Source organism: Flavonifractor sp. An92 (assembly GCF_002159175.1).
Taxonomy (GTDB): domain Bacteria; phylum Bacillota; class Clostridia; order Oscillospirales; family Oscillospiraceae; genus Pseudoflavonifractor_A.
The window spans coordinates 1-104021 of record NZ_NFGZ01000011.1 but is presented as its reverse complement, the minus strand read 5'-3'; the positions used below and the strand labels follow the sequence as shown (position 1 = coordinate 104021).

96 protein-coding genes and 6 tRNA genes are annotated in these 104021 nt (G+C 61.6%); 69 read left to right on the top strand and 33 right to left on the bottom strand.

Annotation, left to right across the window (positions count from 1 at the left end):
* The 7 genes from B5G43_RS17555 to B5G43_RS09615 all read left to right on the top strand — a co-directional run.
* A partial coding sequence (locus B5G43_RS17555) for a hypothetical protein (protein ID WP_206405020.1) occupies window positions 1–286 on the top strand: 286 nt, incomplete at its 5' end.
* Window positions 287–328: 42 nt separating this feature from the next.
* Window positions 329–1486 carry a carbohydrate-binding domain-containing protein gene (locus B5G43_RS09640; protein ID WP_087260678.1) on the top strand — a complete coding sequence of 386 codons (1158 nt, stop codon included), beginning with the start codon at window positions 329–331 and terminating at the stop codon, window positions 1484–1486.
* Between the two features lie 132 nt (window positions 1487–1618).
* Window positions 1619–1692 (top strand) — tRNA-Gly (locus B5G43_RS09635).
* A 3-nt stretch (window positions 1693–1695) separates the two neighbouring features.
* Window positions 1696–1772, top strand: a tRNA-Arg gene (locus B5G43_RS09630).
* Window positions 1773–1813: 41 nt separating this feature from the next.
* A tRNA-His gene (locus B5G43_RS09625) sits at window positions 1814–1890 on the top strand.
* Between the two features lie 61 nt (window positions 1891–1951).
* Window positions 1952–2026 (top strand) — tRNA-Gln (locus B5G43_RS09620).
* Between the two features lie 39 nt (window positions 2027–2065).
* Window positions 2066–2141, top strand: a tRNA-Lys gene (locus B5G43_RS09615).
* Between the two features lie 134 nt (window positions 2142–2275).
* Here B5G43_RS09615 and B5G43_RS09610 read toward each other — a convergent pair.
* From B5G43_RS09610 to B5G43_RS09595, 4 genes are read right to left on the bottom strand one after another with little or no spacing between them, the layout of a single operon-like run.
* The gene (locus tag B5G43_RS09610; protein WP_087260675.1) at window positions 2276–3043 is read right to left on the bottom strand and encodes a hypothetical protein; all 768 of its coding nucleotides are present in this window, start codon (window positions 3041–3043) and stop codon (window positions 2276–2278) included.
* A gap of 18 nt (window positions 3044–3061) precedes the next feature.
* Window positions 3062–3658 (bottom strand): hypothetical protein, encoded by a 597-nt coding sequence (locus tag B5G43_RS09605; protein WP_087260672.1) that lies wholly within the window; start codon window positions 3656–3658, stop codon window positions 3062–3064.
* The gene (locus tag B5G43_RS09600; protein ID WP_087260671.1) at window positions 3655–4380 is read right to left on the bottom strand and encodes a hypothetical protein; all 726 of its coding nucleotides are present in this window, start codon (window positions 4378–4380) and stop codon (window positions 3655–3657) included. The genes B5G43_RS09605 and B5G43_RS09600 overlap by 4 nt, the downstream gene beginning before the upstream one ends.
* 27 nt (window positions 4381–4407) lie before the next feature.
* Complete coding sequence (locus B5G43_RS09595; protein ID WP_087260669.1) at window positions 4408–5370, bottom strand: LacI family DNA-binding transcriptional regulator; 963 nt, start codon at window positions 5368–5370, stop codon at window positions 4408–4410.
* A gap of 479 nt (window positions 5371–5849) precedes the next feature.
* Here B5G43_RS09595 and B5G43_RS09590 point away from each other — a divergent pair, with 479 nt between their 5' ends.
* Genes B5G43_RS09590 through B5G43_RS09570 form a run of 5 tightly spaced genes read left to right on the top strand, consistent with a single transcriptional unit; the run spans window position 5850 to window position 11847 of the window.
* Window positions 5850–6734 carry an ABC transporter permease subunit gene (locus B5G43_RS09590; protein ID WP_242960522.1) on the top strand — a complete coding sequence of 295 codons (885 nt, stop codon included), beginning with the start codon at window positions 5850–5852 and terminating at the stop codon, window positions 6732–6734.
* Between the two features lie 13 nt (window positions 6735–6747).
* Entirely contained in the window at window positions 6748–7635 is an 888-nt protein-coding gene (locus B5G43_RS09585; protein ID WP_087260665.1) for a carbohydrate ABC transporter permease, read from the top strand.
* Window positions 7636–7652: 17 nt separating this feature from the next.
* Window positions 7653–9350 carry an extracellular solute-binding protein gene (locus B5G43_RS09580; RefSeq protein ID WP_242960521.1) on the top strand — a complete coding sequence of 566 codons (1698 nt, stop codon included), beginning with the start codon at window positions 7653–7655 and terminating at the stop codon, window positions 9348–9350.
* A 37-nt stretch (window positions 9351–9387) separates the two neighbouring features.
* Window positions 9388–10872, top strand: coding sequence for a glycoside hydrolase family 32 protein (locus B5G43_RS09575; protein WP_087260663.1), 1485 nt, complete (start codon window positions 9388–9390; stop codon window positions 10870–10872).
* A 15-nt stretch (window positions 10873–10887) separates the two neighbouring features.
* Entirely contained in the window at window positions 10888–11847 is a 960-nt protein-coding gene (locus tag B5G43_RS09570) for a carbohydrate kinase (RefSeq protein ID WP_087260661.1), read from the top strand.
* 57 nt (window positions 11848–11904) lie between these two features.
* On the opposite strand, the gene B5G43_RS09565 is transcribed toward B5G43_RS09570, so the two are convergent.
* The 7 genes from B5G43_RS09565 to B5G43_RS09535 form a co-directional block, all read right to left on the bottom strand.
* On the bottom strand, window positions 11905–12732 hold the full coding sequence (locus B5G43_RS09565; RefSeq protein WP_087260659.1) for an SDR family oxidoreductase: 828 nt from the start codon (window positions 12730–12732) through the stop codon (window positions 11905–11907).
* A 220-nt stretch (window positions 12733–12952) separates the two neighbouring features.
* On the bottom strand, window positions 12953–13855 hold the full coding sequence (locus B5G43_RS09560) for a LysR family transcriptional regulator (RefSeq protein ID WP_087260657.1): 903 nt from the start codon (window positions 13853–13855) through the stop codon (window positions 12953–12955).
* 156 nt (window positions 13856–14011) lie between these two features.
* The gene (locus tag B5G43_RS09555; protein ID WP_087260656.1) at window positions 14012–14509 is read right to left on the bottom strand and encodes a pyridoxamine 5'-phosphate oxidase family protein; all 498 of its coding nucleotides are present in this window, start codon (window positions 14507–14509) and stop codon (window positions 14012–14014) included.
* 25 nt (window positions 14510–14534) lie between these two features.
* Window positions 14535–15113, bottom strand: a complete 579-nt coding sequence (locus tag B5G43_RS09550) for a sugar O-acetyltransferase (protein WP_087260653.1) — start codon at window positions 15111–15113, stop codon at window positions 14535–14537.
* Window positions 15114–15116: 3 nt separating this feature from the next.
* Window positions 15117–15434, bottom strand: coding sequence for a thioredoxin (gene trxA, locus B5G43_RS09545; protein ID WP_087260650.1), 318 nt, complete (start codon window positions 15432–15434; stop codon window positions 15117–15119).
* 36 nt (window positions 15435–15470) lie between these two features.
* Window positions 15471–16319 (bottom strand): NAD(P)/FAD-dependent oxidoreductase, encoded by an 849-nt coding sequence (locus tag B5G43_RS09540; protein ID WP_087260647.1) that lies wholly within the window; start codon window positions 16317–16319, stop codon window positions 15471–15473.
* Window positions 16316–16615: a metalloregulator ArsR/SmtB family transcription factor gene (locus B5G43_RS09535; protein WP_087260645.1), complete on the bottom strand. Its 300-nt coding sequence runs from the start codon at window positions 16613–16615 to the stop codon at window positions 16316–16318. Before B5G43_RS09535 ends, B5G43_RS09540 begins: the two co-directional genes overlap by 4 nt.
* Before the next feature lie 183 nt (window positions 16616–16798).
* Here B5G43_RS09535 and B5G43_RS09530 point away from each other — a divergent pair, with 183 nt between their 5' ends.
* From B5G43_RS09530 to B5G43_RS09520, 3 genes are read left to right on the top strand one after another with little or no spacing between them, the layout of a single operon-like run.
* The gene (locus B5G43_RS09530) at window positions 16799–17713 is read left to right on the top strand and encodes a hypothetical protein (RefSeq protein ID WP_087260643.1); all 915 of its coding nucleotides are present in this window, start codon (window positions 16799–16801) and stop codon (window positions 17711–17713) included.
* Window positions 17714–17723: 10 nt separating this feature from the next.
* Complete coding sequence (locus tag B5G43_RS09525) at window positions 17724–17951, top strand: helix-turn-helix transcriptional regulator (RefSeq protein ID WP_087260641.1); 228 nt, start codon at window positions 17724–17726, stop codon at window positions 17949–17951.
* The gene (locus tag B5G43_RS09520) at window positions 17941–18762 is read left to right on the top strand and encodes a hypothetical protein (RefSeq protein WP_087260639.1); all 822 of its coding nucleotides are present in this window, start codon (window positions 17941–17943) and stop codon (window positions 18760–18762) included. The genes B5G43_RS09525 and B5G43_RS09520 overlap by 11 nt, the downstream gene beginning before the upstream one ends.
* A gap of 57 nt (window positions 18763–18819) precedes the next feature.
* Here the strand turns inward: B5G43_RS09520 and B5G43_RS09515 are convergent, their stop codons facing one another.
* The 4 genes from B5G43_RS09515 to B5G43_RS09500 form a co-directional block, all read right to left on the bottom strand.
* Window positions 18820–19080, bottom strand: coding sequence for an HPr family phosphocarrier protein (locus B5G43_RS09515; protein WP_087260636.1), 261 nt, complete (start codon window positions 19078–19080; stop codon window positions 18820–18822).
* Between the two features lie 26 nt (window positions 19081–19106).
* Complete coding sequence (locus tag B5G43_RS09510; protein WP_087260634.1) at window positions 19107–19952, bottom strand: PRD domain-containing protein; 846 nt, start codon at window positions 19950–19952, stop codon at window positions 19107–19109.
* A 28-nt stretch (window positions 19953–19980) separates the two neighbouring features.
* Complete coding sequence (locus B5G43_RS09505) at window positions 19981–22122, bottom strand: PTS transporter subunit IIABC (protein ID WP_087260632.1); 2142 nt, start codon at window positions 22120–22122, stop codon at window positions 19981–19983.
* 299 nt (window positions 22123–22421) lie between these two features.
* Window positions 22422–23624, bottom strand: coding sequence for a 5-bromo-4-chloroindolyl phosphate hydrolysis family protein (locus tag B5G43_RS09500; protein ID WP_087260629.1), 1203 nt, complete (start codon window positions 23622–23624; stop codon window positions 22422–22424).
* 345 nt (window positions 23625–23969) lie between these two features.
* On the opposite strand from B5G43_RS09500, the gene B5G43_RS09495 reads away from it, so the two are divergent.
* Window positions 23970–25796, top strand: coding sequence for a VanW family protein (locus tag B5G43_RS09495; RefSeq protein ID WP_087260627.1), 1827 nt, complete (start codon window positions 23970–23972; stop codon window positions 25794–25796).
* Between the two features lie 69 nt (window positions 25797–25865).
* Window positions 25866–26546, top strand: coding sequence for a DUF2461 domain-containing protein (locus tag B5G43_RS09490; protein ID WP_087260626.1), 681 nt, complete (start codon window positions 25866–25868; stop codon window positions 26544–26546).
* Window positions 26547–26591: 45 nt separating this feature from the next.
* Here the strand turns inward: B5G43_RS09490 and B5G43_RS09485 are convergent, their stop codons facing one another.
* Together B5G43_RS09485 and B5G43_RS09480 are read right to left on the bottom strand one after the other, a co-directional pair.
* A complete protein-coding gene (locus tag B5G43_RS09485; protein ID WP_087260624.1) occupies window positions 26592–27347 on the bottom strand; it encodes a polysaccharide deacetylase family protein in 756 nt (251 codons plus the stop codon).
* A gap of 72 nt (window positions 27348–27419) precedes the next feature.
* Complete coding sequence (locus B5G43_RS09480; protein WP_087260622.1) at window positions 27420–28241, bottom strand: SH3 domain-containing C40 family peptidase; 822 nt, start codon at window positions 28239–28241, stop codon at window positions 27420–27422.
* An 87-nt stretch (window positions 28242–28328) separates the two neighbouring features.
* Between B5G43_RS09480 and B5G43_RS09475 the strand changes: the two genes are divergently transcribed.
* The 9 genes from B5G43_RS09475 (at window position 28329) to B5G43_RS09435 (ending at window position 40600) form a co-directional block, all read left to right on the top strand.
* On the top strand, window positions 28329–29318 hold the full coding sequence (locus tag B5G43_RS09475) for a WYL domain-containing protein (RefSeq protein ID WP_087260619.1): 990 nt from the start codon (window positions 28329–28331) through the stop codon (window positions 29316–29318).
* Window positions 29319–29541: 223 nt separating this feature from the next.
* Window positions 29542–30426, top strand: coding sequence for a phosphate ABC transporter substrate-binding protein (locus tag B5G43_RS09470; protein ID WP_087260617.1), 885 nt, complete (start codon window positions 29542–29544; stop codon window positions 30424–30426).
* A gap of 97 nt (window positions 30427–30523) precedes the next feature.
* A complete protein-coding gene (gene pstC, locus B5G43_RS09465; protein ID WP_242960523.1) occupies window positions 30524–31423 on the top strand; it encodes a phosphate ABC transporter permease subunit PstC in 900 nt (299 codons plus the stop codon).
* 3 nt (window positions 31424–31426) lie between these two features.
* Entirely contained in the window at window positions 31427–32332 is a 906-nt protein-coding gene (pstA, locus tag B5G43_RS09460; protein ID WP_087260615.1) for a phosphate ABC transporter permease PstA, read from the top strand.
* Between the two features lie 15 nt (window positions 32333–32347).
* Window positions 32348–33109, top strand: a complete 762-nt coding sequence (gene pstB / locus B5G43_RS09455; protein WP_087260613.1) for a phosphate ABC transporter ATP-binding protein PstB — start codon at window positions 32348–32350, stop codon at window positions 33107–33109.
* 15 nt (window positions 33110–33124) lie between these two features.
* Window positions 33125–33775, top strand: coding sequence for a phosphate signaling complex protein PhoU (phoU, locus tag B5G43_RS09450; protein ID WP_087260610.1), 651 nt, complete (start codon window positions 33125–33127; stop codon window positions 33773–33775).
* A 14-nt stretch (window positions 33776–33789) separates the two neighbouring features.
* The gene (locus B5G43_RS09445) at window positions 33790–34458 is read left to right on the top strand and encodes a response regulator transcription factor (RefSeq protein ID WP_087260607.1); all 669 of its coding nucleotides are present in this window, start codon (window positions 33790–33792) and stop codon (window positions 34456–34458) included.
* A gap of 15 nt (window positions 34459–34473) precedes the next feature.
* Window positions 34474–36201 carry an ATP-binding protein gene (locus B5G43_RS09440; protein WP_087260605.1) on the top strand — a complete coding sequence of 576 codons (1728 nt, stop codon included), beginning with the start codon at window positions 34474–34476 and terminating at the stop codon, window positions 36199–36201.
* A gap of 139 nt (window positions 36202–36340) precedes the next feature.
* Window positions 36341–40600, top strand: a complete 4260-nt coding sequence (locus B5G43_RS09435; protein WP_087260600.1) for an EAL domain-containing protein — start codon at window positions 36341–36343, stop codon at window positions 40598–40600.
* A gap of 92 nt (window positions 40601–40692) precedes the next feature.
* On the opposite strand, the gene B5G43_RS09430 is transcribed toward B5G43_RS09435, so the two are convergent.
* The 5 genes from B5G43_RS09430 to B5G43_RS09410 form a co-directional block, all read right to left on the bottom strand.
* Window positions 40693–40768: transfer RNA gene (locus B5G43_RS09430), tRNA-Ala, on the bottom strand.
* 141 nt (window positions 40769–40909) lie between these two features.
* Window positions 40910–42316, bottom strand: a complete 1407-nt coding sequence (locus B5G43_RS09425) for a DUF4340 domain-containing protein (RefSeq protein WP_087260598.1) — start codon at window positions 42314–42316, stop codon at window positions 40910–40912.
* Complete coding sequence (locus tag B5G43_RS09420) at window positions 42303–43748, bottom strand: GldG family protein (protein ID WP_087260596.1); 1446 nt, start codon at window positions 43746–43748, stop codon at window positions 42303–42305. The genes B5G43_RS09425 and B5G43_RS09420 overlap by 14 nt, the downstream gene beginning before the upstream one ends.
* Window positions 43748–44611, bottom strand: a complete 864-nt coding sequence (locus tag B5G43_RS09415; RefSeq protein WP_087260594.1) for an ABC transporter permease — start codon at window positions 44609–44611, stop codon at window positions 43748–43750. The genes B5G43_RS09420 and B5G43_RS09415 overlap by 1 nt, the downstream gene beginning before the upstream one ends.
* The gene (locus tag B5G43_RS09410; RefSeq protein ID WP_087260592.1) at window positions 44608–45606 is read right to left on the bottom strand and encodes an ABC transporter ATP-binding protein; all 999 of its coding nucleotides are present in this window, start codon (window positions 45604–45606) and stop codon (window positions 44608–44610) included. Before B5G43_RS09410 ends, B5G43_RS09415 begins: the two co-directional genes overlap by 4 nt.
* 768 nt (window positions 45607–46374) lie before the next feature.
* On the opposite strand from B5G43_RS09410, the gene B5G43_RS09405 reads away from it, so the two are divergent.
* From B5G43_RS09405 to B5G43_RS09325, 17 genes are all read left to right on the top strand, one after another.
* Window positions 46375–47874 carry an ABC transporter substrate-binding protein gene (locus tag B5G43_RS09405; protein WP_158097399.1) on the top strand — a complete coding sequence of 500 codons (1500 nt, stop codon included), beginning with the start codon at window positions 46375–46377 and terminating at the stop codon, window positions 47872–47874.
* Between the two features lie 92 nt (window positions 47875–47966).
* A complete protein-coding gene (locus tag B5G43_RS09400) occupies window positions 47967–48287 on the top strand; it encodes a C1 family peptidase (protein ID WP_158097398.1) in 321 nt (106 codons plus the stop codon).
* 29 nt (window positions 48288–48316) lie between these two features.
* Entirely contained in the window at window positions 48317–49288 is a 972-nt protein-coding gene (locus B5G43_RS09395) for an ABC transporter permease (protein ID WP_242960520.1), read from the top strand.
* On the top strand, window positions 49285–50193 hold the full coding sequence (opp4C, locus tag B5G43_RS09390) for an oligopeptide ABC transporter permease (RefSeq protein WP_087260584.1): 909 nt from the start codon (window positions 49285–49287) through the stop codon (window positions 50191–50193). The genes B5G43_RS09395 and opp4C overlap by 4 nt, the downstream gene beginning before the upstream one ends.
* A gap of 12 nt (window positions 50194–50205) precedes the next feature.
* Complete coding sequence (locus tag B5G43_RS09385) at window positions 50206–51186, top strand: ABC transporter ATP-binding protein (protein ID WP_087260581.1); 981 nt, start codon at window positions 50206–50208, stop codon at window positions 51184–51186.
* Complete coding sequence (locus B5G43_RS09380) at window positions 51176–52165, top strand: ABC transporter ATP-binding protein (protein ID WP_087260579.1); 990 nt, start codon at window positions 51176–51178, stop codon at window positions 52163–52165. Before B5G43_RS09385 ends, B5G43_RS09380 begins: the two co-directional genes overlap by 11 nt.
* 16 nt (window positions 52166–52181) lie before the next feature.
* Window positions 52182–53507: a M24 family metallopeptidase gene (locus B5G43_RS09375; protein WP_087260577.1), complete on the top strand. Its 1326-nt coding sequence runs from the start codon at window positions 52182–52184 to the stop codon at window positions 53505–53507.
* A gap of 21 nt (window positions 53508–53528) precedes the next feature.
* Window positions 53529–54857, top strand: a complete 1329-nt coding sequence (locus B5G43_RS09370; protein WP_158097397.1) for a C1 family peptidase — start codon at window positions 53529–53531, stop codon at window positions 54855–54857.
* Between the two features lie 332 nt (window positions 54858–55189).
* On the top strand, window positions 55190–56050 hold the full coding sequence (locus tag B5G43_RS09365) for a transporter substrate-binding domain-containing protein (RefSeq protein ID WP_087260572.1): 861 nt from the start codon (window positions 55190–55192) through the stop codon (window positions 56048–56050).
* A gap of 124 nt (window positions 56051–56174) precedes the next feature.
* The gene (locus B5G43_RS09360) at window positions 56175–56876 is read left to right on the top strand and encodes an amino acid ABC transporter permease (protein WP_087260570.1); all 702 of its coding nucleotides are present in this window, start codon (window positions 56175–56177) and stop codon (window positions 56874–56876) included.
* Window positions 56855–57610, top strand: coding sequence for an amino acid ABC transporter ATP-binding protein (locus B5G43_RS09355; RefSeq protein ID WP_087260568.1), 756 nt, complete (start codon window positions 56855–56857; stop codon window positions 57608–57610). The genes B5G43_RS09360 and B5G43_RS09355 overlap by 22 nt, the downstream gene beginning before the upstream one ends.
* Window positions 57567–58427, top strand: a complete 861-nt coding sequence (locus B5G43_RS09350) for a DUF169 domain-containing protein (RefSeq protein ID WP_158097396.1) — start codon at window positions 57567–57569, stop codon at window positions 58425–58427. The genes B5G43_RS09355 and B5G43_RS09350 overlap by 44 nt, the downstream gene beginning before the upstream one ends.
* Window position 58428: 1 nt before the next feature.
* A complete protein-coding gene (locus B5G43_RS09345) occupies window positions 58429–59169 on the top strand; it encodes a nitrogenase iron protein NifH (protein ID WP_087260564.1) in 741 nt (246 codons plus the stop codon).
* A 10-nt stretch (window positions 59170–59179) separates the two neighbouring features.
* Window positions 59180–60538, top strand: coding sequence for a nitrogenase component 1 (locus B5G43_RS09340; RefSeq protein WP_087260562.1), 1359 nt, complete (start codon window positions 59180–59182; stop codon window positions 60536–60538).
* A gap of 1 nt (window position 60539) precedes the next feature.
* On the top strand, window positions 60540–61742 hold the full coding sequence (locus B5G43_RS09335; protein WP_158097395.1) for a nitrogenase component 1: 1203 nt from the start codon (window positions 60540–60542) through the stop codon (window positions 61740–61742).
* 19 nt (window positions 61743–61761) lie between these two features.
* Window positions 61762–63126 (top strand): MATE family efflux transporter, encoded by a 1365-nt coding sequence (locus B5G43_RS09330; RefSeq protein ID WP_158097394.1) that lies wholly within the window; start codon window positions 61762–61764, stop codon window positions 63124–63126.
* A 151-nt stretch (window positions 63127–63277) separates the two neighbouring features.
* Window positions 63278–64204, top strand: coding sequence for a selenium metabolism-associated LysR family transcriptional regulator (locus B5G43_RS09325; RefSeq protein ID WP_087260557.1), 927 nt, complete (start codon window positions 63278–63280; stop codon window positions 64202–64204).
* 50 nt (window positions 64205–64254) lie between these two features.
* Here B5G43_RS09325 and B5G43_RS09320 read toward each other — a convergent pair whose 3' ends face one another.
* Window positions 64255–65214, bottom strand: coding sequence for a LysR family transcriptional regulator (locus B5G43_RS09320; protein ID WP_087260555.1), 960 nt, complete (start codon window positions 65212–65214; stop codon window positions 64255–64257).
* A gap of 172 nt (window positions 65215–65386) precedes the next feature.
* Here B5G43_RS09320 and B5G43_RS09315 point away from each other — a divergent pair, with 172 nt between their 5' ends.
* Window positions 65387–66619: an MFS transporter gene (locus B5G43_RS09315; RefSeq protein ID WP_087260553.1), complete on the top strand. Its 1233-nt coding sequence runs from the start codon at window positions 65387–65389 to the stop codon at window positions 66617–66619.
* Window positions 66620–66646: 27 nt separating this feature from the next.
* Window positions 66647–67942 (top strand): amidohydrolase family protein, encoded by a 1296-nt coding sequence (locus B5G43_RS09310; protein ID WP_087260551.1) that lies wholly within the window; start codon window positions 66647–66649, stop codon window positions 67940–67942.
* Between the two features lie 83 nt (window positions 67943–68025).
* Here the strand turns inward: B5G43_RS09310 and B5G43_RS09305 are convergent, their stop codons facing one another.
* On the bottom strand, window positions 68026–68862 hold the full coding sequence (locus tag B5G43_RS09305; RefSeq protein WP_087260549.1) for a PocR ligand-binding domain-containing protein: 837 nt from the start codon (window positions 68860–68862) through the stop codon (window positions 68026–68028).
* A gap of 166 nt (window positions 68863–69028) precedes the next feature.
* Here B5G43_RS09305 and B5G43_RS09300 point away from each other — a divergent pair, with 166 nt between their 5' ends.
* The 4 genes from B5G43_RS09300 to B5G43_RS09285 are packed head-to-tail and all read left to right on the top strand — an operon-like array spanning window position 69029 to window position 73762.
* A complete protein-coding gene (locus tag B5G43_RS09300) occupies window positions 69029–70012 on the top strand; it encodes an aldose 1-epimerase family protein (RefSeq protein WP_087260547.1) in 984 nt (327 codons plus the stop codon).
* 31 nt (window positions 70013–70043) lie between these two features.
* A complete protein-coding gene (locus tag B5G43_RS09295) occupies window positions 70044–71453 on the top strand; it encodes a hypothetical protein (RefSeq protein ID WP_087260545.1) in 1410 nt (469 codons plus the stop codon).
* A gap of 3 nt (window positions 71454–71456) precedes the next feature.
* Window positions 71457–72920 carry an FGGY-family carbohydrate kinase gene (locus B5G43_RS09290; RefSeq protein WP_087260543.1) on the top strand — a complete coding sequence of 488 codons (1464 nt, stop codon included), beginning with the start codon at window positions 71457–71459 and terminating at the stop codon, window positions 72918–72920.
* Between the two features lie 5 nt (window positions 72921–72925).
* Window positions 72926–73762, top strand: a complete 837-nt coding sequence (locus B5G43_RS09285) for a class II fructose-bisphosphate aldolase (protein WP_087260539.1) — start codon at window positions 72926–72928, stop codon at window positions 73760–73762.
* Between the two features lie 96 nt (window positions 73763–73858).
* On the opposite strand, the gene B5G43_RS09280 is transcribed toward B5G43_RS09285, so the two are convergent.
* The 3 genes from B5G43_RS09280 to B5G43_RS09270 form a co-directional block, all read right to left on the bottom strand.
* On the bottom strand, window positions 73859–77335 hold the full coding sequence (locus B5G43_RS09280; RefSeq protein WP_087260537.1) for an S-layer homology domain-containing protein: 3477 nt from the start codon (window positions 77333–77335) through the stop codon (window positions 73859–73861).
* 40 nt (window positions 77336–77375) lie between these two features.
* Complete coding sequence (locus B5G43_RS09275; RefSeq protein WP_087260535.1) at window positions 77376–78821, bottom strand: helix-turn-helix transcriptional regulator; 1446 nt, start codon at window positions 78819–78821, stop codon at window positions 77376–77378.
* Between the two features lie 217 nt (window positions 78822–79038).
* Window positions 79039–79728, bottom strand: coding sequence for a D-lyxose/D-mannose family sugar isomerase (locus B5G43_RS09270; RefSeq protein ID WP_087260532.1), 690 nt, complete (start codon window positions 79726–79728; stop codon window positions 79039–79041).
* A 327-nt stretch (window positions 79729–80055) separates the two neighbouring features.
* On the opposite strand from B5G43_RS09270, the gene B5G43_RS09265 reads away from it, so the two are divergent.
* The 14 genes from B5G43_RS09265 (at window position 80056) to B5G43_RS09200 (ending at window position 95724) form a co-directional block, all read left to right on the top strand.
* The gene (locus B5G43_RS09265) at window positions 80056–81129 is read left to right on the top strand and encodes a GntR family transcriptional regulator (RefSeq protein WP_087260530.1); all 1074 of its coding nucleotides are present in this window, start codon (window positions 80056–80058) and stop codon (window positions 81127–81129) included.
* 31 nt (window positions 81130–81160) lie between these two features.
* Window positions 81161–82048 carry an N-acetylneuraminate lyase gene (locus B5G43_RS09260; protein WP_158097393.1) on the top strand — a complete coding sequence of 296 codons (888 nt, stop codon included), beginning with the start codon at window positions 81161–81163 and terminating at the stop codon, window positions 82046–82048.
* Window positions 82049–82124: 76 nt separating this feature from the next.
* On the top strand, window positions 82125–83711 hold the full coding sequence (locus tag B5G43_RS09255) for an ABC transporter substrate-binding protein (RefSeq protein WP_087260524.1): 1587 nt from the start codon (window positions 82125–82127) through the stop codon (window positions 83709–83711).
* A gap of 207 nt (window positions 83712–83918) precedes the next feature.
* Entirely contained in the window at window positions 83919–84878 is a 960-nt protein-coding gene (locus B5G43_RS09250; protein WP_087260522.1) for an ABC transporter permease, read from the top strand.
* A 20-nt stretch (window positions 84879–84898) separates the two neighbouring features.
* Complete coding sequence (locus B5G43_RS09245) at window positions 84899–85792, top strand: ABC transporter permease (RefSeq protein ID WP_087260520.1); 894 nt, start codon at window positions 84899–84901, stop codon at window positions 85790–85792.
* Between the two features lie 12 nt (window positions 85793–85804).
* Window positions 85805–86833, top strand: a complete 1029-nt coding sequence (locus B5G43_RS09240) for an ABC transporter ATP-binding protein (protein ID WP_087260517.1) — start codon at window positions 85805–85807, stop codon at window positions 86831–86833.
* A gap of 1 nt (window position 86834) precedes the next feature.
* Entirely contained in the window at window positions 86835–87842 is a 1008-nt protein-coding gene (locus tag B5G43_RS09235) for an oligopeptide/dipeptide ABC transporter ATP-binding protein (protein WP_087260515.1), read from the top strand.
* Between the two features lie 31 nt (window positions 87843–87873).
* Complete coding sequence (locus B5G43_RS09230; RefSeq protein ID WP_158097392.1) at window positions 87874–89481, top strand: FAD-dependent oxidoreductase; 1608 nt, start codon at window positions 87874–87876, stop codon at window positions 89479–89481.
* On the top strand, window positions 89478–89927 hold the full coding sequence (locus tag B5G43_RS09225) for a YhcH/YjgK/YiaL family protein (protein ID WP_087260510.1): 450 nt from the start codon (window positions 89478–89480) through the stop codon (window positions 89925–89927). Before B5G43_RS09230 ends, B5G43_RS09225 begins: the two co-directional genes overlap by 4 nt.
* Before the next feature lie 415 nt (window positions 89928–90342).
* The gene (locus tag B5G43_RS09220; RefSeq protein WP_087260508.1) at window positions 90343–91437 is read left to right on the top strand and encodes a uroporphyrinogen decarboxylase family protein; all 1095 of its coding nucleotides are present in this window, start codon (window positions 90343–90345) and stop codon (window positions 91435–91437) included.
* A 10-nt stretch (window positions 91438–91447) separates the two neighbouring features.
* Window positions 91448–92491, top strand: coding sequence for a uroporphyrinogen decarboxylase family protein (locus B5G43_RS09215; protein WP_087260506.1), 1044 nt, complete (start codon window positions 91448–91450; stop codon window positions 92489–92491).
* Entirely contained in the window at window positions 92478–94211 is a 1734-nt protein-coding gene (locus B5G43_RS09210; protein ID WP_087260504.1) for an ASKHA domain-containing protein, read from the top strand. The genes B5G43_RS09215 and B5G43_RS09210 overlap by 14 nt, the downstream gene beginning before the upstream one ends.
* Complete coding sequence (locus B5G43_RS09205; protein ID WP_087260501.1) at window positions 94212–95057, top strand: uroporphyrinogen decarboxylase family protein; 846 nt, start codon at window positions 94212–94214, stop codon at window positions 95055–95057.
* 7 nt (window positions 95058–95064) lie between these two features.
* Complete coding sequence (locus B5G43_RS09200) at window positions 95065–95724, top strand: corrinoid protein (RefSeq protein WP_206405019.1); 660 nt, start codon at window positions 95065–95067, stop codon at window positions 95722–95724.
* 87 nt (window positions 95725–95811) lie between these two features.
* Here B5G43_RS09200 and B5G43_RS09195 read toward each other — a convergent pair whose 3' ends face one another.
* From B5G43_RS09195 to B5G43_RS09170, 6 genes are all read right to left on the bottom strand, one after another.
* Window positions 95812–96633: a carbohydrate ABC transporter permease gene (locus tag B5G43_RS09195; protein ID WP_242960518.1), complete on the bottom strand. Its 822-nt coding sequence runs from the start codon at window positions 96631–96633 to the stop codon at window positions 95812–95814.
* Between the two features lie 29 nt (window positions 96634–96662).
* A complete protein-coding gene (locus tag B5G43_RS09190) occupies window positions 96663–97547 on the bottom strand; it encodes a sugar ABC transporter permease (RefSeq protein ID WP_087260498.1) in 885 nt (294 codons plus the stop codon).
* 74 nt (window positions 97548–97621) lie between these two features.
* Window positions 97622–98920 (bottom strand): sugar ABC transporter substrate-binding protein, encoded by a 1299-nt coding sequence (locus B5G43_RS09185; RefSeq protein ID WP_087260496.1) that lies wholly within the window; start codon window positions 98918–98920, stop codon window positions 97622–97624.
* Between the two features lie 110 nt (window positions 98921–99030).
* The gene (locus B5G43_RS09180) at window positions 99031–100077 is read right to left on the bottom strand and encodes a uroporphyrinogen decarboxylase family protein (protein ID WP_275532314.1); all 1047 of its coding nucleotides are present in this window, start codon (window positions 100075–100077) and stop codon (window positions 99031–99033) included.
* Between the two features lie 322 nt (window positions 100078–100399).
* Window positions 100400–101518, bottom strand: coding sequence for a site-specific integrase (locus tag B5G43_RS09175; protein WP_087260493.1), 1119 nt, complete (start codon window positions 101516–101518; stop codon window positions 100400–100402).
* A 244-nt stretch (window positions 101519–101762) separates the two neighbouring features.
* Window positions 101763–102146, bottom strand: coding sequence for a helix-turn-helix transcriptional regulator (locus B5G43_RS09170; RefSeq protein ID WP_087260491.1), 384 nt, complete (start codon window positions 102144–102146; stop codon window positions 101763–101765).
* A 142-nt stretch (window positions 102147–102288) separates the two neighbouring features.
* Between B5G43_RS09170 and B5G43_RS17340 the strand changes: the two genes are divergently transcribed.
* The 6 genes from B5G43_RS17340 to B5G43_RS17330 all read left to right on the top strand — a co-directional run bounded on the left by B5G43_RS17340 (window position 102289) and on the right by B5G43_RS17330 (window position 103942).
* The gene (locus B5G43_RS17340; RefSeq protein ID WP_158097391.1) at window positions 102289–102456 is read left to right on the top strand and encodes a hypothetical protein; all 168 of its coding nucleotides are present in this window, start codon (window positions 102289–102291) and stop codon (window positions 102454–102456) included.
* A gap of 199 nt (window positions 102457–102655) precedes the next feature.
* A complete protein-coding gene (locus B5G43_RS09160) occupies window positions 102656–102883 on the top strand; it encodes a hypothetical protein (protein WP_087260487.1) in 228 nt (75 codons plus the stop codon).
* Between the two features lie 65 nt (window positions 102884–102948).
* Window positions 102949–103131: a hypothetical protein gene (locus tag B5G43_RS09155; protein WP_140397587.1), complete on the top strand. Its 183-nt coding sequence runs from the start codon at window positions 102949–102951 to the stop codon at window positions 103129–103131.
* A gap of 3 nt (window positions 103132–103134) precedes the next feature.
* Window positions 103135–103290 (top strand): hypothetical protein, encoded by a 156-nt coding sequence (locus tag B5G43_RS17335; protein ID WP_158097390.1) that lies wholly within the window; start codon window positions 103135–103137, stop codon window positions 103288–103290.
* A gap of 22 nt (window positions 103291–103312) precedes the next feature.
* A complete protein-coding gene (locus B5G43_RS09150) occupies window positions 103313–103786 on the top strand; it encodes a hypothetical protein (protein WP_087260484.1) in 474 nt (157 codons plus the stop codon).
* Between the two features lie 15 nt (window positions 103787–103801).
* Window positions 103802–103942 carry a hypothetical protein gene (locus tag B5G43_RS17330; protein ID WP_158097389.1) on the top strand — a complete coding sequence of 47 codons (141 nt, stop codon included), beginning with the start codon at window positions 103802–103804 and terminating at the stop codon, window positions 103940–103942.
* The last annotated feature ends 79 nt before the right edge of the window (window positions 103943–104021 follow it).

The window sequence follows — 104021 nt, the reverse complement described above, 5'->3', positions numbered from 1 at the left end:
CTCCTCACCTCCCCCGCCCTCCGGCGCCCCCGTCGATTTTCTACATCTGAACCATTCTTTTCAGCCGACCGGCCGGTTTTGGAATCTGAAACAGGGAGTTTTCCCTTCTTTCCGGGCAAAGCAGGCGTTTTGCGCTCCGAATTTTCGCCAAATGCCAGACGGTAATGGAAAATATTACCTAATTATGCCCAAAATTGGTGTCCGCCGGGTGTTCACAAAAAGTTCGTTCTTTTTTCAGATTTTTTTTGGCTTGCCGTGCTATGGTATCCGTACGGATGGATCATAACGAAATTATGGTAACTCTCCATCCCGAAAGGAGCTCCAATTTATGAAAACCTTTGCTGCATCCGCGCTGCTGGCCGCGCTGCTCGCGGTCCAGGCGACCGGCTGTTCGACCCAGACCGCTGACCCCACCCCCACGCCCACCGCCACGCCGGAGGCCACCGAGAGCGACACCGCCACCACGGTGGACCTCTCCGACAGCGGCGTCACCGTGGATGGCGCGGCCGTGGACAGCGATACCGAAAGTCCGGTCCTGGTGGACCAGTCCCTCTATGACGCCGCTGGTGAGAGCACCGCAACTGCCGTGGTCATCACCCAGCCGGGTACTTACCGCCTCAGCGGCACCCTCACCGACGGCCAGGTGGCCGTGGACCTGGGGACGGACGCCGCCTCTGACCCGGAGGCCGTGGTGACCCTCATCCTGGACGGCGTGGACATCACCTGTTCCTCCGCCCCCGCTCTGGTGGTGGAAAACGTCTATGAGTGCGCCGACCTCACCGCCGAGATCACCTCGCCCGAGGTGGACACCACCACGGCCGGCATCTCCCTGGTGCTGGCCGACGGCTCGGAGAACACCCTCACCAGCACCTCCGCCGATGCCGTGGCCACCCTCTCCACCGCCATGAGCCTGAATGTCTCCGGTCAGGAGGAGGGCGACGGCCTGCTCACCGTCACCAGCGCCAGCGCCGGCATCCAGGGCGCGGCACACCTGACGCTGGACAGCGGCCGGATGGTGGTCCAGTCCCAGAGCACCGGGCTCCAGGCCAATGAGGAAGCCCTGTCGGTCATCACCGTCAACGGCGGCAAGCTCTTTGTCAATGCCGGTCAGGACGGCGCCAGCAGCGCCGTGGCCTCGCAGGGCCATGTGGTGGTCAACGACGGCGAGCTGGTGGCCCTGTCCGCCGACGAAGGCCTGTCCGCCAGCAGCGGCGTGCAGATCAACGGCGGCAGCGTGCTCGCCATGGGCAGCGCAGTGACGCCGGTGGATGAGGGCTCCGCCCAGGCCGTGCTGGATTGGATCTTTACGGAGCCGCAGAGCGCCGGGGCGCTGCTCACCATCCAGGATGGTGATGGTGAAGAACTGCTCTCCTACACCCTCGAGCGGGACTGCACCGCCTTCCTCTTCTCCTCGCCCCAGCTCACCGACGCCAGCACGTGTACGGTGACGGTGGGCAATGTCTCCGAGGAAAACGGGGACGCCTGATCCGTTCTTATTTAAGTGGGGGTGGGTCCCCTTCGACCCGCCCCCACAAGTTTTTTCAAAAAGGTGTTGACATTTTCCCGCAGCCATGCTATCATATCCAAGCTGACATCGCTAAGACGTCCGCGATCCCATGCGGGTGTAGTTCAATGGTAGAATCCCAGCCTTCCAAGCTGGTCGCGTGGGTTCGATTCCCATCACCCGCTCCACATGCGCCTGTAGCTCAGGTGGATAGAGCAACTGCCTTCTAAGCAGTGGGTCAGGGGTTCGAGTCCCTTCAGGCGTGCCAGTCAGCCTTTGGCTGATCTCCAAAAAGCGTTGTCTTATATGGTGGGTGTAGCTCAGTTGGTTAGAGCACCGGATTGTGGTTCCGGGTGTCGAGGGTTCGAGTCCCTTTACCCACCCCATACGACTCAAGGCGGAAGAGCCGGAGCTCCGCTCCGGCTCTCTGCTTTTCGTCTACGCTTTAGGGGTGTAGCCAAGTGGTAAGGCAAGGGACTTTGACTCCCTCACTCGCTGGTTCGAGTCCAGCCATCCCTGCCAGACACTTCAGGGGACACCCCTTTTGAATAGATGGACCACGACTCGTTAGCTCAGTTGGTAGAGCAACGCCCTTTTAAGGCGAAGGTCCGGGGTTCGAGCCCCCGACGGGTCACCAAAAAGAAGGACACGACATGATCGTGTCCTTCTTTTTGGTTTCGCCGCCCCGCCGTGCGGGGCCCCGGCTTGTGGCAGTATCTATACTTAATTACAAAGAGCGAGACACGCAAAACGTGCCTCGCTCTTTGACTTTCAGGAGTGGGACTCGACACAAGATGCCTGGAATTTTTCTTCGATCCCAAGCTCCTGATCCATCCGCTCGTAGATCAAAAACTGCGACAGAAAGACGATATACCACAGCCCCAGCATCGGAACCAGGAGCAGAGTCCAGGGGGCCAGCAGCACAAACACCAGCAGGTAAACAAGCTGCAGCAGGGTCACCCCCGCCATGCGCCAGAAATATTTTGCCGTAAACAGGATGATATTTCGGACCCGATTCAACGTAGTCTGCCGGAACAGGACCAGCTGGGGCCAGTAGAGGGTATTGAGCAGAAGAAACAGGGCTCCGGAGAACAGGTACAGGGCAAGGGTGCCCGGCGTCTGCGGGGTTTCGGACCACCAGAAAAGGGCCGCCATAAAGGCATACATGCCGATAAGCAGGCCCAGGATCGCCCCGGGGAGCAGGCTCTCCCGGCCATTCTGCCGCCAGCTCTTCCGCCAGGCCGTCCACCAGGACTCCGGCGCGTCCCGCAGGCCCCGGAGAATGCCGTCATACAGCCCCGCCAGGAAGGGCCCCCAGATCATGCCCCCCAGGATGGACAGGGGGATGAGGACCAGAATGCTGCTGGACAGGATGGCGTATCCGATGCCCGCCGCCAGAGGCAGCGCGCCCAGCACGGTGAGCAGATTGAGCTTGATCCAGGAGAAGGCATACTGGGAGAGCAGCTGCTTATAGCGGTTGAAGCCCACCTGGCGCACCGTGGGATCATAGTACGGGTCCTCATGGACAAAGAGTCCCATAACACGTTCTCCTTTCCTTTATAAACTATAATGGCAGCCGTCCAGGAACTGGAGCAAAATCTCCCGCTCCTGTCCGGTAAACTCGGCCCGACAGGCCAGCTCGGCGCTGATGGCGTAGTTTCCGTAGACGGTAAAGGCGGACACGCCCCGCTGATAGGGATTGGTCTCCGAGCCGCACTCGTAGGCCAGCAGCGTGTATTCCTGGCCGTTGCGGGTCTCGCTCCAGGTCTCGGTCACCGTATAGGTCTCCTGCTGCCGGGCGATCCAATCCTCCTGATTCTGCAGGGCATAGCTCTCATCCGCGCATCCGACGGCCAGGAGATAGAGCTGGGCGTCGTAGACGTCCACGTCCTCCCCGTCCTCGTTGGTATAGGCGGAGGACTCACCGGCCACCCAGGTGGCGTAGTAGATGTCCTCCCCCGTCAGCACCGAGTAGTTCTCCTGCAGAGAGAAGCCGTTGCCCGGCTCCTCCGCGCCCAGTACCGACCCCAGCATGGTCCAGTCGGGGTCCCAGGGGGTCCCGTCGGCGGCCTGCTCGGGATAGGAGCTGCATCCGCTCAGGCCCAGCAGACCCGTCAAAAGCAGCGCTGTGAGCCCATATTTCCACCGTTTCACTGGTCACTCCCCCTTGTGATCGCGTCCCAAAGCGCGTCGCATTCCTGGGAATCGGAACAGGTGCGCTCCGTCCAGAAGCCCCGACGGGCCACAGAAAGAGACGAGAGCTGCTCCTGGCTGTCTCCGTGGATCTCCTGGCCCGGGATCGTCTCAGTATACTCCCCCAGCGGCAGCGCCCGGAGGACCGGGCAGCCGGACCAGGAGAGCCAGCAGCTCTTGTCCTGCTCCGATTCATCCGGGAGGCTCCCGTCCAGACAGCGCAGGACCTGGTAGTTCTCCTGAAACACCTCCGGGTCCTCCAGGAGGAAAAAGTAGCTGTCACAGGCCTCCAGATCGGCCATCAGTCTGGTACTGCCGGCATAGGTGTACACGGCCCCCTCGCCGGAGCTGTCCCCCATCACATACTGGTTCAGCCGGACCACCACCTGGCCGTCGCCGTTGCAGTCGGTCCCGAGCTCCGCCAGGGCCGTCTCCAGAGCGGCCGCCGTATCCTCCGGCAGGGAGGTGGAGCCCACATAGGCCACCTGATAGTCGGGTATTACCTGGCCCAGTCCAAAGGCCCTGGCCGTCAGATAGACCCCCAGAGCCAGCACTCCCGCCCCCAGAAATACATACCACTTATGGTAGTACCACCAGTTGGCCCGTTTCTGCCGGGGCGTCAGCTCCACCGCCAGCTCCGGCTTCACATCCCGGTATTTCCACTTGAGATACTCGCTGGCCATCGGCTCTCCTCCTCTGTCCGGTCCTGCCTAGTCCCGGGTAGTACCGCCGGGCGCATAGCTCACCGGCAGGCAGATCAGACTGGGCACATCGCTCTTGTCCTCTTTCAGGAGAATATCCACGCAGGTCTCGGCCAGCAGGGGGATGGGCTGGACGATGGTGGAGCACTCCGGCGTGCGGCCCATATGGGCGGCCGTACCGTCAAATCCGATGAGCTGCACGTCCTGCGGCGCATGGACACCCAGCTCCGAGAGCATTTTTTGGATCTCCAGCGTCAGCACGTCGGTGCAGCAGAAAATGCCGTCATAATCCAGTTGGCCCTCGTGAATATGTGCCTGCAGGAAGGAGCGGAAAGGCTCATACCCGTCGCTGTCGCACAGATAGAGGGTGTCGTGGTCCACCCCGGCCCCGCGGCAGAAGGCCTCAAACCCATCCCGCCGCTTGTCCGACTCCCCGGCCACGGGGGAGCCGATGCGCAGGAACAGCAGCCGCTTGCAGCCCAGCTCCACCAGCTTTTTGGCGGCCAGCTGCCCGCCGCCGAAGTTGTCAGAAGCCACGCAGGGAATATCGGAGCTCACATAGCGGTCGAAGCTGACAAAGGGCACCTTGTCGGCCACCTGCAGATTGGGGTTGTAGGTCAGGCCGATGATCCCGTCCACCTGGTTCTGCTGGGCCATGTGGATGTAGCGCTGCTCCGCCTCCGGATCAAAGTCGGTAATGGACAAGAACATCCGGTATCCCCGCCGGGTCAGCGCCTGGCACAGATTCTGCGCCAGGACGGCGAAGAAGGGATTGATAATATTGGGCAGCACCACGGCCACCGCATAGGTCCGGTTGGTCTTCAGCCCCCGGGCGTAGTTGTTGACCTGATAGCCCAGCGTCTTTGCCGCCTCCAGGACCCGCTGGCGGTACTCCTCGCCCACGGAGCCGTTGTTGAACACCTTGGACACCGTGCCCAGCGCCACGCCCGCCTCCCGGGCCACATCTTTCATCGTCGGAGCGGAACTCCGTTTCATTTGCATCGCCGCCTTCGTGAAACGTATCACGTTGATTTCACGTGATTTCATGAACACAACTTCATTATATCCATGAAACGTTTTTTTGCAAGTGGATTTTGGAAATTTGGCTCGATTCTTTTCTTTCTTTCCAGCTTGCACAAAAAGCAGGGGTTCTTTTTATGGAGAACAGAGAAGAAGAAAAACGCCGTCCGATTTCCTTGACAGGGAGGGGAAAAAAGGGGTATGATTTTCTCAAATCAAAGTGTAACGTTTCACGCCGCGTTCCCCGCGGCTTCCTTTTCCACCTGATGTGAAACGTTACACACACGTACCGGTACACATGACTGCCACGGCAAAGAGAGGTGAGCGCGCCACTGCACAGATCGGATACCATGAGTTTCATTAGGGAGTGAGAAAGTGTGAGTCAACAATCCAAAGCAGCGGCGGGCGTCCTGGCCCCCCGCGGAACATCCTTGGGCCGCCGGATCCGGAACAACTGGCAGCTCTATCTGCTTCTGCTGATCCCGGTGGTCCTGACCGTCATCTATAAGTACATCCCCATGTACGGCATCCAGATCGCCTTCCGGGACTTCAAGGCCAGCCGGGGCTACCTGGGCAGCGAGTGGGTGGGCCTGTACTGGTTCGAGCGGTTCTTCAGCTCTCCCACCTGTGTCCGGATGATCAAGAATACGGTCCTCATCAGCCTGTACAGCCTCCTGTGGACCTTCCCCATCCCCATCATCCTGTCCCTCATCATCAATCAGCTCCGCTTCCGGCGGTATAAGCGGCTGGTTCAGACGGTGCTGTATGCCCCCCATTTCATCTCCATTATGGTGGTCTGCGGTATGCTGCGCATCTTCCTGAGCCCCTCGGGCGGCCTCATCAACCTGATCTTCGGCACCAGCATCGACTTTCTGACCGAGTCCTCCGCCTTCCGCACCATCTACATCGCCTCGGGCATCTGGCAGGACGCTGGCTGGGGCTGCATCATCTATCTGGCCACCCTGGCCAATGTGGACCCTGGGCTCTATGAGGCCGCCAAGATGGACGGCGCCTCGGTGTTCCAGCGCATCAAGAACATCGACCTGCCCGAGCTGCTGCCCATGGCCATTCTGAACCTCATCATGGCCGCCGGCGGCCTGATGAACGTGGGCTTTGAGAAGGTGTGGCTCCTCCAGACCGACCTGAACAAGGCCACCAGCGACGTCATCGCCGTGTATGTCTACCAGCAGGGCATTGAAAACGCCAAGTACAGCTACTCCACGGCGGTGGGCCTGTTCAACACGGCGGTCAATATCATTCTGCTGCTCATCGTCAACAAGATCGCGTCCAAGGTCTCGGACGTGGAATTTGTCTAAGGGGGTGGAGAACATGAAAAAACGGACCGGATTGTCCGAGCGCACCAGCGACATCGTCCTGGTGGTCATCACCGCGGTGGTGCTGCTCATCGTAGCCTATCCCCTCTATTACGTCCTCATCGCCTCGGTCTCCGACCCCTATGACGTGTACGCCGGCAAGACCTTCCTCTTCCCCAGCGGCTTTACCCTGGACGGCTACGCGGCGGTGTTTCAGGACCCCAACATCGTCTCCGGCTTTTTGAACTCGGTGAAATACACCGCCATCGGCACGGTGTTCTCGGTCACCATGCTCTACATCACCGCCTACCCCATGGCCCAGCGGGATCTGCCGGGACGGAAGTTTTTCAGCATCTTCTTCCTCATCACCATGTACTTCGGCGGCGGCCTGGTCCCCACCTATCTGGTGGTCAAGAGCACCGGACTGGTGGGCAGCATGTGGTCCCTGTTCCTGCCGGGCGGCGTGGCGGTGGGCAATATGATCATCGTGCGTAACTACTTTCAGAACAACATCCCCCGGGATCTGGTGGAGGCCGCCGAGATCGACGGCTGCTCCAAAATGGGGATCTTCCTGCGCATCGTCATCCCCCTCTCCAAGCCCATTCTGGCCGTTATGGCGGTCTTTTCCATGGTGGCCTACTGGAACGACTGGTTTACGGCGCTGATCTACCTGGGCGGCAAGGGCTCGCCCCTGCCCCTGGTCATGCGCAACATCCTCATCAAGAGCTCGGCCTCCGCCTCCCAGGCCGCCACCATCTCCGGCGGCTACGCAGAACTCAACAAGCTCACCGAGCTTCTGAAGTTCTGCTCCATGATCGTGGCGGCAGTGCCCATGCTGGTCATCTATCCCTTCGTGCAGAAGTACTTTGAAAAGGGCTTCATGGCCGGCGCGGTAAAGGGCTGAGAAAGGAGAGAAAACTCGTGAAACAACCTTGGAAACGTGGACTTTCCGCCGCTCTGGCGGTCCTTCTGGTGGGCCTGTCCGGGTGCTCCAGCGGACTGGTGAACGACGTGAACAACGGCGAGATCAACCCCAACACGGACCAGACGGAATTTGACATCATGGGCGGCATCTCCGCCCTCTCCAGCGGCTATGAGAACAACGAGGTGCTCAACCAGCTCCAGGACAACGTGGGCATCAAGATCAACTGGGAGACCATGTCCGACTCCCTGGCCGAGCAGGTGAACATCCGCATCACCGGCGGCCAGTACCCCGACGCCTTCATGGGCGTGGGCTTCTCCAACTACGACCTGGCCCGGTACGGAGACGACGGCACCTTCCTGGACCTGACCCCCTACCTCACCGAGGACATCATGCCCAATCTGTGCGCCATCCTGGAGGAGCACCCGGAGATCCGGGCGGCCATCACCCAGGAGGACGGCAAGATCTACGGCCTCCCCTCCGGCGAGCAGATGACCACCGCCGGCATTGGTGCCGACCTGGACGACGCCTGGTCCATCTACACCATCCCCCAGTTCAGCATGATCAACAAGGCCTGGCTGGACGAGCTGGGCCTGCCGGTACCCACCACCCTGGATGAGCTCCACGACGCCCTGAAGGCCTTCAAGGACAACGACATGTCCCACACCTACTACGGCAACGCCGCCGGCTCCACCATCCCCATGTCCACCGGTTTCGACGAGTGGTGCTGGGGCCAGAACATCTTTTACGCCGGCTTCGGCTTTACCAACTGGCCCAACGACGTGTGCAACGACCTGCACCTGAAGAGTGACGGCACCGTGGAATTTCTCTGCGTCTCCGACGCCTACCGGGACTGCATGGACTACTTCCACACCTGGTACAGTGAGGGCCTGATGGACGTGGAGATGTTCAGCCAGAGCGACAGCCAGCTCATGGCCAAGTGCCAGCAGGGCAATGTGGGCGTCTCCACCTGGTGGTACATCGACGAGCTGATGGGGGACTACGCCGACGACTATGTGTTCCTGCCCCCGCTGTCCGGCCCGAAGGGCACCCAGTATGAGGATGTGTGCAACATCACCATCCGCCCCGGCTCCCCCATCACCTCCGGCCAGCTGTGCATCACCGGCAAGTGTGAGAGCCCCATCAATCTCCTGAAGTTCTTCGACCAGTGGTACGACGGCGAGACCGTGATGCAGCTCCACTACGGCCCCATCGGCGTCTACTTCACCGGCCAGGACGAGAACGGCATGTGGATGTCCATCACCGATGAAGAGGCCAAGGAGAAATACGGCAAGAGCGCCGGTGAGCTGCGCAACCAGTACGAGACCTACGGCCCCAAGCTGATCCTAGCGGAGTACTACCGGGATGTCTTTTATATGGAGCCCAACGCCATCAACCGCCTGACCTGGCTCCAGGATGACTGGATGCCCTATGTGAAGGACACCAGCGTCTACCCCGTGGACTGCACCTTCACCGGCATGGAGATGGAGACACTGGACTGGCACAAGCCGGACTTTGAGACCGCCGTCCGGGAGCAGGAGGGACTGTGGCTGAAAAACGGCGGCGAGGGCGGCGGCCCCATCACCGACGAGGAGTGGGAGGCATACAAGGAATTCCTGGTGAAGAAATGCGGAATGGATGACCTCCTCCAGGTCTACCAGGCCGCCTACGACCGCTACACGCAGACCGAGAGCTGAGCAATTCGCCCCAAATTCGATCAAAGGATGAGATTCTATGGTTAGCACGCAACTGCAGAAGGCACGCGATTTTGAAGCCCAGTACGGGCCCCACATCCCGGCGGAGGAGCGTCCCGCGTTCCACGCCACCCCCACCATCGGCTGGATGAACGACCCCAACGGCTTCTCCCTCTACCAGGGGAAATGCCACCTGTTCTACCAGTACCACCCCTACTCCAACGAGTGGGGCCCCATGCACTGGGGACACCTGACCACCGAGGATTTCATCCACTGGGAGCGGCTGCCCGCCGCTCTGGCGCCCGACCAGCCCTGTGACGCGGCCGGCTGCTTCTCCGGCGGCGCGGTGGAGCTGCCCGACGGGCGGCAGCTGCTGATGTACACGGGCGTGCAGCGGGAGCGGGACGAGGAGGGTTTCCTGCGGGACGTCCAGACCCAGTGCGTGGCCATCGGCGATGGGCTCAACTATGAAAAATACCCCCTCAACCCGGTGCTGTCCAAGGCCGATCTGCCCGAAGGGGGCAGCGTGGTGGACTTCCGGGACCCCAAGGTGTGGCGGGCGGAGGACGGCACCTACTACGCCGTCATCGGCAACCGCCCGGCGGACGGCAGCGGCGCGATCCTCCTCTACCGGAGTGAGGACGGCCTGAAGTGGAATTACGTCCGCACCCTGGACGCCTGCCACAACCAGTACGGGAAAATGTGGGAGTGCCCCGACTTCTTCCCCCTGGACGGCCGCCAGGTCCTCCTGGCCAGCCCCCAGGAGATGTACCCCATCGGCCTGGAGTTCCACGCGGGCAACAACGCCCTGTGTCTGCTGGGCGACTGCGACCCCGAGAGCCTGGAGTTCCATCGCCAGGCGGTCCAGGCGGTGGACTACGGCCTGGACTTCTACGCGCCCCAGACCCTCCTCACCCCTGATGGGCGGCGGATCATGATCGCCTGGATGCAGAACTGGGCCACCACCGGGGCCAAGCCCGCCCACTGCCGCTGGTTCGGCCAGATGACCCTCCCCCGGGAGCTGTTCCTGCGGGACGGGCGGCTGTGCCAGCGCCCCGTCCGGGAGCTGGAGGCCTGCCGGGGAGAGCGGGTGCTCCACCAGAACATCCCGGTGAGCGGGGAGGTCAACCTGCCCGGGGTCCAGGGCCGCATGGTGGATCTGACGGTGACGGTCCGTCCCATTGGAGGCGAGGAGTACCGCTGGTTCCGCATCCACGTGGCCAAGGACGGCACCCACGACACCATCATCCGCTATCGGCCCAATGAGAGCACCCTGAAAATCGACCGCACCCGCAGCGGCCTGCCCCACGACATCGTCCACACCCGCAGCTTCCTGGTGCGGCCCCGGGGCGGAGAGCTGAAACTGCGCATCATCCTGGACCGGTTCAGCGTGGAAGTCTTTGTCAACGACGGAGAACAGGCGGCCAGCGCGGTGATCTACACCGGGCAGGAGGCCGACGCCATCACCTTTGAGGCGGGCGGCCAGGTCCTGATGGATGTGGAAAAGTACGACCTGATGGTTTAAAAGGCGGTGAATCACGTGAAGAAAAGCATTGATGTGGTGGCTCTGGGCGAGCTGCTGGTGGACTTCACCTGCAACGGGACCAGCGCCCAGGGCAACCCCTTCTATGAAGCCAACCCCGGCGGCGCACCCTGCAATGTGCTGGCCATGCTGGCCAAGCTGGGCAAGAAGACCTCCTTCCTCGGAAAAGTGGGTGACGACCAGTTTGGGCACCTGCTGCGCCAGGTGGGCCTGGAGGCGGGCATCTCCATGGACGCGCTGGTGATGGACCCCCACAGCCACACCACCCTGGCCTTCGTCAAAACGGCGGAGAACGGAGACCGGGACTTCTCCTTCTACCGGGATTCCGGGGCGGACACCCTCCTCACCCCGGACGAGGTGCCGGAGGACGTGATCGCCGGGGCGAAAATCTTCCACTTCGGCTCCCTCTCCCTCACCGGAGAGCCGGTGCGCAGCGCCACCCAAAAGGCGGTGGCCCTGGCCCGGGCGGCGGGCTGTATTCTCTCCTTCGACCCCAACCTGCGCCCGCCCCTGTGGGGCAGCCTGGAGCAGGCCAGGGAGCAGATCCGTTGGGGTCTTGCCCAGTGCGACGTGCTGAAGATCTCCGACGATGAGCTGCTCTTCCTCACCGGGGAGAACGACTTTGACGCGGGTGCCGCCCAGCTGATGGCGGAATTCTCCAATCTCCGGCTGGTCAACGTGACCGCGGGCGCTCAGGGGAGCATCGCCTATTATCAGGGGCTCCGGGTGTTTCAGCCCGGGGTGTCCCTGGGCGGTGTGATCGAGACCACCGGCGCGGGGGACACCTTCTGCGCCTGTGTGCTGAATTTCCTGCTGGAACACGGCCTGGAACACCTCACGTCCGACGATCTCTCCCAGATGCTGCGCTTTGCCAATGCGGCGGCCTATCTGGTCACCACCCGGCGGGGGGCCATCCGCTCCATGCCGGAGCCGGAGCAGGTATCGGCGCTGCTCTGATAAAAAAAACAGGCATCCATCTCCGACGGAGATGGATGCCTGTTTTTTTACTACGGGTTACGGTTTCAGCGGCCCATAGAAGTAGGAGGCGGTGGCCCCGCCGTCCACGAGGAAGTCCGCGCCGGTGATGAAGGCGCCCTTACGGCTCATCAGCAGCTCCGCCACATTGGCCACCTCGTCCGCGGTGCCGGGCCGCCCGGCGGGACACTGGGCGAACATATTCTTATAAAAGTCCCCGCGGGGGCCGTTGAACTCGTCGATGGCCAGAGGAGTGACGATGATACCGGGCGAGATGGAGTTGATCCGCGCCCCCTTCGTGCCCCACTTGACAGACTCCGCCATGACGCGCTTTTCATTGCACCGCTTGGCCAGCTGATAGGCGTGGAGGGTGTCCCGGATATTCTCCGGCTGGAGCAGCGGCAGACTCAGCAGTTCCTCTGTGGGCGTGCAGGCCAGCTGCTCGTCCTCCTCCGGGGTAAGCTGCTTCATCCGGTGGCCGGACTGGCTGGAGATGGTCACGCCCACGCCGCCGGGGGCGATCACCTTGCCCACCTCCTCCAGCAGCACCGCCGTGCCGTACAGATCCACCTTCAGAATGGCCTCGATGGGCGCCTGGCTGGGCGAGACTCCGGCGGCATTGACCAGCATGGTGATGTCGCCGTACTTCTGCGCCTCTTCAATGATGCCCCGGATGGAGGCCCGGCTGGAGAGGTCCATCTCCACCGGCACCACGTCAAACCCGGCGTCGTTCATGGTCTTGGCGATGGCCTGGGCGTTCTCCGGCTTTTTATCGCCTACCACGATCTTTCTTCCATACCCCATCCGGCGGGCGATGGCCATACCGATCTGACCGGCGCCGGTCAAGAGCATCACATCTCGATCCATTGATCCTGTTCCGTCCTTTCCATGATTGCTTGCGCTACTGCAAAACCGCTTTTCGGCTTTGATCTGCACAGCTACAGAAACGTCCCTATGCCTGGGCAGGTCCCTCTCTGACCTGCCTGCTCCTATTATAGAAATTCCAAACAGCTCAATCAATTCGACTTTCGGCCCCATTTGATAAGTTTTTCTGATACCAAAAACTGCCCCCGCCGAGCGAGAGCAGTCATGGAACCTGTTCAGTTGAGGATTCAAATTTCGTGCGCAGAATATAGGAAAATTCCTCCACATAATCACCGGCGTGTTCCTTTTTCCGGAACAGGCAGTAGTTGCGTGTGATCGGCTCCTCTCCCCGGCAAAGTGGAATGCGGCAGAGAGATGCGCCAAAGGCCGTCGCCGGGCTGCTGCCCTCCACCGGCAGGAAGCCCTGTCCGCTGACGACCATCAGCCGGGCCTCTTCCAGAGTTTCCGCATAGAGCATATCACTCTGTATGCCGATGATCGTCTGATAGAATTCCCGCTCAATGGCCTGCTGTTCCCTGGAGGCCACCAGAATACAGGGGATGTTTTTCAACTCCTCAACGGTGACGGAGGAAAGCGCCGCCAGAGGATTGCGGGATGCCAGCTCAATATACATCCTGTTGGTCGTCAAAATCAGATTGATATACGCATCGGAAAAAGCTCGCCGCTGATCGTTGAGCACCAGATCTGCACCGCCGGTGCGCAATAAGGTGAACAATTCTTCATGGTTGCCGTATAGGATCTGAACTGCAACACCAGGGTATTTTGCCGAAAACTCCTCCAGCGCCTGGTGAACTTCCGGACTGTTGGAGCTGCGCAGGTAGCCGATTTTTAACATTGCCGCATCACCACGTGCAATTCTGGCCGCTTCGCTGCACATCTGCTCGTAATCAGCCATCCATACCAGGCTTTTCTTATAAAAGTGTTCACCAGCCGGTGTCAGCACAAATTTCCGGTTGTGTCGCTCCAGGAGCGGAAAACCCAGTTCTTGTTCCAATGCCTTGATCTGTTGGGAGATGGCAGATTGGGAGATGTGACATTCCTCCGCCGCTTCAGAAAAGCTATTGCTGCGCACCACAGCCTGAAAAGATCGAATCTGGCGAAGCATCGCGCATCCCCCTCCCATACGGCAAATTTGACATGGCGTTTTCCATCAGTGTAGCACGAAATACCTCTGTCTACAATCCAAACCCCTCTCATCAAACGGAGGCCGCACCTAATATACAGGTGCGGCCTCCGTTGTTTCAACAGAGCAGACGTGCTCTTATTCCATGGCGCCGAATTGCAGCTCCGTCCCATCGGGCCGGAACTTCACACGCTTGGCGGTGACCTCGTCCATATGGATGCGGAACACCGCCGTCCGGACCAAACTGTCGTCCACTTCCCGCTGGAAGGCCTCGCCCAGGGGCGCGCAGAATTTGGCGGTGAAGATGCGCAGCGCCTCCTGCTTTTCCGCCGGGTCGGTCAGCTCTTCCGCCGTTCCGCGGACCACCACGCTCTCATACTCGGTGGTGAAGCGCTCCGGCACCAGCCGGGTGTCGCCCACCGCGCTGACACACACCCGCGGATGGGCCCGCAGGCACTGGGCCTTCTCCCCCCGCTGGGCGCTGTGGAGGTAGAGGTACTCCCCGTCCCGGGTCACATTGATGGGGATGCAGTAGGGCTCTCCGTCCACTCCCACCATGGACAGGGTCATCCACTGGGCCTTGTCCAGGACCATGTGGGCGAACTCCAGCCCCATTTCCCGTTCCTTCCGTCTCATGTTCCATTCCTCCCCTGGCCGTTCCTCACCGGTTGGGCCGCAGCACCCGGCAGGGATTGCCCACCGCCACCACCCCGGCGGGGATGGAGCGGGTGACCACACTGCCCGCACCGATGACGGTGTCGTCGCCAATGGTCACGCCTGGCAGCAGGATGGACCCGCCCCCCAGCCATACGTCGTTGCCCACCGTCACCGGAGCGGTGCGGGTGCGGCAGAAGGAGAACCCCTCCGCCGCCGTGCCGAAGCGCTCCGCCGCCCGGGTGGGGTGAAAGGCGGTGTAAATATGGACACCCGGGCCGACGAGGGCCCGGTCTCCGATGGTGATGGTGTTGTCGTCCAGAAAGACGCAGTTCATGTTGACCTCGCAGCCCTCGCCGAAGAAAATGTTTTCCCCATAGTCCACATAAAAGGGGGCGGAGATCCACAGGTTTTTCCCCCGGCCGCCCAGGAGCTGGTCCAGAATGGCCTCCAGCTCTTCCCGGTGGTCGGACGGGGTGCTATTGTACGCTTGGGTCAGGGCCCTGGCCCGGTGCCACTGGGCCAGGAGGGCCGGGTCGCCGCAGTCATACAGCTCCCCGGCCAGCATCTTCTCCCGCTCGGTCATAGCTTATAGATTGGCCTCCAGCACCGCGGCGTAGGCCTCGGGGGGCATGACGCCCACCTTCCGGTCGATCTCCTTGCCATCTTTGAAGAAGATGACGGTGGGAATGTTCATGATGCCCAGAGCCTGAGCCAGGGCGGGCTCCTCATCGGTGTTGACCTTGCCCACGATGGCCTTGCCCTCGTACTGGTTGGCCAGCTTCTCAATGGTGGGGGCCACCATGCGGCAGGGGCCGCACCAGCTGGCCCAGAAGTCCACCATGGTCAGATTGCCGGAGGAAACGGCCTTCTTGAGGCCATCCAGATTGAAATGATAGAGTGCCATTATAATTTCTTCCTTTCCGATTTATAAAAATGATGTTTACTGATGATCCAGATATTCCGCGGCCCGGAGTCCCGCCACGAGTCCCTCCCCCACCGCCTTGGAGATCTGGAGGGGGAGCCCGGTGCAGTCCCCGGCGGCAAAGACGCCGGGGAGATTGGTGGCCATGTTCCGGTCCACCCGGATGTAGGGCCCATCCAGCTCCAGGCCGGGGAGCAGCTGGGTGGGGGCCACCGCGCTGCGCAGGAGGAACACCCCGTCGCAGGGGATGGTGTTCCCGTCGGCCTCCACGCCGGAGACCTTTCCCTCGCCCAGGATAGACAGGCGCTTGGCCTGCACCACCGGGATGGCGGGGTCCAGCCCCTCGGGGGCCTTGGCGCTCACATAGGTCACCCGGCATCCCAGACCGTGGAGGTAATTGGCCTCCTCGGGGGCGTGGGTGGATTTTCCCACGACCACCACGTCCTTGTTCCGATAGAGCATGCCGTCGCAGGTGGCACAGTAGCTCACCCCCGCGCCCAGGTGCTCCAGCTCGCCGGGGAGGGCGGGGCCCTGGCTCACGCCGGAGGCCAGCACCAGGGCGTTTCCCTCCACCACGTCGCTGTCCACGGCCACGAAAAAGCCGCCGTCCATGGGCATGGCGTTGAGGGCCCGGCCGGTGCGCCGCTCCACCCCCAGCTCCTGGGCGTGGGCCTCAAAGCGTTCCATCAGCTCCGCCCCGGACAGCCCGGGAAGGCCCAGATAATTGTCGATCCGCTCGGCCTTCCAGACAGGCAGGTCGGCGGTGGGACTGCTGACCACCAGGACGGACTTGTTCCGCACCCGGGCCTGCACCGCCGCCGACAGCCCCGCCGGGCCGCCGCCAATGACGATCACGTCATATTTCAATGGTAATCCTCCTCCCGCTCGCCCAACAGGGCGGCCACCACCGCCGCCACACTGGGGTCGGCTATGGTATAGTATACCTCATTTCCGCTGCGTTCTGCCCGGACGATGCCGGCGGCGCGCAGCTTGGAAAGGTGCTGGGAGATACAGGACTGGGACTGACCCGTCTTTTCCTCGATGCAGCTCACGTTCCGGCAGCCGCACACCAGCAGCCCCCGCACGATCTTCAGCCGCAGGGGATGGGCCAGGGCCTTCAGCAGGACGGCCTTCTCCTCATAGGGGATGATGTCGGGTTCCATGTCCTCACCTCATTCGCATTTTCTAATATTATTATATTCTAATATTCTAATTTGTCAACTCCTTTTTTCCACGCTTTTAAAATTATTGTAAAACAATAATTTATTCTTGCACATCTGGTGCGGGTGTGTTATAGTGAGCTCAGGAAGAATTATCGTAAAACAATAATTCAAGGAGGCGATGGTATGGATCAGGAACGTATCCGATTCCTCTTTCTCCCCGCGCTGCTCGGCGGACTGCTGGGCAGCGGGCTGGCCGGACTGGGCCTGACCGGCTCGGGAAGCACCCTGCTGCGCCTGGGCGAAGGGCTTCGCGCTCTGTCCCTCTCCGGTTGGGCGGGTAATCTGGCCGCCTGGGCGGTGGTGTGCATCCTGAGCCTGTGGCCTGTGGCGGCTCTCCTGCTCCGCCGGGAGCGGGCCCAGCGGGACCTGCTGCTCCCCCTGCTGGCGGTGCTGCTCCTGGTGGCCTGCTTCCTGCTGGTCAATCCCGCTCTGGTGGACCCGGTGGAGCCCTACCTGATGGCCCTCCTGTGGACAGCGGCGGGGGTGCTGCTGGCCTGGGGGGTGCTCACTCTGATGGGGCGGTTCACCGGGGCGCGCTCCCTGCCCCTCCCCCTCCTCTTCCAGGCCGGTGCGGCGCTGCTCACGGCGCTGGCGGGCCTCTGGGCGGTGGTTCGGCTGTGGAGCCAGGTAGAAAACGTGTTCTCGGGCAACACCGGCGCGCCGGAGGCCGCCGCGGTCACCGGAACGGTGCTGGGTGTCCTCACCCTGGTGCGGCTCATCCCGGACTTCCTGGGAGGCTGGCTCCTCCTCCAAGGCGCGGAGCTGGGGCGGCAGATGGAGGGGGACCCCTTCGCGCCGGAGACGGTGGAGCTGTGCCGGACGACCGCCAAAAACGCCCTCTGGTGCGTGAATGTGGCCCTGGCGGTGTCCCTGGGCTGCGACCTCATCCAGCTGCTCCTCCCCGGGGCGCTGCTCCACCTGGATGTGCAGCTTTTGCTCCCCCTTCCCACCCTGCTCTCGGCGGCGGGCCTGCTGGTGCTGTGTCGGTACATGGAGCGCTCCAAGGCGGTCTATGACGACAACCAGACCATTATATGAGGGCGCTGCCATGGCAATCACCGTCCATTTGAGTGAAATGCTGCGCAAGCGGGGCATGACCGCCAAAGAGCTGTGCGCCAAGGTGGGTATCACCGAGGCCAACCTCTCCATCCTCCGCAGCGGCAAAGCCAGCGGCGTGCGCTTCCACACCATCAACCGCATCTGTTACTATCTGGACTGCGACGTGGGGGACCTGCTCCACTTCGACGGACGACTGGAGGACGACGATGAGACGTAACTTTCTGCTGCTCCCCCTGTTCCTGGCCGGTATCCTGCTCCTCAGCGCGGTCTCTCTGGCCCGGCCGGAGCCGGAGGGCTATGAGGACCGCTTTGTGGGCTTCCACATCGTGAACGACTCCCACTCCGCTTCCCTCCCCGACTACGAGGACGGCAACTGGAGCTCTTATGCCGGGAAGCGGGTCCTCTGGGGCGTGAAAAACGGCGACTACTATGAATTTCCCGGATTGCCGGGCAAAAACTGCTTCCTGGAGTGGCTCTATGAGGGCGGCGAACCCTGTCTCAGCTCCTGCTCCCAGCTGGCGGACACCTACCTCACCATGGGAGACAAGCAGTCCATCACCGCCACCCTCTACTCCTCCGCCGAACTGCTGCGCTTTTTCCGGGTGTACCAGACCGCCGACGGGCGGATCTACCTGGACGGCAGCGGCAACGGGTATTCCGGCGCCGGCGACGGCTTCGCCGTCACGGAGGACCGGACCTGGACCGAGCGGACCGGGGACGCCATTACCCGGGAGGAGTCCTTCCACATCGAGGTAGCGGTGAAGGAGCCTCCGGCCGTCGTGGAGGCCGCCGTGAAGTGCTTCGGCGCGGAGGACACCTTGCTGGAGGAGCAGATTTTCGACGGCAGCGGCGAGGGCGCCGAGGTGGTGCTCCCCGCCGGAACCGCCTGGGTCCTGGTGGAGGAGCGCACGGCGGAGGGCGCCGTGGCGCGCACTGTCCACACCCCCGGCGATGAAGAAGACACCCACACAGTCTGGTTCCCCGACGGGGTCTTTTACCGCCCCTTTGTCCTGACCTTTGCCCGATAAACGCAAAAATGCCGGGCCTTCCCCGCGGGGAAGGCCCGGCATTTTATCAAGCCTGGATTACAGGTTCTCCTTCAGGAACGCCTCGGCAGCGGCGATGGCGGCGTCCTCCTGGGGGCCGTTGGCGGCCACGACGACCTCGTCGCCCTGCTTCACGGCCAGGCCCATCAGCTTCATCAGCTGGCTGGCCTTCACGGTCTTATCGCCCTTGGAGATGGTGATCTCGGTGTCGGCGAAGGGCTTCAGAGCCTTGACGAACATGCCGGCGGGACGGGCGTGGATGCCCAGGGGATCCTGGATCACATAGCGAAACTCTTTCATTGTCTTTCCTTCCTTTTCTGTGGAATTTATTCTGCCTGCGGGGCGTGGCCCTGCAATTCGAATACGCGTTCAATGTGCATGGCCAGATAGCCGATCTCCCCCTCGTCCACCGTCTGCTTGAGGGAGTCCCCCAGGTGGCGGCAGATTTCCGCGGCGATGGCAAAGGCCCTGGGGTAGGATTCCCGCATAAAGCGGTTGACATCCATACTCAGCTTCTCGCCCTTCAGGATGCGGGCGGCCATATACTTGATATGGGTCATCAGGCGGTTATAGGAGAGGGATGCGGTGTCGATGGTCATTCCCGTCTCCCGCTGGACCAGCTCCACGCACTCCCGGACCAGGGCGGCCATCTGCATGGCCTGGGAGACCCGCATGGCGTCCAGGGAGGAGTGGATGTGCAGGGCGATATAGCCCAGCTCGTCCTCGCTGAAGTCCAGGCCGGTGGCCTCCCGGATCAGGTCATGTCCCACCCGGGCCACGGCGTACTCCTCCGGGAAGAGGGCCTGGATATCAGCGGTGAGGGGGTTGCTGATGGGTTCGTTTTTGCGGATACGCTCGGCGGCGTAGGCAATGTGGTCCGCCAGGGGCAGCAGGATGCTGGTGTCGATCTCCCCGAATTTGCTCCGGGCGGCCTGGACGATGCCGTTGGCCACATCCAGATACACCGGGTCGATGCGCTTGACCAGATCCTTGGGATCTCCGCGCCCCTGCTGCACCAGCAGATACACCGTGACCTCGGAGGAGAAGGTGGTGCGCTCGCCCACCTTGCGGCCGAAGCCCACGCCCTTCCCCAGGACCAGTTTCTCCTGGTGATCCTCGGTATCAAAAGCCAGGACCGTATTGTGATTCAGGACCTTGGTGACGCGATACACGGGATCTCCCCCTTATTGTGATATCAGATCAGGACTCGTAAATATCCAGAGCCAGCAGATCCTCGCCGGGCCGGACATGGCCGGTCTTGAGGACGCGCAGCTCCTGGTTATCCTCCAGGGTGGTGAAAAGCACCGGGGTGGACAGGGAGGGCACCTTGTCCCGGATGGCGTCCAGGTCCACCTCCAGCAGAGGCTGGCCCTTCTTCACCTCGTCGCCCTCGCTGACCAGGGCGCGGAAGCCCTCGCCCTTGAGCTCCACGGTGTTGATGCCCACATGGATCAGCATCTCGATGCCGTCCTCCAGCTCCAGGCCGATGGCGTGGCGGGTATCGAAGATGAAGCCCACCTTGGCGTCGCAGGGGGCCACGACCACGCCCTCGCAGGGCACGACAGCCGCGCCGTCGCCCATCATCTTCTCGGCAAAGGCCTCATCGGGGCAGTTGCTCACCGGGCCGGCCTCGCCGTTGAGGGGGCTGCCCACCACGATGGTGCGCAGCAGGGCGCCGTGCTTCTTCTCCTCCGCGGGAGCCGCGTCGGCGCTCTCGCCGGACGCAATGGCAGGAGCGGCCTCAGCCGCCGCGCCGCTCTTGAGGTAATCCTCCAGATTGGCCTTGATGATGTTGACCTGAGGTCCGTAGACCACCTGCACACCCTGACCCTTCAGGATGACGCCGGCGGCGCCGGAGCTCTTCAGGACGTTCTGGTCCACCTTGCTGCCGTCGTGGACGGTGACGCGCAGGCGGGTGGCGCAGCAGTCCACATCCTGGATGTTGGCCGCGCCGCCCAGGCCCTGGGCGATGATGGGGGAGACGGTGTCGCCGCCCTTGCCGCCGGCCTCGCCGTTCTTGCGGGCGTTGTAGTCGGCCTTGGTGTAGAGCTTGGTCTCCGCGCTGCCCTCTTCACGGCCGGGGGTCTTGAAGTCGAACTTCTTGATGAGGAAGGTAAAGACGAAATAGTAAGCCAGGAAGAAGATGATACCCAGCGGGATGATCATGAGCCAGCCGGTCTTGTCGTTGCCCTGCAGGATGCCGAACAGCGCCAGGTCGATGAAGCCGCCGGAGAAAGTCAGGCCCACGGTGATGTTCAGGATGTGGCAGAGCATATAGGCAAGGCCCGCGAACACGGCGCTGATGCCGAAGAGCACGGGAGCCACGAAGAGGAAGGAGAACTCCAGAGGCTCGGTGATGCCGGTGATGATGCTGGTGAGGGCCGCAGACAGGAGAAGGCCGCCCACCTGCTTCTTCCGCTCAGGCTTGGCGCAGCGGTACATGGCCAGCGCCGCTCCGGGGAAGCCGAAGATATACAGGACAAACTCGCCGGTGAAGCACCAGGTGCCGGCCGTGGAGAAGTGGGTCACGGTGGGGTCCGCCAGCTGGGCGAAGAAGATGTTCTGGGCGCCGGACACCATCTGACCAGCCACCTCCATGGTGCCGCCCACGGCGGTCTGCCAGAAGGGCAGGTAGAACACGTGGTGCAGGCCGAAGGGGATCAGCAGACGCTTGATCATACCGAAGAGGAAGGTGCCGAAATAGCCGGAGCTGTACACGAAGTAGCCCAGGGCGTTGATGCCGCTCTGGATGGGCTGCCAGACGAAGAACATCAGGATACCCACCAGGGCGTACACCACGGTGCTGATGATGGGGACGAACCGGGTGCCGCCGAAGAAGGAAACCACCTGGGGCAGCTGGATCTTATAGAACTTGTTGTGCAGGGCCGCCACGCCCAGGCCCACGATGATGCCGCCGAAGGCGCCCATCTGCAGGGAGGTGATGCCCAGCACCGAGGCGGTGGAGCCCTCCAGCAGATTGTCCACGCCGCCGGTGAGCTTGATCATGGCAGAAATGCCCGAGTGCATCACCAGGAAGGACACAGCGGCGGCCAGAGCGGCCACCTCCTTCTCCGCCCGGGCCATACCGATGGCCACGCCGATGGCGAAGATGAGGGGCAGGTTGTCAAAAATGACGCTGCCGCAGCTGTTCAGAACGGAGAAAATGAAATAAGGGATGGTGCCCGGGCCCATCAGGTTCGTCAGCCCATAGGTGGCCAGGGTGGTCTCATTGGTGAAGGAGCTGCCCAATCCCAGGAGCAGGCCCGCCACCGGCAGGATCGCAATGGGGAGCATAAAGGAACGCCCGACCCGCTGCAATACGCCAAACACTTTGTCTTTCATCGCGCTACCTCCTTAGCATTTATAGCATCGGTCAGATCTTTTGCGCGGAAACAAAAAAACACTAACCGAAAACTATTACAATACACAGCATTCCCGTTACTGTAATGGTTATCAAGGTTAGTGCCTGCGGACCAGTTACACACCTTTATTCATTTTTACCGCTATTACTGTACCATACCCCCGATTTCCTGTCAACGCACTTTTTCAGTTTTGGCGCTTTCCACGATTCCCCCGCCCCATTTTTGGGCGCTTCGCCCATAAGAAGGGCGCGGCGGACCAGGTCCGCCGCGCCTGATGACTCATCCGTTGAGGGTCATGCCCTCCCACTGCTGGGAGAGGCCGTCCTTTTCCAGCATCTGCTCCAGCACCTGCACATCGGTGGTGATGTCCATGGCCTCATTCTCAAAGAGGCGGTCCAGCTGCTTCTCATAGCCCTCCACCACCTTGTCCATCATGCCCTCGATGCGCACTTTGGCAGCGGTGATGTTGGCGCCCTCCACGCCCTGCTCCTCCATCTGGGCATAGGCATTGAGGATCTTCAGAGTGGTGGGCAGGTAATAGTTGAGGAAGGTGCGCAGCTGTCCGGCCTTGGCCGGATTCTTCTTCTGATAGGCGAAGATCTTGCGGGTGATCTCCTCGATGCGGTCGATCTTCCGGCTCATCTCCTCGTCCTCGATGGCGTCGTTCACCGCACGGATCTGGGCCAGGATGCGGGCATCTTCCCCCTCCGTGTCGCTCTTGGGCTCCGGGGTCTCCGGCTCAGAGCGCAGGCCCTCGTCGGTGAGGATCAGCCGCCCGCTACCCATATCCAGGTAGCCCATGGGCAGGATTCCCTTGTCCAGCATCTCCTGCAGGTCGTCGCAGGCGGTGTGCATGGGCACCGGCATGGCCTGGGCCAGGGTCTCCACCCAGATGGACTCCTGCCGCCCGATGAGGGCCAGGTATTTGCGGAAGCGCTTCTCCTTCCGGCTGCGGGAGAGGCCCACGCTCAGCAGCACCAGACCCACGCCGCACAGGCCCAGGGGGATAAAGATGTCCTCCAGGCTCCACCAGCTGTACCCGTGGAGGATGTTGTCCACCAGATTGACCAGCGAGGCGAAGCTGATAAAGCCGAACATGCCCGCCAGCACGCCGCCGCCGATGATAAGCCCGCGGCCCTGGCCGCTGTGCTTGGCCGCGGGAGCGGGCGCCGCGGTCCGGGTGGGCGGCACCGGCTGCCGGCGCACCACCTGACGGCGGGTGGGCGCGCTGTCCCGGCGGTAGACGGTCCCGCTCTGGCGCACGCCCTGGGTGCCGGGCTCCTGCCGGGTCTGGCGGCTCTGCCACTCCTCCTGCTGCCGGATGTCATAGGGATGGCGGCTGCCCGTCCGGCTGCTGCCGGAGCTCTGGGTCAGCTTGCGGAACAGCAGGAACAGTCCCACCGGCCAGAACACCACCAGCGCCACCACTACGATGATCCACGACATCAGTTCGTCATTCTTTTTGCCTTGATTCCCCGCCATATCGGGTCCTCCCCACTCTTGAAACTCGCGGTCCCGGCCTGTGCCGCACCGCTCACCTTGTAGGGTCAGTATAACACCGATCTTTTAAAGATCTGCTACATCTTTTCTTTAAATTTGGTGAAAATCTGTTTCCCATCCACACCGCCGGTCTATCCCCGCCGGTTGAGGAATATCATACCGCAAAACCGCGGCAAAGTAAAGACGTCCCACTGCGATGTAACCGTTCTGTAATTGCATTTCCGGGTGGAAGCCCCTATAATAAGGTCTGCAAACCGACGGTTTGCGAAGTACCCGAGGAAGCAGACATCCTCTGTCTGTGTATAGAGAGTTGGAGTTGATCGAATCATGGAACGAAAAACCGGAAAACGCGCGAAGCCCGCGCCCCGTCACGGCAAACTGGCCGTGATCGTCGTGCTGCTGGTGCTGGTGATCCTGGCCGGCGGCTATCTGGGGCTGTGCGCTTACGCCATGAGCAGCGATGCCATCTACCCCAGCACCAGCGCCGCCGGTGTGGACCTGGGCGGCCTGACCCAGGCCGAGGCCCGGGTGGAACTGGAGAAGGCGTTGGAGTCCTTCGCCGATGAGAGTGTCTCCTTCACCTGCGGCGGCAGCACCTTCACCGTCACCGGCAAGGACCTGACCCTGGACTACGACACCGTCATCACCCAGGCCTACTCGGTGGGCCGCCAGAGTTCCTTCCTGGCCGCCGGATGGAACTACCTGTCCGCCTTCTTCACCGCCACAGAGGTGGAGACCGGCCTCACCTTCGCCCAGACCCCCGCCGCCATCCTGGAGGCGGAGGAGCACATCACCAACCCCATGGTGGAGACCACCTACACCGTCACCGACACCACCCTGGACCTGACCAAGGGCACCACCGGGCAGGCCATCGACGTGGCCGCTCTGGAGGAGCAGATCCAGCAGCAGCTGGTGACCCTGGTCTCCGGCGAGGAAGTGGACACCGCCCCCATCGAGGTCCCGGTCACCACCGAGGAGCCCCCCGCCCTGGACCTCCAGGCCGTGTATGACGCGGTATACACCGAGCCCGCCGACGCCACTCTGGACAAGACCACCAAGGAGATCGTCCCCTCGGTGGACGGCGTCAGCTTTGACGTCGCCGCCGCCCAGACCGCGCTGGACGGCGCGGAGGAGGGCGAGACCGTCTCGGTCCCCCTGACCAAGACCGCCCCTGAGATCACCACCGCCAAGCTCAACGCCAACCTCTTCAAGGACGTGCTGGGCTCCGGCACCACCACCTGCGCCGGCCCCTCCAACCGGTGGTACAACATCGACCTGGCCGCTGACCGGGTCACCGGCACCATCCTTCTGCCCGGCGAGGTCTTTTCCTACAACGCCCTGGCCGGACCCTACACCAAGTCCAGCGGCTATAAGGCCGCCGGCACCTACCAGAACGGCCAGAGCATCGACGCCACCGCCGGCGGCATCTGCCAGCTGTCCTCCACCATCTACTGGGTGACCCTGAAGGCCAATCTGGAGACCGTCTCCCGCACCCAGCACGCCTTCAACAGCGGCTACATGCCCGTCATCGGCACCGACGCCACCGTGTGGAGCGACGTGACCGACTTCAAGTTCAAGAACAGCACCGATTATCCCATCAAGGTCGTGTGCTACCTGGACAGCAGCCACAAGCTCCACGTGACCATCTACGGCACCGACACCACCGGCATCCACGGTGAGCCGTACAGCGTCACCGTGTCCACCGTCCCCTACAAGAACACCTACAAGCCCGATTCCAGCATCCCCGTGGGCAGCGGCCCGGTGCGGGACACCAACTACTCCCGCTACAACGGCGTCACGGTGGATGTGTACCAGAAGCTGGTGGACAAGAACGGCAACACCGTCAGCACCACCTTCCTCTACCGCAACACCTATAAGGCGTCCAACGCGGTATACTATTATAACCCCGCCGATGCCGACCGGCTGGGCATCGACACCTCCACAGGCCTGATGACCAAGACGCCGGTGACCCCGACGCCGACACCTACTCCGACGCCCGTGGCCACACCGACCCCGACGCCGGCCGCGACTCCCACCCCGGCGGCCACGCCCACCCCGGCCGCGACGCCGACCCCCACGCCCACTCCGGCGGCACAGACGCCCGCGCCCAGTGAGGGCGGCGGCGTGGTCCTGCCTCCCGAGGCGGGGAACTGATCCCAACTGCTGTGAGCGCGGGTCCTGCGGGGCCCGCGCTCCTTTTTCTCAGTGAAAGGAGCTTCCACTTTGTTTCAAGGTTTTTCTGACGCCACCATCGACTTTATGTGGGGCATCCGCTTCAACAATGAGCGCACCTGGTTCCAGGCCCACAAGGAGGAGTACCTGACCCACTTCTACCAGCCCATGAAGGAGCTCTCTCTGGAGGTGTTCGACGCCTTCCAGGCCCGCCACGCCGTGCCCGGGCTGTGCTGCAAGGTCTCCCGCATCTACCGGGACGCCCGGCGGCTCCACGGCCGCGGCCCCTACAAGGACCATCTCTGGTGGTCCATGGAGCGCCCCGGGGAGGAGAGCTTCTCCGCCCGGCCGGTGTTCTGGTTCGAGCTGGAGCCCGAGGGCTGGTCCACCGGCCTGGGCTACTACTCCGCCACCCCCGCCACCATGGCCCGCTTCCGCGCCCGGCTGGACCGGGACCCCAAGACCTTCGCCGCCCTGGCCCGCAAGCTGGAGAAGCAGGACCGCTTTACCCTCCAAGGTGAGGACTACAAGCGCCCCAAGGGCACGCCTGCCCTCCCCATCCTGGAGCCCTGGTACAACAAGCGCTCCTTCTCCCTCATCCACGAGGAGCAGCACGGCCCCATCCTCCGCTCCCATGAGCTGGTGGACGAGCTGTTGGAGGGCTTTTCCTTCCTGCTGCCCTTCTACGAGTACTTTGTGAGCCTGGACGGCGACCCCGCCCCCAACGCCTGAGCCAAAACGCCCCCGGCAGACCTGTTGGTCCACCGGGGGCGTTTTTCAGGGATAGGCACAGCGGTAGCTGACGCCGTTTTCGGGTGTGATGTGCCGCTCGGCCAGAAGCTCCGACACGGTGACGAAATAGAACCCCCGCGCGTGGAGGGCGTCCACTGCCTGGAGGGCGGCCTCCACCGAGGAGGGAAAGATGTCGTGGAGGAGCAGGATGTCCCCGTCCCGGGCATGGCTGACCAGGTGATCCGCCACGGCGGCGGCATCCTCGGTGGCCCAGTCCTCCGGGTCCACCGACCAGAGGATGATGGGTCCCCCCGCGTTGGCCCGCACCGCCGGGTCGATGGCCCCGTAGGGCGGGCGCAGGGCGAAGTCGCTCCGCCCCAGGATGGAGGTGAGGAGCCGCCGGGTGCGCCCCACCTGGGCGTCGAAGTCGGCGTTGCTCAGCCCGGTGAGGGCGGAGACGTGGTCATAGGTGTGGATGCCGATCTGGTGGCCCTCGGCCTCCATCCGCTCCACCAGATCCTGGTTGTTTTCCACCCGCTGGCCCACCAGAAAGAAGGTGGCCTTCACCCCCCGCTGGGCCAGACCGTCCAGCAGGGCGGTGGTGGTGGAGCGCCGGGGCCCGTCGTCAAAGGTGAGGGCCAGCAGGCCCCCGCTGGGCGGGGCGGTGGGGGTAACCTCTACCTCCACCTCCGGGGCGGTACCGTCCGCGGGCACCGCCCCGCCGCTCCAGGCATATCCCCCCCACGCCAGCAGCACCAGCGCCGCCGCTCCCCCTGCCAGGATGCTCCGCTTTTTCACCATGACCCCGCCCTTTCTTCCACAGCTCCGCCTTAGTATGTGAAGAAACAGGGCATCTATGCGATTCCAATGCGATCAAAAATAACTGCCCACCGCCAGAAGCTGCCCGGCCAGGTCGGCCCGGTAGTCGGCTGCCGCGGGGTCCAGGCTGTTGATGACCACCGCCTCGTCCCCCTTCCGGCCGGTGGCGTGGACATAGCGCCCCTCCCCCAGGTAGAGGGCCACATGGCCGGGGAAATAGAGGAGGTCCCCCTTCGCCATCTGCTCCCGCGGGATGGGGTAGATGGGAAAATCCGGTTGGAGCTTGGCGTCCCGGAAGATGAGGATGCCGTGGATGAGATAGGTGAGGGACACCAGCCCGGAGCAGTCGATGCCCCAGGCGCTCTTGCCGCCCCAGAGGTAGGGCACCTTTAAAAAGTCCAGCGCCGCCCGCGCCAGAGACTCCCGCAGGTCGGGAAACTCCTCCGGGCGCACCTGCAGGGTACGGAGGGTGTGGTCCGGCAAAAAGCCCAGCGCGCCGTTGGCCGCCTCCACCATCTGCCAGCCCCACTCGTCCGGCTCTCCCCGACGGGTCACCGTGGCACCCCGGGGGAGCTGGTACACCGGCGCCTCCTCCGGGTGGGCGCCGCTGAGGAGGGTGGCCACCGGCGGAATCACCAGGGCCAGGTCCCCCTTCTGCCACTGTTCCACCCGGGCCGGGTCCTCCTCCAGGGAATCGGACAGGGTCCAGCCCTCGTAGCGGTAGGGGGTCCGTACCCTCCGCCAGCGGCCCCGGGCCTCCAGCACCTCCACCGCCATGCCGGAAAAGACCTGGTCCACCCGTTCCGGCTCCGGGGTTTCCTTGGTCATGGGGGCTGCAAACAGCCAGGCCAGGGCATCGCGCACGATCGCGGTCATATTCCTCACGCTCCTTTTCAATAGTACTTTTTATTGGACTGTTTTTGCGGTATACTTTCAACAACAAGACAGAAGGAGGCCGGTTCCATGGCCAGAAGCGCAAAACAGAAATTAAAGCTGCTCTATCTGCGCCAGCTCCTCCTGGAGCGCAGCGACGAGGAGCACCCCATCTCCACCCAGTCCCTCATCGACGCGCTGGAGCGGCAGGGGGTGGCCGCCGAGCGGAAGAGCATTTACCGGGACATGGCCGCCCTGGAGGAGTTCGGCCTGGACGTCCAGGGCCAGCGGGGCCGCCGGGCGGGCTGGTTCGTGGGGGAGCGGCTCTTTCAGCTCCCTGAGCTCAAGCTCCTGGTGGATGCGGTGCAGTCCTGCAAGTTCATCTCCCGCAGCAAGAGCCAGGACCTCATCCACAAGCTGGAGTCCCTGGCCAGCGTCCACCAGGCCCGGCAGCTCCAGCGCCAGGTGTACGTCACCGGCCGGTCCAAGACGGTGAACGAGTTGGTCTATTATACCATAGATCAGCTCCACACCGCCATCTCGGAGAACCGCGCGGTGACCTTCCGCTACTTTGACTACAATCTGCAGAAAACCCCCGTCTTTCGCCGGGATGGGAAGCGGTACACCGTCTCCCCCTACGGCCTCATCTGGGACAACTCCAACTACTACCTGGCCGGCTACGACCACGACCACGGCCAGCTGCGCCACTACCGGGTGGACAAGATGGCCGAGCTGGCCGTCACCGGCCTCCCCCGCGCCGGCGGGCGGGAGTACGCCTCCCTGGATATGGGAGCCTATGTGCAAAAGCACTTCGGTATGTTCAGCGGCCAGGAAGGCCAGGTCCGCCTGCGCTGCCACAACCGGCTCATCGGCGTCATCCTGGACCGCTTCGGCCTGGACGTCATCCTCATCCCCGACGGCGAGGAGCACTTTACCGTCACCGTCACCGCCGTGGTGAGCACGCAGTTTCTGGGCTGGCTCTTCGGTCTGGGGCCCGACGCCCAGCTCACCGGCCCTGACTGGGCGGTAGAGCGCTACCGCCAGCAGCTCGCCGATGTCTCCGCCGCCTGCACGCCCTGATCCCCTTCCCCGGCCCGGCCGGGTCTGCTCTTTACACAGGTTTTGTCTATTCTGTGGTAAAGAGTGGCCCGACCGGGCTCTTTTTTTGCACTCTGCCTCCACACTTTACACATCCTTTACATTTCTCTGCGAGACGACTTTACAATTCCTCGGCTATACTAGCAACGGTCCTGAGAGAGAGGACCGCGAAAAGAAACCGCTTGAATCTACAATGAAATGGAGAATGAAGACCATGAAACGCATTTCCACTCTTGTTCTGTCCGGTGTGCTCTGTCTCGGCCTGCTGGCCGGCTGCGGCGGCGGCACTGCCTCCCAGCCCTCCACCAACCCCAGCGACAGCGGCTCCACCCCCTCCGAGAACACCGCCACTCTGAGCGGCACCGTCAACACCGACGGCTCCACCTCCATGGAGAGCGTGGTCAAGGCTCTGGCTGAGGCCTTTATGGAGGCCAACCCCGACGTGACCGTCAACTACTCCGGCACCGGTTCCGGCACCGGCATCGAGTCCGCCACCGCCGGCACCTGCGACATCGGCCTGTCCTCCCGCGCCCTGAAGGACGAGGAGAAGAGCAACGGCGCTGTGGAGAACATCGTGGCTCTGGACGGCGTGGCCGTTGTGGTCAACCCCGCCAACGGCGTGGAGGACCTGACTGTGGAGCAGATCGCCCAGATCTTCACCGGCGAGATCACCAACTGGTCTGAGCTGGGCGGCGAGGACGGCCAGATCGCGGTCTTTGGCCGTGAGGCCGGCTCCGGCACCCGCGGCGCCTTCGAGGAGATCGTGGGCGTGGAGGATGCCTGCAAGTACACCAACGAGTACTCTTCCACCGGCGACGTCATCGGCAACGTGGCTTCCAACCCCAACGGCATCGGCTATGCCTCCCTGTCCGCGGTCAATGACACCGTGAAGGCCGTGAAGGTCGGCGGCGTGGCTCCCTCCGAGGCCACTGTTCTGGACGGTACTTACTCCATCCAGCGTCCCTTCGTCATGGTCACCAAGGAGGGCGCTGAGCTGTCCGAGGCTGCCCAGGCTTTCCTGGACTTCGCCATGAGCGCTGACGCTGCTGACATCATCGCCGCTGCCGGCGCTGTGTCCGCCAACGGCTAAGCTCCATCACCGAATGACCGAAAAAGCAAGTCCCCGGGAAGCCGGGGACTTGCTTTGAAATCTGTTTGTGAAAAAGGTTGGTTCTGATATGAAAGCAATGATTCCGGGGCGGAGCGGCAAGCTCTCCCCCAAGGAGGCGCTGGAGTGGATCATGAAGGTCCTCTTCCTGATCTGCGGCTTCATCGCCATCGCCTTCGTCCTGCTGATCACCGTCTATCTCGTCATCTCGGGCCTGCCCGCCATCCGGGAAGTGGGCCTGGTGGACTTCCTCTTCGGCACGCGCTGGGCCTCTACCGATCAAACGGACCCCGCCTACGGTATCCTGCCCTTCATTCTCACCTCCATCTACGGCACCGCCGGCGCCATCCTGCTGGGCGTGCCTCTGGGCTTCTTCATGGCGGTGTTCCTGGCCAAGGTGGCGCCCCCCAAGGTGGCCGCCGCCATCCGCCCGGCGGTGGACCTGCTGGCCGGTATCCCCTCGGTGGTCTACGGCCTGGTGGGCATGATGGTCCTCCTCCCCGCCATCCGGGAGACCTTCAACCTGGCCGCCGGCGACAGCCTGCTGGCCGCCATCATCGTCCTGGCCGTCATGATCCTCCCCTCCATCATCTCGGTGTCCGAGACCGCCCTGCGCGCGGTGCCCAAGGAGTATGAGGAGGCCAGCCTGGCCCTGGGGGCCACTGAACTGGAGACCTACTTCCGCGTCACCGCTCCCGCCGCCAAGAGCGGCATCGCCGCAGCCGTGGTGCTGGGCGTGGGCCGCGCCATCGGCGAGGCCATGGCCATCCTGATGGTGGCCGGCAACGTGGCCAACATGCCCTCCCTCTTCTCCAGCGTCAAGTTCCTCACCACCGCCATCGCCAGCGAGATGAGCTACGCCGCCGTGGGTTCCCTGCAGCGCAACGCCCTGTACTCCATCGGTCTGGTGCTCTTCCTGTTCATCATGTGCATCAACGTATTCCTCAATGTGTTCCTCAAGAGGGACAAGGAGGGTTAAGCTATGACAAATGTGATCTCTTACGTGGCGCAGGCCGAGCCCGCCAAGACCCGCCAGGGTCTGAGCATGCGCCGGCGCACCTATGATGTGGTGATGCGGGGCCTGCTCTACCTCTCGGCCGCCGTCACCTGCCTTCTTCTCCTCTTCCTCATCGGCTACATCCTCTACCGCGGTCTCCCCACGCTGAACCTGGAGTTCCTCACCAGCCAGGAGAGCGTGCTGCGGGGCACCGACGGCATCCTGCCCGCCATTCAGAACACCATCTACGTCATCGTGGTGACCCTGATCTTCGTCCTGCCCCTGGGCGTTGGCGCGGCCATCTACCTCACCGAGTACGCCACCAACCACAAGCTGGTCTCCGCCATTGAGTTTGCCACCGAGACCCTGGCCGGCATCCCCTCCATCCTCTACGCCCTGGTGGGCATGCTGGTGTTCTGCCAGGTGCTGGGCCTGGGCAAGACCCTGCTGGCCGGCGCGCTCACCCTGGTCATCATGACCCTCCCCACCATCATCCGCACCACCCAGGAGTCCCTCAAGACCGTGCCCCAGGGCTACCGGGAGGGCGCACTGGGTCTGGGCGCGGGCAAGTGGCATATGATCCGTACCATCGTCCTCCCCGGCTCCATCGACGGTATCGTCACCGGGTGCATCCTGGCCATCGGCCGCATCGTGGGCGAGTCGGCGGTGCTCATGTTCACCGCCGGTATGGGCACCACCCTTCAGAACTTCTTCAGCAGCGGCGGTCTGGTGGACAGCTCCGGCGCCACCCTCACCGTGGCCCTGTACGTCTACGCCAAAGAGCGCGCCCAGTTCGACCTGGCCTTCTCGGTGGCTGTGGTGCTGCTGGCCATCACGCTGATCATCAACCTGGCCGCCAAGCTGGTGGGCAAGCGTCTGAGAAAGAAATAAAAGGTGAATTGGGATATGAACGAGAAAACGATCATCAAAGCGGAGAATCTGGACCTCTATTACGGCGAGAACCGTGCCCTGAAGTCCATCAACATGGAGATCCCCGAGCGGTGCATCACCGCCCTCATCGGCCCCTCCGGCTGCGGCAAATCTACCTTCCTGCGGACCATCAACCGCATGAACGACCTGATCCCCGGCGTGAAGATCACCGGCTCCCTCCGTTACCGGGAGCAGGACATCTACGCCCCCGGCCTCGATGTGACCTGGCTGCGCAAGCAGATCGGCATGGTGTTCCAGAAGGCCAATCCCTTCCCCATGTCCATCTATGACAACATCGCCTACGGCCCCCGCACCCACGGCATCCGCAACAAGAGCCAGCTGGACGACATCGTGGAGGAGTCCCTCCGGGGCGCCGCCATCTGGGACGAGGTGAAGGACCGCCTCAAAAAGTCCGCCCTGGGCCTCTCCGGCGGCCAGCAGCAGCGCCTGTGCATCGCCCGCGCCCTGGCCGTGAAGCCCGACGTCCTCCTCATGGACGAGGCCACCTCCGCTCTGGACCCCATCTCCACCTCCAAGATCGAAGAGCTTGCGGTGGAACTGAAAAAGGATTACACTATCATCATGGTCACCCACAACATGCAGCAGGCCACCCGTGTGTCCGATAAGTGCGCCTTTTTCCTGCTGGGCGAGCTCATCGAGTTCGGCGACACCACCCAGCTCTTCTCCATGCCCAAGGACAAGCGGACCGAGGATTACATCACCGGCCGCTTCGGATAACACAAGGAGGCCAATATGAGAAAAACCTTTGATTCCGAGCTTCATGAGCTGGGGACTGAGATGATCGACATGGCCGCGGCCGCTGAGGACGCCATCGACCTGGTCACCTCTTCCCTGGCATCCCCCGACCGCCGTCAGGCCCATCAGGCCATCGACCTCACCCACACCATGGATCAGATGGAGCGCTCCATCGAGAACCGCTGCCTGCGCCTGCTGCTCCAGCAGCAGCCTGTGGCCCGGGACCTGCGCACCATTTCGGCGGCGCTGAAGATGGTCACCGACTTGCAGCGCATCGGCGACCAGTGCGCCAACATCGCCGAGATCTCCCTGCTCCTGGCCCAGAACCAGGCCGGCAGCGACCTGACCCACATCCGCACCATGAGCCAGAAGGCCGGCTTCATGGTCAAGCGGGCCATCTTTGCCTACGTCAACCGGGACCAGGGCGCCGCGGCGGAGGTCATCGGTCTGGACGACGAGGTGGATGAGCTCTTCCGGGCCGAGAAGAACGAGCTGGTGGAGCTCATCGTCAACAACCGCGAGAGCGCCGACCAGGCCATCGACCTCATCATCATCGCCAAGTACCTGGAGCGCATCGCCGACCACGCGGTGAACATCGCCCAGTGGGCCATCTACTGCGTCACCGGCACCCTGGCCACACCCACCTAAAGGAGGAAGCCCCCATGTCCAATGCCATCGTCATCGTAGAGGATGACAGCAGCATCCGCGAAATGCTCCGCTATTACTTTCAGTCCACCGGGTACGACGCCCGGGTGTATGAGTCCGCCGAGGAGTTTTTCGCCGCCGAGGCCGGTCTCACGCCCCCTGTGATCTATCTGCTGGACATCATGCTGCCCGGCATGGACGGACTGGAGCTCCTGCGCCGCCTGCGCGCCGGCCGGGACACCGCCGAGGTCCCCGTCATCATGCTCACCGCCCGCACCGCCGAGATGGACCGGGTCACCGGCCTGGAAAACGGTGCGGACGACTATGTCGTGAAGCCCTTCGGCCTGATGGAGCTGCAGGCCCGCATCAAGGCCGTGCTCCGCCGCACCCACCGGCGGGAGGACGGCCTGCTTCGCTGCGGCGAGCTGGAGATCGACCCCGCCGCCCGCACCGTCCGCCGCGCCGGCGTTCCGGTGGAGCTGACTTATAAGGAATTCGAGCTGCTGCGCCTGCTGGTCTCCCGGCGGGGCGCGGTGCTCACCCGGGATGAGATCCTCCACACGGTCTGGGACTACGACTTCACCGGCGAGACCCGCACGGTGGACATGCATATCAAATCCCTGCGCCAGAAGCTGGGCGACGGGCTCATCTCCACCGTCCGGGGCGTGGGCTATAAGATCGACTGAGGAGCGTATCCGCCTATGAAAAAACGTCTGACCGCCACCACCTTCCTCATCGTCCTGGTCGCTCTGCTGGTGTCCAACGCCATGGGCGTGTGGTTTCTCTTCAACCAGGAGCGGGACGATTCTCTGGAGAGTCTGAAGGAACTGCTGATCCTCATGGACAGCCAGAGCCAGATCACCAACGCCCAGGCCGCCGCCGAGCAGTTCCGGCAGGCCGCCCCGGACAAGCGCCTGACCATCATCGACACCGACGGCACCGTTCTGGTGGACACCGACGCCGACGCCGACAGCCTGGAGAACCACGCCAGCCGTCCTGAGGTGGCCTCCGCCCTGGCCACCGGCTGGGGCGAGGACACCCGCGCCTCCGACACGGTGGGCGTGCCCATGCTCTATGTGGCCAAGCGCTTCACCGACGGCATGATCGGCCGGGCCTCCATGCCCCTGTCCTCCATCGACAGCCTGGTCTGGCGGGGCGCCGCCGGCCTGCTGGCCGCGTCGGTGGTGGCCCTGCTGCTGGTCCTGGCCCTCTCCCGCCGGATGGCCCAGCGGGCCGTGGCCCCTCTGGGCGCGGTGAGCGACGCCCTGTCCAGCGTGCTGGCCGGGTCCGCCCCCACCAGTCTGGACGCCTACCGCAGCGACGACGAGCTGCGGCCCATCCTGCGCTACATCGACAAGCTGGTGGAGCGCCTGGGCGACTCCATCCAGAGCCTGACCAGTGAGCGGGACAAGGTCAACCTGATCCTGGACTGCATGGACGAGGGCTTCCTCCTCCTGGACGAGAAGGGCGGGCTGCTGGCCTCCAACCGGGCCGCCCGGGAGCTCTTCGGCGTGCCGGAGGACTCCAGCGACCTGTCGGGCCTGCTGATCCACACCCGCAGCCGCCGCCTCCGGGAGGCCTTGGAACAGTGCCACAGCCAAAAGACCCAGGTGGTCCTGGATGTGGACGACCTGCCCCTGCCCGGGCGCAGCCTGCGCTTCTTCCTCTCCCCCGTGTCGGGGCAGCAGTACGAGGGGCAGCGGGTGGGCACCTCCATCCTCCTGTCCGACGTCACCGAGCTCAAGCGGGCCGAGCACATCCGCAACGACTTCACCGCCAACGTCTCCCACGAGCTCAAGACCCCCCTCACCTCCATCAAGGGCTTTGCCGATATGCTCTCCTCCGGCATGGTCACCGAGCCGGCCGACCAGAAGCGCTTCTCCTCCCTCATCGGGGTGGAGGTGGACCGGCTCATCGCCCTCATCAACGACATTCTCAAAATCTCCGAGCTGGACTCGGTGGCCATCGACCAGGAGGGCGCCTCCGCCCCGCTGCTGGCCACCGCCCAGGAGGTCGCCGGTCTTTTGGAGCTGAAGGCCGGGGAGCAGCAGGTCACCATCACCGTCTCCGGTGAGGAGTGTACCGCCGCCATCTCCCCCGACCGGCTCCGGGAGGTCATCCTCAACCTGGCCGAGAACGGGCTCAAATACAACCGCCCCGGCGGAAGCGTCACCGTCACCACCGCCTGTGAGGGCGACCATGCCGTCCTCACCGTGGCCGACACCGGCATCGGCATCCCGCCGGAAGCCCTCCCCCGCATCTTCGAGCGCTTCTACCGGGTGGACCCGGGCCGCGCCCGCAAGGCCGGCGGCACCGGGCTGGGTCTGGCCATCGTCAAGCACATCGTGGCCCTCTACGGCGGCCGCATCCAGGTGGACAGCCAGGTGGACCAGGGCAGCACCTTCCGCATCACCCTCCCCCGCGCCTGACCGCCCTGCGCCGGCGTTCCCCCAAAAGGGAACGCCGGCCTTTTTGTTTGCCCCAGAATGGATTTGTATTGCGGCACTGTTCTGTGATATAATCCACTCATCCCGCCCCGGCGGAAGAACATCGAAAGTTGGAATATCCATGGATCTGACCGCACAAAACCCTCTGAATATCTACCGGAGCTTCTGGGATTTTCTCAGCGAGAGTTCCAATGATTACTACTTCTATCTGGACTTCTCCACCCTGCGCATCTACTTCTCCAGCAACATCCGGGCCCACTATGACGTGCTGCCGGCGGACCGGGAATACTGCACGGTGGCGGATTGGAAGCGCCTGGTCCACCCCCGGGACCTGCCCAAGCTGCAGGAGGTCTATCAGCTGGTCCTGTCCGGGCAGCTGGTCCTGCACAACGTGGATTACCGGGTGCTCAGCAAGGCTGGAGAGCTGCTGTGGATCAACAGCCGGGGCAAGATCCATTACAGTGACCGCGGGGAGCCCCAGTGGATGGTGGGCCGTCTCTCAGACAGCGCGCTGCGCAACAAGGCCGACCACTTCACCGGCGCGTTCAATATGGAGAGCCTGAAGGAGGAGCTGCAGCAGATCCAGCGGGACGAGACCGACGGATTTTTGCTGGTGGTGGGCGTGGACGACCTGAAGGCCATCAACCTGAAAAAGGGCCGCGCCTTCGGCGACGGCATTCTGAAACACGCCGCCGAGGCCCTGGAGGACGCCACCCTGGGCGAGCGGCGGATCTACCGCCTCAACGGCGACTGCTTCGCCGTCACCTGCCCCCAGGCCTCCGCCGACGATGTGCGGGCCATTTTTCACCAGACCCAGCGGCGGCTGGAGGGGCTGTGTACCCTCTCCGGCGGATGTGTCCCCTTCCGGGAGTACCCCGCCCTGGACGCCTGCACCCTCTACCAGTACGCCGAGACCTCCCTGGACCACGCCAAGGCCCAGGGTAAGAATATGCTCCGCTTCTTCTGCGCCGAGGACTACGAGCGTGAGATCGTGGCCATGGAGCTGAAGGAGGACCTGCAAACCAGCATCAAGTCCGGTTTTTCCGGCTTTTCCCTGTGCTATCAGCCCCAGATCCACTCCAACTCCTACCGCCTGTATGGGGCCGAGGCGCTGCTGCGCTACTCCTCGCCCCGGCGGGGTCCCATCTCTCCGGCGGAGTTCATCCCCATCCTGGAGCAGACCAAGCTGGTCTGTCCCGTGGGCCTCTGGGTGCTGGACACCGCCCTGGACCAGTGCCGGCTCTGGCGCCGCCTGCAGCCGGATTTCCACATCAGCGTCAACATGTCCTTCGCCCAGCTCCAGGAGGAGGACATCGTCACCCAGGTGCTGGCCTCCCTGCGCCGCAGCGGCCTGCCCGGCAGCGCCCTGACCATCGAGGTCACCGAGAGCATGCAGCTGCTGGACTACCAGGCCGCCAACACCATCTTTCGCCAGTGGAAAAACCACGGCATCGAGATTGCGGTGGACGATTTCGGCACCGGCTACTCCAGCCTGGGCCGCCTGAAGGAGATGGAGATCGACGAGATCAAGATCGACCGCTGCTTCGTCCGCCAGATCCAGCACAGCGCCTACAATTACCGCCTGCTGAGCAACATGCTGGAGCTGGCCGACAGCTGCCAGATCCGGGTATGCTGCGAGGGCATCGAGACCGAGGAGGAGCTGACCACGCTGGAGGAGCTCCAGCCCGCGCTGCTCCAGGGCTTCCTCTTCTCCCGCCCCTGTCCCCCGTCGGAGCTGGAGGAGCGCTATTTTCAGCCGGAATCCCCGCTCTACCAGAGCCGGGTCCAGGCGGAGGAAGACTACCGCCGCCGGGTCCACCCCCTGCCCATCCCCCCTTCCGTGTCCTGGTCGGAAAATGAGATCGCCCGGCTCCTGCTGGAGGCGGAAAACGACATCTTCTACATCAGCGACATGGACACCTATGAGCTCTACTACCTCAATCCGGCCGGTCAAAAGCTCTTCGGCGTGCGGGATTACCACGGCCGCAAGTGCTACAAGGTCCTCCAGGGCCTGGACGAGCCCTGTCCCTTCTGCACCAACCCCATGCTGCGCCAGGACGACTTCTACATCTGGGAGCAGGAAAACGACTACTGCGGCCGCCATTTTCTTCTCAAGGACAAGGTGGTGTATTACCAGAACAAGCGCCTGCGCATGGAGGTGGCCCTGGACATCACCAAGCGGGAGTTCATCAGTCAAAGCGCCCAGGCCAAGCTGGACTTCGCCGCGCAGATCGTGGGCTATGTGGACACCCTCTCGGAGCACACCGACTTCCGGGAGGCGGTGGACCAGGTGCTGGCCTCGGTGGGTGAGTTCTACAAGGCCGACCGGGCCTACCTCTTCGAGCCCACCCCCGACCGGTCGGGGTACTGGGACAACACCTTCGAGTGGTGCTCCGAGCGGGTCACGTCCCAGATGGACCACCTCCAGCAGCTGCCGCCCCGCCTGCTGGCGCGCTGGATGAGCCTGTTCCAGCAGGATCAATCGGTGGTGCTCCTCAACCTGGAGCCCCTGCGCCAGTCCGACCCCGATGAGTGGCGCGTCCTGAGCCGTCAGGGCATCCGCCGCCTCATCGCCGTGCCCATCCGGGACAAGGGGCAGCTGCTGGGCTTCCTGGGGGTGGACAACCCCCGCCACGCCATCCAGGACGACGCCCAGGTCCGGGTGCTCTCCGCCTTCCTGCTCCACCGCATCCGCCAGGAGCGCAACGAAAAGCGCTATCAGCAGCTGCTGCGCACCAATTTCTGCGATGTCTTTGACACGCTGAATCTGGGCCTGTGGGTGATCCGCCTGTCCCAGGACCGCACCCAGCAGGAGATGCTGGCCAACGACACCATGCACCGCGTCCTGGGCCTCTCCGACACCCCCACGCCCCAGGCCTGCTACCAGTTCTGGTACTCCCGCATCAACGAGGGCTATTACCACTATGTCAATCAGTCCCTGGAGCAGATGATCGAGTCCGGCCGCACCGTGCAGCTGGAGTACACCTGGCGTCACCCCACCCGGGGCGAAGTGCTGGTGCGCTGCACCGGCATCCGCATGCCGGACGAGCACGGGATGATCTGCCTCAAGGGCTACCACCGCATCATCAGCGACATCGAGCAGCCCCAGTACCTCCCCTCCTCCTGTGTGCGGGATATTTTTGAATACAATGAGTTGAATCGGAGCATCTTTTTCCACACCGGACGGGTGCTGCTGCTGGGGGAGGACACCCACGAGACCAATTTCCCCCAGTGCTGGATCGACAGCGGCATCGTCCACCCCCACTTTGTCTCCGAGTTCCGCGCCGCCTTCTCCCGCCTGCGCTCCAAGGAGCACTCCACCCATCTGGAGCTCCTGCTCAAGAGCAAGAGCGGGACCTATGAGTGGTTCAAGCTGACGGTGCAGCACCTCAGCCAGGAGCAGAAGGATCTGGACACCGTCATCATCCTGCTGGAGCCCGCCGGGATGGAGCGGGTGATGGAGCTGGAGTACATGCGCATGCGCCGGTTCTATCAGGCCCTGCTCTCCGAGGCCATCGCCTACGCCGAGGTGGACCTGGAGAGTGGCCAGCTCAAGTCGGTGGGCGGCCTGTGGCACATCTACCAGCAGGATTACCGCCTCCACTCCCAGCATTTCATCGACCTGCTCCAGCAGAAGCTGGCCAAGTTCCTCCCGCCGGAGGAGCTGGATTTCCTCAAACGCTACCGGGACCCCGCCTGCTGGGACGAGATGTTTGAGCGGCAGGAGACCAGCTCCCGCTTCTGCTACCGCCGCCTGGTGGGCGAATCCCTGCGCTGGGTGGAGTTCACCATCTACCTCTTCCGGGAGGAAATCACCCGCAACGTCTACGCGCTGATCTATCTGAAGGACATCAACGCCGAAAAGGAGCGGGAGTTCGCCCAGGCGGAGGCCGCCAGTCGGGACCCGCTGACCAACATCTACAACCGGGCGGCCTTCCAGCGGGAGATGAGCCGCTGCATCTCCTCCGCTCCCGGCCCCTGCGGGACGCTGATGCTGCTGGACATCGACAATTTCAAGGCCATCAACGACCGCAGCGGACACCTGGAGGGAGACCGGGCCCTGAAGACCGTGGCCGACCTGCTCCTCTCCGCGTTCCGGAAACAAGACATCGTGGGGCGCATGGGCGGCGACGAGTTCCTGGTCTTTATCCAGGGCGACTTCCCCCGCCCCCGCCTGGAGGAGCGCCTGCGCATGCTGCTGGAGACCCTCCAGTCTGTCCCCGGCATGACCCTGTCGGGCAGCATCGGGCTGACCCGCGTCTACGGCGGCAATTCCTTTGACTACTCCCACGTGCTGGGTCAGGCGGACACCGCCCTCTACCACAGCAAACGCAGCGGCAAGAACCGCTTCTGCTTCTTTGAAGATCTCCCGGGCGAATAAACAGACGGTGCCCCGGCTCTTGCGAGCCGGGGCACCAGTTCTCTCTGTCCAGGAAAAGAAAAAGACCTGAAATCATCAGATTTCAGGTCTTTTGGTGGAGATAAGCGGGATCGAACCGCTGACCTCTTGAATGCCATTCAAGCGCTCTCCCAGCTGAGCTATACCCCCAAATTCACTTGTCGCGGCGCTCACTCGCACCGAACAAAAAGTATTATACGCATGTCTCTCCCAAAAGTCAACCCCTTTTTTATTTTTTTACGAAAGGCGGCGGGGCGGCGGCTGTATCAGCCGCCGCCCCATCACACACACTCAAAGCACAATGGCGTTGATCGCTTCGATCAGGTCCACCACCGAGGCGCGGGGCACCAGAGACACCGGCGTCCCGTCCACCACGGCCAGGCACTGTTCGCCATCCCAGCGGTAGAGGGCGATCTCCACCGACTGGACGTTCTCGTTGTCCAGGGTCAGGGTGAGGCGGACCTCCTCCTTCTCCGTGGGGCTCTCCTCCGTGAAGCTGGAGGCGGTCAGGCCCTCCAGGGCCTCCTGGAGATCGGCGATGTCCAGCTCCTCCTCCCCGTAGGTGAAGGTCTTTTTGTCGCCGCTGCCCTGGGCGGTGATGGTGTAGGTCTGGCCCTCCAGCTCCACCTCCAGGCTGGTGACCTCCTCGAAGTCGCCGGTAAAGACCTCCTGGTGGCGCAGGTCGTCGTAAGAGGCCGCCATCAGCGCCTCGTACTGGGCGCCGCTGATCTGGTAGAGGATGGGGGACTCACCCACCCGGGCATAGGCGGTGATCTCCTCCTCTTCGTCCTCTTCGGAAGTCTCGTCGGTTTCTGCGGCGGCGGCCAGCTCGTCGGGGTCACGGCTCACGGAGATGGTAAAGGTACCGCTCTCCTCCTGGCCGTCCTCCCCCTCCGAGGTGTACTGCACCGTAACCGTCAGCTCGGGATCATCCAGCCCGCAGGACTGGATCTCCTCCTCGGTGGCGTTGTAGGTCACATAGTCGGTCAGGCTGAGGCCGTGCAGGGTGTCCAGATAGTCCTCCACCCGGTCGGTGTCCAGGGCCAGATACGCGCCGTCCTTCTGGACGAAATAGACGTCGTCCGCGCAGGCGGTGTAGGGGTTCTCCTCCTGATAGGCGGCCTCATAGGTCTCGGTACCCGCAACGGTCAGGCTCTGGACCTGATCAAATGCAGGGACCTCGTCGTTGTCGATGAGGTCGCTGAGCTCCACATCGAACTGGTCCATGGGGTCCTCCTCCACCAGATAGACGTTCCCGTCGCCGATGGAGACATAGCGCTGGGAGTCCATGGTGCTGTAAGCACCCAGCTGGATCTCATAGCTGGTCTCGCCGGCGGTCAGGTCGATGGTGCACACCGGCTCATCCAGGCCGTACTGGGCGTAATCGGTGACTTCCTCGATGACGAAGGCCGCGCGGAAGTCCTGGAACTGCTCCAGAAGCTCCTCAATGTGCTCCTCGTCCACCGGGAAGGCCTCGTCCTCGTCGTACAGCCAGTTCTCATCCTTGTGGAAGGCCAGGGTGGCCGTCTCCGTTTCCCACGAGAGGGACTGGACCTCGCTGGTCTCCACGGACAGGATCTGATCGCCGCTGGTGCGGATCTGCTCCTGCTTTTCCTCGTACTGCACCACCACCAGCGTCACGGCACAGAGCACGGCCAGCACGCCCAGCAGGATATAAAGCCGTTTAGCCCGCTTCATGCTGCTCCCTCCTTCTCTTCAGAATCACCAGGATACCCATGCCCAGATAGGCCAGCGGGACCACGCCGATCATGATGGTCTTGAGCATGGAGGCGGTGGAATCGCTGATGGACAGGTAGTTGTAGTTCAGCGACTTGCTGCGGATGGCCATGGCCTCGGTCTCGCCGATGAGGGAGGACAGGGCATTCATCGCCACGTCGGAGTTGGAGCCGGAGGACAGGGCGTTGTACATGTCGTCCAGGAAGGAGGCGGAAGAGAACCAGACGATCTGGCCCTCGCTGCCGCAGTCGATGGACACCGCCAGGGCAAAGGGCCCGTCGATGTCGCCGTCCTCCTTCTCGTAGGTGGTGAGGTCGTACCCTGCCACCTTGCTGAAGGCCTCGTCGGAGGTGGTCATCAGTGTGGTCACGGCGCTGTTGCTCTCGTCCACCAGCAGGCCCGTGGAGATGGGCATGTTGGGATAGTAGTTCTCCGCAATGAGGGAGTCGGTAATGGCGTGGCTGTACATGTCGGGCAGGAGCACATAGGGATAGCCGGTGTAGTGCTCCCGGTCGCCCTCCACCACGATGCCGTCACAGGGCTCCACGCCGTAGTCGGCCAGGAGGCTGTACAGGTTCGTCAGGTCGCTCTCCTTGCTGGGACCGGCCATTACCAGCAGCTTGCCGCCGCTCTGGGTGTAGTCGGTCAGCATGTCCACCTCTTCCTGGGACAGGTCGGAGGAGGGCTCATAGATCAGGATGCAGTCAGCCTCCTCGGGGATGGCGTCCACGGTGAGCAGGGAGAGGGTGTTGAGCTCGATGTTCTCCTTTTCGATCTGCTCGCTGAAGGTGGCGGGCAGCTCCGCCTCGCCGTGGCCCTCCAGGACATAGAGCTGGGGCAGGTCCTCGGTGACCACATAGTCAATGGCGGAGGTGATGGTGCCCTCACCGTCAAAGGAGGTGCTGTAACTGTACGAGTACATGTCCGCCTCCTGGATATAGATGTCATCATATCCGATGAAGCGGCTGCGCTCGCCGCACTCCACCACCAGGCTGTTGTTCTTCACCGTCTCGTCGGTGTACTGCTCGGCAAAGGTGGGGTAGACGTCGGGGTTCTTCTTCTCCACATGGATGTGGTCGGAGAGGCTGTCATACTTGTTCAGCAGCGTCTCGATCACGTCGTCCTCCTCGCCGGACTGGACGATCCAGTAGATGGTCACATCCTCCTGCAGGCCGTTGACCACCACCTTGGTGTTGCTGGTGATGGAGTAGAGCTTGGCGGAGCTGATGTCATATTTGGTCAGGGTAGCGGGCAGGGCGGAGACCAGGATGTTCACCACCACCAGGATGGCCAGGACCACCGCCGTGGCCATCAGGGAATAGGAACCGCCCTGAAACGCGGCGCGGTTGCGCCCGGCCGCCTCCCGCTCCGGAAGGAGCTTCCAGCGTTTCATCAGTTATACCTCCTCTTCTCCAGGGACTGTACCGACAGGAACAGGAAAAAGGTGATGACCGACAGGTAGTACACGATGGCGGTCAGGTCAAACACGCCGCTGACGAAGGTCTGGAACCGCTCGAACAGGGAGAGCTGTTTCATAATGGCGGGCAGCAGGCCCTCGAAGCTCTCGGCGTTCAGATAGGCGGCCAGGCACAGCGCCGCCAGCAGCACCAGCGCCACGGCATAGGCCAGATTCTCGTTCTTGGTCAGGTAGCGGATCAGGGCGCCCAGGGCCAGAATCAGCACCGCCAGGGCCACGATGGAGCCGAAGGAGGTGGAGGACACGTACTCCGAGAGGCTGACGCTGTAATAGTTGAACAGGATCACCGCGATGCTGATGCCGGCGGCCAGGCCCTGATTCTCGGTCAGCGAGGAGAGGAACACACCCACAGCCACCAGCGCGGCTCCCATGAGGAAGATGGCAAAGAGGGAGCCGTAGGAGGTGGGCAGATACACATCGCCGAACTGGGCGAAGAGCAGCGGATAGAGGGAAATAAGGGCCAGCGGGATGAGGTAGACCACCAGCAGGGCGGCATACTTCCCCAGCACCACCTGGGTGGTGGTGATGGGCAGGGAGTAGAGGAGCTGGTCGGTCCGCTGCCGGCGCTCCTCCGCGATGACCCGCATGGTCAGGATGGGGACGATGACCACAAAGACGATGCTTCCGAAGCTGAGCACATATTCAAAATTGCTCACCGCCGCCTGCAGATTGTACAGCATGGCGCCGAAGCCCACGATGGCCAGCAGGAACGCGCCGAACACGTAGGCGGTGAAGGAGTGGAAATAGCTGCGCAGCTCGTGTTTCCAGACCGCAATCATGCCTGCTTCTCCTCCTCTTCTTGTTCTTGATGTTCTTCCGGCGCGTCAGACGCACCGGCGGCCGGGCCGGTCAGCTCCAGGAAGATGTCCTCCAGGCTGGCCTTCTTCAGGTTGAGCTCCAGCAGGGGCCGTCCCCGCTCCGCAAAGGCGAAGAACAGGGACCGGGACAGGTCGTACAGGTCGCGGCTGTCGGTCTTGAGGCTGGCCGACACTCTGCCCGCCTCCGGCTCCTCCAGGCGCAGGTCGGAGATGTGCTCCAGCCCCGCCAGTAGCTCCCGCACCTCATCGGCGCCGGCCTCGGCGGTGAAGTGGATCTCATTGCCCGAAAGCAGGCTCTGCTCCAGTCGGTCCGGCGTGTCGAAGGCCGCCAGGTGGCCGTGGGCAATGATGAGGATCTGGTCACAGATGGCCTGGACCTCGGAGAGGATGTGGGAGCTGAAGATGACGGTGTGCTCCCGGCCCAGCTCCTTGATGAGATCCCGGATCTCGATGATCTGGATGGGGTCCAGGCCCACGGTGGGCTCATCCAGAATGATGACCTTGGGGCTGCCCAGCAGCGCCTGAGCGATACCCACCCGCTGCTTGTAGCCTTTGGAGAGGGCCGCGATGCGCCGCCCGCGCACCTCTCCGATGCGGACCTGCTCGATGACCTGGTTGATCTGCCGGGTCAGCTCCTCGCCCCGCAGGCCCTTGGCCTCGCCCACAAAGCGCAGATACTCCGCCGGCGTCTCGTTCATATAGAGGGGCGGCTGCTCGGGGAGATAGCCGATGAGCCGCTTGGCCTCATGGGCGTCCTCGAAGATGTCGTAGCCGCCCACCGTCACACTGCCCGCCGAGGCAGAGAGACAGCCGGTCATCATGTTCATCGTGGTGGTCTTGCCCGCCCCGTTGGGCCCCAGGAAGCCATAGACATGGCCTTCCTGGATGTCAAAGGACAGGTCATCCACCGCTAAAAAATCGCCGTAGTATTTGGTCAGGTGCTGGACCTTTATCATGGAGAAGCCTCCTCACGGTGTGATGAGCGCCGGCACTGGGGGCCGGCTCGCAGGGATTAGTGTAAACCACTTCCCTAAAGCGGCGCTAAAGAAACCGGCCCTCCGGCAGAAATCTCCCCTCTCCCACTCCAAGCTGCTGTACGCATTCCGCCTCTCACAAGAGTGCTCCGGAGAGAGAAAGTTTTGGTTTATTCCCCGTTATCCGCGGATATATTATGTTTATTTATAAATCCGAAGTGCCGCGTCAGTATCACTTCAATATTTACTTTTTCACCCAAATCTTTTCCATTTTATTCCCTTATAATATTAGAAAACAATTTCTTCACAAAGAAAACCAGAGTGTTGAGAAAAACTTTAAAATTTTTATCAAATAGGAATTGCGAATATTTTGTCGATATAAATCGAAAATCACAATGGCTTGATGTATTTACACCTGCATCTGAGCATAATAAGCTTTCACAAGCAAACCTCTATTTTCAGAGCGCTATTTGTGCAATTATGCACAGATGCCTCTGGGCAGAGAGGTTCAGCTTGCTTCTTTTCCGGCAGCACAGCGTGCTACCGGGCAGAACAAACTCAATTTATTGGGAGGGTACTATGAAACAATTCCGATCGGTATGCTGTCTCATTCTGGCGTCCATTCTATGTCTTTCTCTGCTGGCTTCATGCGGAGGAAACAGCGATCCTGATGCCTCCCCGTCCACATCGGCCGGTGCCGCTTCCTCTGCCACTGAGGACGCCACTTATGCTGATACCATTATCTTCTCTATGACCAGTACGCCTACCGGCACCTTTTTCCTGAATTTCGGTGTTCCCGATTACAGCGGCGGTATTGCCTGGATGGTACATGCGCCGATGCTGGTGCCCAATGCCTCTGGTGAGTTGGAGCCCTATCTGGCCAAATCCTATGAAGTCTCTGAGGATGGTACCGTCTATACGTTCCACCTGTGCGAAAATGCTATGTGGAACGACGGTGAACCAGTTACGGCGGACGATGTGGCCTTTACCTTCATGCAGTTGGCTGATCCCACCAATGATGGCCTGTTGAAGGACAACGCTCTGTACATCAAGGGCGTTCAGGCCTATCGGGATGGTACTGCGGATACTGTGGAAGGTCTCCGGGTCATCGACGAGCACACCATCGAAATCACTCTGGAGCAGTATTACTCCAAGGGCCTTTCCTTTATCGGGCAGGTCCAGATCTACCCGGAGCACATCTGGGCCGGCATCCCGTACTCAGAGATCGAAAATCAGGACCGCCAGATGCTGGATTATCCTGTTGGCTACGGTCCCTATAAGGTCGTGGAATTCGTGCAGGGCGAGTATGTCCGACTGGAAGCCAATGAGGACTTCTTCCTGGGCGCACCTCTGACCAAGAACATCGTAGTCAAGGTGGTCAACAGCGACTCGGTCTCTGCCGAGCTGATGAGTGGATCCATTGACATCGCAGACGTGACCAACCTGACCAACGCGGAGCTGAGCACACTGGAGGGCCAGGGATTCGATGTGGCGACCTGCTACTATGACCTGTTCCAAACCATGAGCTTCAACTATAACAAAATGTATTATCCGCTGGAGCTGCGCAAGGCGATCCAGTATGCCATTGACCGCCAGGGCATCGTAGACAGTCTGCTGGAAGGCCGTGGAACTGTCAGCAATATGTTGATGACCGCCGCCAGCTGGGCCTATCCCGCAGATGTGGAGGGCGTAGAACAGGATATAGACAAGGCTAAGGAATATCTGACCCAGGCCGGCTACGTGGATGTAAACGGTGACGGCTATGTGGAAGATCCCAATGGTCAGCCCTTCTCCATGGAGATTCTGTATCCCACCGGTTTGAAGGTCCGGGAACAGAGCGCAGTGGTCTTCCAGGAAAACCTAGCCGATATTGGTATTAAAGTAGAACTGACGACCAGCGCAGATTTCAGTGCTCTCTTCGACATTCAGGCGGAGAACCACCACGACCTGTTCCTGATGGGCTATGGCGTGGATAATGTGGATCCCGATCCCTCCAACTTTATCACAGAGACCTACGGCTTTGACGAAAAGGCCATTTCTCTTGCGGAGGAGGCCGCCTCTACCCCCGACGAGGAGACCAGAAAGGCGCTGTATAAGGAACTGGCGGAGATCATCCGGGATAACGTACCCATTCTCTGTCTCTACAATCAAGAGCGTGCCTATGCCTATCCCGCCGAGCTGATCAATTATGAACCCGGCACTTTCAACCAGTATTACAACATCCATAAGTGGGCCATTCCTGTGCAGTAAATCTGCGTGGGGGCGGGGATGCCGTATTTGTGGCATCCCCGCCCCCTGTTTCATTAACGAGCATGGATATTGAAAGGAGAGGTTGCAAATTCATGGACCGTCTTTGGCAGGGGATCTCGCCGGCCCAAATCCGGCAACATTCCCAAAGTTTCGATCAGCAGCCCGGCCATAAGGTAATGCCGCGCTGGAATCTGCCTGATATCGTGTTCATAAACCACGCTAAAATCTTTCTTGGGGTCAATCCGGCCCCGGGAGGACACCCTGATCGCTGGCGGCTGGAGAACAGCTGGTTTGATCAGTTTGTCTATCATGTGGTAATGGACCGGAAATACCTGACGCAAAAGATCCCAGATTGGTCGAAAAAGTCCCCCATCGAGCCAGAACCCTGGGATCCCATGGGTTCACTGGCCTGACAGAGGTGAGAACTGTCATGTTGAGATATTTGAGAAAACGCCTTCTGATCTATCTGGTCATCCTGTTTGGTGTATCGATCGCAGTATTTGTCCTGATGATGAGTATGCCCGGCGATCCCTACTCATGGATGCTGATGGACCCGAATGTGGATCCGGCCTATGTACAACGTAAACTGGATGAGCTGGGACTCAATGATCCCATTCACATCCAGTACATCAAATGGCTGGGCCGTATCCTCCACGGAGATTTTGGATATGCCCTGGAGGGACAGGCCACACTGGATCTGGTCTCCCAGGCTCTGAAAAACACCCTTCTGCTCACCATCCCAGCCTTTCTTCTGAGCACACTGTTTGCGGTCCTGCTTGGCATATGGTCCGCCATGTCGGCCAGCGGAAACAAGATTCTGGACCGTCTGGTCACCCTAGGCACCTTTCTGGAAGTCTCTATCCCCACGTTCTTTCTGGCACTGATCCTCATCAAGTGGTTTGGCTATGATCTGAAATTGCTGCCGGTCTCCGGTCTGAAAACACTGCGGGTCCACTATACCGGACTGCGGTATGTGCTGGACGTTGCCAAGCACATGATACTGCCCGTATTTGTCCTGACGCTGACCCAAACCTCCGGTATGCTGCGGTACATGCGCTCGGCGATGATCGACATTCTGAACCAGGACTATATCCGCACCGCGCAGGCCAAGGGCATGACCTGGCGGAGAGCTATCTGGACCCATGGGCTGCGCAACGCCCTCATTTCGGTGATCACTGTGTTCTGCATGCGTCTGCCCGGCATTATCTCAGGCGCTCTGTTCACGGAGACCGTCTTTGTCTGGCCCGGGATCGGTACCCTCAATTATAACTCCATCTTGAATCGGGATTATGCCGTGATCATTACCATCACCATGATCCTGGCAATGGTCATTCTGGCTACCAATCTTCTGGCCGATATTCTGTATGCCGTTGCGGATCCCAGGATCCGCCTGGGAGGGGGTGCCAAAGAATGAGCAAGTTCTGGGAACGCCTGCGGGCCTTTCATGGCCGCGGTAAGCTGGAGGGGGAATATGTCTCTGTGGCCAACCTCTCCTGGCGTAAATTCTGCCGAAACCGCTTGGCAGTATTCAGCCTGATCGTCCTGGTATTGATCGCCGTGATTTCTTTTCTGGCCCCGCTCATCACTCCCTATTCTTACAGTGAGATCGACCTCACCCTCGCCCGACAGCCGCCCTCTCCGGAGCATATCCTCGGGACGGATGAGTATGGACGCGATATGCTCACCCGACTGATCTACGGCGGCCGGGTATCCATGACGATGGCACTGGCAGCCATGCTACTCCAACTGGTCATCGGCGTAGTGCTGGGATGTTTGGCCGGATATTTCGGTTCCTGGGTAGACGCTTTTATTATGCGCCTGACCGACGTCTTCATGTGCTTCCCATTTTACATCATGGCGGTATGCCTGGCGGCCATTGTTGAACCAGGCCTGAAGAATCTAGTCCTCATCATCGGTTTCTTGTCCTGGACCGGCATCTGCCGCATCGTGCGCGCAGAGATCCTCTCCCTCAAAGAAAACGACTACATTCTGGCTGCGCGATCTCTGGGGATCCGGCCGGGCGCTATTATCCGGCGCCACATTCTCCCCAATATTCTCTCCCCCATTCTGGTGGCGGCCACGCTGTCCATTGCGGGTGGAATCATGTCGGAGGCCTCCATGAGCTTTTTGAATCTGGGTGTGAGGACTCCGGAATCCAGCTGGGGCAACATGCTGAGCGCCGCTCAGAGCATGCAGGCGCTGGTCAGCGAGTGGTGGCGTTGGGTTCCGCCGGGACTGATGATCGTCATCGTTGTCCTGTCCATCAACTATGTGGGCGAGGGTCTGCGCAATGCACTGGATCCCAGGATCAGCAATTGATGGGGTGAAGCTATGAAGCTGTTAGAAGTCAAAGATTTGAATGTGGTCTTTCATACCATCTTGGGAGAGGCAGAGGCCGTGCGCGGTATCAGCTTTTCCGTGGACCGGGGTGAGGTCCTCGGTATCGTGGGGGAATCAGGCAGTGGTAAAAGTGTCACCTCCCTGGCGATCATGGGGCTGCTCCAGCGAAAGAAAGCCGATATCCGGCATGGCACGATCCTCTTTGATGGTCAGGACCTTCTCTCCATGCCAGAGAAACAGTTGTGCCAGCTGCGGGGCAGCCGTATGGCCATGGTCTTTCAGGAACCCGCCTCCGCACTGAATCCGGTAATCAAAATTGAAAAGCAGCTCAGTGAGGTCTATAAGCTGCATGAACCCGCCCGGGCAAAAACCTGCCACTCTGAACTGGTCGCATTGCTCAAGCGTCTGAACATTCCGGACGCCGAAGATGTGCTGAAAAAATATCCCTTTGAGTTAAGCGGCGGTATGAAGCAGCGGGTCATGATCGCCATGGCGGTATTGTGCCGACCGGATCTGCTCATCGCGGACGAACCTACCACCGCTCTGGACGTGACGACCCAGGCGGAGATCCTGGAGCTGCTCCGGCTAGTACAGCAGGAGACAAATTGTGCCATTATCCTCATCACCCATGATCTGGGCGTGATCGCCGAAATGGCACAGCGGGTAATCGTGATGTACCGTGGAAAAATCCTGGAAGAATGTGAAGCCGAGTCTTTTTTCCGTTCTGCGCGGCATCCCTATTCCCAGGATCTGCTGAATACCCGGCCGGAATACTTCTCCGGACGTTTTACCTCCATCGAAGGCAGCATCCCAAGCGCGTATGAAAAATTGACGGGCTGCGCCTACTACGGGCGCTGTCGGCAGGCCGAGCCGCGCTGTGCAGTACGAACACCGGAGCAGATCCAATGCGGCGATGGCTGTGTCTGTTGTCTCAAATACGAAACAGGGGAGGGATGTACTCATGGCGGCTGAACCGACACTGCTGGAGATCTCCCATGTGAAGAAATACTTCCCCAGGAAAAAACCGACCTTTCGGCAGAGTCAGGAGTGGTTGAAAGCTGTGGATGATGTCTCTCTCACCATCCCTCGCTTTTACAGCGTGGGTCTGGTAGGCGAGTCCGGATGCGGTAAATCCACTCTGGGACGCACTATTCTCCGCCTCCACGCTCCCACTGGCGGACGTGTGGTTTTTGAAGGCCAGCCCCTCTTTGATATGGAGGGAAAGCAGTGGCTCCCCGAGGCCAGGATGCGTGATCTGCGCAAGGATATGCAGATGATCTTCCAGGACCCCTACGGGAGCCTGAACCCCAGGCTTACCGTAGGCCAGGCCGTGGAAGAAGGGGTTGCACGCCACCATGTGGTACCTGCCGCCGACCGTCGGGCCTACTGTGAAGAGATTCTGGAGAACTGCGGGCTGGAGAAGAAGTTCTACATGGCCTATCCCCACGAATTCAGCGGCGGACAGCGCCAGCGTATCGTCATCGCACGGGCCCTGGCGCTCAAGCCGAAATTCGTGGTATGTGACGAACCCACTGCCGCACTGGATGTTTCCATTCAATCCCAGATTCTGAATCTGATGATGGATCTGCGCGAAGAACTAAACCTGACCTATCTCTTTATCTCCCACAATCTGCGGGTCACCCAGGCCTTCTGCGATGAGATCGTGGTCATGTATCTGGGAAAAATCATCGAACAGGGCCCCGCCGAGGAGGTATGCAGTCATCCGGTCCATCCGTATACCCAGGCGCTCATCAATTCGTTGCCTGTAAGCAATCCGTGGGAGACCAAACCAAAAGCACAGATCTTGGGCAGTATCCCCAGCGCGGTCCATATTCCAAGCGGTTGCCGTTTCCATCCCCGCTGTCCCTATGCCACTCCGCGCTGCCAGGAAGACGAACCGGCCTGGAAAGACATTGGAGGCGGGCACTGCGCGGCGTGTCACTTAATCTGAAGCACAGGAGGACGCTATGCAAGAAAATATCGTAAATCAGATCCGGGAAACTCTGTATCGCGCCGGTCTTTTGCCTCTCCGCAAACAGGCCGAGGTGGCTGAGCGGCTGCTGAGTAATCGGCTGGAGGTACTTCTGCCCCAGCTCATGGAGGAGACTGGCATCGACCTCTGGCTGGTGCCTGGATACGAAACCAATGAAGACCCGGTCATGAAAACCATGATGACTAGCAATATGCGCACCGCCCGTCGTCTGAGCGCTCTGATCCATTATCGCGACCCCGCCACCGGGCGGATGGAGCATCTGGTCTGGGGGATCGGATTTGGCAGCATGCTGGAGCACTATATCCCCATCAAGCAGGGCGACGAAACCCTCTGCGAAGGTCTGACCCGGGAGCTGGCTCGCCTCAATCCCCAGAAGATCGGCATCAACATCAGCAGCGAGCTGGGGGGATTCTGCGGTGGCCTGTCCGCCTCTCTCTACCTGGACCTGATCAACCAGCTTCCGGAGACCTACCGGCAACGCCTGTGTCCGGCAGGACGGCTGGCCACGCGCTGGCTGGAGACCATGACCCCCGGTGAGCTGGAGGTGATGGAGACCCTTTCCGCCGTCACCGAAGATCTCATGCGGGCATTTTACAGCCGCGACGTGATCGTCCCAGGGGTAACCACGGTGCAGGATGTGACTTGGTTCATCAAAGACGTCATGTCCCGCTGTGAGATGGATTTCTGGTTCGATCCGCATCTGGACTATCAGCGCCGGGGCGAGCAGAGAATGGGGTACGGTGTGAGCGCAAAAAACGGTATTGCGCATACTCCCATGTCCTATGTGATCCAGGAGGGCGATTTGCTCCACTGCGATATCGGTCTTATGCTGAAATACATCCCGGTTCTGACCGACCGCCAGTGGATGGCCTATGTCCTGCGTGCGGGAGAAACTCAGGCCCCCGAGGGACTGCAGGAACTCGTCAAGCGGGGCAATCGCTTTCAGGATCTGGTGTGCGAGGGGTTCCTGGCCGGACGCACCGGCAATCAGGTCTATTGGGACGGCATCAACAAGGCCAGAGCCGAGGGAATCGATCCCATGCTGTACTGCCACAGCCTGGGCGTGTTCGGCCACAATGCTGGACCCATCATCGGGCTCATCGACTGCCAGGGAGACGTATACCCCCGAGGCGAGCTGCCGGTGGGCTACAGCTCCACCCACGCACTGGAGCTGCAGCATCGTGCTCCGTTGGCGGAGTGGGACGGGCAGATCGTCCGCATCTATCTGGAGGAGGATATCCATGTGACGGATACCCTGTCCTATGTCGGCCAGCGCCAGACCAGTCTGCTGGAATTTTAGTACAGTTTGGGGGATCATACTTTGGAAAAACAAATCAAACAGCGGGATATTCTCTCCTGGCAAGAGACATTGGCCGCCGATCCGCTCCGTCCGATGCGTCAGAATTGTCTGGCCCATACTGATCTCAAACAGGTCGCCATTGACCAGTCTCTGCTGGTGGAAAACCGTCCCTGTTTCTCACTCGAGGTGGAGGGCGGCTCTATCCTCGCACAAAACAAGACCGGACGCTGCTGGCTGTTCTCGGCACTGAATATCCTGCGGGTGGGTACGATCCGGAAACAGCGGCTGAAGCCGACCTTCGCCTTTTCCGTCAACTACCTCAATTTCTGGGACAAATTAGAGAAAGCAAACCTGTTCCTTGAACGGATACTGGAACATCTTGAGCAGGTCCCCTCCGGTGACTATGTCCGCTCTTTGCTGCGCTTTCCAGTCCAGGAGGGCGGACAGTGGTTCATGTTCCGCGACCTGGTCAAAAAATACGGGCTGGTGCCGGCAGAGGTGATGCCGGAGACCTATGCAGCCGCCGATTCCGGAAATTTGAACCAATGTCTGAACTTCAAGCTCCGCGCAGGCGCCGCGGAGTTGAAGCGACTCTGGGAAGGCGGCGCGTCTCAGCAGGAGCTGCGGGCATATAAAGAAACGATTCTGGAAGCGATCTACCGCATCTTGTGCTGTACGCTGGGGACTCCTCCGCGTTCCTTCCGCTATGAATACTATGACCGAGACGGTCAATATCATATCCTAGCGGAACAAACTCCAATGGAATACGCCAAATCTGTATTGGACCATGATCTGGATGACTATATTACGGTGGCAAATTATCCGACAAAAGACAAGCCGTTCCGCAGAGTCTATCAGATTCCCGGCCACAAAAATATGGAAGGCGGAGGGCCTGCCCTGTACTATAATCTGGAGATGGCAGACATCAAGTCCATGCTCATCCGTCAGCTCCAGGACGGCGAGGGCATCTGGTTTGGCTGCGATTGTATGAAGATGATGGACCGACAGCAGGGCGTAATGAGCCGTGAACTCTATGATTATGAAGGTCTGTTTGGTGTCCCGTTCCACATGGAAAAGGGCGATATGCTGGACTTCTTCCAGAGTGAACCCAACCATAACATGACCATCACGGGCGTGGACCTGGTGGACGGCAAGCCCACCCGCTGGAAGGTAGAAAACAGCTGGGGCAGCGAAGTGGGACACGGCGGATTTTACGTGATGGACGATTCTTTCCTGGAACACTACGCCTTCCTGTTCGTCCTGCACAAGCGCTGTCTCACGCCGGAGCAACTGGCCGATCTGGAACAGACGCCGATTCCGTTGCCCTCCTGGGACCCCATGGGGATTTAGTAAGCCCATTCTCAGGACAAAATGTCCCGTCCATAGGAACCCGCAGCAGGTGAGGACGGTACCAAAACTCCTACCTCGCAAAATAGCTCCTGTGGCCCGGAGGCCACAGGAGCTGTTTTGTTGTACGGTAGCCCTGATGTCCCACGGAAGTAATTTATCCTTTCGTATCTTGGAAGCAATCCGCATAAGAATTAATAAATCCGCCTACTTTTTGGTTTTTTTTATAAGTGGCGGTTGAGCATTGCCCGACCCCCACAAATATGCTATCCTAGCAGACGTGTACTGACAAGTCTTTGTATGTTTGTACCAAACTGAGTAAGAGGTGGAGAAGTATGAATCGGAAGTATTGGAATCGTCTGGCAATCGGTGCTCTCTCTCTGGCCATGCTCCTGGCCGGATGCGGCGGCGGAGATACTACCAGCAGCAGCCAGCCTTCGGCACCGACGGAAAGTGCAGACGTCACGCAGGCACAGACGGAGTCTGAGACCATTACCCTGAAAATAGGTACTCACGGCAGTTTCAGCCCCTATGCTTTTGTGGATGAAAACTCCGACGATCCCCAGGGCTTTGAGGTCGATGTGATGAACGAGATCGCCAAGCGTGCCAACCTGGAAGTGGACATTCAGGTCGCCGAGTGGAACGGCGTCTTCGGCATGCTGGACGCCGGGCAGCTGGACACCATTGCCTGTGTTGTCAGTCCCACCGATGAGCGCCGCGAAAAGTACGATTTTTCTGAGCCCTATCTGAGAATGGACATCGGCATCGGTGTACAGGAGGGCCAGGCTGACTCCATCCAGAAGCTGGAGGATCTGGCCGGCAAAAAGATCGGTGTCAATGCCGGCGGTCAGGCCATGGAGTTCCTGGAGTCCCTGCAGGATCAGGTCCAGTTTGAGATCGTCGCCTATGAGAGCCCGGCCAGCATGGAGTATGATCTGGCGCTGGGCCGCCTGGATGGTATCTACGAGTCCATCGTCGCCATTCTGCAGGCGCAGGGCCGGGGAGATTGTCCCATCGAACCCGCCGCCATGGATCCCCTCACCACTTCGGTGTGCGCCTATCCTTTTGTGAAAAACAGCGAGCGCAACGCCGAGGTCATCACCCGTATCAATGCTGCTATCAAGGAGATGCAGGAGGACGGGACCATGATGGAGCTCTCGATGAAGTGGTTCAACCTGGATCAGGTGACCATCTGACGCCCTGCGGCGGGGTCCGTTCCTCCCTCCCGCCGCACCGTGCAGCCAGACCTTTTCTCATCAACCGGCTCTTTCCTCGGATGATGGAAAGAGCCGGTTTTTTATTTCTTCAGGAGGAGTCACCATGAATTTTGATATCGAATATGTCATCCGGGTCTTTCCCACCATTCTGAAATACCTGCCCGTTACGCTGGAAATCGCCTTTCTCTCCGGCGCCATTGCCATGCTGCTCTCGGTCTGTATCGTGCTGCTGCGCCGGGTCCCCTCCCGTATCCTCCAGGCGATCTTAAATTTCTATCTGGATTTTTTCCGCGGCACGCCTGTGGTGGTCCAGCTTTTTTTTCTCTACTACGGCCTGGCGCAGCTCTTTCCCATCTTCAAAAACCTGAGCGGCTTCAGCGCCGCTGTCATCGGTCTGAGCCTGAACGCCTCCTCTTATATGTCTGAAAGCATCCGCGGCGCAGTCCAGTCGGTCCACCGCCGCCAGACCGAGGCCGGCCTGGCCTGCGGCCTGACTCATCTGCAGGTCATGCGGCACATTGTTTTCCCCCAGGCGGCAAAGGTAGCGGTGCCCACCCTAGTCAACGACTTCATTGGGCTCATGAAGAGCACCTCGGTGGCCTTCGTGCTGGGCGTGCGGGATGTGATGGCCCAGACCAAGATGCTGGGCGGCAGCTCGTACCGCTACTTTGAGTGCTATTTTGTTGCCATCATCATCTATTTCATTTTGACCAAGCTGATCCACTGCTTCCAGAAGTGGCTGGAACGCAAGCTGGATGTCACCACCCGAAAGGAGGGAGCGGCATGCTCGACATCCGAGGCCTGAACAAACAGTTCGGCGGTCTCCATGTGCTCCATGACGTGGATCTGTCGGTGAAAAAGGGCGAGGTGGTCTCCATCATCGGGCCATCCGGCACCGGAAAATCCACCCTGCTCCGATGTATCAATTTTCTGGAGGTCCCCACCTCCGGAACCATTACCATTGATGGGCTCACCATCTCCCCGGAGCACTGCACCAAACAGGAGATCTACCAGCTCCGGCATAAAAGTGCCATGATCTTTCAGGACCACTCCCTCTTTGAAAACAAAACGGTGCTGGAGAACATCGCGCTCCCCCTTTGGAGCGCCTACGGCTATACCAAGGCCGCCGCCCGGGAAAAGGCCGAGTCCATTCTGGAGATGATCGGACTGGCCGACAAGCGCAGTGCATACCCCTATGCCCTCTCCGGCGGCCAGCAGCAGCGAGTGGGCATTGGCCGTGCCATCGCCATTGAGCCCAAGGTCATGCTCTTTGACGAGCCTACCTCTGCACTCGATCCCTCGCTGGTGGAGGAGGTGCTGGAGCTCATCCGCACCCTGGCCCTCAAACACGCCACCATGCTCATCGTCACCCACGAGATGAACTTTGCGCGCAATGTCTCCGACCGCGTGATTTTTATGAACCACGGCTCCATCGTGGAGAGCGGGACCCCGGAGGAGATCTTCCTGCATCCCTCCGACCCGGAGACCCAGGCCTTTGTCCAGAAATCCGTCCATCGAGGTGGTCCTCTTGTACTGTGAATCCATCCGTCAACTGACCCTTTCCCTCCACCTGGACGCCGCGCCGGTGGGGGTCCGCTTTCTCTTCCTGCCGGAAGAGGTGGATGCCTGCACCGCCGCACCGGTCCCCCACCCCAAGAGCTGCTGTGCACTCATCAGCGATGGGGCCAAACGCGGTCTGCGGCAAAAGGCCGACGCCGGCCATGTCAGCTGTCCTGGGGCGCTGACCGCCCTGGGGCTGCGCAGACCGGGCAACTTTGTCACCTCCGGGAAGCAGTTCTCCCTCATGCGTCTGTATGCCAGCGGTGCGGTGGCCCGACAGGCGACAGAGGCGCTCCGCTTCATCCCCCACCGCATCACCGGACTGGAGGTGGGGCCCCTGGCCGAGATGGAGGAGGCCGATGTGGCGGTCCTCCTCTGCCAGCCCTGGCAGGCCATGCGCCTGCTCCAGGGATACTGTTACTACTACGGGGCGCCCTCCCATCTGGGCGGGATCGGCAATCAGGGCGTGTGTGCCGACCTGGTCGCCCGTCCCTACTGCTGCAATGACTTCAACTATTCCATGCTCTGTCCGGGCGCCCGCATCCATATGGCGTCGCCCGAGAGCGAGATGGGCTGCGCCATGCCCATCCAGCAGTTTCCCCAGGTGGCGCAGGGGACCATCCGCACCACCTCGCTCACCATGACCGACCCCCAGAAGCGGGAGCTTTTGGCGCGGATGGAGGACAGCGGTCTTTCGCTGGACTGCCCCATCGAGCTGGGCAAGATGTATGGGACTTATAGGAAGAACTCCCCCTACCCCCACGAACGCTATGACGCACTGGAAAGGGAGACCTGAAATGAAACGATACGCGATCTATGGAAAAGGCGGCATTGGGAAATCCACGCTGACCTGCGCCCTCTCCGCCGCACTGGCTCAAATGGGACACCGGGTACTCCAGATCGGGTGTGACCCGAAGGCGGACTCCACCGCCTCTCTGCTGGGCGGGCAGGCCCTGACCCCGGTGGCCGAGTACCTGCGCACCCATGAGGAGCCGCCCCGGCTGGAGGACATCATGCTCCAGGGCTTCGGCGGCGTCTACTGTGTGGAATCCGGCGGCCCCACCCCCGGCGTAGGCTGCGCCGGGCGCGGGATTCTGATGACCCTGCACCTTTTGGATGAGCTGCGGGTGGTGGAGCGGCTCCAGCCCGACTACATTCTCTACGATGTGCTGGGAGACGTGGTCTGCGGCGGCTTTGCCGCCCCCATCCGGGAGCACTATGCCGATGAGGTGCTGGTGGTGACCTCCGGCGAGAAGATGTCCCTCTTTGCCGCCAACAACATCGTCCAGGCCGTGCGCCACTTCTCCGGCGAGGACTACGCCTCCATGGGCGGGGTGATCCTCAACCGGCGCAACATCCCCAACGAGCTGGAGCTGGTGTCGGAATTCGTCCAGACCGCCCAGGTGGATCTGCTTGGAATCGTCCCCCGGGACAACCACATCCCCCAGTATGAACAGCTCAACCAGACCGTGATCCAGGGTGACCCCCAGCTGCCGGTGTCCCAGGCCATTCTGGAGATCGCCCGGAAGCTGCAATAGGGGGCGCACGATGAATCAACCGTATTCCCTGACCATCCGGCAGCTGAGGGACCTGCTGGAGAAAAGACAGACCATTCCGGGCAACCTCTATGAAAACGCCGAGCGCAAGGTGCTCTGTTACCCCGACGACGGCGACGGCGGCCTTATCCCCACCACCACGCCCCTGTGCATTTCCAATCTGGCCACCCTCATGGTCTCCCCCATGGGCTGCGGCATCCACCTCACGGAGACCGGGCGGGGCCCCCTGGATGTGGGGCGCGCCTGGCTGCTGCGCCTTCAGGAGCGGGACATCGTGCTGGGCCGGCAGCGACCGCTGGTGCTGGAGGCGGTGGAGACCATCCTCGCCCAGACTTTCTCGCCGCTGGAGGGCCTTCTCATCAGCGCCACCTGCCTGGACGGCCTGCTGGCCACCGATTATGACGCACTGTGTCGGGAAATCCAGCGCCGCTTCTCCATCCGGTGCGCCTTCGATTATATGGGCCCGCTGCTCAAGGGCTCCCCCAGACAGGCCGAGACCAAGATGATTTCCGCCTGCTACGGGCTTCTCCGCCCCTGCGGCTCCACGGACCCCGGTTTGGTCAATCTGCTGGGTCCGTTGCGCTCGTCTCAGGCCGCTGAGCTGAACACCCTCCTGGCTCCGCTGGGGGTGCGCCAGGTCTGCTGTCTGGCCGATTTTTCCTCCCTGTCCGCCGCCGACGCCATGACCGGCGCGCGGCTGAATCTGGTCCTGGGCGGCGGTGCGCTGTGGAGTGCCCGGGAGATGCAGCGCAAATGGGGCATTCCCTATGTCTCCCTCTCGGACGCCTATGACCCCGCCGCCATCGCCGCCCATTACCGGGAGATCGGTCTTGCGTTGTGTGGAACGGTGGACGACCGTTTCCTCCGCCACCAGGTGGCCCAGCGCGCCGCCTGTCTGGCCTCACAGCTTGAGGGACAGTCCTGCGCGGTGGGTGGAAAAAATGACGTTCCCTGTTTTTCCGCCGCTTACACGCTGCTGGAGCTGGGTTTTTCCGTCACCACGCTGTTTGCCCATCACGTCACAGGGGCGGATCTGCCGCTGGTGCGCGCCCTGGCGGACCGTGTCCCCCATATGCGGGTCTATTTTGACAGTCATCCGTCTCTGTACCGCTATCAGGCCACTCCGGAAGAATTCACTCTCTCCTTTGGGGTCCCTGACCCCTTCATCCCCTTGGATGGCTCCATCCGCCGGGCTCCCATCCTGCGCAGCGGCGCCACCTACGGCGCCGTGCTGGGGTATCTGGACGAGCTGGAGCAGGTCCTCCGCGCCCCCGCAGTCCCCGGGCTTTTGCCTGAGCTTTCCCCCTTCCGGCGGGTCTGGAACGAGGCCGGATGTGAGAGGAGGATCTGAAATGAAGCAACTATACCGCGTATTTCCCGCCCTCGCCCCCGACTATGCCGGTGTCTCATCCCTCCTCTTTGAGGAAGAGGCCCTCACGGTCTTTGTGGACCCCCATGGCTGCAACGGACAATCGCTCTATTACATGGAGCCCCGCTACGACGCCTTCCGGCAGATGCCACGGAGCTTCTCCTGCGGGATCCGGGAAAAGGACGCTGTGTTTGGGGTGGATGACCTGGTCCGGCGCAAGGTCCGGGGGCTGCTGGAGTATGTGGACGGCGCGTATCTCGTTCTGGTGGGCACTCCGGTCCCTGCCGCACTGGGGCTGGACTTTTCCTCTTTGGCCCGTCAGATCCAGCGGGATACCGGAATCCCCACCTTCGGGCTGGCCACCAACGGCCTGTCCACCTATGACCGGGGCCAGTCCCTGCTGCTCCACGCCCTGATGGACCGGATCGAGCAGGAGCCCGGGGTGTTTCCGCCTCTCCGCTGCGACGTTCATCTGCTCGGTGCCACCACCCTGGACGGCTGGGACTCCACCGCCATCCGGGACTATACCGCTCTCTTGCAGGACTGCGGCGCCCGGAGCGTGGCCTGCTGGGGGAGGCCGGACCTGGTCCACGCCATGGCGGGAGCGCCCTGGTCCAGGCTGAACATCGCCGTCTCCTCCGCGGGGTATGAGATGGCCAAGCGTCTGCAGCAGACCTACGGGACTCCCTTCCTCACCGGATACCCGGTGGGCACGGCAATGGAGGCCCGTTTCCGTGCTCAGGTCCGCGCCGCTCTGGCCGGTGAACCCATTCCCGAGCCCACCTTCGCTCCACCAGAGTCCTCCTCCCCGCTGCGCCGGGTCCTCCTTCTGGGCGACCGCTGGAATAACGAGGCCCTGGGCCGCTGTCTGACGGACGATTATCATGTGCCGGAGGTCCAGATGGGGGACTGCTTCCCCTGTGAAATTCCCCACTACAGCCCTGCTCCGGGGTATTTCCCCGTCCAGGAAGAGGACGAGCTGATCGCCCGCTGCCGGGAGCAGGGCCCCTATGACTGCATCGTGGGAGACCCTCTGTTTCGCCCGCTTCTGGGCCGGTATACCCGTCACTATGTTCCAAATCCCCACCCAGCCATCTCCGGACGGCTCTATTGGCAGGAGATGGACCGCCTGTTCGGGCCTTGGGGCGACCGCTTCGTATCCCATATCCTGGCGGCAGCAGACTGAAAGGAGGCGTGTACGGACCATGGCCTCTCCCAATCGTCAAACTCTGTTTGAATCCCTCGCGATCCCCGCCGCCGTGGCCCGGCTGGCCATCCCGACCATGCTCAGCTCGCTGATCCTGGTTCTCTACAACCTGACGGATACCTACTTCGTCAGCCTGCTCAACGACCCCATCCAGAATGCGGCGGTGACTCTGGCCGCACCTCTGATGCTCTTTCTCAACGTCATCAATAACCTGTTCGGTGTGGGCAGCTCCAGTCTGATGAGCTGGGCGTTGGGTCAGGGTAAACCGAAGGCGGCTGCCCACAGTTCAGCGCTGGGTCTTTATGGTGCTCTTTTGTGCGCCATTCCGCTCTCTCTCTGCTGCTTTCTGGGCCGCGGTCCCCTGCTGACCCTGTTGGGCGCCGACGCCCGGACCGCAGAGGCCACCTTCCGCTACATCCAATGGACTGCCGTCTGGGGCGCTGTACCCGCCGTGGCCAATGTGGTGCTGGCCTTCCAGCTCCGCGCCGAGGGCGCCGCCTTCCACGCCAGTGCCGGCACCATCAGCGGCTGCCTGCTGAATGTGCTGCTGGACCCCTTCTTCATCCTGCCCCAGTGGCTGGATTTGGGTGTGGAGGGGGCTGCCGTGGCCACTTTTCTGTGCAATTGTGTGGCCTGTGTCTATTATCTGGTTCTCCTCGCCGTGTGGAAGGGGCGCAGCTCTGTATGTCTGGATTTCCGCCGCGCCAGAGTGGACCGGCCCACCCTCTCCAGCCTGATGGGTGTCGGGGTCCCCGCCGCAGTGCAGACACTGCTCAACGTCACAGGCATGACCATTCTGAACCGCATGGCCGCTGGGTACGGGCCTGCCGTCGTGGCGGCCATGGGGATCGCCCAGAAAATCAACAGTGTCCCTGTTCAGATCGCTCTGGGCTTTTCTCAGGGGATCATGCCTCTGGTGGGCTATAACTACGCCTCCGGCAATCTCTCCCGGATGAAAAAGAGTATTCTTTTTACCTTCCGTTTGGAATTTGTCTTTCTGCTTCTGATGCAGGGAGGGCTGTTCGTCCTGGCACCGGTTCTGTTTCAGGGCTTTCTGAAAGACCCGGAAGTCCTGCGGTACGGTGCTCATTTTCTGCGCGGATTCTGCCTGGCCCTTCCGCTCCTGGGCACGGACTTTCTCATGGTCTGTGTGTTCCAGGCGGTCGGTCTGGGCAAGCAGGCCTTTTGCTTTGCCGTTCTACGCAAGATCGTGCTGGAGATTCCCCTACTCTTCCTGCTCCATGCGGTCGCTTCGGTCTGGGGGCTTGCCTATGCGCAGCTCGTCACGGAAATTCTCCTCCTGTGCGTGATGTTACCGATGTTCTGTCATACCTTCTGGGGTGGTCCTCACAAAACCGTCTAACCATGTGCGAGAAAAATTTCCTTGTACACCTTCCACGGCTCCGTGTTATAATGTTCTTATTTCTAAGACAAGTTCCAGTGAGGACCGGGCAGCCCGCACTCTGCCGCAGGTGATCGCTCACCTTCCTCGCGCGGATTGGAAAGGTGCCGTTATGAATTTCTCTCAGCTGGAGTCCTTTATTACCGTAGTGCGGCTGCGCAGCTTTTCCTCCGCAGCAAAAAAGCTGCATTTCTCTCAGTCCACCATTACTTCGCATATCAATGAGTTGGAAAAAGAGCTGGAACAGCAGCTGCTCTTCCGGAATACCCGCGGCCTCCATCTCACTGAAATGGGGCTCCATTTCTACCGCTTTGCCGTGGCCACAGTGGCGCGGCGGGATGCCCTTTTAGCCGAGTCACGCAAAGGGAAAGGACAGCGCAAAGTCCTGCGCATTGTGACTTCTTCCATCCCGGGCCGTTTTTTCCTGCCAGCCAAACTGGCAAAATACCAACAGACGCATCCAGATGTCTTTTTCAAGATCATCCCCAGCGACAGCCGGAGCATCACCGACAATATGACCGAGCATCAGGCACACATTGGATTCTGCGGCGCAGAGCGGCAGGATAAAAACTTCCTCTACCGCCCGGTCTGCACGGACCATCTGGTCGTTCTGACCCCCAATACCTCGTTTTATCAGCAGCTTGACCGCAGCCTCTCCTTCCCGCAGCATCTGCTGCTCTCGCTGCCTATGATCGCCCGGGCTCCCACCTCCGGCACGCGGATCGCCTTTGAGCAGTACCTGTCCCGGCAGGGCATCCGCCAGCGCCCCAACATCATTTCGGAGATGGCGGACGCGTCCGCCATCCTGAACGCGGTCTGCGCCGGGATGGGCATCGCCGTTCTCTCCGCCTATGAAGTCCGCCGGGCGGAAGCACTGGAAGAAGTCCTCTGTTTCCCACTGGATGGGCAGGCACAGCGCAGTTTGTACATCGTGAAGGGAAAAGAGGATATGCTGCTCCGGTTTGAGTCCGACTTTTATCATTTTATTGTCGATCCGCCCGATCAGCTTCCAGACGATGGTTCCTTCCTCCAGCACTGAACAAACCTATTAACGGAGGCCCTGCAGCCATATTGGCTGCAGGGCCTCCATTATTCTGTATGATAAGGCGCCACGCTCTCTCCACTCAGAATCGTCCGGATCTCCTCCAGCAGCGGCGGTAAAAACCAGGGTGTACTGTCCTCCTCCCGGGTGAGGCATCCGAACTCGATCTTTCCCACCGGAGGACAGGGGATCTGGGTCAGGTGATAGCGCCGGAGCGTGGCCGGCGGCAGATAACAGGAGAGGCTGATCCCAGCCGCCAAATACTCCAGCACAAAGTATTTTGTGGCCCGATCGCTCAAATGGAAAACACGGCTGAACTGGTGTTCCTGGATCCAGGGTAATTCCATCAGCTGGAAGGCCATTTTGTCGTGAAAAAGCTTATCATAATCCACCAGAACACATTGTCTGAGCCAGGAAAACGTGGGATCCGGCTCCGGCGGGAGAAACGGGTTGTCCTCCCGGGTGAGGAGATAGGCACACTCTGTACCAATGCGGGTGTAGTGCAGCTTTTCATACTCCAGCAGCCGCGCCATATTCCGTGCTACGACCTGTGGGAAATAGACCAGCCCAGCTGCACTGCGCCCCAGCTTGACGTCCTGCAGCACATGCTCCATATCCGTCTCATAAAAGCTGATCTCCCGCAAGTCCTCCGCTGGACGCTCCGAATCCTTGGGAGCAAAGGCACGCAGGAAGGCGTGAGAGAACACATCCGAGTCGATGGCCGATACTGTTATCCGCCGGGATTGAGACGCTCCCTCGGCATAGAAATTCTCGACCTCGGTAAAACGCGCCACGATAGGACCCACATCCGCGAGAAACCGCCGTCCCTCCTCGGTGGGGGTGACCCCGTTCGGGGTACGGAGGAACAGCGGAAACCCCAGCTCCTCCTCCAGGCGTTTGAGTGCATGGCTGACATTGGGCTGTGAGGTAAAAAGCGCCTTGGCCGCCATGGAAATGGAGCCGGTCCTGCTCACCATCACGGCGTAACAAAGCCAGCGGAAATCCACAGACCATTCCTCCCATCGTCCGGCATATGCCCTTCCGGGCTCGAAACCGGTCCGGGTAAGGGCACAGCTATATTAAATATTTATAGTCATTATATCATCTGGGTATTACCACGTCCAGCCGGAATCCCGTTATAATGAACATGCCGGCAAACCAGAAAAAGGAGGAACTTTAGTGAAAGAGCATACAAGAGGTCTGTATTACGGCTGGTGGATCGTCGTAAGCGGCTTCCTCATCATGGCGCTGGTTTATGCCAGCGTGGTCTCCTGCCAGGGCCTGTTCATCAAACCGGTCACCGAGGATCTGGGCATCGACCGGGCATCCTTTGCGATCTCGACAGCCTGTATGGCGCTGGGCCTCATCGTCGGTTCCCTCTTCGCCGGACGTCTGATCCAGAAGTTGGGCGTACGCGTGGTCATGGGGATCTGCTGCCTGCTGGTGGCGGCGAGCCTGTTCGGATTTTCCCTGTGCCGCGCCGTGTGGCAGTTCTACCTTTTTGGCGCGCTGTCCGGCCTTGCGCTGCCCGGCATCACCACCATCCCGGTCTCCGTTCTGGTCAATCACTGGTTCGGAAAGCAGAAAAAGGGATTGGCCATGAGTCTGGTATTCGCCGGCAGCGGCGTCGGCGGTATGCTGCTGACCGTGCTGCTCAACAACATCATCAACCGCTTCCACTGGCGCACCGCCTATCAGATCAACGCGGTCCTCATCGCGGTGATCGTCCTGCCGCTGATCCTCTTTCTCATCGTGGAGACCCCCGCTCGCAAGGGCTTGGTGCGTTTGGGCGATGTGCCGTCGGAGGACCAGCACGCGGTCACCGGCATGGGTGCCGCGGCCGCCAAGAAGAGCGGAGTATTCTGGATGCTCTTCCTCTCCGTTCTGCTCATGTCTCTGGTCAATGCGGCGCTTCTGAATCACCAGATCCCCTATCTCTCCGACATCGGCTTCTCCTCTTCGGCCAGCGCCACCCTGGGCGCAGTAGCGGTGGGGTCTCTGACCGTGGGTAAAATCGTTATCGGCACGCTGCTGGATCGGGCCGGACTGATACGCGGAGCATTTCTGGGAAATCTAGCCTTGCTGCTGGGTCTTGTGATTCTGATCTTTGTGCAAAAACAGCATGGGATCATCTGGCTGTACATCATCTGCTACTGCCTGGGCGCCTCTCTGCCCACGGTGGCTCCCCCGCTGTTTGTCAGCACCCTGTTCGGCGAGCGGGACTACGCCGATCTGGTGGGACTCATCAATGTCTCCACCGGTCTGGGCGCCATCGTCGGCCCCACCCTCTGCGCCAAGATCTTTGATCTGAACGGAAGCTATCTGGCGGCCTGGGTCCTCTTTGCCGTGCTGGCGGCGGTGACCCTGGTACTCCAGAACATCTGTCTCGCTCCGGCCCGCAAGGACCGCTGAGCACTACTTTGGAAAGGAAGGTCTCACATGGGAAAAACGGAACGGATTTTGCTGCACTGCGGCAAGGTTTTTGACGGCATTCAGGAGCGGTATCTGGAACAGGCCGACATTCTGGTGGAGGGAAACCGCATCGTCCAGGTGGAGCAGGGCATCCCCGCCGAAGCCGCCGACCGGGTGATCGACCTGTCGGACAAGGTGGTCACCCCCGGACTGATGGAGATCCACGACCATGCGGTGGGATACCACAACGAGAATGTGCCCGCCATCCTGAACGAGTTCCTGCTCAAGACCCCCACCTATCGCGCCCTCGGTATCCTTCGGCACCTCAACGAGCTGCTGGAGCACGGCTTCACACTGGTGCGGGACTGCTGCTATGTGGAGCGGGGCTGGACCTGTGTGGACATCCGCGACGCCATCTCCGCCGGCATCGTGGACGGCCCCCGCTATGTGGTATGCGGTCACAGCGGCGGCATCGACGGCGGTCACACCGACCTGCGGCAGTTCATCTCCGACCCCGATGTGCAGCCGGTGGCCCAGTCCCCCAATCTGGGCAGCGGTGCAGCCCATTTCCAGAAATGGGTGCGCACGGAGTTCCTCCACAATGTGGACTTTATCAAGTTCCACATCGACGGCGGCTTCGCCACGCCTCACGATGACCCGGAGCACCGACATATGTCGGAGGAAGAAATTCAGGCCATCATCGAGACGGCCCACAGCTGCAACCGGAAAGCCACGGCCCACATCTACGGCGACGAGTCGGCCCGCCTGGCCATCCAGCACGGCGTGGACGGGATCGAGCACGGCGCGCTGCTCTCGCCGGAGACCTACGATCTGGCGGCGGAAAAGGGCGTGTACATCGTCCCCACCATGTGCTTCTTCGACCGCGGCGTGTTCCTGGATGAGGACGAGCTGAGCCGCGTGCCCGCCTATATGGCGGAAAAGTACCGCATCAAGCACGAAAAGCTCTGCCGCAGCCGGGAGGCACTGGTGCGGCACATCGAGAACGGGACCCTGCTGGTGGGCTACGGCACGGATCTGGGCGCGGTGGAGCCCATGCTGCCCGCCTGGCGCGAGTACGAGACCATGGTGCGCTCTGGTGTCACTCCCTTTAAGGCCCTGAAGGTCGCCACCAGCAACAGCGCCAAGATCGTGGAGCGCCCGGACCTGGGCCATCTTGCGCCGGGCAAGCTGGCGGATATCGTGGCCTGGGATCAGGACCCGGTGACCGAGCTCAAGGCTCTGCGCTCCTGTGCCTTTGTCATGAAGGACGGTAAGGTCGTCAAGGAGGGAGAGCGGGTCTATAAAACCGGGCCCCGGCTGTAATTCATCGTCTCCTCCTCATCAATAAAACAGCGCGACAAGCCCCCGTACCGAGTGAATTCGGTACGGGGGCTTGTCGTTTCCGTTCACTTGCCGCGGCGGAACGCACCGGGCGGCGTGCCCACAGCCTGGGTGAACACATGGATGAAGTAATTATAGTCGTGGTAGCCGCACTGCACCGCGATCTCCGCGAGGGACAGCTCCGGCCGCTCCTCCAGCAACTCCTTGGCCAGCTTGACCCGCAGGGCCCGCACATGCTCCGAGATGCCGCACCCGTAGAGCTGCTTGGCGATCTGGTAGAGCTGCGTTTTCCCGATCTGAAAGCGGCGGCAGAGGTCCGCCGCCCGCACCCGCTCGGTGAAGTGGGCCGAGAGGTACTCGTCGATCTGGACCGCCAGGTGGTCGCTCTGCAACGTGGCCATCCGCTCCATCACCAGGTAGGAGGCCACCGCTAAAAGAATTTGTGTGGCGGAGCGCACATACTCCGGCTCCAGCCGCGGGCGCTCCCGGCTGGCCTGTTGGAGGGCCTCCAGGTCCAGAGGCAGGCCCTCGCAGCAGCGGCGGATCTCCGCCCAGCCGCTCTCCCGGTCCGGGTAGGCGTACACATGCCCGAAGAGGAGATAGCCCACCAGCACATCGTGGACGATCAGCGGCGTCACCGCCTCGGTGAGCCCCGCGTGGCAGCGGTAGATCTGGGTCTTTCGCTCCCGGGCTGCCCGCTCACAGGCGGCCTTGTCGCACCGGACGCAGGCCCGCTCCCCCGCCTCGCAGCTGCGGATGATTTGACAGAACGCCGGGATGTCCTCCGGGTAGGAGCACAGCTCATTCCGGTCCTCGTCAAAGACCGTGATCCGGATGCGGGAGAGCTGATAAAAGTCCTTCAGAAGGCCCTGGAGCTTGGTTTGGTCAAAGACGGAGATCATGACGTCCACCCCACAAACTGCACAAAATCTTACGCTGAAATTGTACCACGCCCGCGAACAAAAATAAAGAAAAAAGAACGATCTTCCCTATACGTTCCCGGGGGCCCTTTCTATAATAGAGGCAAGGAAGAAACTCCATCCGCTCGCAGAAAGGGAGGAATATCCGATGGACGAACTGCTCCGGCAAGGCTATTTGGGAAACCCCGCTCAGCTGGTGACGCTGCGCCGGGTAACGGTGAATGAGGGAACGGCAAAAGGCACTGAGCTCATCCAGGTCCACACCGCCGGTGGGCTGGCGCTGGACCTCCTGCCCGACGCGGGACTGGACATCGGCCAGTGCCGCTATCGGGGCGTCAACATGAGCTGGATGAGCAAGAACGGCTACGACAGCCCCGCCGCCATCAGCTCCCACGAGGACGAATTCGTCCACACCTTCCCCGGCGGGCTCCTGTACACCTGCGGCCTGCGCTCGGCGGGCCCGGCCAACCGGGACGGCGGCGAGTGGCACCCCCTCCACGGGCGCTACCACTCCCTGGCCGCCGACCATATCTCCGCCCGGGTGGAGGGGGAAGAAGTCGTCGTCCGGGGGACGGTCCGGGAGACCGCCCTCTTCGGCCCCGTGCTGGAGGTGGAGCGCACCATCCGCATCCCCGTCTTCGGCGCATCTGTCACCGTGGAGGACACGGTGACCAACCGCACGCCCCGGGACGAGGCGTTCATGCAGATCTACCACTGCAACTTCGGCTATCCGTTGTTGAGCGAGGAGGCCAGGCTGATCCTGCCGCCGGAGCGGGAGACCATCCCCCGCACGGAATTCGCCAAAACCGGCCTGGGCCGGGAGTGCACCTTCGATCGACCTATCCCCGGTGAGGAGGAGCGGGTCTTTTTCCAGAAGATGAAGCGGGACTTCCGGGCCCGGCTGGAAAATCCCGCCCTGGGGGTGGCCATGGACCTCACCTGGTCGGGAGACACGCTCCCCATCCTCTCCCAGTGGCGCAGCATGGCCAGCGGCGACTATGTCCTGGGCCTGGAACCCACCAACTGCTACATCATGGGCCGCCACGACGAGCGGGAAAACGGCACCCTGCCGGTGCTGAACGCCTTCGAGAGCGTCCATCACACTGTAAAAATCACATTTGCACAGCTCTAAGATCCAAATGACCGGAAAAGGAGAGAGTAACATGGCAAAACCTATGACCTTTGCATTGGCCTTCTGTAACCGCGGCTTTATGCCGGGAGAACTCATCTACGGCGCCCGGGAGGATATGATCAAAGCCGTCACCGACGCGGGCTATCACTACATCGCCATGGACGCGGAGCTGACCCGCTACGGCGGCATCGAGACCCGGGACGAGGGCCTGCTGTACGCCAAGTGGCTCAAGGAGCACGAGGGGGAGTATGACGGTGTCATCTTCTCCATGCCCATCTTCGCCGACGAAAACGGCGCCATCACCGCCCTCCAGGACGCGGGGGTGCCCATCCTCATGCAGGCCTACCCCGACGAGATCGGCAAAATGGATTTCGCCCACCGTCGGGACGCCTTCTGCGGCAAGTTCTCGGTCACCGACGTGTTTACCCAGTACGGCGTGCCCTTCACGGTGCTCAAGCCCCATGTGGTGCACCCCCTGAGCCCCAAGTTCCAGGAGAACCTGCGGGACTTCGCCGCCATCTGCCGGGTGGTCAACGGCATGCGCCGCTTCAACCTGGGCTGCATCGGCGCCCGGACCACCGCCTTCAAGACCACCCGCTTCGACGAGATCGCCCTGCAGAAGTACGGCATCAACGTGGAGTCCTTCGACCTGAGCGAGCTCTTCCACACCGTGCAGCACATGGCCGACGACGACCCGAAGGTGGTGGCCAAACGGGCCCATCTGGAGGCCTACACCGACTTCTCCCGGGTGCCGGAGACCAACAAGAATACCCTCGCCAAGGTCTCGGTGGCCATTGACGGCTACATCGAGGCCTACCACCTGGACGCCCTGGCCCTCCGCTGCTGGAACGAGATGGAGCAGGTCCTGCGCATCTGCCCCTGCGTGCTGCTCTCCGAGCTCAACGACCGGGGCATCGCCGCCTCCTGCGAGATCGACATGTGCTCGGCCATCACCATGCGGGCCATGAGCCTGGCCAGCGAGCAGCCCACCGCCGTGCTGGACTGGAACAACAACTACGGCGACGAGGAGGACAAGGTCATCCTCTTCCACTGCGGCCCGGTGGCCCAGTCCCTCATGACCGGCAAGGGCACCGTCACCAACCACAAGATGTTCGACAAGACCGACCCGGGCTCCGGCTGGGGCAGCAACGAGGGCCGCATCCGCCCCTTCCCCACCACCCTCTCCAACTGCCAGACCAAGGACGGCAAGATCATCGTCTACGCCTCCGAGGCGGAGTTCACCGGCGACCCCATCGAGGAGAGCTACTTCGGCTGCGCGGGCGTGTGCCACATTCCCCACATGGAGGATAAACTCATCCGGCTGGCCCGGGGCGGCTTCAAGCACCACACCAGCGTGGGCGTGGGCCACATGAAGGACATTCTGAAGGAAGCCTTTACCACCTATCTCCACTACGACTGGGTGGACATCGACCGGGACTGAGCTATGAAGATCGCAGGATTGGACATCGGCACCACCGGCTGCAAGCTGACGGTGTTCGATGAGAGCGGGAATCAGGTGGACAAGGCCTATCGGGACTACCCCGTGTGCCGCTCCGCAGGGACCCATGAGATCGACCTCTCCGCCCTTCTGGAGAGCGTGTACGCCGTTCTCCACGAGCTGGGTCCCAAGTACCCGGACCTCAAGGGCATCGGCGTCACCAGCTTCGGAGAGACCTGCGTGCTGGTGGACGGCGCAGGGACGCCGCTCCACAACGCCATGCTCTACACCGACCCCCGGGGGGCGGAGGAGTGCGCGGAGCTGGTCCACAAGCTAGGCGCGGCGCGCATCGCGTCCATCACCGGCCTTGCCCCCCACGAGATGTACTCCATCTCCAAGCTGATGTGGCTGAAGAAGCACCGCCCGGAGGTCTGGGATGCCGCCAGACACATCCACCTCATTGAGGATCTGGTGGTCCGGCATCTCACCGGCAGGGCCCAGATCGACTACTCCCTGGCCAGCCGCACCATGGCCTTTGACATCCACACCCTGACGTGGAGCAAAGAGGTCCTGGACGCCGCCGGCATCGACCCCGCCCTTCTGAGCGAGCCGGTCCCCACCGGCACCCCCGCCGGGACGGTGACTCCGGAGGCCGCCCAACGGACGGGCCTCAGCCCCGCGTGTGTCATCGTGTCGGTCAGCCACGACCAAGTGGCCGCCGCTGTGGGTGCTGGAGCCTTCGACGGCAGCGTGGCGGTGGACGGCGCGGGCACGGTGGAGTGCCTCACCCCCATCTACGACCACATCCCCGACATCGAGGTCATGCGCAAGGGCTTCTTCTCCGTGGTGCCCTATGTGGTGCCCGGCAAATATGTGGCCTACGCCTTCTCCTACACTGGCGGGGCCCTGATGCAGTGGTGCATGGAGACCTTCGGAAAGGGCGAGACCAACGAGACCATGGAGCGCGCCTACCACGGTGACGCCCCCACCGGCCTCCTGGTGCTGCCCCACTTTGCCGGGGCCGCCACCCCCTACATGGACACTGGCTCCAAGGGAGCCATTCTGGGGCTCACCACTTCCACCACCCCGGCAGAGCTCTACCGCGCCTGCATGGAGGGCGTGGCCTATGAGATGCGCCTCAACTACGAGGCCCTCCTGGGCTCCGGCATCCGCTTTGAGCGCCTCCACGCCACCGGCGGCGGCGCCCGCTCCAAGGTGTGGATGCAGATGAAGGCGGATATCCTGAATCTCCCCATCACGGCCCTGCGGACCGTGGACGCGGGCACCGTGGGCTCGGCCATGCTGACCGGCGTGGCGGTAGGGCTTTTCACGGACCTCCGGGAGGCCGCCGGGCACATGGTACAGGAGATGGAGACCTACTACCCCCGCCCGGAGCTGCACCGGGCTTACATGGTAATTTACGAGCGGTACAAGGGCGTTTATGACGCCGTCCGCCCACTTGTGAGGTAAGAAAGATGCTTGTCAATCTGGTTGAGATCCTGAATCTGGCGGAGGAAAAACACTTCGCCGTGGGCGCGTTCAACACGCCCAATCTGGAGTGCATCCTGGCCGTGGTGGACACGGCGGAGAAGCTGAACGTCCCCGTCATCCTCTCCCACGCCCAGCTGCACGAGGACGTGGCCCCTCTGGACAAAATCGGCCCCGTGATGCTGGAGGCCGCCCGGCGCGCCAAGGTGCCCGTCTGCGTCCATCTGGACCACTGCGAGACCCTGGACTACATGGCCCGGGCGCTGGAGCTGGGCTTCACCGGCGTGATGTACGACGGCAGCACCCTCCCCTATGCGGAAAATCTGGAGAACACCAAGAAGGCCGTGGCCATGGCCAAGGGCTATAACTGCGGCGTGGAGGCCGAGCTGGGCGCCCTGGCCTCCCGGGAGGGCGGCGGAGCCAGCGCCTCCGGCCCGGTGTACACCGACCCCGAGCAGGCGGTGGAATTCTGCGAAAAAACCGGCATCGACGCCCTGGCCCCCAGCTTCGGCACCGCCCACGGCATCTACAAGTCCAAGCCCGTGCTGGACCTGGAGCGGGTCAAAGTGATCGCCCAAAAGACCGGCCTGCCCCTGGTGATGCACGGCGGCTCCGGCGTCTCGCCGGAGGACTACCGCACCGGTATCGCCAACGGCCTGCGGAAAATCAATTATTACAGCTACATGTCCAAGGCCGGCACCCAGGCGGTGAAGGAGCTTCTTGCCCGGGAGGACATTACCTTCTTCCACGATCTGGCTCTGGCCGCCCAGAAGGCCATGCAGTCCGACGCCGAACAGGCCATGCGGGTCTTTGCGGGGCTGTAAGCCTCTCCGCGCTCCATTTCCGAAAAAATCCCCCCGGATGCAGCAAGCACTGCATCCGGGGGGATTTTTCGCTCTGGCGGTGGGTTCCGACGGGCGTTACCACATCTCCAGAATCTCCGATGTGGTACGCAGGATCAGATTGGAGTCCTCGGCAACATTCCGTGTGCCGCTGGCATCCACCAGGGTGGTGGCGTCGGAGCAGTAGCAGGTGGAGTCCTCGCCGTGTCCCACTCCATAAGCTATACTGCCGGAGTAAGGGTCAGTTGGTACGAAGTAGGTGCCGGTGGCCGTGATACACGCGCCGGTGTTGGCGCAGCCCTCCAGTGTGCCGGACCAGGCGCATACGCCCGCCGCACGGGTCGTGCCTTTGGTGGTCTTGGCGGTGATGTTGGCCGTGTTCAGGCAGTCGGTGAGGTAGATATCCTCATAGCCGTTACAGTAGCCGCAGATGCCGCCCACATAGGCCCGCCGTGACACTTCGTAGTAACCTCCGGTCACCTGGACGCTCACGGTGGCCCGGTTGATGCAGTTCTCCAGGACGCCGACTGTGTCGGCATAACCGCAGATGCCGCCCACACCCCAGCCACTCATGTCCAGAGTCAGGGAGATGGAGCCGGATACGGTGCAGTTGCGGATGGTCCCGCTGTTTCGACCGCAGATACCCCCGATGCCTTGGCTAAGGCTGCCATTATTATTGATGGCCGTGCTGGAGCGGATGGTGCCGTTAAAACTGCAATTTTCAATCAGGCCGTAGTTTATGCCGCAGATCCCGCCGAACTCCGAGGTGCCCTCGTCCTCAAAAACCGCCGTGCCGGTGACATTCAGGTTGCGGATGGTACCGTAGTTGCTGGAGATGACCCCGCCGAAGAACTGATTGCGCTGGTTGATCCGGAGAGTGTGTCCGCCCCCGTCCAACACGGTGTCTTTGGTCAAAAGTCCCACGACAGAACGGGGATAGTCGGTCAGATCCAGGTCGTTAGCCAGCTTGTACTGGCCGCTCTTGCTGGAAATGGCGGTCAGGTCCTCGGCGGTGTAGATCAGGGTGTACTCCCCGTCCTGCTCCGGCTGGGAGGGCTCCACCGGCTGGCTGGGCTCCGGGTCCACTGGCTGGGTGCTGCCCCCGGCGGCGGTCATGCGGATGGTGCCCAGATCCACCGGCTCGTTCAGGCTAAGAATCTTGCCGCTGCCCAAATCGGTCATGGTCTCATAGCCGTTGCCCGACAGGCGCAGCGTATACAGCACCAGGCCCGCCTTGCCCATGACCTGGAAGCTGCCGGTGCTGTCGGTGGTGGCGGTGCCGTAGACATTGCCCGACTTGGCGGTCAGCTCGGCCTTCACCCCCTGGATGGGGCGGCCGGTGGCGTCGTCCACCACCTTGCCCTTGAAGCCGTAGGTGCCCCGGTAGAGCTCGATCTCTACACTTTGCCCGTCCTGGCTCACGCGCACCGACTGATTGACCGCCGTATAGAAGCTGGCCGAGGCCTCGATCTTATACTCCGTGTTGAGGGTGAGATCCGTGGCCGTCTCGGTGGCTGTGCTCTGATTGGAAAACCCGTCGGATTTCTTCCACACGGTGGTCCCGCTCTGATTTTTTACATGGATATTATAGAGCCCCAGGTTTTCGCCATCGGCGCTCTTGACCGTGATCTTCAGGGCGCCCCTGGCGGAAGGCGTGAGGGTCACATCGTGGGTGGCCACCTGGGTGTAGAGCAGGTCCTCCTTGTCGGCAAAGCCGTCGGCCTGGACCAGAAGGGTGTAGCTGGTCTTGTCCCAGCTGCACGGCAGGGAGTAAGAGCCGTCCGAGGCGGTCTTGGCCGTGGCCAGCGTCTGGCCGCCCGCTTTCAGCGTGACGGTGGCCCCCGCGATGCCCACGGAATTCTGATTGAACACGGTGCCGGTGAGCTGGGAGGAGCTGACCAGGTAGACCAAGCGGTTGCCCTTCACCTGGAAGGTGGCTCCGGCATAGGTGTCCTGCTTTCCGTTGACCGCCTTTGTGGCATCGGTGTAGGCCACGGCGACACTCTTTCCCTCCATGAGGGAGCGGAAGTAGGCGGTGGTGCAGGAGCGGTCATAGGTGGTCTGGACGGAGGCGGTGTAGCCGCTGACGGTCTCCGCCCCCGCAGCCAGCAGGGCATTGGCCAGCTGGTCGTTGGAAAGGGCGTCACAGCAGCACAGGTGGACCAGGGAACCCTCCAGCCCGTAGGAGCCGTAGATGCCGGTAAAGAAAGAGGGAAAGATGATGTACTTGCTGTGCTTGGAGTTCGTGCCGTCAGAGAAGCCAATATAGCCCTGATTCAAAAGATTCTGATAGGTCTGGTTCTTGGAGCTGGTGACCGCCTCCTCCAGACAGATGACCGGGGTCCCATTATAAAGGGCACCATGGGAGTTGACCACCACCACGGTGGGATCATCCAGACTCCGGAAGTCGGCCACGGTGGCTTCGGCCCGGTAGTCCACGGTCAGATCGGGCCGGGTCTCCGCATTGCCCAGAATCCCGATCAGGTCCAGATAGGTTTCGGTGTAAGTATTCGTGGTCTTGGGGAAACCGGAGAGAATGACGGCCTTCTTTCCGGAGAGATAGGTGCCGTTGGAGGTCTGGGTGGTGGTGCCGGCGTAGACCTCACCCGCGGGAGCACCAAAGACGGAGACATCCTCCTCTTCCTGCAGCTCGTACATGCAGAGAATACCAGTGGCGCTCTCAAAATAAAAGACGTTTTCGGTCTGGTTCCAGCTCAGATCCTGGATGGTCCCCTCGTCCTCACAGGCGCGGAAGTAGTTGAAGATCTCGTTGGCGTACTCCCGGCGCTGGCTGTCCGTGGTGGCGCTGACATAGTCCTTGGCGTAGCCGGTGAGGGTGCTGTCCTCATAGAGGGCGATGATGGCCTTGCTGTCCTCCGCGAAGGTGACGGTCTCCTCCTGGGCGGCGGCCAGGGCGTCCATCAGGCGCACAAAAAGAGTGGCCGCCTCGGAGCGGAGGGCGGTGGCGCCGGGGCGGAAGTTGCGGTTCTGGTCACCGGCGAGGATGCCGGTGCGGCGCATGAGCTCCACCCCCTGGCGGGCCCAGTTGGACACCTTGCCGCTGTCCCGGAAGGAGGAGACGGTGTCCTCCCCGTCCGGCAGCTCCACATCCAGAAACTCCAGGTACCGGGCCAGGATGGAGGCCATCTGCTCCCGGGTGATGGGGTCGTCGGAGCCAAAGGTCCAGGTGCCGTAGCCGCTGACGATATCATGCTGGCTGGCCCAGTTCACATAGGGCCCGTACCAGCTGTCTTTCGGGGCGTCCACAAAGGCGGTGCTCTGGCGGTAGTCGTCCGGGTCCACCTGGTGGAGCCGGCCCAGGATGGTGACGAACATGGCCCGGGTCAGGGTGGTATCCGGGGAAAAACGGTCCTCAGATGTGCCGGCCATCAGGCCCTCCTCACTGGCCCGGCGGACATAGTCGGCGTACCAGGCGCCGCTGCTCACATCCCGGAAAGCGGCGGCCTGCGCGGTGCCGCCCGGCGCGCCCAGGGGCATCACGCCGCCCAGCACCAGAATCAGTGCCAGGAACAGGCTAAATACTCTGCGTTTCATTCCTCTCTCATCCTCCAATGGTGCATGTATTGTGAAACCGTTATCCGGCGGTCTCCCGGGCCAGGCGCTCCAGCGCGGCGGCGGTCTCCTCCCGGCTCAACGCCTGGGGGCTGTCGGGCAGGTGGGTGAGCCACCCATGGAAGGCCCGGCACAGATTGGGCTCCCGGGTCTGGACCGAACAAAAGCCGTCCTGGAGCGGAAAGCGCTCGGTGGTGAAAAAGCCGATGCCCGAGCGCTGGGAGGTGTGCATGCTCAGATAGTCCGGGAAGGTGCCGGGCAGGAGAATCCGCCCGGTGATCTCACCTGCGCGGATGAGCCGGGCCATCTCGGCCATGAGCTGCCGCCGCACCTCCGGCGGGAAAGGCGCGACGAGGTCGGTAGGGAAATCGTCCAGGGACCCGGAGGCGGCAAAGCGTTCCAGCCCGCTCTGGGTAAAGAGGGTGTGGAACCGCTCCGCGGAGCGCAGGCCCGCAAAACGGCGCCGGGCGGTCTCCTCCAGGCGGTCATAGAACGGCAGCCCCGGCCGCAGGTACTGGCCGATGACGGTCTCGTCGTAAAAGCGGCCAAAGCAGGGCTGGTCCATCACCATATAAAAGCCGTCCGCGTCGGTGCAGCGCTGATAGGACTCCAGGATCTCAATGGGGTCGGCGGTGTACTGGATCAGCTCCCGGCACCGACGCAGCAGGGACTGGAAGTGCCGGCGGTAGCCGGTGACCTGATCGGAGCCGCGCAGGAGCATGGCGTGCCGCCCGTCCTCGGACAGGCACACGACGCAGCTGTGGGTGACCAGAAAGTAGGGAAAGGGGTCGGTATAGCGGGCGGTCAGGGAGTTATCGTAGTAGTAATAGGGGTGATAGTGCCGCTTGGACAGGAGACACAGGGGGAAAATGCGGCAGAAGCACTCCAGGTTGTGGAGATTGATGTCCTCGGCCGCGCCGGAGGCGTCGAAGGCGATGATCTGGCGGATCTCGGCGGTGACCGGTCCGTCCAGATAGCGCCGCCGCAGCTCCGCGTTGAGAAAGACATCCGAGGGCGGCACGGTGAGATCCACCGACGCATCGGGCCGCCGCAGCTCCTCCGAGAGCACCATGCGCAGCAGCGGCTGCACGTTGGTGACCCCGGAGAAGATGGAGCGGTCGCCCGCATAGCCCTCCAGATCCACCAACAGGCGGGTCTCCTCAAAGGGCGGCGCGGAGAAATCCAGGTCCACCAGGTCGGCCAGGAGCTTGTCCACCAGCTCTCTGGACCGGCGCAGCCCCTCTTTTTCAAACTGGGTGTCGTAATAGGCCCGGAGGCGCTGCTCCTCGCTGGGCGACAGCCGCAGATGATCGATCAGGGCGTCCAGGGCGTCGTAGGGCAGCACCCGCTGACCGGTCAGGGTCTTGGAGATCGCGGTCCGCTCCACGCCGGAGATCCGGGACAGCGCGGACACCGACCACTTTTTGGCCTGAATGAGCTCCCGCAGATATTCACTGAACAGCAGCATGGGTCCTCACCTCGTGTCGGATTGGGTCAACCTACGTTCAGTATAGCACAGGAAATTCCAGCCACGTGTGCATGAAATGATTTTATTTCGTGCACAGTTCTTTGCACAGGCGCGGCGCCCCAATTCCGGGACATACGCCGGGAACACCAAAGGCCCCGGGGATGGTTCCCCAGGGCCTTTGGCGGCAGGTTCTGTTTCGATATGGACTTTCTGAAAATCAGTCCCGGGCGGCCGGGTACTCGTTGCAGAGCAGCCGGTAGGGGGGCTCGTCCTCCTCGATCTCCGGGAAGCGGCCCATGGGCGGGTTGAAGCGGTTGTCGGTGTTGTCGTCGTTGCACTGGCTCACCTCGCCCAGCAGGACGGGGCCGGTGCCGGGCTCCACCGAAAAGTCGTGGTAGAGGAACTGCTGGACGTGGATGCTCTCGCCCGGGGTCAGGCGGATCTGGGTGCCGGCGGGGACGGTGTAGGTCCGCCCGTCGGTGTGGACGGTCACGTCGGACTCATAATCAATTTCTTCGTTGGGCAGGGAGTTATACACCCGGATGAGCACATTTCCGCCGCCCCGGTTGATGATGTCCTCGGTCTTGTACCAGTGGAAGTGGTTGGGGGCGTACTGACCCTCCTTCAGGTAGAGCAGCTTTTCCGCATACACCTTGGGGTACTTGTCGGCCATGGCGCGGTTTCCGTTGCGGATGGTGATGAGGGAGAAGCCCAGCTCGTCAAACTTGCCCATGCCGTAGTCGGTAATGTCCCAGCCCAGCATGCAGTCCCGGACCTCGTCGTATTCATGGCCGATGCTCTGCCACTGCTCCGGGGTGAAGTGACAGAAGGGGGGCAGATAGCAGCAGTATTTCTGGCACATGGCCTCCAGTTCCTTCAGCGCCCGATTGATTTCCGATCGTTTCATGTCCCGTTCATCCTTTCCATCCGATTCAAGATCTGCCCCGGTTCCTGACGGGGAAAATAGTTTAAATTTTTGTCCAAATTCCGTCTAATTTCCAACATATATATGTATTTTAAAGAAATGGTTTTCAAAAAGGAAGAGATAAAATGACCAAATTTGTCTCGGGATATTTGGCATTTCGAGCGTGCTGACCGTTTTATCGAAAAAGCTGACTGAAATGAATAAAATCTATTGAAATACTTTTCAGTTTAGTATATCATTTGCACAAACCACGGCAATAAAATAATTTAAATTCTATGCGTTCTATCGTATGCCAGAGGGAATATCTAGATGAGATACCAGGAAATCAAAGAACAGCTGATTCAAAAAATCAGTCAGCTTGAGCCGGGCACACGGCTTCCCTCCCGACCGACGCTCTGCACCCAGCTGGACACCAACCGCACCACCCTGGACCGGGCCATCAAAGAGCTGGAGAGCGAAGGCGTGCTGTACTCCCGCAACGGCAGCGGCACGTATGTCATCGGACTAGTCAAAGGCAAAGTGCAGACCACCGAGAACTGGGGCATCATCGTACCCAATGTGATGGACCATGTCTATCCCTCTCTGGCCCGGGGCATCGAAAACATCGCCTGCCGGCACGGCGCCAACGTCATCCTCTGCAATTCCGACGATGACGCGGAGAAGCAGAATCGCTACATCAAGCGCCTGCTGCTCTCGGGCGTATCCGGCTTCATCATCGTCCCGGTGATCGCGGGCAGCGCCGAGCTGACCTCCCACCTGTACGGGGCCCTGCTGGACTCCCAGATCCCTTTCGTGTTCTGTCACCGTGGTGTGGAGGGTGTCCGGGTCCCGGTGGTCAAATCCAACGACTTCTACGGCGGCTATCTGGCCACCCGGCACCTGCTCAGCCGGGGCTACCGGAACATCGCCTATATCGCCCGCTTTGAATACAGCACCAGTGTGGAGCGTTACCAGGGCTATGTGAGTGCCCTGCAGGAGTACGGCCTGCCGGTGCAGCGCGGGCGCATCTTTCTTCCCCAGGAGGAGATCCCCGACGGGATCTATCGCTTCACCTCCCGGCTGCTGGCGCAGGACACCGCGCTGGACGCGGTATTCTGCTTCAACGACTATGTGGCGCAGGAGGTCTGCCGCGCCGTCCGGGATGCGGGCAAGCGGATCTCGGGCGAGATCGGCGTGATCGGGTACGACAATCTGCCCATCGACATCTCCTCCTCCCCCAAGATCACCTCTCTGGCCTTCAAAAGCCTGGAAATCGGTGAAAAGGCCGCTGAGATTCTCTACGAAATGACCCACCACCAGGCCGGGGAGGAATTCCTGAAGTACTATCTGTTTCAGCCTACCATTATGGTCCGGGAGAGCTGTCTCGGACTGGATGGAAAATAAGTCAGTCAATTTGGGAAGGGAAGAATGTATCGTGAATGAACAGTACCATGGCATCTATGCCGCGCTGGTGACCCCCTATACCGGCGACGGCAAGGTCAATTACGATGAGCTGCAGAAGCTGGTGTGCCACCTGATCGACCAGGGGCTGGACGGATTCTATGTCAACGGCAGTACGGCGGAGGCTTTCCTCCTCTCCTCCGAGGAGCGGGAGAAGATCCTGGAGGCCGTCACCGAGGCCAATGCCGGCCGCCGGAAAGTGATCTGTCATGTGGGCACCATCTCCACCGACGAGGCCATCCGCTACACCCGCCACGCCGAGAAGGCGGGGGCCGACGCGGTCTCGGCCATCAGCCCCTTCTACTACAAATTCAGCACTCGGGAGATCATCCGCTACTACAACGACATCATGGGTTCCACCGCTCTTCCCATGTTTGTGTACAACTTCCCCAACTTCTCCGGCTTCTCCCTGACGCCGGAGGTGCTGGAGGAGCTGGCTAAGAACACCAACCTGGCCGGCGTGAAGTTCACCAGCTCCGACCTCTTCCTCCTGGAGCAGATCAAGACCGCCCACCCCGAGATGGCGGTGTGGAACGGCTTTGACGAGATGCTGGCCTCCGGCCTGACCGCCGGCGCCGACGGCGGCATCGGCAGCACCTACAACTGCATGCCCTGGCTGGCCCGGAAGGTGTTTGACGCCTTTGTGGCCGGGGATCTGACCCAGGTCCAGGACAAGCAGCGGCAGATGAACCAGGTCATCAAGGTCATCTGTGCCCACGGCGTCTTTGCCTCGGTGAAGGAGATCCTGGAGATGGAGGGCTTCCACCTCAATGGGGTGCGCCGCCCCTTCACCCCCATGGACGAGGCCGGACGCAAGGAGCTGCGCCAGGTCTACGAGCAGTACATCCTCCCCAACCGCTGAGAAAACCCCGCCAACCTGTCCGTCCTGCGTCTCCGGGGAGACGCTGACCAAAAATCAAAACTAAGGAGGAACTGAAATGAAACGAATTCTTGCACTCGTCCTGGCGCTGACCATGGTGTTGGCGCTGGCCGCCTGCGGCGGCAAGCCCGCTGAGACCACCACCGGCAACCCGTCCGAGAGCTCCGGTCAGACCCAGACCGGTGGAGACTCCCTGCGCATCGTCCTGTCCACCAACGACGGCTCCACCACCGACGACCGGGTGCCCACCCCCTGGATGAACCACAACCTGGCCACCAACCTGATGTTCCGCACCCTCCTGCTGGCCGACGCCTCCCTCACCGAGACCAGCCCCGACCTGGCCGAGAGCGTGGAGGTCAGCGAGGACGGCCTGACCTACACCATCACCCTGAAGGAGGGCCTGAAGTGGTCCGACGGCGAGCCTCTGACCGTGGATGACGTCATGTGGTCCATCGAGACCGTCATGACCGCCGTGCGCCGCAACAGCATCTACTCCGCCGCCTTCGGCATGATCGACACCATGACCGCCGACGGCAACGTCATCACCATGACCCTCACCAGCCCCTACTCCGAGATGCGCAACATCCTGGCCCAGTTCGCCATCCTGCCCAAGCACTGCCTGGAGGGCGAGGACGGTGAGAGCATCGATACCTGCTCCTACTGGACCGATCCCGTGACCTCCGGCTACTACATGGTGGGCGAGTTCAACGTGGGCAACTACTTCACGCTGGTCCCCAACCCCAACTATGAGGGCACCGCCCCCAAGATCCAGAGCGTTACCGTCTCCTTCGTCAACGACTTCCTCACCGCCGCCCAGTCCAACTCCGCCGACTTCCTGTACGGCAACGCCACCGACCTGGTGGAGGGCATGGCCGCGCTGGACAACTACACCTCCATCCCCGTGGACGTGCTGTTCTACAAGTACTTCATCTTCAACATGAAGGGCATCGACGGCAACCAGAACGAGGCCATGCAGCCTCTGGCCGTCCGTCAGGCTCTGGCTGAGGCCATCGACCGCGCCACTCTGGCCACCCTGTACCCCAACGCCACCGTCATCAACAGCGGCGTGCCCAACGACCACGAGGCCTACAACGGCTTTGAGTACACCTTCGACGCCGAGAAGGCCAAGGCCGATCTGGCCGCCTCCGGCTACGACATGAGCCGCACCCTGAAGATCTGCTACTACAACAACGACCAGACCTCCGTGGACCTCATCAACACCGTGGTCTACTACCTGCAGCAGGCTGGCCTGACCGTGGAGGCCACCCTCTCCAACGACGGCACCACCGACCTGTTCACCACCCGCGACTACGACATCGGCTTCAAGGGCCTGAGCTCCTTCTCCATGGGCGAGTGGTACGCCGAGTACGCCAGCAACAGCGCCACCTTCGCCAACATCTTCGGCGGTGACACCACCTTCGATGCCGCCATCGCCGACTTCAACGCCGCCATCACCACCGAGGAGCGCAACGCCGCTCTGACCGAGCTCCAGGAGCTGGAGCAGGCCAACCTCTACAAGTTCCCCCTGTTCACCATCGGCAACTATGTGTATGTGAACAACCGCGTGGTGCTGCCCGAGGGCGTGGAGTTCTGCAATCCCCTCTTTGTCAATGACATCGACTACGAGAACTGGACCCTCAGCTAACCGTTCCGCAGGCAGCCCTGCCAGACAAATCACATAAGTCAAAACAAGGCGCGGGGCCTTCCGGCGAGTATCTCCCCGGAAGGCCCCGCCGCTCTATCCGGCGGGCGACCGGGGGCATACGGACGGTATGCCCCGCGCCCTTTTTCCGCAGCCGGAGACCATTTTCAGAAACCAGAAAAACACGGAGAGAAAGATGGGAGTGAGAGCATGCTCAAATTCATTCTGAAAAAAATCGCGCTGATGATCCCCATGCTCCTTGTCATCAGTCTGATCGTATTCCTCGGCCTGCGCGCCACCGGTGTCGACCCCATCACCTACATGGTGTCCATGGAGGTCCAGGCCCAGTCGCCCGAGCTGGTGGAGGAGCTGCGGGAGAGCCTGGGCCTGAACGACCCGCTGCTGGTGCAGTATGTGCGCTGGCTGGGCGACCTGGTGCGGGGCGACCTGGGCTACTCCTTTGAGGGGCAGAAAATCGCGGACATCATCGCCGTCCGATTGCCCTACACCCTGGAGCTGTCCGGCTATGCCCTGCTGTTCAGCTCCATCATCGGCATCGCCATCGGCATCGTCTCCGCCATCCGGCAAAACGGCGTGGTGGACTACATCGGCCGGGTCTTTGCCGTGCTGGGCCAGGCAGTGCCCCAGTTCCTGGTGGGCATCCTGCTCATCCAGCTCTTCTCCATCAAGCTGGGCTGGTTCCCGGCCGCCAACCGGGTGGACCCCAACGCCACAAACGCCTTTGTGGACGCCTTCCTCCACCTGTTCCTGCCGGTGGCTACCCTGACCATCGGCATGGTGGCGGTGCTGATGCGCTATGCCCGCAACACCATGCTGGACGTGCTCAACAGCGACTACATCAAGACCGCCCGCTCCAAGGGTATCCCGGAGTGGAAGGTCTACCTGAAGCACGGCTTCCGCAACGCCATGAAACCGGTGCTCATCATCCTCATGTTCCGTATCCCCGGCCTGATCGGCGGCTCGGTGGTCATCGAGACTGTGTTCTCCTACCCCGGCATCGGCCTGACCATGACCAACTCCATCGTCTCCAATGACTACCCCACCGTCATGGTCATCACCCTGATCATCGCCGCGGTCATGCTGATCTGTTCCTTTATGGTGGACGTGCTCAACGCCCTGCTGGATCCCCGTGTCCGCCTGGGTGAATAGGGAAAGAGAGGAGAAACGCTATGAGTGAAGTGACCAATGTCAGCATCAAAGAGCAAAACAAAAGTGCCGCCTCCTCTTTGCTGAAAAAGAATATCCGCAAGTTCCTGCGCAATAAACTGGCGGTCCTGGGCCTGGTGATCGTGGTGGGCATGGTGGCGGCCTGCGTGGCCTGTGCCATCGCGGGCGTGGACTACGCCACCCCGGATCTGACCAATATGAAGAGCGCCCCCGGCAACGGCCATCTCTTCGGCACCGACACCATCGGCCGTGACCTCTTCGCCCGGGTCATGTTCGGCGGGTGCTACTCCATCTTCATCGGTGTGTTCTGCTCGGTGGTCTCCGGCATCATCGGCGCGGTGCTGGGCGCCATCGCCGGCTACTTCGGCGGGAAAGCCGACATGGTACTGGTGCGCATCTCCGAGCTGTTCCAGACCTTCCCCCAGCTGGTGCTGGTGATGATGCTGGTGGCCATCCTGGGCACCCGGGGCATGGTGAACATCCTGCTCATCTTCGTCTTTACCGGCTGGATGACCACCTTCCGCATGGTCCGCAACGAGTTCCTGAGCCTGAAGGGCGAGACCTATGTCAAGGTCTGCGAGGCCTTCGGCATGAGCCGGAGCAACATCATGTTCAAGCAGATCCTGCCCAACGTCATGACCCCCATCATCGTCTCCACCACCACCAACGTGGCGGTCTACATCCTGCAGGAGGCGTCCCTGAGCTTCATCGGCCTGGGCATCCAGGACAGCACCCCCACCTGGGGCAACATCCTCAACGCCGCCAAGAGCGTGGCCGTGGTCACCAACCAGTGGTGGATCTGGGTGTTCCCGGGCCTGGCTATCACTCTGTTCGTCCTGGCCATCAACTTCCTGGGCGACGGCCTGCGGGACGTGCTGGACGCCAAGCAGCAGTAAGGAGGGGCGATTATGGACAACCGAGAGATCATTCTGGATGTAGAAAATCTGAATACCAGCTTTATTTCCGACCGGAAAGAGGTCAAGATCGTCAAAAATGTCTCCTTCCAGCTCAAGCGGGGCAGCGCCCTGGCCGTGGTGGGCGAGTCCGGCTGCGGCAAGAGCGTGACCATGAACTCCATCATGCGCTTTCTGGGCAGCAACGCCCGGGTCAAGGCCGACAAGATCCAGTACAACGCCCTGCGGGACGGGAAGGTCACCGAATACCGCCTGGAGAGCATCAAAAAGCCCCATGGCCCCGAGATGCGCGCCCTGCGCGGCCCGGAGATGTCCATGGTGTTCCAGGACCCCATGTCCAGCCTGAACCCCGTCTATAAGGTGGGCGACCAGGTGGCCGAGGGCCTTTTGCAGCACAACAAGGGCATGACCAAAAAGCAGGCCCGGGAGAAGGTGCTGGAGATGTTCCGCAAGCTGGGCATCCCCGACCCGGAGGAGCGCATCGACTGCTACCCCCACCAGTTCTCCGGCGGCATGAAGCAGCGCGTGGTCATCGCCATCGCCATGATCTGCAACCCCGAGCTCATCATCTGTGACGAGCCCACCACCGCTCTGGACGTGACCATCCAGGCCCAGATCATGGAGCTTTTGAAGGAAATGCAGGTCAAGGACGGCAAGAGCATCATCCTCATCACCCACAACATGGGTCTGGTGGCCGAGATGGCCGACGAGGTATGCGTCATGTACATGGGCCGTGTGGTGGAGTTCGGCAGCCTGGAGGACGTGTTCGACCGCACCAGCCACCCCTATACCCAGGCGCTGCTCCGCTCGGTGCCGGTGCTGGGTCTGGCCGACGGTCAGAAGCTGGAGACCATCCCCGGCGCCACTCCCAACCCCGCCGATCTGAAGGGCGGGTGCGAGTTTGCCGACCGCTGCCCCTTCTGCACCGACGCCTGCCGGGCCAGGGACATCCCCATGTTCGAGCTCTCCCCCGGCCACCGCGTGCGCTGCCTGAAATACCAGGAATTCCCGGAGGTGCTGTAAGATGAGTGAGAAGAAGGAAATGATCTTCAAAGTGGAGAACCTCCGCACCTGGTTCCCCATCACCAAAGGCGCCTTCAAGAAGGTGGTCGGCCATGTGAAGGCCGTGGACGACGTGAGCCTGGAGGTCTACCGGGGCGAGACCCTGGGCATCGTGGGCGAGTCGGGCTGCGGCAAATCCACCCTGGGCAAGACCCTCATGATGCTGGAAAAGGCCACCGACGGCCAGGTCCTCTTCAACTACGACGGGGAATTCCGGGACATCACCAAGTTCAACGCCAAAGAGATGTTCGACTTCCGCAAAAAGGTCCAGATGGTGTTCCAGGACCCCTATTCCGCCCTCAACCCCCAGAAAAAGATCTACACCTCCTTTGAGGAGCCCCTGAAGGTCCACGGCGTCAACTCGGAGGCGGAGCGGGAGGCCATCATGCAGAAGGTGCTGAAGATGGTCAACATCCAGCCCGACTACCTCATGCGCTACCCCCACGAGTTCTCCGGCGGCCAGCGGCAGCGGCTGTGTATCGCCCGGGCCCTGGAGGTCATGCCCGAGGTCCTCATCTGCGACGAGCCCGTGTCCGCCCTGGACGTGTCCATCCAGGCCCAGGTGCTCAACCTGATGAAGGACATCCAGAAAGAGCTGAACCTGACTTACCTCTTCATCGCCCACGACCTGAGCGTGGTGCAGTACATGTCCGACCGCATCGTGGTCATGTACCTGGGCAAGATCGTGGAGGTGGCCGACTCCCGGGCCCTCTACGACGAGCCGCTGCACCCCTACACCAAGGCGCTGCTCTCCGCCATCCCGGTGCCCGATATCCACAAGACCAAAAAGCGCCAGGTCCTGGAGGGCGAGGTGCCCAGCCCCATCCACAAGCCCACCGGCTGCGCCTTCCACAACCGCTGCCCCCACTGCATGGAGATCTGCAAGCAGGTGGACCCGGCCATGACCTGCCACGGCGCGCCCGGGCACATGGTGGCCTGCCACCTGTACAACCAGGAACAGCAGGCCTGACCCGGAGAAAGGAACAACCGTGCTGCTATCCTTGGAACATACCTGGGACGTTCTGGTGGCCGGGAGCGGGATCGCCGGCCTTTCCGCCGCCCTGGAGGCGGCGGAGGCCGGCTGTTCCGTCCTCCTGCTGACCAGCACCCACCTCTTTTCCGGCTCCAGCTTCTACCCCGGCACCTGGGGCCTGGGGCTCATCGGACCGGAAGCCCCATCCGACCGGGCCGATCTGTGCCGCTCCATCCAGGCGGTGGGCTGCGGCATGGCAGACCCGGCCCTGGTGGAGGTCTTTGTGGACGGCATCGCCCCCGCCATTGAGAAGGTGCGGGACATGGGGGTAAAGCTCCGCCGGGCGGTGCAGAAGGACCAGCGGGAATTCATCCCCTGCTTTGACCACAAGGCCCGGGACTGGAACGGGCTGGAGTTTGACTGCGTCCGCCCGGTATTCAACCAGCGGCTGGAGGCCCTGGGCGTCACCACCCTGGAGGGCTGCGAAGTGCTGGAGCTGGTCCGCAGCGGCAGCCGGGTTTGCGGCGTGGTGGCCGTTCAGGACGGTTCCCTGCGCTACCTGGGCTGCCGCTCCCTGGTGCTGGCCACCGGCGGGTACGGAAGCCTCTTCCGCTACCACCTGTGTACCGGCGACGTCTCCGGGCTGGGGCAGGCCCTGGCGCTGGAGGCGGGGGCCTCCCTGGTGAATATGGAGTTCATGCAGATGATGCCGGGCTACCTCTCCCCCGCGCCCAAGACCATCTTTAACGAAAAGGCCTTCCGCTTCTCCCATTTCCGCCGGGGCGACGGCGCTCCCCTGCTCCCCCCTGGGGAGGAGACCCACCGCCTGTTGGAGGAGCGCTCCGGCCACGGGCCCTTCACCAGCCGCCTCTCCGACCGGGCGGTGGACGTGGCCCTCTTCCGGGCCTTTCTCGCCGACCCCGCCGGGGTGGAGGTCACCTACTCGGAGGAAATGCGGGCCGACCCGCCGGAGTTCATCCGCACCTATTTTGACTGGCTGGAGCGGGAAAAGGGCCTCACCGCCGCCGCCCCTGTCCAGATTGGCATCTTCGCCCACGCGGCCAACGGCGGCGTGGCCATCGACGCCGCCACCTATACCGGCGTGCCCGGTCTCTTCGCCTGCGGGGAGGTCACCGGCGGGATGCACGGGGCTGACCGCATCGGTGGCCTCTCCACCGCAAACGGCCTGGTCTTTGGAGGCCGGGCCGGCCGGGCGGCAGCCGCCGCCTGTGTCCAGGCCCCTCTGCCGTCGGGCCATGTTGCCTTTGAGCCCTGGACCTGGCGGGAATGCGCCCCTCTCCGCCGCCGGATGCAGAACGTGATGTTCCGCAGCGCCATGGTGCTGCGCAGCGAGCAGGGCCTCACCGCCGCGCTGGAAGAGTTGGACGCTCTGGAGGCGGAGGCCCCCCGGGAGCCGGGCGGGACGACCGCCGCCGTGGCGGATTCCCGCCGTCTGGCCGGACAGCTCACCACCGCCCGGGCCATCCTCCGCGCCGCCCGACTGCGGCGGGAGAGCCGGGGCTCCCACTACCGGGAGGACTTTCCGGCCCCCGACCCGGCTCAGGCCAGGCCCATCCAGGTGTGGCTGGACCGCGGCGTTCCCACCGCTCAATTTGTGAAAGAAGGTTTCGTATGATCTATACCACTCTGGACCGCATCGCCCGTTATCGTGGCCTGTGCCCCTCGCTGGACACCGCCATCGACTACCTGGCCACCGCCGACCTCTCCGCCCTCAAACCCGGGCGCAACGAGGTGGATGGGGATAACGTGTTCATCAACCGCTTCGGCTACACCACCCTCCCTGAGGCGGAGGCCGCCTGGGAGGGCCACGCCCAGTACGCCGACCTCCATGTGGTCCTCGCCGGGGAGGAGCGCATCGGCGTCACCGACGCCGCCCGCCTCACCCCCACCACCCGGGACGAGGCCAGCGACTTCATCGGCTACGACGGGCCGGTGGATACCTGGTGCCCCATGGCCCCCGGAACGGCCCTCATCGTATTCCCGGAGGACGTGCACATGGTCAAGGTGCAGAAGGACGGCCCCGTGCAGGTGGAAAAGGCCGTATTCAAGCTGAAGGTCTGATTCAAACGAAAAAGCCTGGAATCGCAATGGTTCCAGGCTTTTTCTCTACTTTGCCGTCTCCAGTGTGAACACATCAAAGAGCTCGCATTCGTGCGGTTCACCCGGTTCTTTTGCAGCAAGCGGCGCACAAAAAATTCATAGATTGATCCAAGATGCAAATATAGATTTTATAGATAAAAACAATTTCTAAACTGTATATTCCTATGCTAAAATAGGAAACAAAATCGATTCACATGTATATTTATGGAAACTAACGCCTCGATATCCCCGCAGCTCAGAAACGGCACATTCCTGATTCCGGATTGTGCCGTTTCCAGCGGTACGCCACCTTTTTACAACTGTTTATCACTTCCAGCGGGAAGAAATACCGGATCGGCACATGATCCGGTCGATAAGTTCTAAGGAGGTTTGACAAATGAAGGATCAAATGACGCCTATGGAGCGGGCGACCGCCCTGGCCAAGGGGCTCCCCGTGGACCGTCTGCCGTGCAACCCCAACGTGGCCAACGGCGTGGCCCGGATCTACGGCTGCAAGATCTCGGAGCTCAGCCGCAGCGCCAAGACGCTGGCCCAGGCTCAGGTGGCGTCCTACCGCTATTTCGGCTACGACAGCATCCGCATCTTCACCGATCTCTTTCCCTGGGCGGAGGCCATGGGCGCCACGGTCAAATACCCCGACGACGAGACCGCCGACCTGGACCAGCCCGCCATCACCGACGTCCGTCAGATCGACTCCCTCCGCCCCGCCGATCCCTACAAAGACGGCCGTCTGCCCCTCCAGCTGGACGCCATGAAATACCTCCAGGACGAGGTCAAGGGGGAGATCGGCTGCTCCTGCGGCATCGTGGGGCCCTTCACCAACGCCTTTTTCCTCATGGGCGTCAACAAGACCCTGAGCATGATCTATAAAAATCCCGAGGCCGTCCACAAGCTGTGCCAGGTCTCGCTGGAGACCGTCAAGGCCTACGCCGCCGCCGCCATCGACCTGGGCATCACCCCCGCCATCTCCGAGCCCATGTCCTCCTGCACGGTGGTGAGCCCCAAAGCCTTCCGGGAGTTCTCCCTGCCCTATCTGAAAGAGCTGGTGGACTTCATCAAGAGCCGCGGCAAGGGCGTGGTGGTCCACATCTGCGGCCAGACCAACAAGATCTGGAATGATTTGGCCGATCTGGGCCTGGCGGGCCTGAGCATCGACAATGTTGCCAGCCTCGCCGAGTGCAAGCAGCTGGTGGGGAACAAGGTCAAGATCCTGGGCAACGTGGACCCGGCGGTGGTCATGTTCTCCGGCACCCCCCTGGACGTGCGGTACCACACCCTCAAGTGCATCCTGGACGGCTATGACAGCCCCAAGGGTTACATGGTCATGTCCGGGTGCAGTCTGCCGGTGGACACCCCCAAAGAAAATATCCAGGCGATGATGGACACCGTCCGGGAAGTGGGCTATCCCATCTGCCCCGAGCGGGTGGCCGAGCTCATACAGGACTGTGAGCGCCGCCTGAAGCAACAATAAAGGAGTATTTATGGAAGAAACGACATCTGCCCGGCTTCTCCGCCAGACCCTTGGCGGAGAAACCCCCTCCCGTCCCCCCTGCCTCTGCCCCGGAGGGATGATGAACATGATGACCGCCCAGCTGATGGACCTGGCCGGGGTGTACTGGCCCGAAGCTCACCAGGACCCGGCGGTCATGGCCCAATTGGCCGCTGCGGCCTATGAAAACGGCCTCTTTGACAACGTGGGCGTCCCCTTCTGCATGACGGTGGAGGCGGAGAACATGGGCGCCGGGGTGGACCTGGGCGACCGCTACACCGAGCCCCGGGTGACCCGCTACGCGGTGGAGTCGGTGGACCAGTGGGAGGAGCTGCACCCCCTGGACCCCCACCAGGGCCGGGCCAATACCGTGCTGGAGGCCCTGAGCCTCCTGCATACCCGGTGCCCCGGCGCGGTCCTCATGGGCAACCTCACCGGCCCCATCAGCGTGGCCTCCTCCCTGGTGGATGCCGCCCGTTTTTATAAGGAACTGCGCAAGAAGCCGGAAAACGCCCACAAGGTGCTGGACCTGGTCACCGATGGGCTCATCGCCTTCGGTCTGGCCCAGATCGAGGCGGGGGCGGAGTTCATCACCATCTCCGACCCCAGCGGCACCGGCGAGATTCTGGGGCCCAAGCTCTTTGCGGAGTTTGCCCTTCCCTGCCTGAACCGGCTGTGCGAGGCTCTGCGCCCCCGCTGCAGCGGCGTGATCATTCACATCTGCGGCCAACTCCAGCCCATCTATCCCCAGCTGGCCCAGCTGAAGTGCAGCGCCCTGAGCGCCGACGCGGTGGTGAATCTGGCCCAGCTCCGCGCCGCCATCCCCGGCATGGTGGTCATGGGCAACGTCAGCACCTTCGCCCTGGCCGCCGGAAATGCCGCCACCATCCGCACCCTGTGCCAGAACAGCCTGAAGCAGGGCGCGGACATTCTGGCCCCCGCCTGCGGCCTGGGAACCACCACCACGTTGGAGAGCATCCGCCTGATGATGGAGGCGGTCCGCTCCCAAGAGGAGGAAACCCATGCTGCACATTGAACCCCGGGCGGGACTGAATATTCTGGAGCTGCTGCGGGAGGAGGGCATTCTGCTGGAAAGCCCCTGCAACGGCAAGGGGTTATGTGGCAAGTGCAAGGTCCGCATCCTCAGCGGGGCCGTGAGCCCCCGCTCGGCCCAGGAGGAGGCCTTCCTCACCCCCGCCGAGCGGGCAGATGGCGTCCGATTGGCCTGCCTCACCGTGCCGCTGGAGGGGGTGGACATTGACCCCCTGGGCCTGCTGCACGAGAGCCGGGGCGGCGTGCTGGGCAGCGGCCAGCGGCCGGACATTCCCCTGGCCCCTGCCGTGACGGCGGAGCCCATCCACCTGGCCCCCGCCTCCTTTGAGGACCACCGCTCCATGTGCGCCGCTCTGGAGGTTGGAAATGACCTTCCCCTCTCCCTGATGCGGGAGCGGGCCGTTTTGGACGAAGCGCAGGACGCCTGGCTGGTGCGCTACGGTGGCGCGCCGGTGGCCCTGCGGGCCGACGGGACCCTCTGCGGTCTGGCGGTGGACATCGGCACCACCACGGTGGCCGTGGCTCTGCTGGACCTGAAAACCGGAGAGCGGCTGGCCGAGGACGGCTTTGTGAACCCCCAGAAAGCCTTCGGCCTGGACGTGCTCTCCCGCATCCACTACGACATGGAGCACCCCGGCGGCGTGCTGGAGCTCCAGCGGGTGCTGGTAGAGCGCCTGGGCGAGAGCGCCCGGACGCTGACAAGTTCCATCAGGCAGTCGCCGGACTGCATCTTCGAGGTGGCGGTGGGTGGCAACTCCACCATGCTCCACGCCCTGCTGGGCGTCACCCTGGCCAGTCTCGGCCAGGCCCCCTATCGGAGCGTGTTCCACCACGCTGTCACCGTCCCCGCCGCCGAGCTGGGACTGTCCCTCCACCCCCAGGCCCGGGTCTACTGCATCCCCTCGGTGTCCTCCTACATCGGCGGCGACATCGTCTCCGGTGCGCTGGCCGCCCGGCTGGATGAGGCGGAGGACACGGTGCTCTTTCTGGACATCGGCACCAACGGCGAGATGATCCTCAGCAAACACGGCAGCATGTATTCCTGCTCCTGCGCCGCCGGTCCCGCTCTGGAGGGCATGAACATCTCCTGCGGCATGCGGGCTGAGCCCGGCGCGGTGGAGCACGTCCGTCTGGACGGGGAGCGGGCCGAGCTGGGCATCATCGGAGACGCGACTCCCCGGGGCCTGTGCGGCAGCGGCCTGCTGGAGGCCATCAGCCAGGGCGTGGCCCATAAGCTCATCGCCAAGAGCGGCCGCCTGACCCTGGACTCTCCCCTCACCGACACTGACGAAAACGGAAAGCGCCGCCTGGTGCTGGACGCCTCCCACGGCCTCTATGTGACCCAGGCCGACATCCGGCAGGTCCAGCTCTGCAAGGGCGCCATCCTCTCCGGCATCCTGACCCTCCTCAAGGAGCTGAAGGTGGAGCCGGAGGAGGTGGACCGGGTGCTGGTGGCCGGACAGTTCGGCAAGCACCTGGACCCCGCCAGCCTCACCGGCGCGGGCATCCTCCCTTCCTGTCTGGGCGAGAAAATCTCCTACATCGGCAACTCCTCCATGACGGGGGCGGAGCTGTGCCTCCTCTCCCAGGCGGAGCGGCGGCGGGCGGAAGCCCTGGCCCAGACCATCTCCTATGTGGAGCTGTCCGTTTCGGAGGGATACGAGGCCCTATTCACCAAATCTCTGCAATTCGGAGGGGTGTAAATGGAGCGTTTTGTGTGTACCAGCGCCATGGCCAACCGCCACTCCACCCCCGCGCCGGAGCGGCTGGCGGCCCTTGGCATCACCACGCCGGAGCAGCTGCACCGGGACCCCGGCGCCATCGTGGCTGCTGCCCGGGAACTGGCCGAGGGCGGCTGGGTGACTCTGCCCTTCTGCAACACCCTGTGCGGCGAGGGGTTGGGAGCCCATCCCAGTCTTTCCCTGGAGGGAGCCCGGGTGCGGGAGCCCGCCTATAAGAAGGTGGAGGAACTGCCGGAAACCCTGAACCTGGACTTTCCCCGCATGAAGGCCATGCAGGACGCCATGGATGTCCTGCATTCGGAGCACGTCCCGGTCTCCTACGAGGTGGAGGGCCACTTCACCCTCCTGAACGCCCTGCTCCCCATGGGGCGGATGTTCGCCGCTCTGCGTAAACCGGCGGGAGCGGAGCTGATGGAGCGGACCGAGACCTGGATCCGACAGTACGCCCGCATGGCAGTGGAATACGGGGCGACGATGCTCTCCTTCTCCGATCCCGTGGCCACGGTGGACATTCTGGGTGAAGAATTCTTCACCGGCACCTATCTCCCCGCCTGTCTGCGGCTCATCAGCCATCTGCGGGAGGACAACCCCGGCGTGGTGATCCACCTGTGCGGCAAGATGACCCAGAGCCTGCTGGACACCGGTTCCGCCCGTCTGGAGCGCTGGGAGCCGGACACTCCCGTGGAGACCTATGGTCAGGCCCTCATGGCCTATTGCCGCAGCCACCCGGAGGGGGGCATTGTGGGACATTTCTGCCTCAATTTGCTGGCGGCAAAGCGAGGCTGGGTATACGAAGTCAAGTGGTAGAGAAAGGATGAGAAAAATGGCAGAGAAGGATGCGCTGCTGGCGGAACTGGCCCGCTGCGTACTGGAGATGGAGGACGATGCGGTCGTCAACGTGGCCAAGGAGTACGTAGAGGCCGGGTTCGACGCCTACGAGGGCATCACCGAGGGCCTGGCCAAGGGCATGGAGAAGGCCGGTCAGCTCTACGAGGAGGAGGAGTACTTCGTGCCGGAGCTGCTCATCTGCTCCGATGCCATGTACAACGGCCTTGAGATCCTCAAGCCCCACCTGAAGCGGGACGACAGCTCCAAGGGCTGCGGCGTCCTCATCGGCGTGGTGGAGGGCGACACCCACGACATCGGCAAGAATCTGGTGAAGATCATGATGGAGACGGCGGGCTTCGACGTCCACGACCTGGGCCGCGATGTGCCGGTGAGCGAGTTCATCGCCAAGGCCAAGGAGATGGGCACCGGCATCGTGTGCATGTCCACCCTGATGACCACCACCATGGGCAACATGAAAAAGGTCATTGACGGACTGGTGGCCGAGGGCATCCGGGACCAGTTCAAGGTGATGGTGGGCGGCGGCCCTCTCTCTACCGCTTTCGCGGAGAAGATCGGCGCCGACGCCTACACCAGCAACGCCGCCGAGGCCGCCAAGCGGGCCCGGGAACTGGTGGCAACCGCCTGATTTTTACGGGTATCCGAGCGTATATCGATGCAGAAGGCCCCGGGGGATTCCCCCGGGGCCTTCTGTTATCCGGACGTATGGTACCGTTTATTCCTTGACGCCTCCCAGGGTCATGCCCTCTTTGAATTTGCTCTGCATGAACAGGTAGAAGAGGAACGGGGGGAGGAAGTTGATGACCGCGCAGGCCATGGTCAGGCCCACATCGGTATTGTACTGGGTTTTCATGGCGCTCAGGGCCAGCGGGAGGGTCTTCATCTCCTGCCGCGTACACGCCACCAGCGGCCACAGGAAATTGTTCCACGCCCCCACGAAGGTGAAAATGGCCAGGGTGAGGAGCGCGCCGCGCACGATGGGGAGCACGACCCGCACCAGAGTCTGGAGATTTCCGCATCCGTCCAGCTTGGCCGCGTCCATCAGGTCGGACGGGATGTCCAGAATGGCCTGACGCATGATGAACACGCCGAAGGCCGTGGGGAGAGGCAGGATCAGGGCCTGGTAGGTGTTCAGCCAGCCCAATCCCTTGGTGATGAGGAACAGAGGCACGATAATGACCTCGGAGGGCACGATCAGGGTCAGGAACAGGAACAGAAAGAGCTTGTCATTCCCCTTGAAATTCATTTTGGCAAAGGCATAGCCGGCCAGAGAGCAGACGGTCAGGGTCAGCAGCACGCCCGCCACCGCGACGATGACACTGTTCAGCACATAATTGACGAAATAGTCCATCTGGAAGATCTTGATATACTGCTGCAAAGTGAATTTGTCCAGGGAAAAACTGAAATCGTAGGCGTTGATGGTGCTCCGGAAGGACATCAGGAACATATAAAGGAATGGGAAGATGCTCCCCAGGATGATCCCGATCAGAATCAGATCCGCCAGTCCTCTGCCGAAGGCTTTTTTCATGATTCTCATAGATGTTTCTCCAACCTTTTTCGGAAGTCTTACAGCTCGGACGATTCCCGCTTCAAAAGCCGTTTCTGGAAGAGCGCGGCGATCATCACGAGCACGAACAGAACATTGGACACGGCCATGGCATAGCCGGCGGAATTGGACTTGAAGCACAGCGTGTAGGCGTACATGACCAGATCCGTGGTGGCGTTGTTGGGGCCGCCGCCAGTGAGGTTGAAAATCAGCTCAAAGTTGCGCAGGGCCGTGGTGATCGAGAGAAAGAGGGCCATGATGATGGTGGGCTTCATCATGGGGAGGGTGATGGAGAAAAAGCTCCGGATCTTGCCGGCGCCGTCCACTTTCGCCGCCTCATAGTACGTCTTGGAGATGGCCATGAGGCCGGAGAGGAAGATGACGGTATAGTACCCCATCCACCTCCAGATGGCTACACCGGCCACGACCACCAGCGCACTTTTGGAATCGCCCAGCAGCATGGACGGCTGGATGCCGAAGAGGCCGAAGAAGGCCTCCACCGGCGGGAATTTGCCGTTGAGCAGCTCCCGCCAGACCACGCCGACCACCGCGTTGGAGCACAAAAACGGGATGAAGATCACGCAGTTGGCGATCTTGCCCAGCAGGTGCTTTCGGTTGGCCAGCAGGAACACGGCCATCAGGAGGCCGCTGACCATTTGCAGCGGGACGATATAGAGCTCCAGCTTGATGGTGTTCCAGAGCGCCTTGATGAACTTGCTGTCGTCGAGCAGCTTGATGTAATTTCCGAGCCCGCGGAACTGCGGCGGGGTAATAATATTGTATTTGCAGAAGCCCAGAAAAATGGAGATGAGGACAGACCCGACCACGAAGGTAACCAGGATCAGGGTGATGGGTGTGATGTAAAGGTAGGGTTCGATCTTTCGGATATCCGCTTTCTTTTTCATCTTCTCAGTTCCTCTATGACACAATTAGATAAAAGAAAAGCCCACACGCGGCGGGCTTTTCTTCTTTTATGCTGTTATCCCTGCTCGGCCCAGTATTCGTTCAGCAGGTTGTTGGAGTACTCCTCCGCCTCAGCCAGGCCCTCTTCCACGGTCAGCTCCCCGGTCATGATGCCCTGGAGATCGGCGGCGAGCTGGGTCAGGATGTCCGAGCTGCAGGGGCCCACCTGGATCCCGTGCCACTTGTCCTTGTCCTCGGTGTAGATGCGCTCCATCTTGGGGTCGCCCACGTAGGACTCGGTCTCCGTCAGAGCCGCACCGGGGCACTTGGCGTGATACTGCTCCATGAACTCGGCGCTGGTCACGTACTTGATGAAGTCCATGGCCAGGTCCTTGTCCTCCGCGGCGGACATCAGAGTCAGAGAGTCGGTCGCGCCGAAGGTGCCGTAGTCCACATTCTTGAGGGAGGTCACATAATCCCAGTTCAGATCGGGATAGGCCTCGGCATAGGTGGTCTCATCGGTCTGGGAAGAGCGGTTGACACCAAAGGCGGCCTTGCCGGTGCCGAAGATGGTGGAAAACGCCTCAGACCACGAATAGGACATGAAGTCGGGGTTCATGTACTGGGTCAGGTCCTTCATCCAGGTCATCGCCTCCACGCCGGCTTCGTTGGCGAAGGCCACAGACTTCAGGTCGTCGTTATAGATGTTGCTGCCGTTCTGCCACAGCACGCTGTAGTAGTAGGCGTTCAGGATCTGCACCGGGCCGATGTCGCTGGTGTTCATGCCCACAGCATAGCCGTACTGGTCGATCTGGCCGTCGCCGTCGGTGTCCTGGGTGGCCTTCTGGCAGATGCGGACGAAGTCGTCCCAGGTCTCGGGGGGCTCCTCACCCAGTTCGTTGAGGATGTCCACATTGTAGTAGAGGATAAAGGGAACGCCGGTCACGATGGGCCAGCCGTACTGGCCGCCCATGATGTTGCCGTTGTCCAGATACTTGTACTCCGCGCGGTCCTCGTCGGTGATGTACTCGGACATGTCCACCACCGCACCGGCCTCGATAAAGGTGGGGAACATCTCGTTATACATATAGCCCACATCCGGGATCTCGCCGGAGCTCATGGCGGTGGTATAGGTCTCCTGGTACTTGTCCCAGGGGATGACGGTGATGTTCACGTCGCAGTCGTGCTCTTCCTCCCACTCGGTCAGAAGGCTGTCCCAGTTGTTCTTCGTGTCGTCATCCAGGGGCGCCAGCCACACATCCAGGGTTTTGCTGGCACTGTCGGAATCCTGGGGCTTTCCGGCCGTGCTGCACCCGGCCAGAGTCATACCGACCATCGTGGCCGCGAGCATAAGACTGAACACTCTTTTGCGCATTTGATTCTTCCTCCTACGATCCTGTCTTCCTGCAAACAACGGTATTTTTATGCTGTTATGCGTAAGTGACAGTATAACACCAGAATCCACGCTTTTCCAATTTGGATTGTCTATAAATGGTCGCCCTTTATCAGTATTTTCGATATTTCTCGCGCGGCCTCCATGAACGAATCGATTTTTTCCGGGGCGGTCATCTCCGGAATGTCGCACCCGGTGGCCAGGGTATAGCCCTTCGCGGCCTTGCTTCCCTGCTGGATACACGCCAGGACAGACTGCCGGATCTCGTCCGGGCTCCCATTCAGAATGATGCCCACCGGATCGACGTTTCCGGCGATCGGGACCTGACTTCCCAGCTCTTCCGCGGCCAGCGCCAAATCCACGATGTTGTCCAGGCTCACTTCATTCAGCTGATACTGGGAAAGGTACTTCCAGATGCGGTCCGTCTTTCCGCACATGTGGAGGGAGACTTTTTTCCCCGTTTTTTCCGCGGCATAGTCGGTGAGCTCTTTGGTATAGGGAAATACGAAAACCTCATACATCTTGGGCCCCAGCAGGCCGGGATTTGCCACCGGCTCCGCCATGGCAATGCCGAACCCATAGACGGCGGCCAGGTCGATGCAGCTCTTCTGGCTCTCGGTCACCAGGCGCATCAGGCGGTGGATCTCTTCGGGGTGCTTTCTGCAATCCCGGAGCAGCGTCTCCACGCCCCGCAGATTGGCCGCGATGGTGAAGGGCCCTCCGATGCTCATTTCCAGTGGGACGATGTTCCCCGCCTCTTCGGCCAGGAGCTCCGCGGCCTGAGCAAAGATCTGGATCCTGGGGCTGCGGAACGCGTCCACAGGCTCCATGGTGTCCAGCTGCACATACTCCTGAAGATAGGGCGTCTCCAGGTATGGCGCCCCCTGGGCCGGATACACAAAGCTGGCGCCCAGCGCTTCCGCGATCCCGCGCGTATTCGGCCCGAGCACCATACGGTCATACCCGTAGCGGTTAAAGGGCAGGATCTCCGCCTCCACCATTTTGACCGGATCATACCAGAGGTCTTTGGGGGTGATGCCGGAAAACTCACACTTAAATTCGCTCATAAAAGGGACCGCGGGGAACCGGTCAAAGCTCTCGCCGTGTTCAATGGCTCTCTTTCGCTCGACCGGGGTCATGAGGTCCGCGGAACATGTTTGCAGTCTGACCATAATCGCACCTTTCACTCTGTTCACATATACTGCCGGTTTGATCGGAACATGATGTAAAGTATACCATTTTTGCCGCCGCATGTGGATTTGTTTTTTCCTGCCGCTTTATAGAGATTGCTGATACTGCCGCTGCGGCGAGCGGAACCGGACCGGCGATAAGCTGCCACCCACTCCCGGAATACAAAAAAGTCCTGCAGCCAAATAGCTGCAGGACTTTTGGTACGCCCGAAGGGACTCGAACCCCCAACATTCAGAACCGGAAGCAGTGTACCGCTATGGCCCGAAGTCATTACCGCGCAACGGATTTACATTCCACACCCTCTCCAGTACCACCACCTTTACCACCGCTGCCGTCCAGAAGCGCCATACTGCTGTGCAGCGTATCGCTATCCCGGTGTGTGTATATGTTGGCCGTCGTCTGGATGTCCGAATGGCCCATGAGCTCCTTGGCCACATTGATCGCTACCCCCGCGCGCTGGAGGTCCGTGCAGAACGTGTGCCGAAGGCAATAGGGCGTAAGGTCCTCGGCCACTACCGAGCGCACGATCTTATTTCGGTAGAGCTCCGCGCCCATATAGATGTCGAGTTCCCGCTTGAACCCGGTCCACATCCGGCGAAGGCTATTCTCATTCTGCCGCCCGCCAGACCCCGTCGGAAACACGGGGGCGAACGGCTCCCCTCTGGCTTCCAGGAGCCGCCATCGAAGATCGGCGTGAATCGGGATATCCCGAACCCCGGCGGCTGTCTTTGGCCCCTTTATACGACCGCTTCCGCTCTCCCATGCGGTGTGGACATGAATCTCATTCCGGTCGAAGTCCACGTCAGCCCATACCAGCGTAGCCGTTTCACCCGGGCGCATACCGGTGTAGAGCATAGTCAGCACCCAGAGCCCGGCCCGGTGCTGTGGCGCCACGGCCAATATGGCGGCCCGCTCGGCCTCCGTGATCGACCGGCGCTTGCCTTCCGATACGACCGGGAGCTCCAGCATCTCGGCTGGGTCGTATGGTATGAGTCTGGACTGCCGTGCTCGCCTGAAAAGCTCCTGGAGCACCATGCGCAGCTTCTTTACATGACTCGCTGACTTCCCGGCCTGACTGTTGAGCAGCTTTTGCAAATAGACATCTTTGACATCCTTCAGCTTCAGATTCCCAATGGCAGGCTTAATGTATCCCCGGTATTTTTCGTCGTACATACCGAGGCTTTTGGCTGTAAGGCCCTTCGGATCCTTGTATGTCGCCTTCCACTCGCGATACCAGGCGTCCACCGTCATTGACCCGCTTACGAGCTCTTCTCCACGCTTCGCCGCCGCCAGCTTCTCAGCCAGCTTTGTCATTGCCTCCAGCTCAGTTTTGCCATAGGCTTCGTATTTTTTGCCTCCATAACGCGCTGTTTTCCTTATGTACCGCATATGCACCTCCAGTCTCCATAGCCGCGTTGTTGCATCTTTTTACCCTTGCAAAAATAGAACAAGCGTTCTATAATATCCTAGAACACCTGATTTCTGTTATGAGGGAGGGGAGGGCGCTATATGACGCCGAAAATACTCACTGAACGTATCAACCTGTTGCTGGACAAAGCCAGCGCCCGACAGCTTGAACTGATTCTGAGAATCGTCCAGGCGATCATCAAATAGCGCCCTCCTGCGGGCCCGGTTAATCCGGGTCCGCTTTTTTCATTTCCTCGACGAGCTCTTTCGCCACCTGGGCAAGGACTTCCCACTGCTCGTCAGTCAGACGAGCCATAACGGCCAGCAGCTGGGACTGGATAGACCGCGGATCGCCCTCGGCCACCCTGGCTGCGAACTCAAACAGCTCTTCGTTTCGCGTCTTTGGACTGAACATTTCGCCCACTCCGGTTTCAAGCCAGTCTTTGTTCACAGAGAACTCCCGGCAGACCAAGTCTACAAAAAGCGGCTTCGGATCTACTTTATGGAGTTCTATATTGGTAATAGCGCCGCGCGTCACGCCGAGCCGCCGCCCGAACTCGTCCTGCGATAGGCCGAGAGCGAGGCGGATTTGTTTTATTCGCTCGTTCATCGGATCCCTCCTTTCTGCTACACATTATAGCCCAGGCCCCATTGTATTGTCAATACACGGTGCTAGACATTTTTGTGATTTTTGTATTGACAATACATAACTGTGGTGCTATGATGTATTCACACGACAGGAGGTGAACACAGTGAGCGAGAAGCAAAAGCAGCTGGTCGATGACATCCTGACCGCCAGCCAGCAGCTGCCCCCCGAGCGGCAGTATCAGCTGCTGGGCGTGGCCCAGGGCCTCAGTCTGAACTCCGAGGCTTCGGACGTCGAGAACCGTGGCGCCGTCAGCGCCGAGAAGGAGGAGTAGTCTGTGCCTACCGAGAGAGAACGATCCGCCCATGCCGCCATCGTGGCGGCTGGGCACAAAATCCCCCCTATCGAGCAGTGCTCCTTCTTGTGGGTGCTCGATTGTGTTATGTGCGTGAGATGGCCCGGGTACGAGGCCATGTATGCGCCGGCCACGGGCAAGGTGGTCAAGCCATATAAAGTGTGAGGAGGTGACCGCAATGACCCTATCCCAGGAGATTGCGCAGAAGCGCCGGCTTCTCCGCGCTGAGTACGGTGGGCTCATGTCCACCACGGATCTGATTCATGAGCTGGGCTTCAGCTCCCGGGGCGCCACGTTGAAAGCCGCCCGAGAGCTTGACATCCCGTCCACTCTGATTTCTGGCCGCCGTCGGTACGACACCGACATCGTGGCCCAGCGCCTCGTTGAGAGGCGTGGCATGTCGTGACCCCCGCGAGCTATCCGGTACAGCTCCAAGCGAAGCAGGCCACGCTCCGTCGTCTGTACGGCGGGATGATGACAATGGCCGAGGTATCGAGAGAGCTTGGCTACCGAAACCGCGTTGCTGCGCGGGACTGGCTTACAAGCCACATGGTCCCAGAGGTGAGAATCGGGGCCGTGGTCAGATACGAGAGTGACGCGATTGCAAAGGCGATTGTGGACTCCCGTGAATATCCAACCGCAAAGGAGGTGTAATGCATGGGTGCCAGAGAGAAGCGAGCCGAGCGGTACCGCTACCGTGTCGAGCGCCGGCGCCAGGAGAAGCGCCGGGCCAACATTCAGCGAGCTATCGCGATTTTCGTCCTCGCGTACATCGTCAGCCTTGTGGGCTGGGCCTTAGCCGCCAAAGTGTAAAAGATGAAGGAGATGCACAGTTATGATCGTCAACACCACCAGCATTGACCCCGTGAAAATCCAGAACTGGGCCAAGGCGAACCGCTATTCCCTCACCAAGATTTCGGAGGAGATGGGCTGCTCCCATGGCTTCATGTCGCGCGTGCTCCAGGACGGTTATATGCCCACCCGGAAGTATGAGCTCTTCAAGCGCCTCTTCGACCTCGCTGATTCTGATGTCCGCCCCGATGCGCCCAAGCCGCTGGCCCGGCGGCCCATTAAGCCCGTGGAGGGCCCGGCCCACGTCGAAGTGTATCACTCGGACCAGTCTCCCTATGACACCCATATCGAGGTCAAGCCGGATCGGGTCCGGTTCAGTGTTACCTATGGCGGGCAGATCCTGTACAGCGCCTACTTCCGCGTCAAGGGCTCTAGCGAGCTCGACTTGATGCAGGCCATCAGCTACGCCGCGCACATGGTCTACAAGAAGGCCGAGCAGCGGGAGCTGGAGAAATAAAAGGAGGACTAATCTATGGACATCACCGTTACCGTCAAGTGCCCCGACCTCGCCATCGCCGCTGCTGCCTTGGCCAAGGCCATCCTCGGCGCCAAGGACGCCGATACCGAGACCAGCGTTTCCCCCGCCCAGGCCGCTGGCCCGGCGGCCCATTAAGCCCGTGGAGGGCCCGGCCCACGTCGAAGTGTATCACTCGGACCAGTCTCCCTATGACACCCATATCGAGGTCAAGCCG

Coding starts and splice junctions, on each gene's coding strand:
- B5G43_RS09225 (WP_087260510.1), top strand. CDS start 89,478: ATGATCTATACCACTCTGGACCGCATCGCCCGTTATCGTGGCCTGTGC.
- B5G43_RS09185 (WP_087260496.1), bottom strand. CDS start 98,920: ATGCGCAAAAGAGTGTTCAGTCTTATGCTCGCGGCCACGATGGTCGGT.
- B5G43_RS09310 (WP_087260551.1), top strand. CDS start 66,647: ATGGGAAAAACGGAACGGATTTTGCTGCACTGCGGCAAGGTTTTTGAC.
- B5G43_RS09400 (WP_158097398.1), top strand. CDS start 47,967: ATGGACCGTCTTTGGCAGGGGATCTCGCCGGCCCAAATCCGGCAACAT.
- B5G43_RS09210 (WP_087260504.1), top strand. CDS start 92,478: ATGCTGCACATTGAACCCCGGGCGGGACTGAATATTCTGGAGCTGCTG.
- B5G43_RS09485 (WP_087260624.1), bottom strand. CDS start 27,347: ATGGTGAAAAAGCGGAGCATCCTGGCAGGGGGAGCGGCGGCGCTGGTG.
- B5G43_RS09380 (WP_087260579.1), top strand. CDS start 51,176: ATGGCGGCTGAACCGACACTGCTGGAGATCTCCCATGTGAAGAAATAC.
- B5G43_RS09420 (WP_087260596.1), bottom strand. CDS start 43,748: ATGAAACGCTGGAAGCTCCTTCCGGAGCGGGAGGCGGCCGGGCGCAAC.
- pstA (WP_087260615.1), top strand. CDS start 31,427: ATGACAAATGTGATCTCTTACGTGGCGCAGGCCGAGCCCGCCAAGACC.
- B5G43_RS09180 (WP_275532314.1), bottom strand. CDS start 100,077: ATGACCCCGGTCGAGCGAAAGAGAGCCATTGAACACGGCGAGAGCTTT.
- B5G43_RS09385 (WP_087260581.1), top strand. CDS start 50,206: ATGAAGCTGTTAGAAGTCAAAGATTTGAATGTGGTCTTTCATACCATC.
- B5G43_RS09475 (WP_087260619.1), top strand. CDS start 28,329: ATGGCCAGAAGCGCAAAACAGAAATTAAAGCTGCTCTATCTGCGCCAG.
- B5G43_RS09375 (WP_087260577.1), top strand. CDS start 52,182: ATGCAAGAAAATATCGTAAATCAGATCCGGGAAACTCTGTATCGCGCC.
- B5G43_RS09515 (WP_087260636.1), bottom strand. CDS start 19,080: ATGAAAGAGTTTCGCTATGTGATCCAGGATCCCCTGGGCATCCACGCC.
- B5G43_RS09215 (WP_087260506.1), top strand. CDS start 91,448: ATGGAAGAAACGACATCTGCCCGGCTTCTCCGCCAGACCCTTGGCGGA.
- B5G43_RS09610 (WP_087260675.1), bottom strand. CDS start 3,043: ATGGGACTCTTTGTCCATGAGGACCCGTACTATGATCCCACGGTGCGC.
- B5G43_RS09345 (WP_087260564.1), top strand. CDS start 58,429: ATGAAACGATACGCGATCTATGGAAAAGGCGGCATTGGGAAATCCACG.
- B5G43_RS09470 (WP_087260617.1), top strand. CDS start 29,542: ATGAAGACCATGAAACGCATTTCCACTCTTGTTCTGTCCGGTGTGCTC.
- B5G43_RS09500 (WP_087260629.1), bottom strand. CDS start 23,624: ATGGCGGGGAATCAAGGCAAAAAGAATGACGAACTGATGTCGTGGATC.
- B5G43_RS09360 (WP_087260570.1), top strand. CDS start 56,175: ATGAATTTTGATATCGAATATGTCATCCGGGTCTTTCCCACCATTCTG.
- B5G43_RS09565 (WP_087260659.1), bottom strand. CDS start 12,732: ATGGATCGAGATGTGATGCTCTTGACCGGCGCCGGTCAGATCGGTATG.
- B5G43_RS09555 (WP_087260656.1), bottom strand. CDS start 14,509: ATGAGACGGAAGGAACGGGAAATGGGGCTGGAGTTCGCCCACATGGTC.
- B5G43_RS09285 (WP_087260539.1), top strand. CDS start 72,926: ATGCTTGTCAATCTGGTTGAGATCCTGAATCTGGCGGAGGAAAAACAC.
- B5G43_RS17330 (WP_158097389.1), top strand. CDS start 103,802: ATGGACATCACCGTTACCGTCAAGTGCCCCGACCTCGCCATCGCCGCT.
- B5G43_RS09170 (WP_087260491.1), bottom strand. CDS start 102,146: ATGAACGAGCGAATAAAACAAATCCGCCTCGCTCTCGGCCTATCGCAG.
- B5G43_RS09535 (WP_087260645.1), bottom strand. CDS start 16,615: ATGGAACCCGACATCATCCCCTATGAGGAGAAGGCCGTCCTGCTGAAG.
- B5G43_RS09575 (WP_087260663.1), top strand. CDS start 9,388: ATGGTTAGCACGCAACTGCAGAAGGCACGCGATTTTGAAGCCCAGTAC.
- B5G43_RS09445 (WP_087260607.1), top strand. CDS start 33,790: ATGTCCAATGCCATCGTCATCGTAGAGGATGACAGCAGCATCCGCGAA.
- B5G43_RS09295 (WP_087260545.1), top strand. CDS start 70,044: ATGGCAAAACCTATGACCTTTGCATTGGCCTTCTGTAACCGCGGCTTT.
- B5G43_RS09505 (WP_087260632.1), bottom strand. CDS start 22,122: ATGAAAGACAAAGTGTTTGGCGTATTGCAGCGGGTCGGGCGTTCCTTT.
- B5G43_RS09330 (WP_158097394.1), top strand. CDS start 61,762: ATGGCCTCTCCCAATCGTCAAACTCTGTTTGAATCCCTCGCGATCCCC.
- B5G43_RS09275 (WP_087260535.1), bottom strand. CDS start 78,821: ATGCTGCTGTTCAGTGAATATCTGCGGGAGCTCATTCAGGCCAAAAAG.
- B5G43_RS09280 (WP_087260537.1), bottom strand. CDS start 77,335: ATGAAACGCAGAGTATTTAGCCTGTTCCTGGCACTGATTCTGGTGCTG.
- B5G43_RS09190 (WP_087260498.1), bottom strand. CDS start 97,547: ATGAAAAAGAAAGCGGATATCCGAAAGATCGAACCCTACCTTTACATC.
- pstB (WP_087260613.1), top strand. CDS start 32,348: ATGAACGAGAAAACGATCATCAAAGCGGAGAATCTGGACCTCTATTAC.
- B5G43_RS09525 (WP_087260641.1), top strand. CDS start 17,724: ATGGCAATCACCGTCCATTTGAGTGAAATGCTGCGCAAGCGGGGCATG.
- B5G43_RS09560 (WP_087260657.1), bottom strand. CDS start 13,855: ATGCTTCGCCAGATTCGATCTTTTCAGGCTGTGGTGCGCAGCAATAGC.
- B5G43_RS09250 (WP_087260522.1), top strand. CDS start 83,919: ATGCTCAAATTCATTCTGAAAAAAATCGCGCTGATGATCCCCATGCTC.
- B5G43_RS09355 (WP_087260568.1), top strand. CDS start 56,855: ATGCTCGACATCCGAGGCCTGAACAAACAGTTCGGCGGTCTCCATGTG.
- B5G43_RS09325 (WP_087260557.1), top strand. CDS start 63,278: ATGAATTTCTCTCAGCTGGAGTCCTTTATTACCGTAGTGCGGCTGCGC.
- B5G43_RS09550 (WP_087260653.1), bottom strand. CDS start 15,113: ATGACCGAGCGGGAGAAGATGCTGGCCGGGGAGCTGTATGACTGCGGC.
- B5G43_RS09405 (WP_158097399.1), top strand. CDS start 46,375: ATGACCAGTACGCCTACCGGCACCTTTTTCCTGAATTTCGGTGTTCCC.
- B5G43_RS09305 (WP_087260549.1), bottom strand. CDS start 68,862: ATGATCTCCGTCTTTGACCAAACCAAGCTCCAGGGCCTTCTGAAGGAC.
- B5G43_RS09530 (WP_087260643.1), top strand. CDS start 16,799: ATGGATCAGGAACGTATCCGATTCCTCTTTCTCCCCGCGCTGCTCGGC.
- B5G43_RS09340 (WP_087260562.1), top strand. CDS start 59,180: ATGAATCAACCGTATTCCCTGACCATCCGGCAGCTGAGGGACCTGCTG.
- B5G43_RS09335 (WP_158097395.1), top strand. CDS start 60,540: ATGAAGCAACTATACCGCGTATTTCCCGCCCTCGCCCCCGACTATGCC.
- B5G43_RS09155 (WP_140397587.1), top strand. CDS start 102,949: ATGATGACAATGGCCGAGGTATCGAGAGAGCTTGGCTACCGAAACCGC.
- B5G43_RS17335 (WP_158097390.1), top strand. CDS start 103,135: ATGGGTGCCAGAGAGAAGCGAGCCGAGCGGTACCGCTACCGTGTCGAG.
- B5G43_RS09160 (WP_087260487.1), top strand. CDS start 102,656: ATGACCCTATCCCAGGAGATTGCGCAGAAGCGCCGGCTTCTCCGCGCT.
- B5G43_RS09240 (WP_087260517.1), top strand. CDS start 85,805: ATGGACAACCGAGAGATCATTCTGGATGTAGAAAATCTGAATACCAGC.
- opp4C (WP_087260584.1), top strand. CDS start 49,285: ATGAGCAAGTTCTGGGAACGCCTGCGGGCCTTTCATGGCCGCGGTAAG.
- B5G43_RS09600 (WP_087260671.1), bottom strand. CDS start 4,380: ATGGCCAGCGAGTATCTCAAGTGGAAATACCGGGATGTGAAGCCGGAG.
- B5G43_RS09150 (WP_087260484.1), top strand. CDS start 103,313: ATGATCGTCAACACCACCAGCATTGACCCCGTGAAAATCCAGAACTGG.
- phoU (WP_087260610.1), top strand. CDS start 33,125: ATGAGAAAAACCTTTGATTCCGAGCTTCATGAGCTGGGGACTGAGATG.
- B5G43_RS09265 (WP_087260530.1), top strand. CDS start 80,056: ATGAGATACCAGGAAATCAAAGAACAGCTGATTCAAAAAATCAGTCAG.
- B5G43_RS09195 (WP_242960518.1), bottom strand. CDS start 96,633: ATGAGAATCATGAAAAAAGCCTTCGGCAGAGGACTGGCGGATCTGATT.
- B5G43_RS09595 (WP_087260669.1), bottom strand. CDS start 5,370: ATGAAAGATGTGGCCCGGGAGGCGGGCGTGGCGCTGGGCACGGTGTCC.
- trxA (WP_087260650.1), bottom strand. CDS start 15,434: ATGGCACTCTATCATTTCAATCTGGATGGCCTCAAGAAGGCCGTTTCC.
- B5G43_RS09270 (WP_087260532.1), bottom strand. CDS start 79,728: ATGAAACGATCGGAAATCAATCGGGCGCTGAAGGAACTGGAGGCCATG.
- B5G43_RS09175 (WP_087260493.1), bottom strand. CDS start 101,518: ATGCGGTACATAAGGAAAACAGCGCGTTATGGAGGCAAAAAATACGAA.
- B5G43_RS09220 (WP_087260508.1), top strand. CDS start 90,343: ATGAAGGATCAAATGACGCCTATGGAGCGGGCGACCGCCCTGGCCAAG.
- B5G43_RS09480 (WP_087260622.1), bottom strand. CDS start 28,241: ATGACCGCGATCGTGCGCGATGCCCTGGCCTGGCTGTTTGCAGCCCCC.
- B5G43_RS09255 (WP_087260524.1), top strand. CDS start 82,125: ATGAAACGAATTCTTGCACTCGTCCTGGCGCTGACCATGGTGTTGGCG.
- B5G43_RS09200 (WP_206405019.1), top strand. CDS start 95,065: ATGAGAAAAATGGCAGAGAAGGATGCGCTGCTGGCGGAACTGGCCCGC.
- B5G43_RS09300 (WP_087260547.1), top strand. CDS start 69,029: ATGGACGAACTGCTCCGGCAAGGCTATTTGGGAAACCCCGCTCAGCTG.
- B5G43_RS09585 (WP_087260665.1), top strand. CDS start 6,748: ATGAAAAAACGGACCGGATTGTCCGAGCGCACCAGCGACATCGTCCTG.
- B5G43_RS09245 (WP_087260520.1), top strand. CDS start 84,899: ATGAGTGAAGTGACCAATGTCAGCATCAAAGAGCAAAACAAAAGTGCC.
- B5G43_RS09495 (WP_087260627.1), top strand. CDS start 23,970: ATGGAACGAAAAACCGGAAAACGCGCGAAGCCCGCGCCCCGTCACGGC.
- B5G43_RS09425 (WP_087260598.1), bottom strand. CDS start 42,316: ATGAAGCGGGCTAAACGGCTTTATATCCTGCTGGGCGTGCTGGCCGTG.
- B5G43_RS09410 (WP_087260592.1), bottom strand. CDS start 45,606: ATGATAAAGGTCCAGCACCTGACCAAATACTACGGCGATTTTTTAGCG.
- pstC (WP_242960523.1), top strand. CDS start 30,524: ATGATTCCGGGGCGGAGCGGCAAGCTCTCCCCCAAGGAGGCGCTGGAG.
- B5G43_RS09290 (WP_087260543.1), top strand. CDS start 71,457: ATGAAGATCGCAGGATTGGACATCGGCACCACCGGCTGCAAGCTGACG.
- B5G43_RS09520 (WP_087260639.1), top strand. CDS start 17,941: ATGAGACGTAACTTTCTGCTGCTCCCCCTGTTCCTGGCCGGTATCCTG.
- B5G43_RS09435 (WP_087260600.1), top strand. CDS start 36,341: ATGGATCTGACCGCACAAAACCCTCTGAATATCTACCGGAGCTTCTGG.
- B5G43_RS09415 (WP_087260594.1), bottom strand. CDS start 44,611: ATGATTGCGGTCTGGAAACACGAGCTGCGCAGCTATTTCCACTCCTTC.
- B5G43_RS09440 (WP_087260605.1), top strand. CDS start 34,474: ATGAAAAAACGTCTGACCGCCACCACCTTCCTCATCGTCCTGGTCGCT.
- B5G43_RS09365 (WP_087260572.1), top strand. CDS start 55,190: ATGAATCGGAAGTATTGGAATCGTCTGGCAATCGGTGCTCTCTCTCTG.
- B5G43_RS09235 (WP_087260515.1), top strand. CDS start 86,835: ATGAGTGAGAAGAAGGAAATGATCTTCAAAGTGGAGAACCTCCGCACC.
- B5G43_RS09640 (WP_087260678.1), top strand. CDS start 329: ATGAAAACCTTTGCTGCATCCGCGCTGCTGGCCGCGCTGCTCGCGGTC.
- B5G43_RS09205 (WP_087260501.1), top strand. CDS start 94,212: ATGGAGCGTTTTGTGTGTACCAGCGCCATGGCCAACCGCCACTCCACC.